94 protein-coding genes (1 of these 94 only partly in view) are annotated in these 105,000 nt (G+C 71.3%); 58 read left to right on the forward strand and 36 right to left on the reverse strand.

The window, feature by feature from the left end; all coding sequences use genetic code 11:
• The 4 genes from DAERI_RS22210 to DAERI_RS02860 all read left to right on the forward strand — a co-directional run.
• Positions 1 to 392 (forward strand): hypothetical protein (locus tag DAERI_RS22210; RefSeq protein ID WP_201262707.1); only part of this gene is annotated, 392 nt, incomplete at its 5' end.
• Between the two features lie 95 nt (positions 393 to 487).
• On the forward strand, positions 488 to 829 hold the full coding sequence (locus DAERI_RS02850; protein ID WP_235610220.1) for a Rieske (2Fe-2S) protein: 342 nt from the start codon (positions 488 to 490) through the stop codon (positions 827 to 829).
• Between the two features lie 83 nt (positions 830 to 912).
• Positions 913 to 1,686 carry a DUF4396 domain-containing protein gene (locus DAERI_RS02855; protein WP_235610222.1) on the forward strand — a complete coding sequence of 258 codons (774 nt, stop codon included), beginning with the start codon at positions 913 to 915 and terminating at the stop codon, positions 1,684 to 1,686.
• Positions 1,683 to 2,960 carry a multicopper oxidase family protein gene (locus DAERI_RS02860; protein ID WP_103127985.1) on the forward strand — a complete coding sequence of 426 codons (1,278 nt, stop codon included), beginning with the start codon at positions 1,683 to 1,685 and terminating at the stop codon, positions 2,958 to 2,960. The genes DAERI_RS02855 and DAERI_RS02860 overlap by 4 nt, the downstream gene beginning before the upstream one ends.
• Before the next feature lie 72 nt (positions 2,961 to 3,032).
• On the opposite strand, the gene DAERI_RS02865 is transcribed toward DAERI_RS02860, so the two are convergent.
• Positions 3,033 to 5,423, reverse strand: a complete 2,391-nt coding sequence (locus DAERI_RS02865; RefSeq protein WP_103127986.1) for a phosphoketolase family protein — start codon at positions 5,421 to 5,423, stop codon at positions 3,033 to 3,035.
• Positions 5,424 to 5,701: 278 nt separating this feature from the next.
• Between DAERI_RS02865 and DAERI_RS02870 the strand changes: the two genes are divergently transcribed.
• From DAERI_RS02870 to DAERI_RS02900, 7 genes are all read left to right on the forward strand, one after another.
• Positions 5,702 to 6,376 (forward strand): response regulator transcription factor, encoded by a 675-nt coding sequence (locus DAERI_RS02870; RefSeq protein WP_103127987.1) that lies wholly within the window; start codon positions 5,702 to 5,704, stop codon positions 6,374 to 6,376.
• Positions 6,377 to 6,426: 50 nt separating this feature from the next.
• Positions 6,427 to 7,869, forward strand: coding sequence for a sensor histidine kinase (locus tag DAERI_RS02875; protein WP_201262708.1), 1,443 nt, complete (start codon positions 6,427 to 6,429; stop codon positions 7,867 to 7,869).
• 158 nt (positions 7,870 to 8,027) lie between these two features.
• Positions 8,028 to 8,255: a cation transporter gene (locus tag DAERI_RS02880; protein WP_103127989.1), complete on the forward strand. Its 228-nt coding sequence runs from the start codon at positions 8,028 to 8,030 to the stop codon at positions 8,253 to 8,255.
• A gap of 88 nt (positions 8,256 to 8,343) precedes the next feature.
• A complete protein-coding gene (locus DAERI_RS02885) occupies positions 8,344 to 8,577 on the forward strand; it encodes a DUF2933 domain-containing protein (RefSeq protein WP_103127990.1) in 234 nt (77 codons plus the stop codon).
• On the forward strand, positions 8,574 to 9,239 hold the full coding sequence (locus DAERI_RS02890) for a methyltransferase family protein (RefSeq protein ID WP_103127991.1): 666 nt from the start codon (positions 8,574 to 8,576) through the stop codon (positions 9,237 to 9,239). Before DAERI_RS02885 ends, DAERI_RS02890 begins: the two co-directional genes overlap by 4 nt.
• A gap of 26 nt (positions 9,240 to 9,265) precedes the next feature.
• On the forward strand, positions 9,266 to 10,240 hold the full coding sequence (locus tag DAERI_RS02895; RefSeq protein WP_103127992.1) for a YncE family protein: 975 nt from the start codon (positions 9,266 to 9,268) through the stop codon (positions 10,238 to 10,240).
• 74 nt (positions 10,241 to 10,314) lie between these two features.
• Entirely contained in the window at positions 10,315 to 11,559 is a 1,245-nt protein-coding gene (locus tag DAERI_RS02900) for a glycoside hydrolase family 1 protein (RefSeq protein WP_103127993.1), read from the forward strand.
• Positions 11,560 to 11,681: 122 nt separating this feature from the next.
• Here the strand turns inward: DAERI_RS02900 and DAERI_RS02905 are convergent, their stop codons facing one another.
• The gene (locus tag DAERI_RS02905; RefSeq protein ID WP_103127994.1) at positions 11,682 to 14,264 is read right to left on the reverse strand and encodes a heavy metal translocating P-type ATPase; all 2,583 of its coding nucleotides are present in this window, start codon (positions 14,262 to 14,264) and stop codon (positions 11,682 to 11,684) included.
• Positions 14,265 to 14,805: 541 nt separating this feature from the next.
• On the opposite strand from DAERI_RS02905, the gene DAERI_RS02910 reads away from it, so the two are divergent.
• On the forward strand, positions 14,806 to 18,102 hold the full coding sequence (locus DAERI_RS02910) for a DEAD/DEAH box helicase (RefSeq protein WP_133161947.1): 3,297 nt from the start codon (positions 14,806 to 14,808) through the stop codon (positions 18,100 to 18,102).
• Positions 18,103 to 18,205: 103 nt separating this feature from the next.
• On the opposite strand, the gene DAERI_RS02915 is transcribed toward DAERI_RS02910, so the two are convergent.
• Positions 18,206 to 19,471, reverse strand: a complete 1,266-nt coding sequence (locus tag DAERI_RS02915; RefSeq protein ID WP_103128287.1) for a type II restriction enzyme NmeDI-related protein — start codon at positions 19,469 to 19,471, stop codon at positions 18,206 to 18,208.
• A 297-nt stretch (positions 19,472 to 19,768) separates the two neighbouring features.
• On the opposite strand from DAERI_RS02915, the gene DAERI_RS02920 reads away from it, so the two are divergent.
• The 4 genes from DAERI_RS02920 to DAERI_RS02935 all read left to right on the forward strand — a co-directional run bounded on the left by DAERI_RS02920 (position 19,769) and on the right by DAERI_RS02935 (position 23,066).
• A complete protein-coding gene (locus DAERI_RS02920) occupies positions 19,769 to 20,191 on the forward strand; it encodes a four-helix bundle copper-binding protein (RefSeq protein ID WP_103127996.1) in 423 nt (140 codons plus the stop codon).
• The gene (locus DAERI_RS02925; RefSeq protein ID WP_103127997.1) at positions 20,188 to 20,811 is read left to right on the forward strand and encodes a DUF305 domain-containing protein; all 624 of its coding nucleotides are present in this window, start codon (positions 20,188 to 20,190) and stop codon (positions 20,809 to 20,811) included. Before DAERI_RS02920 ends, DAERI_RS02925 begins: the two co-directional genes overlap by 4 nt.
• Before the next feature lie 255 nt (positions 20,812 to 21,066).
• Entirely contained in the window at positions 21,067 to 22,113 is a 1,047-nt protein-coding gene (locus DAERI_RS02930; RefSeq protein WP_103127998.1) for a C39 family peptidase, read from the forward strand.
• 83 nt (positions 22,114 to 22,196) lie between these two features.
• Positions 22,197 to 23,066 (forward strand): WD40/YVTN/BNR-like repeat-containing protein, encoded by an 870-nt coding sequence (locus tag DAERI_RS02935; protein ID WP_103127999.1) that lies wholly within the window; start codon positions 22,197 to 22,199, stop codon positions 23,064 to 23,066.
• Positions 23,067 to 23,156: 90 nt separating this feature from the next.
• Here the strand turns inward: DAERI_RS02935 and DAERI_RS02940 are convergent, their stop codons facing one another.
• Together DAERI_RS02940 and DAERI_RS02945 are read right to left on the reverse strand one after the other, a co-directional pair.
• Positions 23,157 to 23,420: a metal-sensitive transcriptional regulator gene (locus tag DAERI_RS02940; RefSeq protein WP_103128288.1), complete on the reverse strand. Its 264-nt coding sequence runs from the start codon at positions 23,418 to 23,420 to the stop codon at positions 23,157 to 23,159.
• Positions 23,421 to 23,487: 67 nt separating this feature from the next.
• Positions 23,488 to 23,691 (reverse strand): CopZ family metallochaperone, encoded by a 204-nt coding sequence (locus DAERI_RS02945; protein WP_102124940.1) that lies wholly within the window; start codon positions 23,689 to 23,691, stop codon positions 23,488 to 23,490.
• Positions 23,692 to 23,844: 153 nt separating this feature from the next.
• Between DAERI_RS02945 and DAERI_RS02950 the strand changes: the two genes are divergently transcribed.
• From DAERI_RS02950 to DAERI_RS02975, 6 genes are all read left to right on the forward strand, one after another.
• A complete protein-coding gene (locus DAERI_RS02950) occupies positions 23,845 to 26,361 on the forward strand; it encodes a heavy metal translocating P-type ATPase (protein ID WP_103128000.1) in 2,517 nt (838 codons plus the stop codon).
• 58 nt (positions 26,362 to 26,419) lie between these two features.
• Entirely contained in the window at positions 26,420 to 26,860 is a 441-nt protein-coding gene (locus DAERI_RS02955; RefSeq protein ID WP_103128001.1) for a hypothetical protein, read from the forward strand.
• The gene (locus DAERI_RS02960) at positions 26,857 to 27,279 is read left to right on the forward strand and encodes a hypothetical protein (RefSeq protein WP_103128002.1); all 423 of its coding nucleotides are present in this window, start codon (positions 26,857 to 26,859) and stop codon (positions 27,277 to 27,279) included. The genes DAERI_RS02955 and DAERI_RS02960 overlap by 4 nt, the downstream gene beginning before the upstream one ends.
• 579 nt (positions 27,280 to 27,858) lie before the next feature.
• Positions 27,859 to 28,146 carry a hypothetical protein gene (locus tag DAERI_RS02965; RefSeq protein WP_103128003.1) on the forward strand — a complete coding sequence of 96 codons (288 nt, stop codon included), beginning with the start codon at positions 27,859 to 27,861 and terminating at the stop codon, positions 28,144 to 28,146.
• Positions 28,147 to 28,882: 736 nt separating this feature from the next.
• Positions 28,883 to 30,694: an N-acetylmuramoyl-L-alanine amidase family protein gene (locus DAERI_RS02970; protein ID WP_103128004.1), complete on the forward strand. Its 1,812-nt coding sequence runs from the start codon at positions 28,883 to 28,885 to the stop codon at positions 30,692 to 30,694.
• A 450-nt stretch (positions 30,695 to 31,144) separates the two neighbouring features.
• Positions 31,145 to 34,810 carry an anti-phage protein Upx-like protein gene (locus DAERI_RS02975; RefSeq protein WP_103128005.1) on the forward strand — a complete coding sequence of 1,222 codons (3,666 nt, stop codon included), beginning with the start codon at positions 31,145 to 31,147 and terminating at the stop codon, positions 34,808 to 34,810.
• Positions 34,811 to 34,943: 133 nt separating this feature from the next.
• On the opposite strand, the gene DAERI_RS02980 is transcribed toward DAERI_RS02975, so the two are convergent.
• Both DAERI_RS02980 and DAERI_RS02985 read right to left on the reverse strand, forming a co-directional pair.
• On the reverse strand, positions 34,944 to 35,711 hold the full coding sequence (locus DAERI_RS02980) for a LysM peptidoglycan-binding domain-containing M23 family metallopeptidase (RefSeq protein ID WP_103128006.1): 768 nt from the start codon (positions 35,709 to 35,711) through the stop codon (positions 34,944 to 34,946).
• Positions 35,712 to 35,831: 120 nt separating this feature from the next.
• Positions 35,832 to 36,434 (reverse strand): DUF305 domain-containing protein, encoded by a 603-nt coding sequence (locus DAERI_RS02985; RefSeq protein ID WP_103128007.1) that lies wholly within the window; start codon positions 36,432 to 36,434, stop codon positions 35,832 to 35,834.
• Between the two features lie 232 nt (positions 36,435 to 36,666).
• Here DAERI_RS02985 and DAERI_RS02990 point away from each other — a divergent pair, with 232 nt between their 5' ends.
• From DAERI_RS02990 to DAERI_RS03005, 4 genes are read left to right on the forward strand one after another with little or no spacing between them, the layout of a single operon-like run.
• Entirely contained in the window at positions 36,667 to 37,623 is a 957-nt protein-coding gene (locus DAERI_RS02990; protein ID WP_164973353.1) for a prolipoprotein diacylglyceryl transferase, read from the forward strand.
• Complete coding sequence (locus DAERI_RS02995; protein ID WP_103128009.1) at positions 37,620 to 38,153, forward strand: thioredoxin-like domain-containing protein; 534 nt, start codon at positions 37,620 to 37,622, stop codon at positions 38,151 to 38,153. Before DAERI_RS02990 ends, DAERI_RS02995 begins: the two co-directional genes overlap by 4 nt.
• 25 nt (positions 38,154 to 38,178) lie before the next feature.
• Positions 38,179 to 38,844, forward strand: coding sequence for a response regulator transcription factor (locus DAERI_RS03000; RefSeq protein WP_103128010.1), 666 nt, complete (start codon positions 38,179 to 38,181; stop codon positions 38,842 to 38,844).
• A gap of 1 nt (position 38,845) precedes the next feature.
• The gene (locus DAERI_RS03005) at positions 38,846 to 39,928 is read left to right on the forward strand and encodes a sensor histidine kinase (RefSeq protein WP_103128011.1); all 1,083 of its coding nucleotides are present in this window, start codon (positions 38,846 to 38,848) and stop codon (positions 39,926 to 39,928) included.
• Between the two features lie 15 nt (positions 39,929 to 39,943).
• On the opposite strand, the gene DAERI_RS03010 is transcribed toward DAERI_RS03005, so the two are convergent.
• Genes DAERI_RS03010 through DAERI_RS03020 form a run of 3 tightly spaced genes read right to left on the reverse strand, consistent with a single transcriptional unit; the run spans position 39,944 to position 41,429 of the window.
• Positions 39,944 to 40,327 carry a hypothetical protein gene (locus DAERI_RS03010; RefSeq protein WP_103128012.1) on the reverse strand — a complete coding sequence of 128 codons (384 nt, stop codon included), beginning with the start codon at positions 40,325 to 40,327 and terminating at the stop codon, positions 39,944 to 39,946.
• The gene (locus tag DAERI_RS03015) at positions 40,324 to 40,956 is read right to left on the reverse strand and encodes a hypothetical protein (RefSeq protein ID WP_103128013.1); all 633 of its coding nucleotides are present in this window, start codon (positions 40,954 to 40,956) and stop codon (positions 40,324 to 40,326) included. The genes DAERI_RS03010 and DAERI_RS03015 overlap by 4 nt, the downstream gene beginning before the upstream one ends.
• Positions 40,953 to 41,429: a hypothetical protein gene (locus DAERI_RS03020; protein ID WP_103128014.1), complete on the reverse strand. Its 477-nt coding sequence runs from the start codon at positions 41,427 to 41,429 to the stop codon at positions 40,953 to 40,955. Before DAERI_RS03020 ends, DAERI_RS03015 begins: the two co-directional genes overlap by 4 nt.
• 621 nt (positions 41,430 to 42,050) lie before the next feature.
• Between DAERI_RS03020 and DAERI_RS03025 the strand changes: the two genes are divergently transcribed.
• Together DAERI_RS03025 and DAERI_RS03030 are read left to right on the forward strand one after the other, a co-directional pair.
• On the forward strand, positions 42,051 to 42,203 hold the full coding sequence (locus tag DAERI_RS03025; RefSeq protein ID WP_103128015.1) for a winged helix-turn-helix domain-containing protein: 153 nt from the start codon (positions 42,051 to 42,053) through the stop codon (positions 42,201 to 42,203).
• Positions 42,200 to 43,504 (forward strand): sensor histidine kinase, encoded by a 1,305-nt coding sequence (locus tag DAERI_RS03030; protein WP_103128016.1) that lies wholly within the window; start codon positions 42,200 to 42,202, stop codon positions 43,502 to 43,504. The genes DAERI_RS03025 and DAERI_RS03030 overlap by 4 nt, the downstream gene beginning before the upstream one ends.
• A 120-nt stretch (positions 43,505 to 43,624) precedes the next feature.
• Here DAERI_RS03030 and lnt read toward each other — a convergent pair whose 3' ends face one another.
• Positions 43,625 to 45,157: an apolipoprotein N-acyltransferase gene (gene lnt / locus DAERI_RS03035; RefSeq protein ID WP_103128017.1), complete on the reverse strand. Its 1,533-nt coding sequence runs from the start codon at positions 45,155 to 45,157 to the stop codon at positions 43,625 to 43,627.
• A 149-nt stretch (positions 45,158 to 45,306) separates the two neighbouring features.
• On the opposite strand from lnt, the gene DAERI_RS21890 reads away from it, so the two are divergent.
• The 3 genes from DAERI_RS21890 to DAERI_RS03045 all read left to right on the forward strand — a co-directional run bounded on the left by DAERI_RS21890 (position 45,307) and on the right by DAERI_RS03045 (position 48,012).
• A complete protein-coding gene (locus tag DAERI_RS21890) occupies positions 45,307 to 45,522 on the forward strand; it encodes a hypothetical protein (RefSeq protein ID WP_133161948.1) in 216 nt (71 codons plus the stop codon).
• Between the two features lie 58 nt (positions 45,523 to 45,580).
• Complete coding sequence (locus tag DAERI_RS03040; RefSeq protein WP_235610224.1) at positions 45,581 to 46,921, forward strand: peptidoglycan D,D-transpeptidase FtsI family protein; 1,341 nt, start codon at positions 45,581 to 45,583, stop codon at positions 46,919 to 46,921.
• 77 nt (positions 46,922 to 46,998) lie between these two features.
• Positions 46,999 to 48,012 carry a peptidoglycan DD-metalloendopeptidase family protein gene (locus DAERI_RS03045; RefSeq protein WP_103128018.1) on the forward strand — a complete coding sequence of 338 codons (1,014 nt, stop codon included), beginning with the start codon at positions 46,999 to 47,001 and terminating at the stop codon, positions 48,010 to 48,012.
• A gap of 172 nt (positions 48,013 to 48,184) precedes the next feature.
• Here the strand turns inward: DAERI_RS03045 and DAERI_RS03050 are convergent, their stop codons facing one another.
• Positions 48,185 to 53,047 (reverse strand): NACHT domain-containing protein, encoded by a 4,863-nt coding sequence (locus DAERI_RS03050; protein ID WP_133161949.1) that lies wholly within the window; start codon positions 53,045 to 53,047, stop codon positions 48,185 to 48,187.
• A 363-nt stretch (positions 53,048 to 53,410) separates the two neighbouring features.
• On the opposite strand from DAERI_RS03050, the gene DAERI_RS23025 reads away from it, so the two are divergent.
• The 5 genes from DAERI_RS23025 (at position 53,411) to DAERI_RS03075 (ending at position 58,233) form a co-directional block, all read left to right on the forward strand.
• Positions 53,411 to 54,298 (forward strand): C39 family peptidase, encoded by an 888-nt coding sequence (locus DAERI_RS23025; protein ID WP_103128290.1) that lies wholly within the window; start codon positions 53,411 to 53,413, stop codon positions 54,296 to 54,298.
• 205 nt (positions 54,299 to 54,503) lie between these two features.
• Positions 54,504 to 54,995 carry a TlpA family protein disulfide reductase gene (locus DAERI_RS03060; protein ID WP_164973355.1) on the forward strand — a complete coding sequence of 164 codons (492 nt, stop codon included), beginning with the start codon at positions 54,504 to 54,506 and terminating at the stop codon, positions 54,993 to 54,995.
• A 110-nt stretch (positions 54,996 to 55,105) separates the two neighbouring features.
• Entirely contained in the window at positions 55,106 to 56,263 is a 1,158-nt protein-coding gene (locus DAERI_RS03065; RefSeq protein ID WP_235610225.1) for an acyltransferase, read from the forward strand.
• A gap of 175 nt (positions 56,264 to 56,438) precedes the next feature.
• Entirely contained in the window at positions 56,439 to 57,404 is a 966-nt protein-coding gene (locus tag DAERI_RS03070) for an alpha/beta hydrolase family protein (RefSeq protein ID WP_103128021.1), read from the forward strand.
• Positions 57,405 to 57,570: 166 nt separating this feature from the next.
• A complete protein-coding gene (locus DAERI_RS03075) occupies positions 57,571 to 58,233 on the forward strand; it encodes a PIG-L deacetylase family protein (RefSeq protein WP_103128022.1) in 663 nt (220 codons plus the stop codon).
• On the opposite strand, the gene DAERI_RS03080 is transcribed toward DAERI_RS03075, so the two are convergent.
• The 8 genes from DAERI_RS03080 to DAERI_RS21895 all read right to left on the reverse strand — a co-directional run bounded on the left by DAERI_RS03080 (position 58,230) and on the right by DAERI_RS21895 (position 64,930).
• Complete coding sequence (locus tag DAERI_RS03080) at positions 58,230 to 58,889, reverse strand: MFS transporter (protein ID WP_103128023.1); 660 nt, start codon at positions 58,887 to 58,889, stop codon at positions 58,230 to 58,232. The genes DAERI_RS03075 and DAERI_RS03080 overlap by 4 nt on opposite strands.
• Before the next feature lie 209 nt (positions 58,890 to 59,098).
• Entirely contained in the window at positions 59,099 to 59,329 is a 231-nt protein-coding gene (locus DAERI_RS03085) for a hypothetical protein (protein WP_129117600.1), read from the reverse strand.
• Positions 59,330 to 59,341: 12 nt separating this feature from the next.
• Entirely contained in the window at positions 59,342 to 60,232 is an 891-nt protein-coding gene (locus tag DAERI_RS03090) for a diacylglycerol/lipid kinase family protein (RefSeq protein ID WP_103128025.1), read from the reverse strand.
• 34 nt (positions 60,233 to 60,266) lie between these two features.
• Entirely contained in the window at positions 60,267 to 60,881 is a 615-nt protein-coding gene (locus DAERI_RS03095) for a DedA family protein (protein WP_103128026.1), read from the reverse strand.
• On the reverse strand, positions 60,878 to 61,330 hold the full coding sequence (locus tag DAERI_RS03100) for a DUF421 domain-containing protein (protein WP_103128027.1): 453 nt from the start codon (positions 61,328 to 61,330) through the stop codon (positions 60,878 to 60,880). The genes DAERI_RS03095 and DAERI_RS03100 overlap by 4 nt, the downstream gene beginning before the upstream one ends.
• 8 nt (positions 61,331 to 61,338) lie before the next feature.
• A complete protein-coding gene (locus tag DAERI_RS03105; RefSeq protein ID WP_103128028.1) occupies positions 61,339 to 61,821 on the reverse strand; it encodes a hypothetical protein in 483 nt (160 codons plus the stop codon).
• Positions 61,818 to 64,376 carry a cation-translocating P-type ATPase gene (locus DAERI_RS03110; protein ID WP_129117601.1) on the reverse strand — a complete coding sequence of 853 codons (2,559 nt, stop codon included), beginning with the start codon at positions 64,374 to 64,376 and terminating at the stop codon, positions 61,818 to 61,820. Before DAERI_RS03110 ends, DAERI_RS03105 begins: the two co-directional genes overlap by 4 nt.
• Positions 64,373 to 64,930 (reverse strand): Chromate resistance protein ChrB, encoded by a 558-nt coding sequence (locus tag DAERI_RS21895; protein ID WP_129117602.1) that lies wholly within the window; start codon positions 64,928 to 64,930, stop codon positions 64,373 to 64,375. Before DAERI_RS21895 ends, DAERI_RS03110 begins: the two co-directional genes overlap by 4 nt.
• A 62-nt stretch (positions 64,931 to 64,992) precedes the next feature.
• On the opposite strand from DAERI_RS21895, the gene DAERI_RS03115 reads away from it, so the two are divergent.
• Positions 64,993 to 65,703 carry a phosphatase PAP2 family protein gene (locus tag DAERI_RS03115; protein ID WP_103128292.1) on the forward strand — a complete coding sequence of 237 codons (711 nt, stop codon included), beginning with the start codon at positions 64,993 to 64,995 and terminating at the stop codon, positions 65,701 to 65,703.
• A 349-nt stretch (positions 65,704 to 66,052) separates the two neighbouring features.
• Here the strand turns inward: DAERI_RS03115 and DAERI_RS23030 are convergent, their stop codons facing one another.
• From DAERI_RS23030 to DAERI_RS03130, 3 genes are read right to left on the reverse strand one after another with little or no spacing between them, the layout of a single operon-like run.
• The gene (locus DAERI_RS23030) at positions 66,053 to 66,343 is read right to left on the reverse strand and encodes an MFS transporter (RefSeq protein WP_201262710.1); all 291 of its coding nucleotides are present in this window, start codon (positions 66,341 to 66,343) and stop codon (positions 66,053 to 66,055) included.
• On the reverse strand, positions 66,310 to 66,600 hold the full coding sequence (locus tag DAERI_RS23035; RefSeq protein WP_201262711.1) for an MFS transporter: 291 nt from the start codon (positions 66,598 to 66,600) through the stop codon (positions 66,310 to 66,312). The genes DAERI_RS23030 and DAERI_RS23035 overlap by 34 nt, the downstream gene beginning before the upstream one ends.
• A complete protein-coding gene (locus DAERI_RS03130) occupies positions 66,597 to 66,962 on the reverse strand; it encodes an ArsR/SmtB family transcription factor (protein ID WP_103128030.1) in 366 nt (121 codons plus the stop codon). The genes DAERI_RS23035 and DAERI_RS03130 overlap by 4 nt, the downstream gene beginning before the upstream one ends.
• Positions 66,963 to 67,406: 444 nt before the next feature.
• Here DAERI_RS03130 and DAERI_RS03135 point away from each other — a divergent pair, with 444 nt between their 5' ends.
• The 3 genes from DAERI_RS03135 to DAERI_RS03145 all read left to right on the forward strand — a co-directional run bounded on the left by DAERI_RS03135 (position 67,407) and on the right by DAERI_RS03145 (position 72,637).
• Positions 67,407 to 68,189 (forward strand): TlpA family protein disulfide reductase, encoded by a 783-nt coding sequence (locus DAERI_RS03135; protein ID WP_103128031.1) that lies wholly within the window; start codon positions 67,407 to 67,409, stop codon positions 68,187 to 68,189.
• A gap of 212 nt (positions 68,190 to 68,401) precedes the next feature.
• Entirely contained in the window at positions 68,402 to 70,027 is a 1,626-nt protein-coding gene (locus tag DAERI_RS03140; protein WP_103128032.1) for a bifunctional metallophosphatase/5'-nucleotidase, read from the forward strand.
• 195 nt (positions 70,028 to 70,222) lie between these two features.
• Entirely contained in the window at positions 70,223 to 72,637 is a 2,415-nt protein-coding gene (locus tag DAERI_RS03145; protein WP_103128033.1) for a UvrD-helicase domain-containing protein, read from the forward strand.
• Between the two features lie 220 nt (positions 72,638 to 72,857).
• Here DAERI_RS03145 and DAERI_RS23040 read toward each other — a convergent pair whose 3' ends face one another.
• Positions 72,858 to 74,069 carry a toll/interleukin-1 receptor domain-containing protein gene (locus tag DAERI_RS23040; protein ID WP_103128034.1) on the reverse strand — a complete coding sequence of 404 codons (1,212 nt, stop codon included), beginning with the start codon at positions 74,067 to 74,069 and terminating at the stop codon, positions 72,858 to 72,860.
• Positions 74,070 to 74,379: 310 nt separating this feature from the next.
• On the opposite strand from DAERI_RS23040, the gene DAERI_RS23265 reads away from it, so the two are divergent.
• Positions 74,380 to 75,081 carry an FtsX-like permease family protein gene (locus tag DAERI_RS23265; RefSeq protein ID WP_306461352.1) on the forward strand — a complete coding sequence of 234 codons (702 nt, stop codon included), beginning with the start codon at positions 74,380 to 74,382 and terminating at the stop codon, positions 75,079 to 75,081.
• Positions 75,082 to 75,100: 19 nt separating this feature from the next.
• Positions 75,101 to 75,655, forward strand: coding sequence for a glycosyl-4,4'-diaponeurosporenoate acyltransferase CrtO family protein (locus tag DAERI_RS03165; RefSeq protein ID WP_103128036.1), 555 nt, complete (start codon positions 75,101 to 75,103; stop codon positions 75,653 to 75,655).
• Between the two features lie 4 nt (positions 75,656 to 75,659).
• Here the strand turns inward: DAERI_RS03165 and DAERI_RS03170 are convergent, their stop codons facing one another.
• The 4 genes from DAERI_RS03170 to DAERI_RS03190 form a co-directional block, all read right to left on the reverse strand.
• Positions 75,660 to 76,949 carry a glycosyltransferase gene (locus DAERI_RS03170; RefSeq protein WP_235610227.1) on the reverse strand — a complete coding sequence of 430 codons (1,290 nt, stop codon included), beginning with the start codon at positions 76,947 to 76,949 and terminating at the stop codon, positions 75,660 to 75,662.
• Between the two features lie 23 nt (positions 76,950 to 76,972).
• Positions 76,973 to 78,112: an FAD-dependent oxidoreductase gene (locus DAERI_RS03175; protein WP_103128037.1), complete on the reverse strand. Its 1,140-nt coding sequence runs from the start codon at positions 78,110 to 78,112 to the stop codon at positions 76,973 to 76,975.
• Positions 78,105 to 79,946 (reverse strand): methyltransferase domain-containing protein, encoded by a 1,842-nt coding sequence (locus DAERI_RS22710; protein WP_235610228.1) that lies wholly within the window; start codon positions 79,944 to 79,946, stop codon positions 78,105 to 78,107. Before DAERI_RS22710 ends, DAERI_RS03175 begins: the two co-directional genes overlap by 8 nt.
• Positions 79,947 to 80,130: 184 nt before the next feature.
• Positions 80,131 to 80,844 carry a Dps family protein gene (locus DAERI_RS03190; RefSeq protein WP_103128039.1) on the reverse strand — a complete coding sequence of 238 codons (714 nt, stop codon included), beginning with the start codon at positions 80,842 to 80,844 and terminating at the stop codon, positions 80,131 to 80,133.
• Between the two features lie 213 nt (positions 80,845 to 81,057).
• On the opposite strand from DAERI_RS03190, the gene DAERI_RS03195 reads away from it, so the two are divergent.
• The 7 genes from DAERI_RS03195 to DAERI_RS03225 all read left to right on the forward strand — a co-directional run bounded on the left by DAERI_RS03195 (position 81,058) and on the right by DAERI_RS03225 (position 87,979).
• Positions 81,058 to 81,717, forward strand: coding sequence for a response regulator transcription factor (locus DAERI_RS03195; RefSeq protein ID WP_103128295.1), 660 nt, complete (start codon positions 81,058 to 81,060; stop codon positions 81,715 to 81,717).
• Positions 81,714 to 83,081, forward strand: a complete 1,368-nt coding sequence (locus DAERI_RS03200; protein WP_103128040.1) for a sensor histidine kinase — start codon at positions 81,714 to 81,716, stop codon at positions 83,079 to 83,081. The genes DAERI_RS03195 and DAERI_RS03200 overlap by 4 nt, the downstream gene beginning before the upstream one ends.
• A gap of 5 nt (positions 83,082 to 83,086) precedes the next feature.
• Positions 83,087 to 83,584 carry a VIT1/CCC1 transporter family protein gene (locus DAERI_RS03205; RefSeq protein ID WP_102125984.1) on the forward strand — a complete coding sequence of 166 codons (498 nt, stop codon included), beginning with the start codon at positions 83,087 to 83,089 and terminating at the stop codon, positions 83,582 to 83,584.
• Between the two features lie 199 nt (positions 83,585 to 83,783).
• Entirely contained in the window at positions 83,784 to 84,287 is a 504-nt protein-coding gene (locus DAERI_RS03210) for a hypothetical protein (protein ID WP_103128041.1), read from the forward strand.
• A gap of 27 nt (positions 84,288 to 84,314) precedes the next feature.
• A complete protein-coding gene (locus DAERI_RS03215; RefSeq protein ID WP_103128042.1) occupies positions 84,315 to 84,734 on the forward strand; it encodes a hypothetical protein in 420 nt (139 codons plus the stop codon).
• A 98-nt stretch (positions 84,735 to 84,832) separates the two neighbouring features.
• On the forward strand, positions 84,833 to 87,142 hold the full coding sequence (locus DAERI_RS03220) for a catalase (RefSeq protein WP_103128043.1): 2,310 nt from the start codon (positions 84,833 to 84,835) through the stop codon (positions 87,140 to 87,142).
• A gap of 81 nt (positions 87,143 to 87,223) precedes the next feature.
• On the forward strand, positions 87,224 to 87,979 hold the full coding sequence (locus tag DAERI_RS03225; RefSeq protein ID WP_103128044.1) for a ferritin-like domain-containing protein: 756 nt from the start codon (positions 87,224 to 87,226) through the stop codon (positions 87,977 to 87,979).
• Between the two features lie 116 nt (positions 87,980 to 88,095).
• Here DAERI_RS03225 and arsB read toward each other — a convergent pair whose 3' ends face one another.
• Genes arsB through DAERI_RS03240 form a run of 3 tightly spaced genes read right to left on the reverse strand, consistent with a single transcriptional unit; the run spans position 88,096 to position 90,820 of the window.
• Entirely contained in the window at positions 88,096 to 89,373 is a 1,278-nt protein-coding gene (arsB, locus tag DAERI_RS03230; protein ID WP_103128045.1) for an arsenical efflux pump membrane protein ArsB, read from the reverse strand.
• Positions 89,370 to 90,167, reverse strand: a complete 798-nt coding sequence (locus DAERI_RS03235) for an ABC transporter permease (protein WP_103128046.1) — start codon at positions 90,165 to 90,167, stop codon at positions 89,370 to 89,372. The genes arsB and DAERI_RS03235 overlap by 4 nt, the downstream gene beginning before the upstream one ends.
• A complete protein-coding gene (locus tag DAERI_RS03240) occupies positions 90,164 to 90,820 on the reverse strand; it encodes an ABC transporter ATP-binding protein (protein WP_103128047.1) in 657 nt (218 codons plus the stop codon). The genes DAERI_RS03235 and DAERI_RS03240 overlap by 4 nt, the downstream gene beginning before the upstream one ends.
• Positions 90,821 to 91,017: 197 nt before the next feature.
• Here DAERI_RS03240 and DAERI_RS03245 point away from each other — a divergent pair, with 197 nt between their 5' ends.
• Positions 91,018 to 91,230 carry a hypothetical protein gene (locus DAERI_RS03245; protein WP_103128048.1) on the forward strand — a complete coding sequence of 71 codons (213 nt, stop codon included), beginning with the start codon at positions 91,018 to 91,020 and terminating at the stop codon, positions 91,228 to 91,230.
• A 58-nt stretch (positions 91,231 to 91,288) separates the two neighbouring features.
• On the opposite strand, the gene cydB is transcribed toward DAERI_RS03245, so the two are convergent.
• The 5 genes from cydB to DAERI_RS03270 form a co-directional block, all read right to left on the reverse strand.
• On the reverse strand, positions 91,289 to 92,332 hold the full coding sequence (cydB, locus tag DAERI_RS03250) for a cytochrome d ubiquinol oxidase subunit II (RefSeq protein WP_103128049.1): 1,044 nt from the start codon (positions 92,330 to 92,332) through the stop codon (positions 91,289 to 91,291).
• Positions 92,329 to 93,744 carry a cytochrome ubiquinol oxidase subunit I gene (locus tag DAERI_RS03255; RefSeq protein WP_102125975.1) on the reverse strand — a complete coding sequence of 472 codons (1,416 nt, stop codon included), beginning with the start codon at positions 93,742 to 93,744 and terminating at the stop codon, positions 92,329 to 92,331. The genes cydB and DAERI_RS03255 overlap by 4 nt, the downstream gene beginning before the upstream one ends.
• Entirely contained in the window at positions 93,741 to 95,339 is a 1,599-nt protein-coding gene (locus DAERI_RS03260; RefSeq protein WP_102125974.1) for an amino acid ABC transporter ATP-binding/permease protein, read from the reverse strand. The genes DAERI_RS03255 and DAERI_RS03260 overlap by 4 nt, the downstream gene beginning before the upstream one ends.
• Entirely contained in the window at positions 95,336 to 96,997 is a 1,662-nt protein-coding gene (cydD, locus tag DAERI_RS03265) for a thiol reductant ABC exporter subunit CydD (protein WP_235610230.1), read from the reverse strand. Before cydD ends, DAERI_RS03260 begins: the two co-directional genes overlap by 4 nt.
• A gap of 266 nt (positions 96,998 to 97,263) precedes the next feature.
• The gene (locus DAERI_RS03270; RefSeq protein WP_102125972.1) at positions 97,264 to 97,530 is read right to left on the reverse strand and encodes a metal-sensitive transcriptional regulator; all 267 of its coding nucleotides are present in this window, start codon (positions 97,528 to 97,530) and stop codon (positions 97,264 to 97,266) included.
• 61 nt (positions 97,531 to 97,591) lie between these two features.
• On the opposite strand from DAERI_RS03270, the gene DAERI_RS03275 reads away from it, so the two are divergent.
• The 8 genes from DAERI_RS03275 to DAERI_RS03310 all read left to right on the forward strand — a co-directional run.
• Complete coding sequence (locus DAERI_RS03275) at positions 97,592 to 98,986, forward strand: MBL fold metallo-hydrolase (protein ID WP_102125971.1); 1,395 nt, start codon at positions 97,592 to 97,594, stop codon at positions 98,984 to 98,986.
• Between the two features lie 58 nt (positions 98,987 to 99,044).
• Entirely contained in the window at positions 99,045 to 99,362 is a 318-nt protein-coding gene (locus DAERI_RS03280) for a rhodanese-like domain-containing protein (RefSeq protein WP_102125970.1), read from the forward strand.
• The gene (locus tag DAERI_RS03285) at positions 99,359 to 100,162 is read left to right on the forward strand and encodes a sulfite exporter TauE/SafE family protein (RefSeq protein ID WP_102125969.1); all 804 of its coding nucleotides are present in this window, start codon (positions 99,359 to 99,361) and stop codon (positions 100,160 to 100,162) included. The genes DAERI_RS03280 and DAERI_RS03285 overlap by 4 nt, the downstream gene beginning before the upstream one ends.
• 94 nt (positions 100,163 to 100,256) lie before the next feature.
• Positions 100,257 to 100,832 carry a YeeE/YedE family protein gene (locus DAERI_RS03290; RefSeq protein ID WP_102125968.1) on the forward strand — a complete coding sequence of 192 codons (576 nt, stop codon included), beginning with the start codon at positions 100,257 to 100,259 and terminating at the stop codon, positions 100,830 to 100,832.
• On the forward strand, positions 100,829 to 101,311 hold the full coding sequence (locus DAERI_RS03295) for a DUF6691 family protein (protein WP_164973356.1): 483 nt from the start codon (positions 100,829 to 100,831) through the stop codon (positions 101,309 to 101,311). Before DAERI_RS03290 ends, DAERI_RS03295 begins: the two co-directional genes overlap by 4 nt.
• Before the next feature lie 542 nt (positions 101,312 to 101,853).
• Positions 101,854 to 102,948 carry an AI-2E family transporter gene (locus tag DAERI_RS03300; RefSeq protein WP_235610232.1) on the forward strand — a complete coding sequence of 365 codons (1,095 nt, stop codon included), beginning with the start codon at positions 101,854 to 101,856 and terminating at the stop codon, positions 102,946 to 102,948.
• 263 nt (positions 102,949 to 103,211) lie between these two features.
• Entirely contained in the window at positions 103,212 to 104,357 is a 1,146-nt protein-coding gene (locus DAERI_RS03305) for a heparan-alpha-glucosaminide N-acetyltransferase domain-containing protein (protein ID WP_102125966.1), read from the forward strand.
• A gap of 28 nt (positions 104,358 to 104,385) precedes the next feature.
• Positions 104,386 to 105,000, forward strand: partial view of a hypothetical protein gene (locus DAERI_RS03310; protein ID WP_102125965.1) — the 5' portion only. Its footprint extends 411 nt past the window's final position; only the first 615 of its 1,026 coding nucleotides appear in the window; its start codon is at positions 104,386 to 104,388; the stop codon falls past the right edge of the window.

The following is a 105,000-nucleotide window of genomic DNA, read 5'->3' on the forward strand; positions in this document are numbered from 1 at the left end:
TTCTGCTGGAAACGCCGCGCGTGGCCCTGGTGCGCGCGGCGGATGGCCTGGAGGCGCTCAACAGCGTGATGGAGTTGATGCGCGACCTCCGGCGCCCCCGCGGCGACATGTGGGAAGTGGCGGTCTGGGAGGACGCCCTGGCCAGCGACGGGCGCGAAGTGTACCTCACTTTCCAGGTGCACAACGAGGCCATCGTGATTCCCGAGAACGTGGACTGCATCCGGGCGCTCAGCGGCACCGAGCCGGACGCGGCGCGGTCCATCGCGAAAACGGACGCCAGCCTGGGCATCACCCGCCACTTTCTGCCCTCCTCCCGGCCACCACGGGTGACGCCGGGTCAAGGAACGCCTGCCGGTTCCAAGGGGGCCGAAGAGCCGACGGCCCCCCGGTGACCCATGGACAGGTCATGGCAGAGGGAAAGCGTGCGGACTGCCAGCGAGCCCCTGACCACCGTGCTCCCCGGACGGGTGCGCTCGCCGGGGGCGGCGTGAACGCACCAGGTTCAGGGGCGAGCCGGACGGGGGAGCGTGTCCGGGTCGGTCGGGTCGCCGACCTGCCCGAGGGTAGCCAGACCAGCGTCCGGGTGGGGGACCAGAACGTCCTCGTCATCCGGGATCAGGGCAGGTTCTACGCACTGCGCAATCTCTGCACCCACCAGAACTTTCCGCTGGAGGGTGGCCCGGTGGAGGACGGCGCGATCACCTGCCCCAAGCACGGGGCAAGATTCGATCTCGAGACCGGCCGGGCCCTGCGGCTGCCCGCCGTGAAGCCCGTGCGGCTCTTTCGCGCTGAGGTCGAGGGGGAGGAAGTCTATGTCTCACCGCTGTAACGGCCAGGTGCCGGTCCGCTTGCGGGACGGCGGGAACGCTGTCAACGGGGGGCCGGGAGCCCTCCCGGGAAGGGGCATTCGCCGTGGTTGACCTCGACACCGTGTTGCGGGTCTGGTTCGTCCTGGCCGCCCTCACCACGCTGTACGTGGCCTGGGACGCCTTTGCCAACAATCCCGAGATGAAGGTCATGAAGTGGGGGTGGGTGTTTGTCACGGCGTACACCGGACCGGTCGGCGCGGCGCTGTACGTGCTGTCCTGTCAGGCCCCTGTCGCCGGGCAGCACCCGGAGTTCATCCGTCCCCTGTGGAAGCAGGGCCTGGGGTCCGCCATCCACTGCCTGGCGGGGGACGCCACCGGCATCATCCTGGCCGCCGCTGTCACCGGGCTGCTGGGGTGGCCGATGGGGTTCGACCTGCTGGCGGAGTACGTCTTCGGCTTTCTGTTCAGCCTGCTGATCTTCCAGGCGCTGTTCATGCGGAACATGCTGGGCGGCTCGTACCTGGCGGCGCTGCGCCGCAGCCTGCTGCCCGAGTTCCTGTCGATGAACGTGATGATGGCAGGCATGGCACCGGTGATGGTCCTGCTGATGAGCCGGGACATGGCCGCGATGGAACCTACCTCGCTGCGTTTCTGGGGCGTGATGTCGCTTGCGGCGGTCGTGGGGCTGGCCTTCGCCTATCCCATCAACGTCTGGCTGGTGAGCGTCCGTTCCAAGGAAGGGATGGGGACCGTCCTGGCCCTCGGGCGGGGCGGCCACAGCCTGACGGCCGAGCGTCACCTCGCTGCCGCCCGTGCGGAACGGCCCCTGGCCCCCGTGCCTCCCGCCAGCCCCAGCATGAAAGGAATGGAATCATGAACGACCGCAACGGCAGTGACCGCAGCGTGGGGCCATCCGGCCCGGTGGGCATGGAGGACATGGGGAGCCCGCCCCGGGTCGGCAGGCCGCAGATGACTGCCGTCACCGTCCTGACGCTGCTCGCCCTGGCGGGAGGCGTGCTGCTCTCGGCCCGGTATGGCGACCTCGGCATGAGGGCCAGCGCCATGCAGAATGGGACGATGCCCGGCATGACCGTGGGAGGAAGCGGCCAGGCCACGCCGGTGTCGCAGCTTCCCGACACGCCCGTCCAGACGCCGACCAAGATGGGCAGCCTGGTGATGCCGCCCGGCATGATCATGACCGCCAGCACGCCGATGGAGGCGATGGCCGACATGGCGGCCGTGGACCTGGGCAAGGTCAGCTCCACCGCCCCCCCGAACGCGCGTGGCGATCAGCCGCTCACGCCCCGGGTCGAGAACGGCGTGAAGGTGTTTCAGCTCGAAACCTCGCTGATCCGCTGGAACATCCTGCCCGGAACGCAGGTCGCGGCCTACGCCGTGAACCGGCAGGTCCCGGGGCCGCGCCTGCGCCTCACCGAGGGAGACCGTGTCCGCATCATCGTGAAGAACACCCTGCCCGAGCCCACCACCCTCCACTGGCACGGCCTGGTGGTGCCCAATGCGATGGACGGTGCGGCGGACGTCACCCAGCCGCCCATTCCCCCGGGCGGGAGCTTCACCTACGAGTTCACGGTGAGGCAGGTCGGGACCTACTTCTACCACTCACACACCGCGGTGGATCGCCAGGAGGGCCTGGGGCTCTACGGGGCGCTGATCGTTGATCCCAGGGACCGGGCGGGCGAGCCGCGGGCAGACGCCGAATACACCCTGCAGTTGCAGGAGTGGACCTTCAAGGACGGCTACACCTTTCCCGCCATGCTCATGGAGGGCCTGCTGCCGAACTTCTTCACCATCAACGGCAAGGCCTATCCCGCCACCGACACCATCCGGATGAAGATCGGCCAGACGGTGAGGCTGCGCTTTATTGGCAGCAACAACAACTTCATCCACCCCATGCATGTCCACGGCGGGCCATTCGAGGTCGTGGCCCGCGACGGCGAGACCCTGGCCCCCTCGGCCCGCTTCCGGGCCGACACCATCAACGTCGGGCCGGGGCAACGCTACGACGTGATCTGGACGGCGCGCGAGAAGGGCACCTGGCTGATTCACTGCCACATCCCCCACCACCTCACCAATGACAACGTGGAGGTCCAGGGGGGTGGCGGCCTCACGATGGCCATCGTCGTGAGCTGAACGGCCGGGAAGCCCGGGGAAAGTTCACCGGGACCGCGTCACCCCCCCGCGGTCCCGGCAGCCGGTGGTGCCTCAGCCGCGCCAGGTCCAGTTCTTTACCTCGGGCAGGTCATCGCCGTGTTCCCGGATGTACGCGTGGTGCTCGGCGAGGCGGTCGCGCATCCGCTGCCCGAAATGCGCCCCCACCTCTCGCAGGCGCGGCACCCGGTTCACCACGTCCAGGGCGAGGTGGAAGCGGTCGAGGTCGTTCAGCACCGTCATGTCGAAGGGCGTGGTCGTCGTCCCCTCCTCCTTGTAGCCGCGCACATGCAGGTTGGGGTGGTTCGTGCGGCGGTAGGTGAGGCGGTGGATCAACCAGGGGTAGCCGTGATACGCGAAGATGATGGGGCGGTCGGTGGTGAAGAGGCGGTCGAACTCCTGGTGGGTGAGGCCGTGGGGGTGCTCCTCGTGGGGTTGCAGCGTCATCAGGTCCACCACGTTCACCACCCGGATCTTCAGGTCCGGGAAGGCCTCCCGCAGCAGGTCCACCGCCGCGAGCGTCTCCAGGGTGGGCACGTCCCCCGCGCAGGCCATCACCACGTCGGGCTCCGCCCCCGCGTCGGTGCTCGCCCAGGACCAGATGCCCACGCCCGCCGCGCAGTGGCGCGCGGCCTCGTCCATGCCCAGCCACTGGGGAGCGGGCTGTTTCCCGGCCACGATCACGTTCACGTACTGGCGGCTGCGCAGGCAGTGGTCGGCCACCGAGAGCAGCGTGTTCGCGTCGGGCGGCAGGTACACCCGCACCACGTCCGCCTTCTTGTTCACCACGTGGTCGATGAAGCCGGGGTCCTGGTGCGAGAAGCCGTTGTGGTCCTGCCGCCACACGTGCGAGGTAAGCAGGTAGTTCAGGCTCGCGATCGGTCGACGCCAGGGGAGGTCGTTGGTGGTCTTCAGCCACTTGGCGTGCTGGTTGAACATCGAGTCCACGATGTGGATGAACGCCTCGTAGCACGAGAACAGCCCGTGCCGTCCGGTCAGCAGGTAGCCCTCCAGCCAGCCCTGGAGCACCTGCTCGCTCAGCAGTTCCATGACCCGCCCGTCCGGGGACAGGTGCTCGTCGGTCGGGAGGACTGGCCCCAGCCACGTCTTCGTGGTGGCCCCGTACACGGCGTCCAGACGGTTCGAGGCCGTCTCGTCCGGCCCGAACAGCCGGAAGTTCACCGGGTTCTTCGCCATCACGTCCCTCAGGAAGGTGCCGAGCACGCGGGTCGCCTCGGCGGTTACCCCGCCGGGCCGGGGCACGGGGACGGCGTACAGGCGGAAATCGGGCAGCTCCAGGGGCCGCAGCAGCAGTCCCCCGTTCGCCACCGGATTGGCCCCCATCCGCCGCGTTCCCCGTGGCGCGAGGGCCGTGAGTTCCGGCCGCAGCCGCCCGCTGTCGTCGAAGAGCTCCTCCGGACGGTAGCTGCGGAGCCACGCCTCCAGGGCGCGCAGGTGATCGGGAGACTCGAACAGCCCCGCGAGCGGCACCTGGTGGGAACGCCAGGTTCCCTCCACGGGGAGGCCGTCCACCTCCCGCGGCCCGGTCCAGCCCTTGGGACTCCGCAGCACGATCAGCGGCCAGTGGGGCCGCGAGGTCGCGCCCTCTTCCCGCGCCGCGCGCTGGATCGCCGTGATGTCGGCCCAGACCTGTTCCAGCGTGGCGGCCATCTTGCCGTGCATCTCGGCCGGATCGTCGCCCTCCACCAGGTAGGGCCGGTGCCCATACCCCGTGAGCAGCGCCTCCAGCTCCGCCCCGTCCAGGCGGCCCAGCACGGTGGGATTGGCGATCTTGTACCCGTTGAGGTGCAGGATGGGCAGCACCGCCCCGTCCCGCGCCGGGTTCAGGAACTTGTTGGCGTGCCAGCTCGCCGCCAGGGCGCCCGTCTCCGCCTCGCCGTCGCCGACCACGCAGGCGACGAGGAGCCCCGGGTGGTCGAAGGCGGCCCCATACGCGTGCGCGAGGCTGTAACCCAGTTCGCCCCCCTCGTGGATGGAGCCGGGCGTCTCGGGGGCCACGTGGCTGGGAATACCGCCGGGGAAGGAGAACTGCTTGAACAGCCGCCGCAGGCCCGCCTCGTTCTGCCCCACTTCCGGGTAGACCTCACTGTAGGTGCCTTCCAGGTAGGTGTTCGCCACCAGGCCGGGGCCGCCGTGCCCGGGACCGGCGACGTACAGCACGCTCAAGTCATGCGCCCGGATCAGCCGGTTGAGGTGGGCGTAGATGAAGTTCAGCCCGGGTGTGGTGCCCCAGTGGCCCAGGAGCCGGGGCTTGACGTGGTCCAGGCTGAGGGGTTCCCGCAGCAGCGGGTTGTCCAGCAGGTAGATCTGGCCCACCGACAGGTAGTTCGCGGCGCGCCAGTACGCGTCGAGCAGGCGCAGTTCCTCGGGGGACAGGGGCGACGGGCCAGGCGGGGTGGCGGAAAGGGCAGGTCGGGGAGTCATGGGGGCCTCCGGCGTGGGAAAGCGGGCAGGTGGGACCGGCAAGGCTGATCCCGGGGACAGCAGGACTGGCGCGACCAGGGTCAGCGGTGGGGGCGTCCGCACGGCGCCGGTCCTCCAAGCCTAGATGGCCTGCCTGAGCGGCACCCGCGTGGGACCTGAGCCGACGCTGAGGGCCTCACGCCGCCTGCACCGCGAACGCTGGGGTGGCCCCCTTGCCCTTTTCCAGCCGGGTGGGGGTCCCTCCTCTTCCAGCGGTGAGGCAGAATGAACGCTGGGGCATGGAACGCATCCTGGTGATTGATGACGACGGGGGGGTCACGGCGGCCCTCAAGCGGGGCCTCACCTTCGAGGGGTACGCCGTGGAGGTGGCCGCGTCGGGCGAGTCGGGCCTCCGCCTCCTGCGGGGCCAGACCCCTGACCTGGTGATCCTCGACGTGATGATGCCGGGGGTGGACGGGCTGGAGGTGCTGCGCCGGCTGCGCGCCGCCGGGGATGACACCCCCGTGCTGCTGCTGACTGCGCGCGACGAGGACCGGGACCAGATCGCGGGGCTGGAGGCGGGGGCCGACGACTACGTCGTGAAGCCCTTTACCTTCGACGTGCTGCTCGCGCGGGTGCGGACCCTCCTGCGCCGCCGCCGGACAGAGCGCCCCACGGTCCTGCGCTGTGCCGACCTGACGCTGGAGGTCGAGGGGCACGTGGTCCGCCGGGGGGGGCGGGTCGTGCCGCTCACCCACCTCGAGTTCAGGCTGTTGCGGGAGCTGCTGGAAGGCCAGGGCCGGGTGCTGTCCAAGCAGCGGCTGCTCGACCGGGTGTGGGACAAGTCGTATTTCGGAGACGTGAACGTCGTGGAGGTATGCGTGAAGCAGTTGCGCCACAAGCTGGAGGAACCCGGGGAAGAGCGCCTGATCCACACCGTGCGCGGCGCCGGGTACGTGCTGCGCCGGGAGTGAGCGCCGCCGGGGCCGGTGGGGGGCCCGGCCGGTCGCGCCTATCGTGGAGGTTGCCCCTGCGCTGGCGCCTGGCGCTGGTGTACGGCCTCGGCTGCGCCCTGGCCCTGTTCGCCTCGGGCCTCCTCAGCTACGCCTTTCACACCCGCAGCCATTACGATGAACTCGACCGCGTCCTGGTGGACCGCGCGCTGCACCTGGCGGCCGAGGTGCGGCAGGCAGGAACGCGGGTGAACACCGATCTTCAGGCTGGGGGCCTCCCGGTCCTGTCCGGCGTGTATGGCCCCGACGGGCGGGTGCGGCGCCGGAGCGCGGCGGCCCCGGCCTTGGTGCAGGCGTCCCCGCCCCAGGTGCTCGCCGCGCCCGCCGGACCCGCCTACGCCGGCGTGGTGGCGCTGTTTCCCCGGCTGACGCCGCCCCCGCCGCACCCGGCCGGGGGTGCGTTCGGGCTGCTGGTCGGGGAGCAGCGCTGGCGGGTCTTCGTGCTGCCCGTGCGCGCGGGGGGCACGGCGCTCGGCTATGTCGAGACCCTCACCCCGCTGGGACTGCTGGACCGTTCGGTCGCCCGGCTGAGAACGGTGCTGCTCGGGGTGGGCACGCTGTGCCTGCTCGGCGCGCTGGCCGCGACCTGGTTCACCGCGGGGCGGCTGCTGCGGCCCCTGGAGGCCATGACGGCGGCCGCCCGCGAGATCGCCCGCTCGCGGGAGCCGACGGCGCGGGTGGCACCGCCACCCCACGACGACGAGGTCGGCGAGCTGGCGCGGACCTTCAACACCATGCTGGAGAGCCTGGAGGAGTCGGCGCAGACCCAGCGCCGCTTTATCGCGGACGCCTCCCACGAGTTGCGGGCCCCCCTGACGGTCGTCCGGGCCAACCTGGACCTGTTGCGGCGCTACCCGGACATGCCGGAGGCGGAGCGTGCGGACGTCGTGCGGGAAGCCGAGCGGGAGAGCGAGCGCATGACCCGCCTCGTCGGCCAGTTGTTGACCCTGGCGCGCGGGGACGCGGGCCTGGGCATCCGGCGGGGACAGGTCGTGCTGGAGGCGCTGGTCCGCGAGACGGTCCAGGAGGCGCAACACCTGGCACGCGGGCAGCGGCTGGCGCTCGGGCCCGTCGACGCGGCGACCGTGGAGGGGGACGGGGACCGGCTCAAGCAACTCCTGCTCATCCTGCTGGACAACGCGGTGCACTACACCCCGCCGGGAGGGCAAGTCAACGTCACGCTACGGCGTGACGGCCCGGCGGCGAGGCTGACGGTAAGCGACACGGGCGTCGGCATCGCCGGGCCGGACCTGCCGCGGGTGTTCGAGCGCTTCTACCGGGGCGCCCCGGCCCGCACCCACCACCCGGGGGGCAGCGGCCTGGGCCTTCCGATCGCCCGCTGGATCGCCGAGCAGCACGGCGGCAGCCTGCGGCTGGCAAGCCGGCCGGGCGTGGGGACCCAGGTCACCTTCGAACTGCCCGTCGCGCCGGGGACCGGACCCGGCGGCCGTTAGTTCGGCGGGCCGTTGCCGGGGAGAGTGAACCCGTGCACCTCAGCCAACCCACAGGAACGGCGCAGCGGGCCCTCAAGGGTGGGCGGCAGACTGGGGGTGACGCCCGAATGTGCCCCGGCAGAGTGCAGGGGCCACCACGGGCGCGGCAAGGAGGAGCGATGCACACCACCCAGCGCCTGACCATTCCCATTGACGGGCTCGGGTGCGGTGGGGCCCTGCGGGCGGAGGGCGTTCTGTCCCGGCTGCCGGGTGTCATCCGGGCCTATGTCAACCCCGCCACCGAGATGGGGTATGTGGAGTATGACCCGGGCCAGTTCGACCTCTCGCACCTGCGTTCCGCACTGGCCCGGGCCGGCTTCGAGGCAGGCCCGCCCAGCATCCGGTGAGGGTCCTGCCCGGAGTTCACCGTCGGCCGTCGGCCCCGGTATGGGGCACGGCCGGGATCCGGCGACGTTGCCCGGGTCAGGGGGAAGAATGAGACACCTGCTGCGCACGGCCGGGGGCCTGGTCTTCCTGGCCTTTCTGGGAATCGCGGGCTTTTTCCTCGTCACGGAGCACACGGCCCATGTGTTCGGGGCGCTGCCCCTCGTGCTGGTCCTGCTGTGTCCGCTGATGCACCTCTGGATGCATGGGCATGGGGGACAGGGCCACGCGGGTCCGGGCGCGGACCTGCAAGACGGTTCCTCCCGGGGAGGGGATGCGCGGTGACGGACACGCCCGCCTACGGCCTGTGGGTCCTGGTTGCCTTCAACACCGTGGTGTTCGCGCTCTTCGCGCTGAGTTTCGCGCGGCCCAGAAGCCCGCGCGACTGGCGCGCGTTCTCCGCCTTCACGGCGTTCCTGGTTGCGCTGTTCACCGAGATGTACGGCTTCCCGCTGACCCTCTACCTGCTGTCCGGCTGGTTGCAGCGCCGGTATCCCGACCTGAACGTGTTCTCCCACGACGCGGGGCACCTGTGGTGGGCGATGCTGGGGCAGCGCGGCGATCCTCACCTCGGCCTGCCGCACCTGCTGAGCTACCTGCTGATCGGCGGCGGGTTCTGGCTGGTCGCGGCGGCCTGGGACGTGTTGTACCGCGCGCAGCGGGAGGGACGGGTGGCGACCTCCGGCCCGTACGCGCGGGTCCGTCACCCGCAGTACGCCAGCTTCATCCTGATCCTGCTGGGGTTTCTGGTGCAGTGGCCGACCCTCCTGACCCTGCTGATGTTTCCCGTGCTGGTGGTGATGTACCTGCGGCTCGCCCGGCGCGAGGAGGCCGAGGCCCGTCAGGTGTTCGGGGAAGCCTACGCCCGCTACGCGGCCACCACCCCGGCGTTCTTCCCGGCGCTCAGACGGCCCGGCCAGACGGGGCGCGCCGGTCGTCCCGGATGACGGGGCGTGAACCGAAAGGAGGATTCATGACCCGGCCACACCGCAGGCAGGCCTGGCTTCTCTGCGGCCTGCTCGGACTGTCCGGCGCCGCTGCCGCGCCCACCGTGTACGTCGAGAACGTGACGGATTCCGCCATCATCGCGCTGGACGGTGCGAGCGGACAGGTGATGGGACGGGTGCCCATTCCCGGCACCCCGCACGGCCTGATTTCCGACCCGCAGCGGCAACGGCTGTTCGTGGTGGGCGGGGAGACGGGCACGGTGAGCGTGATCGACGCGGCGCGGCTGCGCGTCCTGCGAACGCTGCGGGTGGGGGCGGGGGTGCGCGGCCTGGCCGTCTCCCCGGACGGACGGCGCCTCTACGTGACCCGCGCGGGGCCGCGCACCCTCACGGTGTTCCGCACCGACACCTGGCAGGTGGAGCGCACCGTCCGGCTCGCGCAGGTTCCTGAACACGTCCTGGTGGGTCCGGGGGCGGCCTGGCTGCTTGTCACCAGCACGAGCATGGCCGGGAGCCTCCCCGGCGCGCGCCTGTCCGGCAGCGTGACCCTGCTGGACGGTTCCACCCTGAAGGTCAGGAACACCTGGATGCTGGGGGGTCGGCCCTACCGTGCCGCCCTCTCGCCGGACGGGCGCCGCGCGGCCCTCACCGAGCTCGACGGGGAACGGATCGACCTGTTGAACACGGCGCCCTTCGCCGTGGCCGCCAGCTACCCGGTCGGCATGGTGCCCGAGCAACTCGCCTTCCGCACCGGGCAGGAGCTGTGGGTCAGCAACCTCAGCGGGACGGCCGTCACGGTGCTGGACGTGTCCAGCGGGAACTCGGTCAACGTGGGGACGGGTGACGGGCCATATGGCCTCGGGATCAGCGCGGACGGGCGCGACGTCTTCGTGAGCAACATGCGGGAGGGCACCGTCGTGAGAATCGACGCGCTGACCCGCCGCGTCACCGCGCGCTACCGGCTCGGCGGGGAACTGCATGCCCTGGTGGTGGGACGTTGAACGCCGGGCCCGGGGGCGTCGTGTGCCCCCTCCTCTGACCCTCGGCCCGGCGGTCGCCCGCACGGAAAGGAGCCATGACCCATTTCCTGTTCGCCACCGGCATCGAGAACAGCGCGCCCACCCTCCAGGGCGGGCGCGTGCGGGTGGACCAGATGCGCGACTGCGGGCACGACGAGCACTACGAGCTGGACTTCGACCTGGCCGTGGAGCTCGGGGTGAACGCCCTGCGGTACGGGCCGCCCCTGCACCGGTCCTTCGTCGGCCCCGGGCGGTACGACTGGTCCTTCGCGGACGCCACCTTCCGGGCGCTGCGGCGGCGGGGGCTCACGGTCATCGCGGACCTCTGCCACTTCGGGGTGCCGGACTGGATCGGGAGCTTCCAGAACCCGGACTTTCCGGAACTGTTTGCCGGGTACGCGGGGGCGTTCGCCCGGCGTTACCCCTGGGTGCAGCTCTACACCCCGGTCAACGAGATGTACATCTGCGCCCTGTTCAGCGGGAAGTACGGCTGGTGGAACGAGGGGCTCACGACAGATCGGGGGTTCGTCACGGCGCTCAAACACTTGGTGAGGGCGAACGTCCTCGCCATGCGGACGATCCTGGAGGTGCGCCCGGACGCGCTGTTCATGCAGAGCGAGTCGACGGAGCACTTCCATGCCCGCGTGCCGGAGGTGCTGGCGCAGGAGGCCTTTCTCAACGAGCTGCGGTTCCTGTCGCTGGACCTGAACTACGGGCGGGACGTGAGCGCCAGCATGCTGGAGTACCTGCTGGATCACGGCCTAACCCGGCAGGAGTACGCCTTTTTCCGGGCGCAGCGGCTCACGCCGCACTGCGTGATGGGCAACGACTACTACGTCACCAACGAACACTGCGTGTTCCCGGACGGCCGCCTGGAACCCTCCGGGGACATGTTCGGGTATGCCCTGATCACCCGTGAGTATCACCGGCGCTACCGGCTGCCGGTGATGCACACCGAGACCAACGCGCCCCAGGGCCGCCGCGGGACGGAAGCGGCGGACTGGCTCACCAAGCAGTGGGCCAACGTCCTCAAGATCCGCAACGACGGGGTCCCGGTGGTGGGCTTCACGTGGTACTCGCTGACGGATCAGGTGGACTGGGACACGGCGCTGCGGGAGCGGAACCTGCGCCCCTACCCGGTGGGCCTGTACGACCTGGACCGCCGTATCCGGCCGGTCGGCACCGCGTACCGCGAGCTGATAACGGCGTGGCGGGACGTGTTGCCAGCCCAGAGCGTCGCCCTCACCCTGCCGCTGACGCCCGCGCCTACGAATCCGTCCTGCTCCCCACCGCCCCGGTGAGGGGGGCTTTGCCTTCGCGCTCCTGGCTCCGTGCGGCGACTGCGGGAAGGAGCAGCGGGTGGTGGGGAAACCGCCCCAAGCGTGCTGCCGCCCACTGGGCGGCAGCCGTGCGGTCAGGAGACTCAGTGGGCCTGAGTGGCACTCGCCAGTGCGGTCTGGGGCCGGGCCGGGTGTCGGCCCAGGCGCACCCGGTTGAGCAGCAGCGCGTTCACCGTGACGATGACGGTGCTCGCACTCATTAGCAGCGCCGCCCACTCGGGGCGCAGCAGAATGCCGTACGCCGGATACAGCACGCCCGCCGCAAAGGGAATGGCAAGGACGTTGTAGATCGCGGCCCAGAAGAGGTTCTGCTTGATCTTGCCGCGCACCCGCCGGGCGAGCTCGATGGAACTTGCCACATCCGCCGGGCTGTTCCTGACCAGGACCACGTCCGCCGTTTCCACCGCGACGTCCGTGCCCGCGCCGATGGCGATGCCCACGTCGGCCTGCGCCAGGGCCGGCGCGTCGTTCACGCCGTCCCCCACCATCGCGACGTTGCGGCCCTGCCCCTGGAGTTCCTGCACCTTCGCGGCCTTGTCCCCCGGCAGCACCTCCGCGATCACGGTGTCCATTCCCAACTGCCGGGCCACCGCCTCCGCCGTCCGGCGGTTGTCCCCGGTGAGCATCACGGTCTGCACGCCCAGCCCGTGCAGGACCTGCACCGCCGTCCGGGCCGTCTCTCGGATGGTGTCGGCCACCGCCACCACGCCCAGCGCCCGTCCGTCCGCGGCCACGTACATCGCGGTTTTTCCGTCTGCCGCGAGCCGGTCCACCTCTCCGGGCAGGGCACCGACGTCCACCCCTTCCCGGTCCATCAGCTTGCGGTTCCCGATCAGCACCCGCTGGCCCTGCACCGTCGCCACCACGCCGTGCCCGGGCACCGAGTCGAACGCGTCCGGACGCTGGATGTCCACCCCCCGGGCCTGGGCACCCCGGACGATGGCCTCCGCCAGCGGGTGCTGCGAGGGCCGGTCCGCCGACGCGGCCAGGTGCAGCAGGTCCGCCTCACCCACTCCGGGGACCGGAATCACGTCCGTCAGGGCGGGTTTGCCCTCGGTGAGCGTGCCGGTCTTGTCAAAAATGACCGTATTCACCCCGGCGGTCGCTTCCAGCGCGGTGGCGTTCTTGAACAGCACGCCCTCCCGTGCCCCTTTCCCGACGCCGACCGTGATCGCGGTCGGCGTGGCCAGCGCCAGCGCGTCCGGGCAGGCGATCACGATGGCGGACACGGTCGCCGTCAACGCAAACACCACGCCCTCATTGCCCAGGAAATACCAGACCAGGAAGGCGATCAGGCCGCTGGTGAGCGCGACGTAGACCAGGTACTTCCCGGCCGTGTCCGCCAGACGCTGCGCGGGCGCCTTGCTCGCCTGCGCGTTCTGCACCATCTGCACGATGCGGGACAGGGCGGTGTCCGCCCCCACCGCCGTCGCGCGGAAGTGGAAGGCGCCGTTCTGATTCACGGTGCCGCCCGTGACCTTCGCCCCCGGGTTCTTCGCCACCGGAATCGGCTCCCCGGTGATCATCGACTCGTCCACGTAGCTGCTCCCGCTGACCACCTCGCCGTCCACCGGCACGCGGTCCCCGGGCCTCACCGCGAGCTCGTCGCCGACCACGACCTGTTCCAACGGCACCTCCACCTCCTGCCCCTGCCGGACCACCCGGGCGGTGGAGGGGGCCAGCTTCAGCAGGGCCTCGACCGCCCGCCCGGTGGCGAAACGGGCGCGCATCTCCAGCCAGTGGCCCAGCAGGGACAGGGTGGTCAGCATGGCCGCCGCCTCGAAGAACACCTCCCGGCCCCCCAGGAAGAGGGTGGCGTACACTGAGAACACCCAGCTCACCAGGATGCCGGTGGCGATCAGGGTCATCATGTTCGCCTCGCCGCGCCGCAGGGCCCGCCACGCCGCCGAGATGAAGGGCCAGCCGCCCCACCACACCACGGGGGTGGCGAGAATCAGCCCGAACCAGGCCATCGAGAGGCCGAGGGGCGGCATGGCGGTAAAGCCCAGCACCTCACCGATGGGGGAATACAGCACCACCGGCACGGTCAGCACCAGGCTGATCACGAAGCGGCGCAGCATGCCCTGCACCATCGCCTCCCCGTGGCCCGCGTGTTCGTCGTGGCCCATCTGCGCGTGCGCGCCCGCCCCGCTGGCCATCATCGCCGCGTGATCGTGGGCCGCGGGGTGCGAGGTGCTGGTGGTCATGGCCGGGTGGTCGTGCCCGGCGTGCCCCGTCTCGGCAGAGGTGTCCTGGCGGCCCTGGGACTGGGTGGGGGGGGCGTGGGGCGCGGACGTCGCGGCCCGGGCCAGCATCGCCGCGTGGTCGTGCCCGGTGTGCCTGCGGTCCGCGTGCCCGACGCGGGGATGCCCCGGCTGCACGGCGGACGGCGGGCAGTCCTCGCAGTCGCAGTCGTACCCGGCGGCGTGCAGGCGGCGGCGCAACTCGGGCTCGGTCACGTTGCCGGGGTCGTACCCGAGGTGGGCGACGGCGCGCGTGCGGTCGATATGCACGCTCTGCACGCCCGCGATGGCGGAGAGGCTGCGCTCAAGGTCGGCGAACTCCGAGCCGTCGTAGCAGTTGCGGAACGCCACTTCCAGAACGCTGGAGGTCTGCGTGCTGGCTTCAGTCTGGCCGTGGTGGTGCGTCTCGTGCTGTCGCGTCATTGTTCCCCCTGCTTTCCCGCTCATCTGCTCACGGCGTGATCGCCCCGTGCCGTGAGGGTAGGCGGCAAGTGTTCAATTCCTGTAAACCCTGCAGGCAGTGACCGCCGCGCTCGCCCACAGGGATGAACCGTCCGGCGAGTGTCCGCTGCGCCCGCGCACCGATGACGTTCTCAAGGGCTCCAGTGAGGCTGGCGCGGTCGTGACCTCGGCTTTTGGGGAACGCGCGGGTTGCTCTGCCGCCAGGATGCCTTCCCCGCCCTGACCCTATACCCTCCCCGGGGGGATGTCAAGGCTGAGCACGGCACTTGGATTCAGCCAAGCAGATTTAGAGCTTCATAGCAGGCCGTCGTCGACACATCCGTCAGGCTATCCCCTGGGGGTGGATTAGAATTCAGGCAGCTTGGGGCGGAACAGTCGGCCTGAGGGGCCAGGTGAGCAAAAATCGCTGCCGGGTGGGGTCCAGGCCCTGCACCAAGACGTGGGCAAAGTAGGACGGATCTTTGCGCCGGCACTGTTACCCTGCGGCCAGCGGGAGGAACCTTTGGCAGCCCTGGAGACCTTCGTCCTACCAAGACAGCACGCCGGTCGTGTCACCCTTCACAAGAACGTCCTTGAGCAGCTCGCCTCGCCGGAGATGGTCCTGCTCGACGGCACGTCCCGGCCGTACCGGCGCGGCCGAACGACGGGAACGCTCGTCGAGGCTCCCGGAGCGCCCTCCATCCTGGTCGTGCCCGGGCCCGTGAAGCCCCCGGACGACGTGGACGCCGTCCTCTGGACGGAGGGAGGTGCCCTTCCCACTTCTCGGGCGGACATCGAGCACCTCAGGGCGCGCTGGGTACAGCCGAAGTTCTCCCGCCACATGCCGCTTCCCGAGGACGCACGCGAACGTGCGCTGGCCTCCTGGCGTGACCGTTTCCGCTTCGCGGAGGAGACGGTCCTGGAGGACGGGCGCCTTCAGGAGGGGCTGCGCTCGCCACAGATCGGCGCACTCCACGCGGCGCTCGCGCACTGGAAGATGACGAACGAGCCGGCGACGGTCGTCATGCCGACAGGGACCGGCAAGACGGAGACGATGCTGGCCCTGCTGGTGCAGCAGCGCCTTGAGCGGCTGCTGGTCGTCGTTCCGAACGACGCGCTCCGAACACAGATCAGCGAGAAGTTCCTGACCCTCGGGCTGCTCAAGAAAGTCGGTGCGCTGGACCCCACATGCCAGCTTCCCGTCGTGTGCCGACTCGACCACGCCCTTCAAAACGCCCAGCAGGCCGACGATGTCTTCGGGCCCTGCAACGTCGTGGTGACCACGATGGACGTGCTGCGCCTGTGCGGTGATGACGCCAAGGCCCGCATCGTCGCCTTGTGCTCGCATCTGTTCATCGACGAGGCCCACCACATCGGGGCGAAAACCTGGAAGCAGACGCGGGAGCTGTTTCTGGACAGGAAGATCCTCCAGTTCACCGCCACGCCGTTCCGCAGCGGCCGTGAGCCCATTCCAGGCAGGGTGATCTTCAATTACCCGCTCCTCAAGGCGCACGAGGAGGAGTACTTCAAACCCATCCTCTTTCGGCCGGTCTCGGCTCTGGACCGGGATCAGGCGGACGGGCTGATCATCACGAGGGCGCTGGACACCCTCGACGCCGATCTGGCCCCCGGCGAGGATCGGCCCGCTGGTTTCGACCACCTGGTGATGGCCCGCGCCGACAACGTGCGGCGGGCCGAGGACCTCCATGCCCGGTATGCGGAGGCCTGCCGCGGGAAGCCGTACGGGGCGGTCCTCGTGTACCACGCCATGCCCGCGCCGGAAAAGCGCGCGGCCCTGGAGGCCCTCGCCCGGCGCGAGGCGCGGGTGGTCGTCTGCGTGAATATGTTCGGGGAGGGCTTCGACCTGCCGAACCTGAAGATCGCGGCGATGCACGACATCCACAAGAGCCTGACGATCACCCTGCAGTTCACCGGGCGGTTCACCCGCGCGAGCCGGACGCTGGGGAACGCGACGCTGATCGCCAACGTGAGTCTGGCCGAGGTGCAGGCGGAACTCCGTGACCTGTACGCCGAGGACCCCGACTGGAACGTCCTGTTGCGGGTCCTGAGTGCCGAGGCGTCCGGACGCCAGGAACAGTTGATGGACTTCCTGGACACGTTCCAGAAGACCGAACGGGCCCTTCCCATCCAGAACATCTCGCCCAAGATGAGTGCCGTGGTCTACCGGACCACCTGCCCGATGTGGGACCCCGACCACATCACGGACGTGGTCTCCGAGGACCTGCTCTACGCCCCGCCCACTGTCAGCCACCGGGAGCACGTCGCCGTGTTCGTCACCCGGGACCAGACTCCGGTGGGGTGGGGTGACTTTCATACCCTGCAGAACGTGACCTGGGACGTGTCCATCCTGCACTGGGACGCCGGGCGGCACCTGCTGTACGTCCACAGTTCGGACCTCGACGAGATGCCCGACAAGCTTGCCAGGGCGGTCACCGGCGGCACGGCGGAACGGGTAGAGGGTGAGACGACCTTCCGCTGCCTGCACGGCATCCAGCGCCTGACGCTCACGAACCTCGGCCTGAGCAGCACGATCCGCGGGGCGGTGCGCTTCACCATGTTCATGGGCTCGGACATCGTTTCCGGCCTCGCCGAGGCCTCCACCCAGGACCGCACGAAGTCCAACATCTTCGGGTTCGGGTATGAGCGGGCCGAACGGTCGAGCGCTGGCTGCTCTGCCAGGGGGCGGCTCTGGTCCTACCAGATTGCCCCGACCGTGTACGACTGGATGCGCTGGTGCCACTCGCTGGGCGCGAAGTTGATCGACGATTCCATCGACGTGAGCGGTCTCCTGGAGCGCGCCATCAAGTGGCGGACGGTCGAGGGGCGTCCCCGGGCGGTGCCGCTCGCGGTGGAGTGGTCCGAGGACATCCTGGCGAGGCCGGAGCAGGCGATCATGTTCGAGCTGGAAGGAACGGTTTCACACCTGTACGAGACGGGCCTGGCCGTGACGACCTTCCAGGAGGATGGGCCGCTCCGCTTCAGGGTCTTCACCGAGGAGCACTCCGTGGAGTACGAGGTCGTATTCGGCGACGACGTGGGCTACCGGCCGGTGAACGGCGTGGAGGTGCTGGTCACCACCGGCAAGGCGGAGAAGAACACCCGTGTTCCGCTGTCCGAGTGGCTCGTCCGGTATCCGCCGACCACGTACTTTCATGACCGGACCGTGATGTGGGGCCGCCTGATCGCCCACCCGGCCCCCGTGACGGCGCCCTTTTCGACGGAGCGGGTGGAGGCCTGGGACTGGACGGGCACGAACATCCGCGCGGAGTCGCAGGGCCCCCACCGCGACCCGGCGACCGTGCAGTACCGGGTCATCCAGTGGCTGCTCGGGCAGGACTTCGACATCGTGTTCGATGATGACGACACCTGGGAGGCGGCGGATATCGTGGCGATCAAGCTGTACGACGACCGGCTGGTCGTCCGGCTCTACCACTGCAAGTACTCGGGCGAGGACCAGCCCGGTGCCCGGGTCGGCGACCTGTATGAGGTGTGCGGCCAGGCACAGAAAAGCGTGCACTGGCGCGCGGACGTCGAGGGACTTTTCCAGCACCTGGTCAAGAGGGAGGGGGAACGGCAGGCGCGTCACGGCACGACGCGGTTCGATCTCGGGGATGCGGCGACCCTGCGTGCGCTGGGACGCAGGGCACGGTACCTCAGGCCCGAGTTCCACGTTTCGGTCGTGCAACCTGGTGTTTCCAAGCGCAGGATCTCCGATGCTCAGTTGAATCTGCTCGCTGTCACCGAGCTGTACTTGCAGGAAACCTACGGCATCACGTTCAGCGTGATCACGAGTGATTGAGCCTTCGGTGCGTGGGGCACCAGTGTGGGTTCTCGACGGTTTCGAAGCCCGCCCACCGCACCCTCAAGGGTGCCGACTGAACCCACGGGTTCTCGGTCTGTGCTTACAGCGCCCGGGCGATGGCCTCCACAGCACGCAACCCCTGTCCGAAGCGGGCCATCGCCTCGCGGTGCCGCTCCAGCTCGCTGTAGGGCAGGTAGCGCATGTTCAGGTGGGACACCGCTTGGAAGGCGGGGCGGCGCAACTGGTCGCGCACGTCCGCCTCCCGGCCGTCGGGGGCCACCAGGTAGAGGCCCTGGACCGCCCGCTCGGGGGCGCCCAGGGCCAGGTCGAGCATTCGCACGATCCCCGAGTAGATCGAGGTCGTGTGCTCCACCTCAAAGGCCGCCGCCGGGGCCAGCGTCCCCCGCTCGAACCACACCACGTCGATCAACCGCACCGCGTCCGCCCCGGGTGTGCCCGCGATCCCGGGCGGAAGGGTGTCGAGGCACCCGTCGCCCAGCTTGCCCCCCGCGTAAGGGCGGGAGCGGTCGTTCGCGGCGATCCACACGTCGAAGCCCAGCGCCCGGCCCAGGTCGCGCAGCCAGCCCTGCACCTCGGTGTGGGTCCGGTCCCCCTCCCGGGCCGCGGCCAGCGCCTTGCTGGCGCTCGCCGACTCTTCCCGCACCTTCGCCAGGTCCGCCTGCCAGGCACTCAGCGCCGCCCCGTCATCCTCACGGGGCGGGGGCGTGTATCGCCCGCTGCCCAGGTCGAAGAGCAGCCCCGCCACGGCGCCCAGGTCGTTGGACAGCAGGCCCCGGTGCGTCCCGTTCAGCCGCAGCATCCCCTCCCGCAGCGCCAGGTACTCCTCCCACTTTCCGAGCTTCACCTTCGCCCCGGTCAGGGCGTTGTAGCCGTTCACGATGGCGGTGTTGAAGGGCGGCATATAGGTGGGGTGCAGGAAGTACAGCAGATTGGCGGCCGCCGGGCCCAGGCCCTTGATGGCCCGGCGGTCGAGATCGCGGATGGCGCGGATCAGGTCGTCACTGCCGGTGCAGCAGGCGCAGGTGTCGAGGAAGCGCCCGAAGGCCTTCTGGTTGTCGGGGCTCTCGTAGATGTCGGGGATGCGCAGCTTGGGCTTCCACAGGAAGGCATGGTCGGCACCCTTGAAGATCTGGCGCTGCTCGGCGATGGAATGTACCACCGTCTCCAGCGAAGAGCCCCGGTACTGGGTGCCGAAGCTCCCCGCCTCGATCTCCTTCACCACCGTTTGTAGACCCCGGCGGATGGAGCGGAAGTTCTTGAGGCGTTCCTCCCACAGGAACCAGGTGCGGTAGGTGGCCCCGGGATCGTCGCGCCAATGCCGGATCAGCGTGTCGAGCGTCTGCATGGGGATGGTGTAGCACACGGGTTTCCGCTGGCCGGGCGGACATGAGAGAGAGGGTCTGGTTTGCGGGGAGATGGGCCGGTTCCCCGAACGGGGGGAGGTGTGAAGGCGTGCTCGGCCAGGACGGGGCGGCTGTCCGCTTCACCCTCGGCTGGCCCTTCTTTCACATGGTCTTGAGGCTTGCATGGCCTTTACACGATTTGAACACACCGCTGCTTAGGCTGACAGGGCGACGAGTTCTTCACAGCGCCGCGCCACCCATGTCGGTCCGCCCTCATGTTCAGGACAAGGAGAGTCCCCATGCCGCAGAACACTGCCCGGATGCTGCAAACGCACCCCAACCCCGCCAGCGTGTTCGACCAGGGAGCGCTGGCCGCGTGCATCGACGCCTGTTTCGAGTGCGAGAACATCTGTACCTCCTGTGCCGATGCCTGCCTGGGCGAGCAGGGCCACCTGATGCACCTCGTCCACTGCATCCGCCTGAACCTCGACTGCGCGGACGTGTGCGGCGCCACCGGGCGGGTGCTCTCGCGGCTCACCCAGCCCGACCAGAACGTCCTGCGGGCCCAACTTCAGGCCTGCCTCGCGGCCTGCCAGGCGTGCGGGCAGGAGTGCGAGATGCACGCCCGCGACATGAACATGCAGCACTGCGCGGTGTGTGCCGAGTCGTGCCGCCGCTGTGAGCAGGCCTGCCAGCAGCTCCTGGGGAGCATGAGCGCATGAAGGGGCTGATCCTGACCCTGGCCCTGATGGCCCTGCCCGTGAGCGCCGCCCAGGCGGGCGGCAGCCAGGGGGGTACGGCGGCCAGCATGTCCACCACCATGATCATCCAGATGCAGTCGGACATGCGCGCCCGGATGCAGCCCATGATGGACGACCTGCGCCGCTTATCCGGCACGGCCTTCGACCGGGCCTTTTTCTCCATGATGATTCCGCACCACCAGAGCGCCATCGAGATGAGCCGCGCCGCGCTGCCGAGGTTGCGTGATCCCCTGGTGCGCGCCTGGGCGCAGAGCATCATCGACGATCAGCAGAAGGAGATCGCCGAGATGCAGGCCGAGTTGCAGCGCCTGGGGGGCGTGGACACCGCCCGGCAGAACCGGATGCGTCAGGCCATGTCCGCCATGGGGCAGATGATGACCCAGATGATGTCCCGGTCGCAAAGCCCCGACCATGCGTTCCTGGAGATGATGACGCCCCACCACGGCTCAGCCAACGAGATGGCCAATATCGCCCTGCAAAACGGTCAGACCGACCACGTGCTGAGCATCGCCCAGCGCATCATGATGGCGCAGGCCGACGAGATGCACGACTTCAAGGACTGGCTGCGCACCCACCAGTAAGAAGAGGTCCCAGGGGGCACCGGCCGCTCGTGGGCCGGTGCCCCTTCGTGTGACGCGCTGCCGCGCTGCCGTCAGGAGGTCCGCCCGACGCTCCCCCTGGAGGACGCCCGGCCCCGGCGTGAGAAGGGGCCGGGCGTGCGGGAGGCCGAGTTCGCCGAAGCTGGGCGCCGCCCGGCCGTGGTGGAGGAGCGGCCCTTCCAGCAGCCCCGAATCCGCCTTAACACAAAGGCAACACAAGGTCCGTACCGTATCCGGGTGACCTTTGCACGCCTCCTCTGGCCCGCCCTGCTGCTCGCCCCGGTGGCGGGCGCCGCCCCCTACGCGCAGCAGACCAGCTTCGGCACCCCGTCCCCGCTGATCCAGGCCGCGCAGGCCCGGACCAGCGTGAAGGCCACCTGGGAGGCGCTGCCCCAGCCCCGCGGCGGCCAGCTCGAGGGCGGCGTGGTGGAGGTGGCGCCATTCAACGAACTCGTCCCCAGTTGGAACGTGACGGGGCCGGGAGAGAGTCCGCTGACGCTGGAGGTGCGCGTGCGGCGGCGCGACGGCCGCTGGACGCCGTACTTCGGGTTCGGGACCTGGCGCGCGGCGGGACCCCGGGCCAGCCTGCCCGTGACCCGCACGGCGGACGGCACGGTGAACACCGACACCCTGACCCTCCCCTACCGGGCCACGGCCTTTCAGTATCGCGTGACGCCAGGGGCGGGGCTTCAGGTGCGCCTGCTGTCGTTCAACACGTCCGACAACGCCCTGCGCCTGCGGGACCAGGGCCGGGGCGGGCAGGCGAACGCCTGGAACAGGGTTCTGGCGGTCCCCGGGCTCTCCCAGATGATCTACCCGGGCGGGGGGGAGGTCTGGTGCAGCCCCACCAGCGTCTCCATGATCCTGGGCTTCTGGAACCGCCCCGTGCGGGTGCCGGACGCCGCTAAGGCCACCTTCGACACCCGCTACGACGGCTTCGGGAACTGGCCCTTCAACACCGCGTATGCCGCAACCCAGGGCCTGCAGGCCTTTGTAACGCGCCTGGGCAGCCTGCGTGACGCCGAGGCGTACCTGGGGCAGGGGCTGCCGCTCGCGGTGAGTGTGCGCTTCAAATCGGGCGAGCTGCCGGGAGCGCCGCTGTCCTGGTCGAACGGGCACCTGATGGTGCTGACCGGCTTCGACGCGCGGGGCAACCCGGTGGTGAACGACCCGGCGGCGAGGAGCGACGCGGGGGTGAAGCGCACCTACCCGCGCGCCGTCTTCGAGCGGTTGTGGCTTAGCCACGCGGGCGGCATGGCGTACGTGATGGCTCCCCAGCCCTGAAGGGAACCCCGGTGACGGGCGGCGCGTCGTACAGTGGGAGTGACGTGCCGCCTGCGGTGGACGTCCACGGGAGAGAAGCGGGCATGACGACACAAAGGACACGACCGTCCCTGCGCCGCCTGCTGGCCGGTACCCTCCTGGGCGTGACCCTGGTGACGGGGGCCGTGGGCTGGCGGGCGTGGCGACAGGGAACGGACGAGGCAGGCCGCCTGGGCGGTGATTTTCACGCCCTGCAGGTCCTTCCGGGCGGACGGCTGCTGTACGGCCAGCACGCCGGGGTCTCGGTCAGCACCGACGGCGGCCGCACCTGGGGCCGTCCCGACGGTGCCGGGGACGCTCTGTCGCTCGCCTCCTCTCCCCGGTCCCCAGTCCTGATCCTGGCCGGGCATGGCGTGCTGAAGACCAGCCGGGACGGCGGGGCCACCTGGCAACCGGCGACCTTCGGGAACCTGGCGAGCCGGGACCTTCAGGGCTTCGCCGTCGCGCCCGACGCGCCCAACGTGTGGTACGCGAATATCGCCGGGCTCGGCCTGTACCGGACCCGCGAAGGCCGCAACTGGGAGGTGATGTCGCCGGACACCGCGTATGCCACGGCGCTGGCCGCGGGACCCGGCTCGCCGCCGCGGCTGTACGCCCTCGTCCCGGGCGAGGGCCTGATCGCCTCGGACGATGGGGCCACCTGGCAACGGATTGGGAACGCGCCCCCCGCCGCCCCATCCGGCCTGACTGTTCACCCGGTCAGCGGGCACGTGTACCTGGCGGGGACCGCTGGCCTCTGGCGCTCCGGGGACCAGGGGGCGACCTGGACACGCTTGGGCTTCCGGGAGGCGGCGCGGCTGGTGGCCGCCGACCCGCGGGACGAGGCGAGGCTGTACGCGGTCGGGGCGGGCGGCGCGGTGTACCGCTCGCTGGACGGGGGCCGGACATGGGCGCCGGCGGGGCGGGGAGCCTGAGCGCGCCTCTGCGGCGCAAGGGAAGCTCGCCCAGAACCCGGCACACGAGCGGCGGGCCACTTGGAGGTGGCCCGCCGCTTGGGTGAAGTCTCAGGTGTACTTGAGGGCTTCCATCAGTTCTTCGACGATTTCGACACTGTCACCCCGCGTGGAGGCGGTGGCGACGTGCGCTTCGAGGTGGCCGCGCAGCACGACCTCGCCCGCCCCGGACAGGGCGCCCTGCACGGCCTTGATCTGCCGCAGCACGTCCACGCAGTACGCATCCTCCTTTTCCAGCATGGCGACGATGCTGTCGAGGTGGCCCCGGGCAATCTTGAGCCGCCGGGCGGCGCGTTTGCGCGCGTCCTCAGGCATGCACAGGTGGCCCGGGGACGGACTGCCCGGGTGGCAGGTGGCGGGGTCGGTGCTCGCGGTGGTCACGTTAGCCGCGCACCTGGGCGCCGTAGCCCTCTTCGGCCACCGCCGCGATCAGGGCCTGGGGGTCGGCCTCGCCCTGCACGGTGGCCGTCCCGCCCTGGAGATCGACGCGGACGTCCTGCACGCCGGGGACGCCCTTAAGGGCGTTCGTCACGGCCTTCTCGCAGTGCCCGCAGCTCATACCGGTCACGGTCAGTTGGGTCGTCATGCCCGCATCCTATACCCTACCGGGGGGGGTGTCAAGGAGGAGCGCCGGACTGGGTGACGCAGGCGGCGGACTGTACCTCTCACAGCCCTTGTCGAATCCTCCCTGTCGTCGTATGCTCTTCGTGTACCCCCCTAGGGGGGATAGGAGGAAGGCATGAGCAAAACCATCGAGCTGGGTGTGCAGGGGATGACCTGCGCCAGTTGCGTGGGGCGGGTCGAGCGGGGGCTGGGCAAGGTCGAGGGGGTGCAGCGTGCCAGCGTGAACCTCGCCACCGAGCGGGCCACCGTCACCTACGACCCGGAGCAGACGGGGCCGCAGGCCTTGATCGCCCGGGTCAAGGACGTGGGCTACGAGCCGGTCGTGGGCGAAATCGAGCTGGGCGTGCAGGGGATGACCTGCGCGAGTTGCGTGAGCCGGGTGGAGCGGGCCCTGAAGAAGGTGGACGGGGTGCTGGACGCCAGCGTCAACCTCGCCACCGAGCGGGCCACCGTGCGGTATCTGCCGTCGAGCGTGAGCGCGGGGCAACTCAAGGCGGCGGTGAAGGGCGCCGGGTACGAGGTGCTGGAGGCTCAGGCCGGTCGGGACCGGACCGACCTTGAACGTGAAGCGCGCGAGCAAGAGATTCATGGGTTGCGCCGCGCGGTGACGTTCAGCGCCGTCTTCGCCCTTCCCCTCGCCCTCCTGGCGATGGTCCCGATGCTCGTGCCCGCCGTGAACGACTGGCTGATGAGCACCTTCGGGCACGGGGTCATGACCACCCTGAACTGGGTCATGCTGGCCCTCGCCGTGCCTGTGCAGTTCGGCCCCGGGATGCGCTTCTACCGCCTGGGCTGGAAAGCTCTGCGGAACAGGTCGCCGGACATGAATTCCCTGGTCATGATCGGCACCTCGGCCGCGTTCTTCTACTCGCTGGTCGTCACGCTCGCGCCGCAGGTCTTTCCCGAAGGCACCGCGCACGTGTACTACGAGGCCGCCGCCGTCGTGATCACCCTGATCCTGCTGGGCAAGTATTTCGAGGCCATCGCCAAGGGGAGAAGCAGTGAGGCGATGAAGAAGCTGCTGAGTCTTCAGGCGAAGACGGCGCGGGTGGTTCGGGGCGGCCAGGAACTCGAACTGCCCACGGACGAGGTGCTGATCGGCGACCTGATCTCCGTTCGCCCCGGCGAGAAGGTGCCGGTGGACGGTGAGGTCACCCTGGGCAACTCCTTCGTGGACGAGAGCATGATCACCGGCGAACCGATTCCCGTCGCCAAGCAGGCGGGCGCGGCGGTCGTCGGCGGCACCATCAACCAGAACGGCGCCTTTCAGTTCAGGGCGACCAAAATCGGGGCGGACACGGCGCTCGCGCAGATCATCAAGCTGGTGGAGAGCGCCCAGGGCAGCAAGCCCCCGATCCAGGGCCTCGCGGACCGGGTCGTCTCGGTGTTCGTCCCGATCGTCATCGGCATCGCCGCCCTGACCTTCCTGATCTGGATGGTGGTGGGCGGGAGCACCGCCCTCTCGTTCGCCCTGGTCACGACGGTCGCGGTGCTGATCATCGCCTGCCCCTGCGCGATGGGCCTGGCGACGCCGACGAGCATCATGGTCGGCACGGGCAAGGCGGCTGAGCTGGGCGTCCTCTTCCGCAACGGCGCGGCACTCGAAGGCTTGCAGGGCGCGAACGTGGTGGCGGTGGACAAGACCGGCACCCTGACCAAGGGCAAGCCGGACCTGACGGACCTGGTGACGGCCCCTGGATTCGACCGGACGGAAGTGCTGAAGCTGGTCGCGGCGGCCGAGGAGCAGAGCGAACACCCCATCGCCCGCGCCATCGTGGATGCGGCGAAAAGAGAGGGCATGGCCATCCTTCCCCTGGAGGGCTTCGAGGCGGTGCCCGGGTATGGGTTGGAAGCGCGCGTGGAAGGCCGCCTGGTGCAGGTGGGTGCCGACCGTTACATGCAGCGGCTGGGCCTGAGCGTGGACAACTTTGCAGCTCAGGCCGAGCGACTCGGGGACGAGGGTAAGAGCCCCTTGTACGCGGCCATCGATGGTCAGCTCGCGGCGGTCATCGCGGTGGCCGACCCCATCAAGGAGGGCAGCCCGGAGGCCGTGAAGGCCCTTCACCGCCAGGGCCTGAGGGTCGCCATGATTACCGGCGACAACGCCCGCACCGCGAACGCCATCGCCCGTCAGCTCGGCATCGACGAGGTCCTGGCCGAAGTGCTGCCGGGCGGGAAGAGCGACGCTGTGAAGGAACTGCAAGGGAAGGGCCAGAAGGTGGCCTTTGTCGGGGACGGCATCAATGACGCACCCGCGCTCGCCCAAGCGGACGTGGGGCTCGCCATCGGCACGGGCACCGACGTGGCCGTCGAGACCGCCGACGTGATCCTGATGAGTGGGGACCTGCGCGGGGTCCCGAACGCCTACGCCCTCAGCCGCGCCACCCTACGGAACATCAAGCTCAACCTGTTCTGGGCTTTCGCGTACAACATCGTGCTGATCCCGGTCGCGGCGGGCGTCCTGTACCCGGCCTTCGGCTGGCTCCTCAGCCCGGTGTTGGCGGCGGCGGCGATGGGCTTTTCCAGCGTCTTCGTGCTCAGCAACGCCCTGCGCCTGCGCAGCTTCCGGCCTCCCGTCCGTCCCGATCCCGTTCCCACCCGTGCAGGTACCGCCACCCCGGCGCGCGCCTGACCTCCCGGAGCCGCACCCGCGGGTGCGGCCCCCTCCGCCTTGAAAGGAGTGCCGTTCCATGGCGAAGCTGAACGTGGCTGACCTGATCCGCGACCTCCGGACGAACGCCGGACCGGACCTCTGCCGCGCGGGGTTCCTCGAACGCTCGCGGAGGCGCGCCGCCTACCCGGGCGAGCAGGGCCTCCCGCTCCTGGGCGTCGGCAGTTCCTGTGGCAAGCCCGCCTTCGCCCTGCCCTACCTGCTGACCTGGACGGACGAGAACACCCGGGCCCTCGAAGCCCTCGCCCGGCGCTACCGCAGCCACGTTACGTACGGCCACCTCGCCCACCTGCGGCACACCGCCACCGGGAAGGAACTCGCGGCCATCCAGGACTGGACCCCCTTCGGGGTGGTGTACCTGCGCGCCGAGTACGATCATGCCGCCGAGCTGCTGCGCGACCTCGTCGACACCCTCAACCCTCAAGACGCCCCCAGCGGGCAGGAAAGGACCACCCCATGACCAAACTCTCCATCGGCCCCTGGATCGCCGCCCAGAAACTTCCCAGCCCGGGGCTCGCCCGCGACCGCGCCGCCTTCCTTGAGCGCGTGAAGGTGCGCGCCGAGTCGCCGAGCGTCGCCGGGTTCCCCCTGCTGGGCACCGGCGGTTCCTGCGGCAAGCCCGCCTTCGCCCTGCCGTACCGGGTGACCTGGGACGAGGAGAACACCCTCGCGCTCGAGGAGGTGGCGCGCGAGTTCGGCTGCTTCGTGGAGTACGGCGTGTACCCGCACCTCAAGCTCGAAGACGGCGGGCAGGAGGTCGCGGCGGTGCAGGACTGGAGCACCTTCGGCACCGTGTACCTGCGGCCCGGCTACGAGCGGGCCGAGGAACTGCTCGTGCGCCTCGCCGAAGTGCTCGCGCCCCAAAGCGTGGTGGCCTGAGGCGCGGACTTCCACTTACGGGCGGCCCTTTCCCCCGAAGGGCCGCCTGTTTGGCCGTGGAGGTCGGGCTCGGTGCTCACCCCACGGACAGGTACGCGCGCAGCACCCGGCGCGCCTTGAACGTCACGTCGCCCGCGGTGGCCTCGCTCGTCGAGGCCAGGTGAAAGAGAGCGTGCGTGACCTCGACGCACACGGCGGCGACCTCAAGTTGCCGGCCGGCCGGTGTGGAGCACGGGCTGTCAGCAGCGCGAGCACGCGCCGCGCGAACTCGAGTGAAGGTGCGCGAGCACCCGAAACAACCCGCGGTGTTGGTGGTCCTCACCGCCAGCGCCTTGAAAAAGGCGTCACTTCATTCCTCGGTGGAGCGGCCCTCGCCCGCGGCGAGACGCGGGCCCCGTGGCCTGCCCCCGCGTCCCTGGGGCTGCGGCTGTCCCTCCTGACCCTGTTCACCACCTTCGCCAACCCGCTCACCGAGGCGGGGGAGCTGATGGGTGACCTCGGGACGGCCCTTGGTGTGGCGGGCGTGCTGGTGCAGGCCGCCCTGCTGGCCGGCGTGGTGCTGTTCGTCGCTCGGCGCTGATGCTGCTCGTCCACGCCAACTACACCCTGCTCCCCGCGCTGATCGTGACCGGCCTGCTCACGGACGGGGGGTACGCCTGGCTGCGCCCCTCGGCGGGGCGGGCGCACGCCGTTCAGGCCTTCGCCGCCCTGGTTCCGGCCACCCTGTTCGTGCTCGTGCTGACCACCCTCGCCCTTACCGGCGTCCTAGACTGGAGCGTGACGCTGGTGGCGGGTGCCGTCACGCTCGCGGCCCTCACCGGATGGCTGCTCGGCCTCGCCTTCCTTCCGTTCGCGCAGACCCCATGACCGAACTCACCGTCGGCCCTGGACTCGCCTCACGGAATCTCGTGACCGCCTCGCCTTCCTGGGCCGTTCCCTGGGGCTGCGGGACCCGCAGCCCGTCACCGGATTCCGGCAGGTCGGCCTAGGGGACCGTGGCGGGAAACCCTGCTTCGTCCCCTCCGTGCTGATCCGGACGGGTGACGCTGCCCGGCGCCTGGAGGACATCGCCGCCGAGCTCGGGTGCTCTCCCGAGGACGGCGTGTACCGGCCCTTGAAGCTCCGCGAGAACGACCAGGAGGTGGCGGCCGTGCGGGTCCCGGGCGGGCCATTCCCGTCGCGGAAACGGCCCGCTGGCTTTCCAACCGGACAGTTCCTCAGCGCCGTTGGGGCCGAGGGTCCGCCCGGTGCCCGCCGTTGGGCTAGCGGGCGGCAAGGTTTTTGTCAGCCCGCACCGGTATGCTGCTGCGAGTCCATGATGGCTGCTCCTGTTCCGCACCGGCCCGGGGAGGCCCGCGCCCTGTCTGGCGGCTGGGGGCACGGGCTGACCCCTGGAGGTCATCCTGGCCTGCCCGGGGGCGGAAACACCCGATCTTTCCCCCGGAGTCAGGGCGGCCGTCCCGCGGCCTCTGGCCGGGCTGGGTGCTGGAGCAGGGTCCCGGGACGGGGGCCCGCGCGCTGCCCGACCTGCTCCGCGCCCCGGCCCCGGTGCCCCGTCAGCCCGCCTGAATTCGCCGAACACCGAAGCTGCCAGAGGTGAACTGTGCGCCCCAAGGATGTCACGCCGAGACCTGCCGCCTGGACAACCCGGGCCGCCCTCTTCTCCCTGCTCTCCTGTGGGCTGCCCGGGGCCTGGGCAGCGCCGTCCAGTTCCTCGCCGCCCGTCCCTGTGGCCCGGGCGGCCCCCACCCCGCAGGACGTGACGCCCGGCACGGCCAGGGGCGCCGGCGTGACGTTCGGCCAGCCCCGCGCCAGCAGCGACAGCGGCAAGACCCGCGTGGTGTTCGACCTCGGCCGGGGCGTGACGTACGGCCTCACCCCCACCGCCGGGGGACTGCGCGTCGACGTGGTCGGGGCGCGGGTGCTGCCCCAGACACGCGTGGGTCTGGGCCCCGGCGTCACGGGGTACCGGGCGTCCGGGCAACAGGTGCTGCTGGTCACGCCGTTCCCGCTCTCGCTTTCCGACGGGTGGCGGGCCAGCGAGGCGACGCTGGCGGGTGGGGGGCGTGTCCTGCTCCTGGACTTCGGGCCGACCCTGGTGGGGGGCGCGGGGGCGGGGCTCCGGGCGCGGGTCCGCCCCGCCCCTCCATCTGGGGGTCTCCCGCCGGGCACTCCCCAGAACGACCGGGTCACGTTAGCCGCCTCCTCCCGTCCGTCCAGCCCGGCGACGGCCCCAATACCCCTTCCGGCGGGCCTGCCGCCCAGCGACGTGGTGTCCGCCACCTCGCAGGTCACTCCGCCCGCCCCGCCTCCCCCCCTGCCCGGGCAGGAGGGCGGCCAGCCGAGCGCCCTCACGGGTCAGGCCCGGGGAGCGCGCCGGGTGGGCGCCGCGCTCGCCCCGCCCCGGCTGGGCCAAAACCCCGGCCTCACCCGCGTGGTGCTGGACCTGCCGCCGGGCACCCGCTACCGCCTGGTGCCCGGCAGGGTGGGCCTGCGCGTGGAGTTGACCGGGGTGAGCGCGCCCGCCCTCTCCGCGCAGAACGTGACGCCCGAGGTGCGGGCCTGGCGCTACGAGCCGGCCGGGGAGGGCGTGAGCGTGACGCTGGCCACCGCCGCGCCCCTGACCGAGCGCGGCGGCTGGCGGGCCCAGCTCGTGCCGCCACTGGACGGCTCGGACCACTCCCGGCTCGCCATCGACCTCTCCCCGGCTCTGGCGGACCTCACGCCGCTGCCCGCCCGGGAGCGGGTGCTGGCCGCCGTCCCCGCCACGCCCGTGTCCCCGGGGACGGCGATCCTGGCCCTGAGCACGAGCCTGGCCAAGCCGCGCGTCGTGATCGATCCCGGGCACGGCGGCCGCGACCCCGGGGGCGTCGGCGCGGTCGTCGAGAAGGAGGTGGCCCTGGACGTGGCCCGGCGGGTGCGTGACCTGCTGCGCGCGGCCGGGGTGGAGGTGGTGCTGACCCGCGAGACGGACCGCGAACTCGCGCCCGACAAGGCCGCCGACCTGAACAGGCGCGCGGCGCTGGGCACGCCCGGCACCCAGCTCTTCCTAAGCATCCACGTGAACGCCCTGCCCACGGCGAGCGCGCTGCGGGGCTACGGGGTGGAGACCTGGTGGAACCGCAACCACCCGCTGTCGGGGCGCCTCGCGGCCCTGATCCAGCAGAACGTCACCGGGGTGACCGGCGCGTTCTCGCGGGGCCTGAAGAATGACCGTTCGCTGGCGGTGCTGCGGGGGAGCCGCATTCCTGCGGCGCTGATCGAGATCGGGTACACGAGTCACCCGGTCGACGGCCTGAACCTCCGGGACGGCCACTACCTCGACCGCATGGCGGTGGGCATCGCGCGGGGCATCCGGGAGGCCCTCGTGACCGGAATCACCGCGGGCGGAGCGGTGGGCGGCGCCGGGAAGTGAGGGGCGGGCACCCCCCGGGCTGGGCGCTGTGGCGTGACGAGGTGTTGGTGGGGCCCGGCACGTGCCCCGGGCGCCCGCTGCTCGTCATCCAGTCCCCCGGTTCCCGGCAGCCGTCCCCTCCGCGCCGTGTGGGACGCGAGGAGAGGCGCGGACGGTCGGAGGGGTGGCCGGGAGCCCGTGAGGCGGCCCTCCGCCGGGAGGCTGGCCTTCCGGCCCCCGCGTCGCCACTTCAGGGAGGGGCCGCATGTCTCAATTCCGGCAAATCTGTTGCGGCGCAACAGATTTGCCCGACCGAAGGGAGAAGGAAAGAAAGCGTTCCGGTGGTGGAGTGGACGAACCGGTGCTCTCCCGGTTCGGTAACGGATTAACCGGAACGCTTATCGGCGTCCGGCCCGGCACGCTCACCTTTCAGGGGGAGGCCTTCTGTTCTCCTCTGCTGAACCCAACACCATGACGAACTGGAACACCTACAAAACAGAGCTGGCGCGGTTCTCGCCGCTGGAGTTGTTGCGGGGAGGCGCCGCCGCGCAGCTCCACCCCCGGAACGCTGGCCGGCTCCTGCGCCTGAGCGCCTTCACGCAAGCCGCCCTGTCCTTGCCGTCATCGGAGGATGGGCGCGTCCCTTCCCGGGAGGAGTTCCTCGGGCTGATCCAGACGGCGGGCGCCGTTTCGGGGTTCTCCCTCATGGAAGACCCCTCCGATAACGCCCCCACCGAGCACCTCGTCGTGCCGGCCGGGGACTTCGTGGTGTTTCCCGGCATCGAGGAGGAGGCCGTGCACAGCCTGGAGTTGCTGCTCACGGGCGCCTTGGAACTGCTCCGGCGGGGAGGCGGAACGCCGGAACTTCACCGCGCGGTCCGTTCCTGCCTGGCCCTCCTCACCCTGAGTGACGAGGTGTACCGCCGCGGCGCCGAGCACCTGACGGCGGGCGCCCATGAACACGGGGTGTATCTGCCCGACGACGAGGGCTTTCAGCGCCTCAAGGACGCCGTGACCTATACGGAGCTCGACCTCACCGGGGTGCTCACCGACCGCGGCCTCGACGTGGGTGACCTCGCGCCGTTCATCGTGGCCCAGGGCAGCGGCCCGGTCGGGGAACCCGGGCTGGACGGGGGTCTCCTCGCCCACCAGCCCCTGGTCGCCAGTGGGGACGCGTACGTCTTCTTTCCGGTCGGGCAGGTGTTGCGCGCGGCGCGTCACCTCCTGCTGACCCCCAACACCTTCACGGCGGCCCTTGAGGCCGTGTATTACGACCTCGCCTGGCGGGGCGTGCAGGTCTCGTTGCGGCGCATGGGCATCGTTCAGCCGCTGGTGGCGTTCGCGGGCGTCCATACTCCGCTCGTCCGCACCCGGGCCTTCGAGATTGACGGCGACAAGGTGCTGCATCTCGCGCTCGTCGGTGATCCCTTCCGCAACTATCGCCCGCACGAGCTGTTCGAGCCCTCCGACCTGAGTGCGCTGCAACCGCAGCTCGACGGAAGTTACGCGGCGTTGCAGGCGTTGCTCAGCGCCTTCCCCGAAGGGTCGCGTTCACAGGTCTTCTCGCTGGTCGTCTTCGAGGGCATCGGGAACGTGGCGCTGCTGCCCGCGCTCGGCGCCGAGACCGCCTATGCCCTGAGCGTGGGAGCCTCGGACCTGGAGATGATGTCGTACGACTTCGAGCGTGACCCGCTCGGCCTGCTGTATTTCGCGCAGGCGGTGGGTGACCTGTATCGCCGCCACCGACTGGGCCTGGTCGGCACGCTCGACCTGTTCGACGCGTACCGGCGCCACGGGCACAGCTTCTACCTGTCCGATCACGCGCCGCCCACCGGGTTGTTCCTGATGCCGGGCGGCGCGGGCAACGTCCGCCGTGAGCGGCGCGCCGAGCTCGCCGCCCACGGCGTGCCGTACGGTCCGGTCTGGACCCGGGTCACGAACTACCACCGTGATCCGGGCGTCGCCCTCTTCCAGTCGCTGGAGATGTTGCGCGGCGGCCTGATCAACCTGCTGGCCGAGGGAGACGCGCTGCGGATCTGGGTGGTGGCCCAGCACGAGGAGGCCCTGGACGTGAACCTGCCGCTGATCGCCGAGACGCTCGCGTTCTGGCTGTGGCAGCTCGCCCCCCACCTCGAAGAGGATCTGGCGGAGGCTGGACCGCACCTGTTGCGGGTCGTGATCCTGCCGGTCTCCACACTCCCCCCCGACCCGGAGGCGCCGCTGGCTGGCCTGCGCGTCCTGCCCGACCCTCGTGGCCGCTCGGTGCTGTTGCAGGTGGACGAGACGTTCACGGCCAACTTCACCACACCGGACAACCTTCCAGAGCGCACCCTGATGCGCAGGGTGCTGGGCGCCCTCGGGGAGGTCATGGTGGCCCACGGGCTCCTCAGCGCCTCACCCGACCTGGAGGCCGCCATCGCCCGCGTGATGGGCGACCCGGCGAAGAAGAAGATCAGCGTGCTGCGCGACGTGCCGGTCCTGCTCGGGGGCGACGAGCTGCCGCGCGCGCGGGTCTTGCAGGAACACCAGGAGAGCCGCTCGCTCGACTTCCTTGCCAACGCCCTGGGGGCAGACTTTCCGGTGGGCACCCTCCGGGAGGGAGCCGATGCCCCCGCGCTCCTCAACGCCGCCGTGGGGAAGTTGTACGGGGAGTTCGTTCGCCTCGCGGGGACGCTCGACGCCGGCCGAGCCCTGCCGTACTTCGTGCGGCAGCACGAGGCGACGGTTCAGCAGACGGCCAGCCGCCAGTTCACGTTCGACTTCACCCGCCGCTGCTACGCTGGTCACCCCATCACGCAGCAACGCCTGCGTGAGGAGTACGGCCGCAACAACCGCACGGCCATCGCGTCGCGGTTCGTGATCGAGTACCTGGCGGCGCAGCCACCGCAGGGGGAAGACGCGCCGACCCTGGAACTGTATGACCGCCTGATCGCGCTCGCCGCCCTCATCCACGCCTTCGGCACGAACAGCGACCTCGCCTTCCACCGGCTGGCGCACGTCACCGCCGAGATCCTGCCGTCCGGTCGCCTCGCCTCCGACCGGGGCGCGTACGAACCTGCGAGGACGGCCTTCGAGGCCAACATGTTCGACGACGTCACGCGCGAGTCCCTGAGCCTGGCCCGCTCGTACCTCGGTGACCTCGCCCCAGGGGACGAGCTGCCGGACCGCGCTCTGTTGGACGCGGCTTTTGAGCGCGAGACCGGCTGGACGCTGGGGGACACGCTGGCATTCCTCGACACCGTCAGCGCTCTTCCCGGGAGCGGGGTGCTCCCGCGGCAGATGCCCCTCCCCGACTTTCTCCGCACCCTCGCCCGGGCCCTGGGCTGGGACGAGGGCAAGGTGCGCGCGTTGCTGGACACGCTGAGCCTGACGCCGCGCCCCCACTTCCTGCGTCCGCCCAGGCCCTGGCGTCCCGAGGACGTCCAGCCGTGGCGCTTCAACCGCCGGCTGTCCTCCCTGCGCCGCCCGGTCCTCCTGCTGGAGGGCGAGGCCACCCCCCAGGTGGTGTGGGGACCCCGGGCCGCCGCGTCCGCCTCACACTACCTGCTGGACCTGCTGCACAGCGGGCGCTTCAAAGCGGACAGTGTGGAGTTGCGGCAACTCCTCGGGGAGGTCAACCGCAGCCGGGGGCGGGCCTTCAACCAGCAGGTGGCCGCCTTCCTGAGGGCCCTGGGCTTCTGGCATGTCCAGGAGCAGGCGAAGGTGTTCGGAAGGGTGCGCCTGCGGGACGAGCACGGCCTCGACCTCGGCGACATCGACGTCTTCGTCGTGGACGACGTGCGGCGCAGGGTGTACTGCGTGGAGTGCAAGAACTTCGCGGTGGCGCGCACCGCCGCCGAGACCCACGCCCTCTTCGAGCGGCTGGAGCGCGGAACCGCGACGGAACGCTCCATCGTGGAGCGCCACGAGCGGCGCGTCCACCACGTGCGGCAGCATCTACCGGCCATCCTGGAACACTTCGGCCTCCCGCCGGGGGACTGGGAGGTCGAGGGCTTCATCGTCTTCAACCACGATTCCGTCGCCTACTCCCTTTCGAGCGCGGCTCTGCCCGTGCTGTCGTTCGAGCAGTTCGTCCGGCGAATGGAACATGGTGTGGTGAGGGGGGCAGCGTTGCCCGGAACCGGGGGCACGCCCTGATCCGGCCAAGCGGCCCAGGGAGAGGGAACTTGGAACGTCTGGCCCTTCCACCCTTCGCGCTGCTGGCCTGCACATTGGGCGGGCGGCTCGGTCGCCGGGCCGCTCCGGACGGCGGGGTCGAACTGGGCCCGGCTCAGTACAGACTCAGCGGATTCACCGGCGTTCCCTGAACCGTCACGCGGTAGTCCAGGTGCGGGCCGGTGCTGTTCCCGGTGCTCCCCACCCGCGCGATCACCTGACCGGCGTCCACCCGCGTCCCCACCCGGGCGAGGTTGGCGCTGTTGTGGCTGTAGCGGGTCGTCATGCCGTCCCCGTGGTCGACGAGCAGCGTCCAGCCCCAGCCGCTCTGGGCGTCGAAGCGCGACTCGGTCACCACGCCCGGCCGCGCGGCCCGGATGGGCGTGCCGGTCGGGGCCGCCAGGTCCACGCTGGGGTGACGCTCCAGAAAGGGGGTGGTCAGGCGGCCCTGCACGGGCATGACGGCCGTCACCCGGATGGACGCCGCGCGCACCGTGGGGGTGCCGGGCGCGCGCGTGACGGCCGGCTTGGCCGGCAGGAGGAGGCGCTGACCCACGCGCAGCGGCCGCTGGGGATCGAGGCCGGGGTTGGCCGCGAGCAGCGCCGCCAGGGTCGTGCCCTGGCGCTTCGCGATCAGGGAGAGCGTGTCCCCGCGCCGCACCGTCCACCCGCGGGCCGGGGAAACGGCGGGCAGGGTCAGGCGCGCCCCGGCCCGCAGGGTCCCCTGCCGCAGCCCGGGGTTGGCCTGGACCAGCGCCTGGACGGTGGTGCCGTGCCGCACCGCCAGCCGGGTGAGGGTGTCGCCGGGTTGCACGGTGACCGTGGCGGCCGCGGCGAGGCCGAGCCACGTCAGGGTGAGGGTCAGAAGAAACTTGGCAGTCATGAACGCCCGGCAGCTTGCCCCATAATTGTAAAGATGGCGTAAAGACGGGCCGGGGGCGCGCCGACCGGTTGGCGGAAAAGAACCTGGCCCCGCTCGGGGCCAGGTCTGGGGTGAGGGACGTTAAGCGCCGCGCTTGATCAGCCACTGGCGGAAGCTGTACATCTCCCCGGCCTGCGCGGTGACGATGTCGCGGGCCAGCTTGAGGACCCGGGCGTCGCTGCTCTTCTCCAGCGCCATCTGCGCCATGTCGATGGCCGAGGAGTGGTGGGGCAGCATGCCCTGCACGAACGCCACGTCGGGATTCCTGGCCTTTTTCACCGCGTCGGCCATGCCGCTCATGCTGCTCTTCATCATGTTGGCCATGCGGGCGTCGCTGCCCCCGTAAGTCTTGAGCCACGTGTTCATCTGGGCGATCTCACGGTTCTGGTCCTTGATGATGGTGTTCGCCCAGGTCTTCACCGTCGTGTCCTTGCTCAGCGGCAGCACCGCCCGCGACATGTCCACGGCCATCTGATGGTGCGGAATCATCATGCTGAGGAACGCGCGGTCAAACGCCTTGCCCTGGAGCTTCTCCAGGCCGCTCATGTCCATCTGCATGGTCATCCCGGACATGGTGTTGCCGGACATCTGGCTGTGGTCCATCCCGCCCATGCTGCCCTGGGCGAGGGCGAGTCCAGTGAGCAGGGCGGCCGTGCCGGCGATCAGAAGAGGGTTGCGCTTCATGGCCACAGGCTAGAGTGGGTGTGTAAAGTTCGTGTAAAACGCGTCCAGGTGAGTGAAACCTGAAGGTGGGGCTGAACCCCTGTTCGGGCGTGGCCGCCTCCCCGTTCAGGAGGGGTCCGGCCAGCACCCGGCGGCCAGGGTGCGCCTCCTGCCCCCAGCTTTACACGAGCTTTACAGGTTCTGCGTAGCTTCAGAACAGGCTGGGGTGGGTTGTCCCGGCCGTGGAGGTGGCGTGGACCCGGTATTCCTTCAAATCGGCAGTTTCAAGATTGCCTGGTACGGCGTGCTGATCACGCTCGGCATCGTGGCGGGCGTGTGGGTGGGCACCCGCATGGCCCGAGACCGTGGCCTGAACGTGAACCTCTTCAACGACATGATCCTGTGGATGATCATCTGGGGGCTGGTAGGCGCCCGGATCGTGTTCGTGGCAACCTCCTGGGACCAGTTCGCGGGCATCCCCTTCCCGCGCGTACTGCTGGACATCGTCAACCTGAGGGCCGGAGGCATCTCCATCCACGGCGGGCTGATCGGCGGGATTCTGGTGCTGATCTACTACACCCGGCGCTACAAGCTCAACTTCTACGAGTACGCGGACCTGTTCGTACCCGGTGTGGCCTTCGGCATCATCGGCGGGCGCATTGGCAACATCATGAACGGCACCGACACGGTGGGACGGGTCACGGGCTGGCCCATCGGCTACCGCTGGCCCAACGGGGCGCGCGCCTTTCACGACGGCATGTGCGTGCGCAACCCCAACCCCGACTTGGACCTCTCGCGCTACTGCCAGGAGATCGGCGGGCAACTGGTGATGACGGCCCCCGTCCACTTCACCCAGCTCTACGGGGTCTTCATCGGGATCATCCTCTCAGTCGCCGCCTACTTCTGGCTGCGCTCACGCAAGGCGGGGTGGGCCTTCTGGCAGTTCTGGCTGTGGTACTCGATCCTGCGCGCCGGGCTGGAGGAGACCTTCCGCCTCAATCCGCTGACCCTCAAGTCGTACCTCAACCAGGGGCCCAACGCACCCGGCATCGGCCTGTGGACCGACACCCACCTGATCAGCATTCCGCTCATCCTGGTCAGCATCGTGATGCTGCTGCGGCTTCGCAACCGACCGGACACGCGACCGGCTGGCCGCTTGGTCGGCCCCTCTTCCCCCGCAGCCGAGCCCACCCCAGTGGAGCGCCCATGAACCGGACCACCTCTTCCCCGCCCGCCCGTGATCGTTCGCGCCGGGTCCTGGGGCTGGTCCTGCCCGCCCTGCTCGCGGCCTGCTCCTCACGGGACCTCGCCGGGGTGCAGAAGTTCACCTTCCAGGCGGGGGATCACCGCGAGGGCCGGCTGGTGTACGCGCAGACGCCGCCCGCCGGGGGGCCCCACAACCCGTCCTGGCAGAACTGCGGCGTGTACACGTCGGCGCTGTACAACGAGTACGTCGTGCACAGCCTGGAACACGGCGCGGTGTGGATCACGTACGGGCCGACCCTTTCCCCGGAGGACGTCCGAACCCTGGCGGGTCTGGCCCAGGGCCGCACGCACGTCCTCGTCTCCCCGAACGGGCAGCAGACCGCGCCGGTGGTCTTGACCGCGTGGGGCGCGCAGCTCCCGGTGGACGGGGTCGGCGACGCCCGCATCCGGGCCTTCCTCGACCGCTACGAGCAGGGTCCGACCACACCCGAGCGCGGGGCCGCCTGCACCGGCGGCTACTCGGGCACCCGGTGAAGGCGCCCGGGAACCAGGGGAACCTATGGCCACGGTGCTGATCGTGGACGACGATCCGGCGATCCTGGAGGTGCTCACGGCCTACCTGGTGGCGGAGGGCCACAGCGTGGAGACCGAGGACGACGGGCTGGCGGCGCTGCCCCGGCTCGCCCGCGCCGACGTCGCCATCCTGGACTGGATGCTGCCCGGCATGACCGGCGTGGAACTCACCGCCCACGCCCGGCGGGAGCATCCCCAGTTGCCGGTCCTGCTCCTGACCGCCCGGGGCGAGGAGGAGGACCGCCTCAGGGGCCTGAACGCCGGGGCCGACGACTACGTCGTCAAGCCCTTCAGCCCCCGCGAGGTGGTGGCGCGCGTCCGCGCCCTGCTGCGCCGCGTCGGGGTGCAGGACCACATCCAGGCTGGTCCGCTGACGATGAACCTCAGGAGCCGCGCCGCCACGCTGCACGGCCAGCCGCTGGCCCTCTCGCGCACCGAGTTCGACCTGCTCGCCACCCTGGCGCAGCACCCCGGCCTGGTCTGGTCGCGCGAGCGGCTGATGGAGCGGGTGTGGGGTCCGGACTTCCCGGGCGTGACCCGGGTGGTGGACGTGCACATCACCGCCGTGCGCCGCAAGCTGGGGGACGACGCGGACGCGCCCACCTTCATCGAGACGGTGCGCGGGCTGGGCTACCGGTTCCGGGAGGACTGACATGCGCCTGTTTCCCCGCCTGCTGCTCAACCACCTGATGTGTGTCGCGGTGACGGCCGCCGTGCTGCTCCTGGCGGCCGAGGTGGCCGCCCAGCCCTTTATCGGGCACCACGTGGACGAGATGATCCGGCTGATCGGCCCGGAGGGGGGGCGGCTGCGCGGGGACCTCACCGGGGGGATGCGCGGCACCCTGACGCGCGCCCTGCTCGCGGCCCTGCCGCTGGCCCTGCTGGTCGCCACCGGGATCGCCTGGGCCTCCGCCCGGCGGGTCACCGCGTCGGTGCGCGCCCTGCAGTCGGGCAGCGGCGCCATCGCCAGCGGGGAGTACGCGCGGCGGCTGCCGGAGGCCGGGCAGGACGAACTCGCCGACCTCGCGCGCAGCTTCAACCGCATGGCGGGGACCCTGGAACGGGTCGAGCAGACGCGGGTCGAGCTGATCGGCAACGTCGCCCACGAGCTGCGCACCCCGGTCAGCGCCGTGCGCGGCTACGCCGAGGCGGCCCAGGACGGCGTCCTGCCCGCCGGACAGGCCCTGGAGGCCATCGCGCGGGAGGTGGCGGGCATGGAGCGGCTGGTGCAGGACCTCAGCCTCGTGAGCCGGGTGGAGGCCGGTCGGGTGGAGCTGAAGGTGGGGGACATCCCCCTGGCCGAACTCTTGTCACAGGCCCAGGACCGCTTCGCGCTGGCCTTCGAGGACCGCGGGATCGCGTTTCAGGTGGACCTGCCCCCGGGTCCCCTGACGATCCGGGCAGACCCCGAGCGGGCGCAGCAGATCCTCGCCAACCTGCTGCGCAACGCCCTGCGGCACACCCCGCCGGGCGGAACGGTCCGGGTGTCCGCCCAGACGGAGGGAGCCCACGTCTATGTCTCGGTCACGGACACGGGCAGCGGCATCGCGCCCGAGCACCTCGACCGGGTGTTCGAGCGCTTCTTCCGGGCGGACCCGGCCCGGACCCCGGGAGAGGGAAGCGGGGTAGGCCTGACCATCGCCCGTGGACTCGCCCGGGCGATGGGGGGGGACCTGAGCGTGCGCTCGGCGCCCGGACAGGGCAGCACCTTCACCTGGGCGGTGCGTCGGGCCTGACCGTGGCCCCCACCCTCAGCGGTCGAGGTACTTCTCGGCCGTCCTCAGCGCCGTCAGCGCCTCGTCCCGTGAGTATCCGCCCTCCATCAGGCGGCGCACGCTGGCCTCCCGCCGAACCGTGAGTGCCTGGGAGGGCACCGAGGACTCGCTGGCGCTCACGTCTCGGAAAGGCTGCCGTTCGGCGACCGCCTGGTGGCTTTCTAAGTCCTTCACGAGGACGACGTGGTCGCCCTGCCACCGCAGCTCACCGACGTCCGCGAAGCTCAGGGACCGCCCCGCCTGCAACTCCTCCACGAACTCCTGGGCGTACCGGCGGGCGGTGGTCTCCTGAACGCCGGAGGTCTCCAGCTTCTCCTCCAGCGTGTGGAAGGCCTGGTCAAGGGTCAAGGTCTCGGTCACGTCACACCTCCGTACGCCCGCAGCACCCTCTGGAGAGCGTGGTTCAGCATAGCAAAGTCGTCCTCAGGCCATTGCTGTGGGGGCCGCCGCCCGGCCAGCCGGGTGATGTCCATGTTCAGCGGGGACTCCGGCGCGCCGCTCACGGCGTACTGGGCGAAGGCGCGGGCGAAGATCTCCTTGGGTTTGAGCAGGTACGCCGCCAGGAGTTCGGTGTCGAGGTCCTCGCGACGTGCGGCCTGCAGGAGCTGCCACGTGGTGGACTGCTGGACGGCGGTGTCGAAGGCGGTCCACGCCCCGGCCTGGGCCGGGGTCCGGTTCGCGCCCTCGCTCGCCCAGCCCTGCTCGGCCCCGAGGACGCAGTAGTCGAGGGCGTGGCCCACCTCGTGCAGCAGGGTCAGCCCGGGAAAGAGTTTGGCGTCCGCCACCCGGGCGCCGAGGTGCGCGGCCCCGGCCTCGAACACGCCGTTCTCGTCGCTCAGCGGCTCGGTGCGCACCCCGATGGCGGGCACCGCGGGCACGGGGTCGGGCACGCGCGCGAGCACCCGGTGCGCCTCCCCCAGCGCCTCCAGACGCGGGTGCCGGGGAGGCACGAGCAGTGGGAAGAGGGTCACGATGGGTGCGGACGTCATGCCGTGGGCGTGACCTCCAGCGTCACGGTATGGGTGTCGACGCTCTTGGCCCCCACCTTGAGGATGAAGTTGAACTTGCCCTCGCTCGTCAGCTCGAACCTGAATTCGATCTTCGCGCTGGCCTCGAAGGACGCCTCCAGCCCGGCCAGGGCTTGCAGGCCCGTCCGGACGATGCGGGTGGCCTCTTTGAGATGGGCGGGCAGCGCGTCGAAGTGAGGCGCGGCCCCCCGGCGTTTGAGGACGAAGGTCAGGCGCTGCGTGTCGGCGCGGGTCATGTCCCCGGTGAGAAAGTCCTTGGGCACCAGTTTCGTGACCGGCTCCGGCACGCCCGCACCCCCGGAGCGTGACGTCACCGCCAACAGGTCCACCGTGACGCTGACCACCCGCAGCCCGGTGTCATTCTCCGCCAGCGCGACGATGGTCTGCAGGTCGGCCAGCACGGTCTGGGCCCGCAGCGAATCCGGGAGGGTCATGGGGCGCTCCATTCTGGACAAAGGGTCATCTTGCGTGACTGTAGCGGCCCCCGGGGGCCGCGTGGGAGGCATCACCGCCGGGGTGTCGAGGACGGCTGCTCCCCCGCGCTTTTGCCGTTTCCTTACACTCGCCCCCTACACTGCCGCCATGCGCCTGCTGCTCCCCGAAGACGACCAGCGGCTGCGGGCACCGGTGGCGGCGGGCTTGCAGGAACCCGGGCACGGCGTGCAGGAGGTCACGTCGGCGGGTGAGGGCCACACCTCGGCTGCCGCGGGCGAGTTCGACGCCCTCATCCTGAACGTGATGCCGGGGGGGAGAACAGGACGCGGGCTTCGGGGTCGTCCGGCCACTGCGGGAGGAGGGGGACGCCACCCCGATCCTCGTCCCGACCACACGGACCGATGTGAATTCCCGGCTGACGGCATCGGACATCGGCGGGGACGACCACCTGAGCCTGCCCTTCGATTTCCGCGAGTTGCGCGCGCGCCTCTCGGCCCTGGTCCTCTGCTCGGCGGGGCCGCCCGGCAACGCTGCCCCGCCGCCGGGCGGCTGCCAGGTGCATGTGCTGAGGCGCCGAGTGACAGGTCCGAACGGTCCCCCTCACGCCCAGAGGGTTCGAGCTGCTCGAAGGCTTCGCCCTCCACCCGGCCCAGCCGGAGGTGGAGAGCCGGGTGGTGGACGTGGATGTGGGGAACCTGCGCCGCAAGCTGGGGGAGGGCATGATCCTCACCGTGCGCGGGCACGGCGACCGCCTCGGCGAGGTGGGGCCTTGACCTTCCGCTGGCGGCTCACGCTGACCTACGCCGCCCTGCTGGGCCTCCTGCTCATGATCGCGGGCGCCCTGAGCTACGCCGCGTTCCGCCACACACTCTACGCCGGGCTGGACGACGCCCTGCGGGTGTACGCGCAGAAGCAGGCCGAGATGAGCCTGAGCGCCGACCGGAAGTCGCCGCATAAGGAAAATCCCGCCCTGGACGCCATTAATCGCCAGCAACCCGTCCGCATGACGGTGTATGGCGCCGGGGGCCAGGAAGTGGACTGGGGGCCGTCCCGGGTGGGCTTCATTCCCGGGGCGGGAACGTTTCAGGTCGGTGCGGAGCGCGTCTTCGTGTTGAAGACGGCCGGGGGCTGGATTCAGACCTCGCAGTCGGACGCGGGGGTGCGGGCGGCCCTGGGGCAGATTCTGCGCCTGGAGTTGCTGGGCGTGCCCCTGCTGCTGCTGCTGGCGCTCCTGGTCGGCTACCTCCTCGCTGACCGCGCGCTGCGGCCGGTCGATCAGGTCTCGGACCTCGCCGCCCGGATTGCCCGCAGCGGCCAGCCGGGCGAGCGGGTGCCCGTCGCCCCCGGCTCGGACGAACTGGCCCGGCTGACCCGCACCATCAACGACATGCTGGGCAAACTGGACGCGCTCCTGACCCGCGAGCGGCTCTTCGCGCATGCCAGCGCCCACGAGCTGCGCACCCCCATCAGCGTCATCCGCGCCACGGCCTCGCTGGCCCTGGAGCGGGAGCGCTCCCCCGAGGCGTACCGCGAGGCCCTCGCCCAGGTGCGGGACGTCAGCGAGGACATGAGCGCCCTCACCCACCGGCTGATGGAGCTGGCCCGGGCCACCCGACCTCCCGGGGGCCACGTGGTGAACCTGGCGGACGTCACGCTGATGGCGACCGAACTCCACGCCACGGACGCCCAGAAGAAACACATGTCCCTGGAGGTGACGCTGAACGACGCCTCCACCACGGGGGACCTGGGCGCGCTGGTGCTGGCGGCAGGGAACCTGATCCAGAACGCCATCCAGTACGGCCCGCCGGGTTCGGCGGTCCACGTCTCCTGCGGGGCCGACGACGAGGTCGCCCGCCTGACCGTGCAGGACGTGGGTCCAGGGATTCCGCAGGAAGAAATGCCGCGTCTGACGCAGCCCTTCCAGCGGGGGCAGGGGACGCAGAACCTCGGCGGCGCAGGGTTGGGGCTGGCCCTGGTCCAGGTCATTGTGGAGGCCCATGGAGGCGGCCTGGAGTTGGCGAACCGTGCTGAAGGCGGCCTGCGCGCGGAACTGGTGTTCCCCCGGCGCGCGTGAGTCCACCCGGCCTGGGGCAGGCTGATTCCGGGCGGGCCGGGATCCGCTGATGGCGGCGGGGGCCGGCGTGCCGGTCGGTGGGTTCCGGCTCTGGCGGCGGGCCTCCACCCCGTTGGCGCCTTAGGGTGCCCCTGCCTCCGGCCCGCCCGGACGCCCCCCACGTCTCCGGGTCGGTAGGGGGAGCAATGCCAGCAGCGCCACCCCGCTCCCCCAACTCACCCAGTCGCCGTACCGGACGGAGGGCGTGCGGACCGAAGAGACGCCGAAGGCGACCCGGTAGGCGCCCCGCTGTCCCCGGGGTGCGCGGAACGGGACCCGGCCCCAGGGGTCCACGACGGCGCTCACCCCGTCGTTTCCGGCCCGCAGCAGGAACCGCCGCGTCTCGATGGCGCGCAGGCGGCCCATCTGGAAGTGCTGCTCCGCCCCCGCTCCCCGGCCGAACCACGCGTCGTTGGAGAGCACGACGAGCAGGTTCGCCCCCGCCCGCACGGCCTGCCGGCTCAGCGGCCCGAACACCGACTCGTAACAGATGCTGACGCCCGCCCGCAGGTCCCGCAGGGGCAGCACGTTCAGCAGCCTCCCGGGCGTCAGGCTGGTCAACCCGGCCATTCCCAGACTCCGGAGCACCGGCGTGTAGAGGAAGCCCAGCACCCTTGAGAAGGGCAGGCTCTCCCCGAACGGCACCAGAACGCGTTTGTCCTGTCGGCCCGTGACCCCCCCGTCCACCCCGTAGGCGCTGTTGCGCGCCTGGCCCGGCACGTCGCCCGGAGCGCCCACCAGCAGGGGCACCCCCAGCCCCCGCAGGGCGGGCAGCACCCCCGGGTCGGAGGCGGGCAGCGGGCTGGCCGTCTCGGGCCACACCACCAGGTCCGCCGCTCCCGAGCGCAGGGCGCCCCGCGTCAGGTCGAGGTAGACCCCCAGCTCGTCCAGGGTACGCCCCCGGGCCTTGAGCCGCGGGTCGATGGCCCCCTGCACGAGCACGGCCGTGCGGGGGGTGGGCGCGGGAGCGGGCGTCACCCACCGCCCCCACAGCCACGCGGCGCTCCAGAGGGCGAACAGCGCCAGCAGCGCCGGACGCCGACTGCTCCCCAAGCCCGCGAGGACGCTCGCCGTGAGGGTGACGAGCAGCGTCAGCAGCGCCACGCCGCCCACGCTCGCGAGCTGGGCCAGGGGCGTGCCCGTCAGGGCGTACCCGGGGTTGCCCCAGGGAAACGCCAGCGGTCCCCGGGTCCGGAGCAGCTCGAGGAGCACCCACGCGAACGGCAGGGCGGCCAGGGTGCGGGCCCCGAACACGCCTCGGGTGAGCGCCAGGGGCACCGCCCAGGTCAGGGCCGCGGCGGGCAGGACCAGGACGGTGAGCAGTCCCCCCAGGGGACCCAGCACCTCCCCCAGGCTGGCGGGCAGCCAGGCGAGGTGCAGCGTGAAGAAGGCCAGGGCGAATACGAGGGCGGTCCGGAAGGCCGCCCGCCCGTCGGGGCTGCGGGCCAGCCGGCGGTGCAGGAAGGCCAGCGGCAGCGGCGCCAGCACGGCCAGGGGCGACGGCAACCCCAGCAGGCCCAGCACGGCCCCGGCGAGCGCGTCGCCCAGCCAGGCGGGCAGCGGCGGGGCATTCAGGCGGGCCCGCCAGGCGCGGAAGGCCAGGTGGTCGTTCACGCGCCGCAGGCTACGGGAGCCGTGTTCAGGTGCGGTAAAGGACCTTTACACGGACCTAACACACCCTGCCTAAGCTGCCGGCGGAGGCTTTCCCCCATGCCCACATCCACTGGCTCTCCCGCTCGCCCTTCTTCCCGCCGGGGGTCCCGGTGACGCCCCCGCCGCCCCGCCGCGGGAGGTCCAGCTTCTGGTTGGGCGCCCTCCTCGTGCTGGCCGCAGTTCTGGGGGCGGCCTGGCTGGCGGGCTCCATGTCGGACCGGGGCCTCACCGGCAATCCGGCCATGAACCCCGGGATGCCCTCCATGCCGGGGATGGATCAGCAGAGCATGCCCGGCATGGGGGGCGCGGCCCCCTCCGCCCCCTGACCCTGGCCGCGGGCCTCTCCTGGGGCCCCGTTCATCCCCGAAGAAAGACGTTCCTGCCGTGCCCCACTCCTTTTTTCGCGCGAGCGATTACCAGCTCTCCCGCCGGGCGAGCGTCATCGCGTTCCTCGCCCTGGTGTCCTTCATGATCCTGGCCGTCGCGCTCGCCAAACTGGCCGCACCGCCCAACGCTGCGCCAGCCCGTCCGGTGGTGACGGCCCGCGGGCCCCTCCTGAGCGCCGACGGCCGGATCCTGGCGGGCGGGCCCCTGCAAGCCCGCCGGTACCCCCACGGGTCCCTCGCCGCGCCCATCGTGGGCTTCGTGGGGGCGTCTGGCGGTCTGGAGGGCGCCGAGCGCGTCTATGATGGCCGGTTGGCGCGCGGTGAGGCGCTGACCCTCACGCTGGACACCCGCGTGCAGGCGGCGGTGGAACGGGTCCTGGAGGACGCCGTGAGGCGCACCGACGCCCAGTTCGCGTCGGCGGTCGTGATGGAGACCCGGACAGGGAACCTGACGGCGATGGCGTCCGTGCCCGGCTTCGACCTCAACCGGTGGCCGCAGGTTCCCCCCGACCGCTGGCGCAACCGCGCGGCGCTGGACGAGTACGAGCCGGGCAGCGTCGTCAAGGCCCTCACCGTCGCCGCGCTGCTGAACGAGGGCCGCACCACGCCCGACACGGTCTACGACACGCCGATGTGGCGCCGGTACGCGGGCGCGACCATCAACGACATCGTTCCCCACCCGGGTCAGCTCAGGACCCGGCAGATCCTGCGCTATTCCAGCAACGTCGGCATGACGCGTCTGGTGGAGGATGTCCCGCCCGAGGTGCTGCACCGCTACTTCAGCGCGTACGGCTTCGGGCGGCCGGTGCGGCTGGGGCTCCCCACCGGGGACGGCCTGCTGCGGGACCCGGAGGACTGGGGCGCGCTGTCGCAGGCCACCATGGCCTTTGGGCAGGGCCTGACGGTGACCACCCTGCAGCTCGCGGCGGCCTTCAACGTGCTGGCGAACGGCGGGCGGTACGTGGCGCCCCGCCTGGTCGTCGGCGCCCCCACCGGAAGCCGGGCCGTCCTGAGCCGGGCGACCGCCGCGAGCATGCGGGAGATGCTGCACGGGGTGATCGACGAGGGCATCAGGGCGAAGGCCGAGCTGCCCGGGTACCATGTCGGCGGGAAAACCGGGACGGCGCAGGTGGCCGTGGATGGGCGCTACAGCGGTGAGGTGTTCTCCAGCACCTTTGGCGGCTTTGTACCGGCTGGTCAGCCGCGCTTCACGGTCGCGGTGATGGTGCGCGGGGCGAAGCGCGAGTACCAGGGGTCGCAACTGGCGGCGCCGATCTTCCGGGACGTCACGTCGGCCCTGCTGTCCCTGCACGCCGTTCGGCCGGATCCCGGGCCCTGAGGACGGGGAGACGCGGGCCACCTCTGGGCCGGGCCGTGGACAGTCCGACACCCGGTCTGGCAAGCTGCGCCGTACCGATGCGCCGTCCCCTCCTAACCCTGCTGCTGGCCTGCGCCGTCTCCGCCGCCGCCGTGAACGTGACCGTCCTGCCGGGCGACACCCTGCCCGTCCTGGCCGCCCGTCACGGCGTCACGCCCCTGGACCTGCTGCTCGCCAACCCGGGCCTGGGGCCAGCGGACCTGCGCCCGGGCCTCACCGTGGCGCTTCCGCCCGGTGCCCCGGGGCCGCTCCCGGTGGTCCCCTCGCCCGCGCCAGCCCCTCCCAGCCCAGCCGTTCCCCCGGTGACCCCCTCATCGCCGGATGTCGCCACCAGCACCTGGACGGTGCGGCGCGGGGACACCCTCTCGGCCATCGCCCGCCGCCACGGGCTAAGCCTCTCGGGCCTGCTCGCCCTCAACCCGGGGGTGGAGCCGGAGCGTCCGCTGATGGTCGGGCGCGTCCTGGTGGTGCCGGTGGGCTCAACCCCGGCTGATGGGGCGTCGGTGGCCGCGTCCCGCCTGCCTTTGCCCCTGGCCGCCTCACCCGCGACTCCACCTACCAGCGGGGTGCTCAGGGTGACCTCGACTGACTCACCCGCGCAGGACGTCCCGGTGGTTTCCCCTTCTCCCGAGGAGCCAGTATGGCCGGCCCCCCCGCCCGCCTTCCCCGCACCTCCCCAGGGACTGCCGGTGAGCGGTGCCCGGCTGACGAGTTCCTTTTCCCCGGCGCACCCGGGGGTCGACCTGGCCGCGCCGCAGGGGACGGCGATCCACGCAGTCGCCGCGGGTGTGGTGGTGGAGTCGCGCTTCGACGCCCGCTCGGGGTGGGGCTGGACCGTGCTGCTCGAACACGAGGGAGGCTGGCGGACGCGCTACAGCCACAACAGCGCGAACGTGGCGCAGGTCGGGGAACAGGTCCGGGGCGGGCAACTCATCGCCAGGGTCGGCAGCACTGGCCGCAGTACCGGGCCGCACGTGGACTACCGGGTATACGTCGCGGGCGTGGCCGTCGACCCGCTGGCCCTGCCGCCGGGCCCCTCGGCCCTGCGCTGACCCCCGGTCACTTCGCGTCTGCCACCGCTGCGACCCTCCCGGAGTCCTGCGCGGCGGCCCTTCCCCTTTCGCTTCGGGCGTGGAGAAGCCAGCTTCACCATCTCCCCGGTGGGATCACCCCAAGTTCACGTCCGGCCGCTCGCGCGAACCTGTGCGAGCGTAGGTGAAGGTCTCAAGTCGCGTCCAGGAGGCTGTGCAGGACGGGTCGCACGCGCCCGGCAAGCAGGTCGATGCCCAACGGCGCGATGGTGTCCTCTCTGCAAAGACGTTCGATCTCTGCGGCGCACCACTCCCGCAGCTCCTCCGATAACCTGCCAGCACGGGCCAAGAGTCGCGGTACCGTGGCGACGGCCGACGGATCACGGTCCGTCGTCAACCAGGCGGCCAAAGCCACGGCGAACGCTGGGTCGTTTCGCAAGCGCCGGATCAGCGGCGGTGTCATACTTTCAGAGGCGATCGTGGGAACGGCCGTGCAGTGCTCGAACGTGCCTTTGAGCGCCTCGATCAAGTTCTCGGGTGTGGCGTGCAGGCCCATCAAACGGAAAGTGAGCCGGTAGGACGCTTCCGCCTTGCTGGACGCGTACCAGTCGTAGGCGCGGTGAACGACAGGGCTGTCCGGCCAACCCTCCGTCAGGGCCATCAGGACGCTTTCCCGAGGGGGGTCATCGCCGAACGCCGTGGTGAGCCGGTCCAACACAGAGGCGTTGCCTCTGAAGTGCTGGCCCAGCAGCTGGGCCGCGGCAAGCGTGGTGTCGCGGTGGGCATCTGCGTCCTCAAGAGCATCCAGACAGGCCTCCAAGAGGAGTCCGCTGCCCGGCACCACACGCCCGAGGAACCGCAATACTGCTGAGGAGTTTCCCACCGCACGGTGTTGTTCGACGACCTCCAGCACCTTCCGCCTGGCCACGGGAGACTCGTCCGCGTATGCCGCGAGCACTCGCAGGAGACGGCCGTCGTGTTTTTCCTGAACTCCAAGGAGGTCTTGTCCGGTTGCCCTTTCGACGTCCTCCCAATGCTGCACGACCACGGCCACGAAATTTCCGGAGACATCAAACGCCGCTTCTAACACCGGACGGATCCACTCCGAGAGTCTTCGCCCATGAACCTTGACGGTCACCGCGTCGAGTGCGCCAAGGGTAAGCAACCCGGCAATGCCCGCCTGCGCGTGAGTTCGAAACGAGATGCCCGGGGTGCTCGCATGCCTGGTGAGTTGCTCGATGACGGGCGCCAGGTCGCGCCCTTCCGCCCGGGCGCGAAGCGCCAGGCTGATGGCGCACTGCACGCGCGTTTCTGGATCGCCTTCTTCGTGGTGCGCCTCCAGCAGGTTCAGCACCTCTTGTGCGTCCCCCCAGCGTTGCTGGAGCTTGGAGGCGATCACCAGCCGTGAGGCGGGATCAAGTGGCATGGACCTGTCCCGCACGACCTGCCGAATGGAAGCGTCGTGCCGCAGGTGATAGGCGACGTCACCTGCCCCCTCCGCACCTCTGTCCAGAACTTGCCGGGCGTACTCCAGCATGCGCGGTTCTTGGGAGAAGAGCCGTAACGCGTGATGGAAACCGTTGTGGGCGAGGCTCTGCTGCTGATTCAAGTGCGTGAGGGCGGCATCCAGAATGGCCTGACCGTCTTCGCCCACGCCCACCTTGGCCAGTCCGTTCAACACGAAATCAGGTCGGGCGCACGCCGGGTCGCGCAGCAGGGCCAGGAGCCGCCGACGTGAGGCGCCGGCGTCGCGCAGGATGCCGGGAATGAGGAAGCCAATACTGGCCGCCACATCGTCAGGACCATGAACCAGCGGCAGGAGTCGGGAGGCCACCTCCGGGTCGTCCATGCCCCAACCCTCCAGCAAGGCCTGGGCCGACCAATGCGGGAACCCGCTGTCGAGACCGGCGAGCAACTTCGCCTGGGCAGGGGCGGTTCGGCCAATCAGGGACGCGAAAAACAAGTCGCGATCTTCCAGATCGCCGCTTTCCAGGCGAGCGTCGATGGCCTGCACAATCGCGGGGACATCGCGGAAGTGGTGGAGCAGCAGTGGCCACGCGTCGTGCGTGCCCAGGAACGGATGTTGCTCGCCGCGAATCTCCCCGGCGACGGCATCAACCACTTGAGGATCAGCAGAGAAGCCGCGCAGCAGCACCTTCCACGCCGAGTCGTTGTCCACCCCGGCCCGGGGCCTGGCGGGCATACAGACGTCACGGACCCGCGGGTGACCCGGCCACCCCTGCACCAGAACGTCAACCACCAGATCACGGAGTTCGTAGGGCACGCCGCTCGTGTGGTTCAAAAAGGACAACGCGTCGTCCAGGTACGGGTCGGTGAGTCGACCTTGTTTGGCCAGGCCGAGATAGGCGAGGAGACGGTGTTCGGGATGGGGCGAGGCGGCGTGGTGGTCAAGCAGTTCCGAAAGCTCCGAGTCCGCGGGCGACGCGAGCACGAGCGCGTGAAGGGCACCTCCTTGGGCTTCGACCGAGTGTGCCTGCTGCACGACCCGCTCGAGACGCTCGAAGAGTTCAGGCTGCTGACTGCCCAGGGCGGCCAGGGCCCTGGCGGCGGCGGCACGCTCCGGGGCCTCCTCTTCGTATAGGCCCCGGAAGAGCAGGGCAATGGTGTCCTCCTCCGGGGGCCAGGTCCCCATGACCTCGATGGCGCCCGAGCGGTACCGCAGGCGCTCCGGGAACCAACGGCGAAGCCGCTCGTGCACCAGCTCGCGCACCTTGGCGGAGTGCAGACCGTCGAGCGCGTGGCCCAGGAGCCGTTCACGCTGCGGTGCCCACGTCTCGCGCTCGATGGCCGCGAGCGTGTCGCGCGCGACCTCCTGCGCGAGCGCCGGTGGAACCGGGAATTCCCCGAATGCGGCCTCCGCCAGGAGCTGGGCCAGGTGCTGCCGCTGCGCGACGGCGCCGCCCGGGGCACGCAGCACGTCCATCAGTTGCCGCACCTGCTGCGGCGGTCGCGTGAAGTGCAGCGTGCCCAGCAAGACTTCACGCCACTGGGCTTCGAAGCGGCGCGCCCGGACGACCTCCAGCTGGTCGTCCAGCCGTGAGAGGTACCCGGCGGCCAGAAACTCCTGCAGCGAACGGTGGAAGAAGCCCGCCTCGTGCGGGGACCGCCCCACCAGCAGCCCCGAGTTGGTCTCACCGACGGCGACCAGGCGCGCGGCGGACGTGCTGGCCTCACGCCGCCCGAGGCCCAAGCCCACCTCATCGTCTTGCAGGTACGCGGCGACCACCTCGCTGGCGGCGTCGATGGGAATCACGCCCTCGGGGTAGGCACAGTGCATCTCATACGCGAGGCGCTCGAACGCCTGCCGCGTTTCCGCCGGGGAGAGGTGGCTGTCGTCGTCGCCCATCGCCGCGGCTCGCCGCCGCCGCCGGGGGTGCGCCTCCAGGAGGTGCTTGACGACTTCCTCGTACACCCGGAAGCGGCTGCGCGGCAAGGCGACCTCCGCGCGGCGCAGCGCGACCAGCAGGCACAGCAGGAGCGGCACGGCCGCCAGGTGCGCGAGGTCCGGCGAGTCGCGCAACTCCTCGAAAAAAGCCTCCACTTCCGCCACCGCGCGCCGCGCGACCACGTCATCGCCCGGGTCCTCGTCCGCGTTTCGCAGTTGGTGCGCGAACCAGGTCCCGGCCAGGCGGCGCTGCTGTGCCTCCGAGAGGTCGGCAATGTGACCGTCCGCCCAGCCACTCAGCTTGGCCTTGAACAGTTTGTACCCGTCCGGGCGGCTGGCGAGCAGCACCGGCACCCCGCGTTGCTGCACGAACACGCGCAGTCGGTCGAGCGCGAGCTCGCCGTAGTCCGAACGCACGTACTCGTCCAGGCCGTCGACGACGAGGAGCAGGCGCCCGTCGTCCAGGGCCCGGTCGATGAGTGGCGCGAGGTCCTGGGCATTGAAGGCGCGCAACCACTGCCGCATCACCTCGTGCAGGGACACGGTGTTCTCGCCTTCGAACGAGATCACGCGTGTCCAGAAGGCGAAAGGCACCCATACGGGGAGGTGCTGACCCCACTTGCTCGCCACCTGTGCCAATTCCGGCGCGTCATCGAGCAGATCGAGGGTCAAAAAACGCAGCAACGTGCTTTTCCCGGAGCCGGGACCGCCGAGGATCACCTGGGCGTCGTGCTCGGTCAGCCAGCCCTCCAGTCCCCGCCGTCGGGTGTCGGAAGAGGGACGAGCGGTGCGGACCTCCCGACGGCGTCGACGCCGCGTTTCGTGTTCGTGGTCGGCCTCGGGGTCTTCTTCAGGGCTGGTCGGCTGTCCGACCGGAAGACTTTCCGGCGGCGCGTCGAGAATGTCCGGCAGGATGAACCGTTCGCGGAGCGAGGGCGCGCGGACACGGGTAGCGTCGGTCAGGGCTACGCCGGAGTCATGTTGCTCGAACACGGACGCGTAGAACGACCGGAGCCCCTGGCGTAGCTGGAAGAAGTTGGGCGCGTCGAGACGATCCTCCAGGGCCCGCGCCGCGTCCGCGCCGCAAAAGGCTTCGACCCAGGGGCGACCGAAGAAGTCATCCACGACTTCGGGCATCTGCTTGAGCAGGCGGTTGAGTTCGTCCGCGTCCCAGCGGAGGAGCTGGATGTGGTGGGCCTCCAGCACCCCCTGCTGTTCGCGGAACATGTCGTCCCGCTGCTTCCCCCGCAGGCTTTCCATCGTGCACAGCACGAAGGCGGAGGTGCGGTCGCGCCCCACGAACCCGTCCTCCTCCAGGAACTTCTCGACGGCCGCCTTGATCCTTGCGGGGCCGAAGTCCTCGACGCGTTTGCACTGGTACACCACGTACGTTTCGCCGTCGAGCTCACGGGCGTACAGGTCAATGCCCGCCTGCGCGTCGCCCTGCTCGCCGTACAGGCGGCAGCCCTCCACCGAAGCGTCCCGCTGGGCGAGGCGTAGACAGAGCCGTTCAAAGTCCTGCCAACTCAACTCGCGGTACGGCAGCTCCTGCAGGCGCGTATGGACGGGGGGATTGGGGACCCGCCCGACCGGCTGAGAGAGCCGGGTGGGCAGGGGTGCGAGGGCTTGGGGCGCGGCGGGCAGGGTCACGTCCTCCACGATAGCTGTCGAATAACCCCCCGGTGGAGGATTCCGGCCGTCGCCAGCTCACCCGGAACGCCCCAGGTCACCGTCCCGCTGGGTGGTGTGGAGGGCCACTCCAGGCACCGCTTCCACAACGTTCGTCTTGAGGGATACCTATGAACAGGCTGAGGTCGGGTCCGCGACCTTGATCTCCGCCCTCCACCTCGCTCCGGAAAGAAAGCGGCGCAAGACGATGCTCACCTGTGGGAGCGGCGCGGGAAGCCCGGCCCGCAGTTGTCTCAACTCAGGCCAGGCTCAAGCGCGGGCCCTGCTCGCCCAACGCGTTCTTTACAGGTTTTTTACAGGCCCCCGGCAAGATAGGCCATGCCGATGCGACCGCTTCCTCTGTTTTCGCTGGCTCTGTGCGCGCTCGTCGGGTCGGCGTCCGCCCTGCCCGCGAGCGTCACCCTGAAGAACATCCGCCATGAGTACCAGGGCCCGGACAACTGTGCCCCGGTGACGGCGCTGACGGTCCTGGGGTACTACGGCACCCGGGTCAGCCAGGCGGGGGCCGCGAATGCCATGAAGGACTACCCCGGCGACCCGCAGGTCACCAGCCTGGAACTCGCCGCCTACCTGGGCCGCTCCGGGCTGCGCAGCGTGATCCGCTACGCGGGGGACGCCGAGGTGCTGCGCGAACTGGTCTCCCGCGGCTTTCCGGTGGTGGTGCAGCAGCGCCTGCGCACGGGCAGCAACGTGGCGCACTTCCGCACCGTGTACGGGTACAGCCGGGGACGCTTCCTGGTGAGCGACCCCATCCGGGGCCCCTCGCTGAGCCTCACCACGGCAGAGATGCAGGACCTGTGGCGGTACTACAACGGCGAGTACCTGGTCGCGTATCCGCCCGGAAAGGAGGCGCAGGTGCGGGCGGCCCTGGGCGAGGACTTCGGCGTGGCGGCCAACTGGCGGCACGCCAGACTCCACGGGGAGCAGGATGTCAGGGCGCGCCCGAACGATCCCTATGCCTGGTGGGGGCTGGCCAAGGCGAACCTCCGGCTGGGGAAGGTCGCGGCGGCCTCCGGGAACTTCGACCGGGCGGTGGCGCTCGGCGTGCCGACCCTGTACCTCCTGTACCGGCAGGAGGCCCTCGAGGCGTGGACCCGGGCGGGTGAGCACCGCAAGACGCTGAACCTGGCCCGGCGGGCCCTGAGGGCCTACCCGAGAAGCAAGGAACTGCTGCATTTCGAGCAACTCGCCAGCCGCGCGCTCGGGGCGTAGGAGCGCGTCACGGCGAGGTGGGCGAAGGTCCAGGGCAGGGGACGAGGACGGCCCCGGCGGGACGCCGCAACGGCCCCGGCTCGCTCCCGCCGCGTGCCCTCTCCGGTGGGACGCTGGCCGCTCCGGGGGAACGGGTGGCCGCCCCGCCCTCATGTCCGGGCGGTACAACCAGGCTGGACCGTTCACCTGCTGTTCCGGAGGAGACATGAGAAGCCGTACCGCCATCTGCCTCACCGTCCTGACCCTCCTCGGCGCCGCCCTCGCGGGTGGCGGCGGGCCGGTGGCCGGCATCGGCCAGCCAGCCCCCAACTTCGTCCTGCACACGGTGGACGGGGAGACCGTCCGCCTCTCCGACCTGCGGGGCAAGGTGGTCATCGTGCTGTTCGGGGACGTCCACTGCACGGTCTGCCGGGCAAACGACCGGTTGTTGCGCCTGTACCAGTACCAGTACGTGGACCGTGACCTGGCGGTGCTGAGCCTGCACGCCCACGTGACTCCCGACGAACTGGCCCGGTACGACGCGCAGTTCCTCTTCGGCGTGCTCACGGGGCGTGACCCCGGCGACGTCGCCACGCACGCGTACCGGGCCACGCTGCCCACCACGGTCTTCATCGACCGGCGCGGCCGCATCCGGCGGGTCGTGCACGGCCGCCTCGACGAGGGCGAGCTGGTGCGCGACCTCCAGGCCTTGCTGTAGTCCCCCACCCGGGGGACAGGAGGAGGAATGAACCCCCCGTTCCCTGGAACCCCGGCCCGGCCTCAGAACGCCGCGGAGCCAGCATCCGGCCGCGCGGCGAGTGAGGTGACGTGGACCCCTTGACCACCCCCGCGACCGGCGAGCCTGGCGATCCGCCGCAGGTGCCCGGGCAGGCAAGCCCGGGCGAGACGTCGACCGGGGCGACGACCGCGCCGGACACGCGCCCCGCCCGGATGGTCGAACTCGACGTGTACCGCGGCGTGACCATCCTCGCGGTGGTGCTGCACCACCTGACGGGTCTGGCGATCCGTCACGCGGCGGCGGGCTCGCTGCTCGGCGGGGGCCTGATGGTCCTCAACCGCGGCACGCACTTCGTGGTGCCGGCGTTCCTGTTCCTCACGGCCCTGGTCCTCACCCGGTCCGCCCTGCGCCGCTTCCACCTCGGCGCCTATGTCCGGTCGCGCGTCCAGAAGGTGCTGGTGCCGTACCTCTTCTGGACCGCTGCCTACGTCGGCTTCCGGGTGTTCACGGCCCAGGACCCGCCGGCGGTCCTCGGGGACCCGGACCGCTGGCGGGTCTGGCTCCAGTACGGGAAAGGGTACTTTCACCTGTACTTCCTCCTGATCGCCCTGCAGTTCTCCCTGATCCTGCCCCTCCTGCTGCCCCTCTTCCGCCGGAGGCCGCGCTTCCGGTGGGTGCTGGTCGGTGCCGTCGCGCTGCAACTGCTCGTGTACCTGCTCAACCGTTCGGGCGTGCTCCACTTCCGCTTCCCGGCCACGATGGTCCTGTGGTACCTGCCGGTGCTCGGGCTGGGCATGGCCTTCGGGTCGAGTGACGTCCCCTTCGGGCGCTTCTGGCACCGCTGGCGCCTCTGGATCGTCGCGGCCACGCTCCTCACCTTCGCCTGGTACGTGCCCCTGTCCGTGGCCCTGCTCCAGAGGGTCCCGGTGAGTTCCGCGGCGTACAGCCTCGCCAACTGGTCCTACACGACGGCCGCCTCGCTGGCCCTCCTGGGGCTCGCCCAGGTCCTCACCCGGGCCCCGGCCCGGCTGGTGAGGGTGCTCACCTCCCTGGGCACGGTGAGCCTGCAGGTGTACCTGCTGCACCCGGCCGTCCTGCTGTTCCTGGAACGCCGGGGGTTTCCGGGAGACCCGGCCCGGTTCGTGCTCGTGCTCGCGGCGTACGGGGCCGTGGCCCTGGCCGTGCCGCTCGCCGTGGCCCGCCTCCTGGCCGGGACGCGGGTGGCGCGGTGGGTCTTTGGCCGTTGACCCGCCGGGGCCGGGGCGAGCCCCAGGAGCGCCGCCCGGAAGGCCCGTGTCCAGGACTGGCTTTACACGACCTGAACAAGGGCCGGGTAGGGTACGGCGACCCGCCGCGCCACCGGGAGAGCCTGTCCGGCCCCTCCTCGCCGCCCCCCCTCGCCCCCGCGAAAGGTGACTGACCATGCCCCACCCCTTGCGCCTCGCCCTGCTGCTCGCCGGCCTGAGTGCGGCCCCGGCCGCCCAGGCCCGGCTCACCCAGACGGAGAACGCTCCCCTTTCCATCGAGCGGATGCGGGCGCGCGCCTACCCCGGCAGCGCCCTCACCACCCGCCAGACGCTCCGCCCGGGCGCGGGGTATGAACGGCGCGTGGTGTCCTACCTCTCGGACGGGCTGCGCTTGGGCGCCCTGCTCACTGTTCCGAACGGCACGCCGCCCAAGGGGGGGTGGCCCGCCATCGTGTTCAACCACGGGTACATCCCTCCCCGGCAGTACCGGACCACCGAGCGGTACGTCGCCTACGTCGACGCCTTTGCCCGCGCCGGGTTCGTCGTCCTGAAGCCCGACTACCGGGGCCACGGCAGCTCCCAGGGTGAGCCCGCGGCGGCGGCCTACTGGTCGCCGGAGTACACCGTCGACGTGCTCAACGCCTTTTCCTCCCTCCAGAAGTTGGAGGGCGTGAACCCAAAGCGGATCGGCATGTGGGGGCACTCGATGGGCGGGCACATCACCCTGCGCGCCATGACCATCAACCCCCAGATCAAGGCGGGCAACATCTGGGCGGGCGTCGTCGGGCCGTACGACGTGATCTTCCGGGACCTGCCCCGCTGGGGAAGCGGTTCGGGGGCCAATGATCCCCGGGCCCGCCTGCTCACGAGCTACGGGACACCCCAGCGCAACCCGGCCCTCTACCGGGCGATCTCCCCGAACGCCTTTCTCGCCGACCTCAAGGGCCGGCCCCTCCAGCTTCACCACGGCACCGGGGACACCCACGTCCCCCTCAGCCTCTCCCAGGCGCTGGCGGCGGGCCTGAAGGCCGCGGGGCAGCCGTACACGTTCTTCACCTATCCCGGGGACGATCACAACCTCAGCCGGAACTTGCAGGTGGCCCTCAGGCGGTCGGTGGAGTTCTTCAAGAAGAGCCTGTAGGGCCCGGCGGCACAGCGGCGCCGTGTGCGTCGTCAGACTGGTTTCGGTCCGCCTGAAGCCTTGATTGGACACGCTCATCGCGGTGAAAGCGCTATCGGTCGCAGGGCACCCCGCCGCTTAAGGGTGTTCGGGTCGCAGGCGGACCAGGGCAGCTATCCTTCCCCGCATGGCCCACCTGAAGTTGCTGGTGGTCGTGCCCCACCCGGACGACGAGACCTTCGGCTCCGGCGGCACCCTCCTGTCGTTCCTGGCCCGGGACGAAGCGTGCGGCGTGGTCACCCTTACGCTGGGCGAGGCGGGAAAAACCCTGGGCTTGTGCGGGACCCGGCAGGAACTCGCGGAACTCAGGCGCGCGGAGCTGGGGGCCTGTCTGCATGCCCTGGGACTGCTGACGCATCCGGGCAGCGTCCACGAGCAGCACCACTACCCGGATGGAGAGGTAACGGCCCACCTGCCTGAAGTGACGGACGTGGTGCGTGGCGCCCTCGGCCGACATCAGCCGGAGATCGTCCTGACCTTTCCACCCGATGGCCTCAACGGTCACGCGGACCATGTGGCGACGCATCAGGCGGTGAAGACCGTCTGGGACGAGCGGCCAGCCGGAACCCGGCCCACGCTCTGGTACTACGCCCTGAACCGGGAGTGGTTGGACCCCCCTTCTCCCCTGTACCTGCCGCCGAACCGCGTTCACGATGTGTCGGCGTTCCTCACCCAGAAACTGCGGGCCATGGGCTGCCACCGCTCGCAGGGGCTCACCCTGGCGAACACCCTGCGCCGCTTTCCCGAGCGGGTGACGCACGAGCCCTTCCATGAGGTCACCTCTCCCTAGACCTCGGCTTGGCCCAGCCGGGCTCCTCCCCGCTGTCCCCGGTGCAGGAGCCAGACGCTCACCAGCACCAGCAGCGCGAGCAGTCCGCCCAGCAGGAAGGCCCGGCCGGCCAAGTGGGTGCCCAGGAAGCCCGCCACCGGATAGGCGAAGGCCCACCACAGGTGGCTCCACGCGAAGTGCGCTCCGTACACCCGGCCCTGCGCCGCGGCCTCGGTCCGCTCGGCCAGCAGGGTCTCGGTGGGCAGGTTCACCCAGTTCTGCCCCACCCCCGCCAGCAGCCAGAAGAGCACCAGGCCGCCAAGGGGCAGCAAGTCGCCGGGCAGCATGGCGAGGGAGGTCACCAGGGCTCCCAGGGTGATGAAGCGGGGCAGGGGGACGCGTCGCCCCACCGCCCCTACTGCCAGGGAGGCGAGCGTCGCGCCCAGCCCGTAGGCCGCCATCACCCAGCCGTACTGCGCCTCGCCCAGGTTCAGGCCGCCTTCGACACGAGTGATGGTCACCGTCAGGATCAGGGCCCCGGCGATGGCGGCCACCAGTTCCATCAGCAGGGCGAAGCGCACGGGCGGGTCGCGCCAGAGACGTTGTGTGTCGTCTCGCATGTCCGCAAGCTTGCTGCGTTCCACCGTCCCCTGCTCCGCGCGCAGAGCGGGCAGCATCAGGATCAGCCCCCCGCCAGCAGAAGGGACGGGGCGTCCAGGGCAAAGAGGGGTGACGCCAGCAGTGGCGCGAAAATGAACGCTAAGCCCAGAGCCGTGCCTTCGCCCAGGCTGACCCCTTCCGAACCCAAGACCCCTGACCGGCACCGGGGCCCCCGCTCAAGCACACCCCAAATGCTCACCCGCGTCGAACCTGGGCATGGGGGCCGCTAGCGGGTGAAGTCCAGATGCACCTCCACCCGCTGCTCCCGGGGCACCACCCGCACGCTGTAGACGGTGGCCCGCCGCTCCACCGTCCCGTCCAGCAGCCGCACCACGTCGCCCATCGCGGGATACCAGTCGTCGAACACCAGGGAGACCACCGCCGTCCCGGGACCCGCCCGGCAGTACTCCCCCCGGAACTTTGTGCCGCCGCACTTCACCACAACCGGACCCTCCATGTTCGCCCCCGCTCAGACCCGGCGCGCGTCGAAGTCGCCCGGAACGAGCACGGTCAGGGCGCGTGGCCTGACCGCCAGGGTCAACTTGCCCGCCCGCCGCACCTCGCCGTCCACGCTGACCCAGGTGGGTCCCCCGCGACTCCTGACCGTCACCTGCCGCGCCGTGAACTGCTGCGCCCGTCCGCCCGCCGCCCAGCCCAGGCCCACCCGCAGCAGGCTCACGAGCCGCCCGTCCCCGAAGGCCAGCACGTCGAGCCGCCGGTCGGCCACCGACGCCCCCGGCGCGGCCCGCAGCGGCCCCGCGACGTACCGCCCGTTCGCCACCAGCAGTTGGTGGGTCCTCAGCCGCAGGTGCTCTGTCTCGCCCGTCACGTCGAGGAGGAGCGGCCGGTGACGCCACAACACCTTCGCGCCCACCACCGGCCAGGCGAGGAGCCCCAGGCGGCGCTTGAGGTCGGGCGTCAGGGTGCGGGCGATTCCCGCCGACAGGCCCAGGGCCACGCTGTTGAGAAAGACCCGACCGTTCACCAGGCCCACGTCCACCTCGGCGCGGTGCCCGGCGGCGATGACCTGCACCGCCCCCGCCAGGTCGAGCGGCACGCCGACGCTGCGCGCGAAGGTGTTGCCGCTCCCCAGCGGGAGGACGCCCAGGGCCGTCCCCGTCCGGGTCAGGATTCCGGCGGCGTGCGAGAGGGTGCCGTCGCCCCCGCCGACGATCACCAGCGGCGCCCCCCGGGCGACCTCGGCGCGCAGCACCGCCTCGGCCTCCTCCGGGCTCTCGACGGCCCAGGGGGTCACGGCCACTCCCGCGTCCCCCAGCCGCGCCACCACCCCCGTGAACGCCTCGCGTCCGCGCCGCGAGCGGACATTCACGATCAGCGTCACCCCGTCCCCCGCCGTCATGGCCGCCCCAGCCGGGTGGCTGGCCGCGCCCCGTTCACCGCGCCGCCCGCCGCTCGGCCCGCCAGCGCACGACGATGAACACCAGGACCGCCAGCACCAGCGTGCCCAGCACGACGGGTCCCAGCGGGCCGACGACCCGCTCCACCGCCGCGTAGTTCTCGCCCAGCAGGTATCCGGCCAGCGTCAGCAGCGCCGTCCAGACGGCCGTGCCCAGGGTGGTGAGCAGCAGGAAGAGCGGCAGCGGCATCCGGGCGAGGCCCGCCGGGATGGAGATCAGCGAGCGCACCCCCGGCACGAGGCGCAGCAGCAGCACCGTCAGGGGGCCGCGCCGCGCGAACCAGGTGTCCGCCCGCTCCACGTCCGCAGGGCGCACCATAAGCAGCCGTTCGTACCTCTGTGCAAGACGGACCAGCCGGGGTTTGCCCAGGGCGAACCCGATCCAGTACAGGGGCAGCGCGCCCAGCACCGAGCCCAGCGTCCCGGCGAGGATCACGCCGGGCAGGCGGAGCGTTCCCCGGGACGCGCTGAAGCCCGCGAGCGGCATGATCAGCTCGGAGGGCAGGGGGGGAAAGATGTTCTCCAGGAACATCACCAGGACGATGCCGGGATACCCCAGTGCGTCCACCAGGGCCGTGATCCACCCGGTCATGCGTTGCCTTTCGTGGGGATGATGGACAGCTCGCCGCTGCGCTCCAGCACCGCGAACTCGATCTGGTCCAGGCGGCTGAGGCCATGCAGCTTGCGTGCGGCGGCCAGCACGTCCTCCCGGTCCACCCGGGCGCGGCGCATCAGGTCGGTCAGGCACTCGCCCCGTTCCACGATGACGAGCGGCATCCCTTCCAGCACCCGGTCCGCGCTCTTGAAGCGGCGGGTAAACAGCGACAATCCGACGTCCAGCGTGACCAGGGTCAGGATGAGAACGAAGGCGTTGGTCAGCGAGTAGTCGTTGCGGACGAGGGCGTTTTGCACCGACTCGCTGATCACGAGGAGCAGCACCAGGTCGAAGGTGGTGATCTGTCCCAGGGTGCGCCTACCCGCGACGCGGAAGACGAGCAGCAGGAATCCGTAGATGGCGAGGGCATTCAGGGCAGGATTCATACCACTCCTTACGGCCAGATCCACTGGCGGAAGACGACCTGCGCCCCGTCCACGCTCAGCTTGCCGCGGCCCACGCCGGGCCGCTCGGGCTCCACGAACAGCGTGATCGGCAGCGGTCCCGGGCGCTCCGGTTGGAAGGTCAGGCTCAGCCCGTCCGGGCTGGAGGTCATCGCGTCGGGCTGCGGCGTCACGGTCTGCACCTGCACGTCGTCCGCGTAATCCCGTGAGAGGGTGATCTTCACCTCCCGGCCCGGCACCTGAACGACCAGGCGCAGGGGTGACTGGTTCTCCACCCGGGCAAACCGCTGGTAAGCCAGCGTCACCTCCCCACCGGCCGTACGCTGGCCTTCGCTCAGTGGCCCGTCCCCGAACAGCCCGAGGAACGCCGCCACGACCAGGAGCGCCATCACGACCCACCCCAGCCGTTGCCAGGTCCAGGAGCGGTACTGAAAGGCGAGGTCCTGCTCAAGCTGGAGGTCCGCGTGCTTCATGGGGTGCCCAGTGCCCGCGCGTGAGCGGTGCGTCCGGGCCGGATCAGGATGCCGAGCAGGGAGAAGGCCAGCGCGCCAAGCAGCGCCAGACCGATCACCCAGGCCCAGTCGGAAGAGGGAATGGGCACGGTCTTGAGCACCCGCTGTACCCCGGGCACGCTGACCGCGAGGGCACAGGTGACGACCACCGCCAGAGTCCAGAGCGTGATGACCCGGTTCGCAAAGAAGTTCTTCAGGGGAACCCGCCCCCGCTCACCCCGCATCACGAAGGCGAGGGTCGCGTGGCCGAGCAGCCAGGTCAGGAACGCCTCGGTCTGCGCGAGGGCGGCCGTCGCGCCCGGCACCAGGAACGTCACCCGCAGGTAGTTCGCCAGCACCACCGCGAACAGGCACAGCCCGCCCAGCAAGAGGCCCCGCACCAGGGGCGCGTCGAGGAAGGGCTCTTGCGGATCACGGGGCGGGCGCTTCATCACGTCCGGCTCGGCCTTTTCGGTGGCAAAGCCCAGGGCGGCGTTCACGTCCATGAACAGTTCCAGCACGATGATCTGGATGGGCGCGAAGATCACCGGCAGGCCCAGCAGCACCGTCACCAGCGCCGCGAGGATCAAGGCGACCTTGATGGCGAGGTAGTAGCGGGTCCCCTTGCGGAGGTTGTCGTACAGCCGCCGCCCTTCCCGCACCGCGGAGACCAGGGTGGCGAAGTTGTTGTCGGTCAGGACGACGGCCGCCGCCTCGCGGGCCACATCCGAGCCCCGCCCACCCATCGCCACGCCGACGTTGGCCTGCTTGAGGGCGGGGGCGTCGTTCACCCCGTCCCCGGTCATGGCGACGATCTCCCCCTGGCCTTGCAGCCGCTCGACCAGACGCAGCTTGTGTTCCGGCGTCACTCGGGCGAACACCGTGGCGATGCGGGCGGCGTCCTCCCAGCCCTGCGGGGTCAGCGTGTCGAGTTCCGCCCCCGTGACGACCCGCGACTCCGGCAGGCCCACCTCGCGGGCGATGGCCGCCGCCGTGACGGGGTGATCGCCGGTGATCATGATGACCCGGATTCCGGCCTCGCGCGCTTCCTGAACAGCGGTCCCCGCCTCCGGGCGAGGCGGATCACTCAGGCCGATCAGCCCGAGCAGGGTGAGGCCCCGCGTGGCGCCCGTGTGGTCGAGGGGCTGCGTGTCCACCGGCTTGCGGCCGACGGCGAGCACGCGCAGCCCCTGGGCGCCCATGTCCCCGGCGGTCTGTTGCCAGTGCGCCCGGTCGGTTCCCGGTGCCGCCCAATTCAGCAGGCTTTCCAGGGCACCCTTGGTGTAGGCCACCGCGACCTCGCCCTGCCGTTGCACGACCGTCACCGCCCGCGTCTCGGCGGTGAATGGAAAGGCCCGCAGGGGAGTCCAGGTGCCCGGCTGGGCCTCCACTTCCCGAAGCACCGCCTGATCCGTGGGATCGTCAGACCCTCGCTCGGTGGCGAGCCCGGCGGCCAGGCGCAGTTCCCACTCGCTGACCCTGGAGGCGGGCGCGAGCTGCCGGACAGTCATGACGTTCTGGGTGAGGGTGCCCGTCTTGTCGGTCGCCAGCACGGTGACGGCCCCCAGCGCCTCGGCGGCCTGAAGGCGTTTGACCAGGGCGCGCTGGCGGGCCAGGGTGAGCGCCCCGAAGCCCAGCACCAGGGTGATGATGATGGGCATCTCCTCGGGGATGGTGGCGAACGCCAGGGTCATCCCGGTCAGCAGCATGGGTTTGACCGGCTGCCCCAGCAGGACGCCCAGCAGGGGAATCCCGATGCTGAACGCGAGGGCCACCTTGACCAGGGTGCCGCTGAGGGCCTTCATCGCCTTCTGGAGGGGCGTCTTGGGCTCGCGGGCCGCGTCCACCAGCCCGGTGATGCGCCCGATTTCCGTCTGTGTGCCGGTGGCGACCACCACGGCCCGGCCACTTCCCCGGGTGATCACGGTCCCGGCGTAAAGCATGTTGGAACGCTCGGCGAGCGGGGCGTCCGCGGGCAGAACGGCGTGGGCGTCCTTTTCCACCGGAACGGACTCCCCGGTCAGGGCGGACTCGTCGAGGGCGAGCGAGGAGCCTTCCAGCAGCCGCAGGTCCGCCGGGACCCGTTCCCCGGAGCGCAGCAGCACCACGTCCCCCGGCACGAGGTCGGCGGTGTCGATGCTGGTCTCCTGCCCACCCCGCAGCACGGTCGTCCGGGTGGGCACCAGCGTTCCCAGGGCGGCAACGGCCTTTTTCGCGCGGAACTCGATGGTCAGCTCGATGGCGAGGATCGCCGCGATGATGCCCAGGATGGCGAGGGCGTCCCGGGGGTCGCCCCACAGGGCGTACACCATGCCGACGGCGAGCAGCAGCAGGATCATCGGCTCGGTGATCTCTTCCAGGGCGACCCTGAGGAAGGTGACCTGTCGGGGGCGCACACGGACGTTGGGGCCGAACTGAGCGAGGCGTTCCCGCGCGGCGGCCTCGCTCAGTCCGCGCTCGGGCGAGGCGGCCAGGTCCCGGAGGGTGAGCCCGGGGTCCTGGGCGTGGGGCAACGCCGCCTTGGGCTCGGCCGTCACGCCTCGTCCTCCCCGCCCTGCCCGCGCAGGGCGCCCGCCTCGCGCTGGTATACCTGCCCGGCGAACGCGCCGACCTCCTCGGTCACGCCCGCCAGGGCGCGGGCCGCGTCCCGGTAGCCCTCGCTGTTCTCCACGTCCCGGGCCTCCACCCGCCCCAGCCAGGCCCGCAGGCGTTCCAGGGCGCTCTCCATGTCCTCCAACTCGGCGAAGGTGAACTTCCCCGCCCGCGTTTCCTTGTCGAGTTCCGCGCGCAGCACCCCCACCTGCTCGTGGAACTCGGCGTACTCGGCGGCGCGTTCCTCCTGCACCCGGCGGGTGAGCCGCCGCGCCTCCTCCCCCTCGCTCACGACGTGCAGGACATGCGCCTCGCCGCCAAAGGAGCGGACTTCCCCCGCCACGGCGTCCAGGGCTTGCCGGTTCCCCTCCCGGTCGGGCAGGAAGCACACCGACTGCTGGAGGTACAGCGCCCCCAGTTGTTTGGTGCGCCGCCAGATCGTCACCCGCGCGGTCGAGGGCTCCTTGGGCACCCGGTAGATCAGCAACCAGCCTTCCATGCGGGGAAGTGTAACACCTGTTTCTTCTCCTATTGCAATTCTTGTTCTACCCTGACGCGACCATGACCCGCGGACACCACCACCGGCACCTGGACCGCCTGGATCACCTGCTCAGGACGCACTGGCGCACCCTGCTGCTGCTGTTCGCGCTGGTATTGCTGCCCTTGTGGGGCTTCGGGGAGATCGCCGAGCAGCTCCTCCAGAAAGAACCCATCCCCTTCGAGGTGCCGCTGATGCTGTGGATTCACGGGCACGCCAGCGCGTTTCAGAACGGGGTGGCCGTGACCTTCTCGCTGCTGGGCAGCGCGCGGGGGATGATTCCCATTGCCCTGGTGTTGTTCGTGGTGCTGTACCGGCTGCGGCACCGCCTGGCGTGGTTCGCGCTGCTCTCGCTGGGGGGCGTTGCCGGGCTGAACTTCGTGATGAAGCAGCTCTTCGAGCGGCCCCGCCCAAGCCTGTGGACACCCGCCCTGCCCGAGAACGACAGTTCCTTTCCCAGCGGGCACGCGATGTTTGCCGCCGCCCTGGCCGCCACGGTGGTGGTCGTCCTGTGGCGGACCCGCTGGCACTGGCTGGCCCTGGTGTTGGGGGTGCTGTACGTGCTGGGGATGATGTGGTCGCGGGTGTACATCGGCGTGCATTACCCCAGCGACGTGACGGCGGGGGCGCTGTTCTCGCTGGCCTGGGTGGTCGCCCTGACCCGGGTGCTGCATCCCCAGCGCGCCTTGGAAGCCGGGCGGAGCCAGGGTGAAGAGGTCCACGCCAGCCGGTAAGGGTGTCACCGGGCGGCACGGCTCATCTCGGAGGCGGCGCAGGGCTTCAACGTCGTCGGCGCCAAGCAGGCACCTCCGCGTCGGCGATCTGGTCACTGACCTCGGCGGAGCGCAGGGTCGTCTGGATGGGCCGGTGCCCCAGGCGCTTGCGACCTGAACCACCTGCGGGGCGTCAGGGGTGACGGTGTTCCCGGAGGATGTGGCGCGGCTGTCGCCACGGCTGTTTGAGCACGTCAATGTGTTGGGGCGCTTCCACTTCGGGCTGTCGCCCGCGCTCGCGCACGGCGCCCTGCGGCCCTTCACCGACCCCGGCCGGCCGGAGGAGGGGGAGTTGCTGGAGGCTGAGCGTTCATTTCCGCGCCACTGCTGGCGTCACCCCAAAGAGGGCGCGGGCGCCCAGCACGGCGGCAAGCACTCCGGCCAGCCCAGGACCCACGATGCCCAGCAACTCGGTGGTGGCACTGGACAGGGCAAAAGCGGGTCTGGCGTCGTCCCGGCCCATCACCAGCGGGACGGTGGCCGGGTTGGTCGGAGTAAAAAAGGCCGTTAGGGCGTTGAGCAGGAACATCAGGATGTACACCTGCCACACGGTGCCCACGAAGAACATCAAGCCGATGACGACCACCGCCCGAAGTGGCACATGGCAAGCAGGGTGCGGCGGTTCACCCGGTCCGCGATCACGCCCGCGAGAGGACTGAACAGCACGAAGGCCGTGACCCGCAGCGTCAGGGCGACCGCCAGCACGGCGGGGGCCTGGGCGGGACCCGCGAGCTGGGCGGCGAGGAGGGCCAGGCCCACCCAGGTCAGGGCGTCCCCGATCTGACTTACAGTCTGGGCGAAATACAAGCGGGCGAAGAGGGGATTTCTCAGGGCCGCGAAGGTGGCGAGGGCGTTCACCGGACATGCTCCTTCACCGTCTCGGCGGCGGGATGATCCGGGAGACCCAGGCGGTCGTGCTGGGCGTGGCTGAAGGCCTCCCGCACGAGCTGTGCGACGTGGGTGTCAGCCAGGCGGTGGTGCACGCTGGGACCCTCTCGGCGGGTCCTGACCAGGTCGGCCCCCCGGAGCAGGGCGAGGTGGCGACTGACCGTGCTCTGTGGCTGGCCCAATGCCTTGACCAGCCTCATGACGCTGCGCTGGCCGCCCGGGAGCAGCAACACGAGCTGAGCCCGGGTGGGTTCGGACAAGGCCTTGAAGACCTCGCTGACCCGCGCCAGGTCTTCGGGGTGGGGCGGAGACGGAACGGGATGCTGGTGCATGGGGTCATGCTGGCAGTAAATTCGTATATCCGAATGTAAGAAAGTAGGCTGGGCATCTTGAGGAGAAGAACCAGCAGACCCGCGCCGCCGTGGGCCCACGGCGGCGCCAGCACGGCGTGGCCGAACCGCGAGTTCACGCCCGAAGATGCGGCCATCAGGTGGCGTGCTGGAGTCGCTGCGGCACAAGGAGGGCACCAGCTCCGCGCCGCTCCCGGGGAGGATTACACGATCTTTACACGACGGCAGGACAATCGGCGGGCCGATGCCCTTCGCACATCCCAGGAGGAACACCTTGACGATCCGCGACGACCCGACGAGGCGCCGCCCGGTCCCCCTGATCACCTGGGTCCCCGGAGCCGCCGCCAGCCCGCCGGGGACACGCCATCACCGGCCACCCAGTCGGGTCGGCCCCGGCCGTCCACCCTTTCGCCTCCGGGAACGCCCGTGAACATCGGGCCCGATGCCCTGAAGATCGGTTCGCTGGTGCTGGGCTGGTCGCAGCTCACGCTGGTGCTCGGCCTGCTGGCGTGGTCCTCCCTGGCCCGCTTCCGGGGGGCGGGCCTGGCCGCGGCCGTGGCCCTGGTCACCGCCCGCCTCTGGGCGACCCTGCCCGGCCTCTTCGGGAACCTGGGCCAGCCCCTGGGCGCGGGGGTGCTCGAACTGCTGGACGTCCGGCGGGGCGGCTGGGCGTGGGGGCCGGGCCTCGCGGCGGGGCTGCTGGCCCTCTGGTGGCCCCGCCGGCGGCTGCCCGACCGGCTGGCCCTCCCGCTGCTCGTCACCGTTCTGGCGGGCGTGCTGCCCCTGCTGCTCCGACCCACCCCCGCCGTGCAGACGTTCCCGGAGGCGCGCTTCCCGCGCCTCGCGGGGGGCACGGTCTCCCGCCCGGCCCCGCTGCCCCGCCCGGGCGTGGTGAACCTGTGGGCCACCTGGTGCCCGCCCTGCCGGGCGGAGATGCCGCTCCTGATGCGGGCGGTCCGGGCGGGGGAACCCGTGGTGCTGCTGAACGTCGGTGAACCCGCGGGGCGGGTGGGGGCGTTCCTGGGCGCCTACGCACCCGCGGGCGCCACCTGGCTGGGTGGGGAGGCGGTCACCGGGACGCTGCGGGTCAGCGGTTTCCCCACCACCCTGGCCGTGAACGCGCGGGGCCGCATCGTCGCCCGGCACCTCGGCCCGCTCAGCAGCGCCCAGCTGCAAACCCTGATCCGGCAGGCGAAGGACACCCCCTGACTCGTCCGGAGCCCCCGCCGCCTCGCCGCGTGCGCGTGCGGCCCACCCCGGCCCAGGGACTCCTCCCGGCGGCCCCGCTTCACCATCCGCTGACCCCCGGTGCCTACACTCAAGGCACGCCCGGCGGCCCAGGTCCTCGTCCCGCCGCTACCAGGGGGTGAGGTCACGTTCACGACGGGTGCGGCCCCCTCACCCCGGGAGAAGGAGAACCGATGCTGATCAGGACCCTGCCGCTCGCCGCCCTGACCCTCGCGCTCGTGGCCTGCTCCCCCGACCCCGTGCCCCCGGGGCCGCCCGTCACCCTCCAGTTCCTCGACGTGTCGGACTGGCACGCGCAACTCGACCCCCTGAGCGTGGGCAGCGGCACAGGTGCCTACCAGGTGGGCGGCGCGGCCGTGCTCAGCGCGTACTTCAAGCAGGATCGCGCGAGCAACCCCAACACCCTCACCCTCACCGGCGGCGATGCCTACGGGGCGTCCCCGCCCCTGTCGGGCTTCTTCGGTGAGGTGCCCGCCGTGGAGGCCATGAACGCGATGGGCTTCGACGCGGACACCTTCGGCAACCACAACTTCGACCGGGGCACGGCCTTCCTCCAGGGGCTCATCGACCGGGCCAAGTTCTCGTACCTCTCCGCGAACCTGGAGAATCTGGACGCGAACCTAAGGAACGTGGCCCCGTACAAGATCTTCACCGTCGGCGGGGTAAAGGTCGCCGTGGTCGGGCTGACCAACCCGGAGGCGCCCACCCTGGTCGCGCCGGGTGCGCTGGGCACCCTGGTGGTCACGGACCCCGTGGCCGCGGCGACCCGGGCGCGGGCGGCCGCGCTCACCCAGGGCGCCCAGGTCTTCGTGGCGATCGCGCACCTGGGGGTAACTGGTCAGGACGCCTCGCGGGCGGCGACCGGGCCCCTGATCGATTTTGCCAAGAGCGTGCGCGGCTTCGACGTGATCTTCGGGGACCACACCAACGAGAAGTTCAGCGGCTTCGTGGGGGACGCCCTGGTCGTGGAGAACCTCAGCAAGGGCGCGAGCTACGCGAAGGTGAACCTCACCTACGACCTCGCGAGCCGCCGGGTGACGGACCGGGTGAACACCTTCGTCGAGCCGCGCGTGGACGCCGTCACGCCCGACCCCGCCGTCGAGCAGGTGCTCGTCCCCTACCGCGCCCAGCTCGCCCAGCAGCTCGACCGCCGAGTCGGGGTGGCCACCGACGTGTTCCCGCGTGGGGGCAACGTCGAGCGGTTGCAGGAGGTCGCGCTGGGCGACCTGATCGCGGACGCCTTCCGGGCCCGCTACGGCACCCAGCTCGCCATCCAGAACGGCGGCAGCATCCGCAGCCCGCTGCCCTCCAGCTACGCGCCGCAGGACAAGAGCCTGCGCCGCCCCGCGCCCGGGTACCAGCCGGGGCCGCCCTACGACCTGGTGGCGGGGGACGTGTACTCGGTGCTGCCCTTCGGGAACACCGTCGTGACCCGCACCGTCACGGGCACGCAGCTCTACGCCGCGCTGGAGAACAGCGTCTCGGCCCTCCCCGCCGCCAGCGGGCGCTTCCTGCAGGTGTCGGGCTTCTCGTTCACGTACGACGTGAGCCGGCCGGTGGGGTCGCGCGTCGTCCGCGTCACCCTGGACGGCGGCACGCCGATTCAAAAGGACGCCACGACCCACACCCTGGCCCTGAGCGACTTCACCAACAGCGGCGGGGACGAGTACACCATGTTCGCCGACGGGCAGGGCACCACCCGGGAGCCCGACGCGCAGGTCGTGCTCGAGTACATCCAGGGGCTCGGCACGGTGACGCCCACGGTCGGGCAGCGCATCCGGGCCGTCACCGGAAACTGAAGCGGGACAGGTTCGGCTTCAACCGTCTTCTGCTTTGCCGGAACCGTCTGACCGGGCGACTTTGCCTCCCGCCGTTTACGCCCCGGTCGTGGCGGCTCCATCCACGGGACATTCGGCGCAAGCCTCCTGAAAAGTGGTCCCGGTGGGGGGCCTTCACCGCAATACTGGGCGCATGTTCCAGCCCAGCGGTGTCCGGTGACTCCCCGCCCCACCTACCCCGTCGTCCTGCTTCCACCACGTCTCCAGCAGGCGCTCGCCTCCAGTCCGGACCTCCCCGCGTTCGATGTCCCCCCGCCGACCGAGGACGCCTTCCCCCCGGACCTCTCCCCCGGCAAGAGTCTCCTGTCCACCTTCTACGGCCTGCTCAGGCTCAGGGGGCAGGCGGACACCCTCACCGCCCCGGAACGTCAGGCCGCCAGGGCCCGGTACGAGGCCGCCGTGCGTCAGCACCGATCGGCCCGGGCCGAGTTCGAGGCGGCCGAGCGCGCCAAGCTCACCCCCGAAGTCCTGCACGCCCACCGGCGGCGGAAGGTGGCCGCCCTGCTGGAAAGCTCGGCCGTGGAGGGGGTCGGGGAGAGCTTCGCCCTGGCCGGTCTCGCGGAGATGCACCTGTTCGAGCACCTCCAGCGGCACTTCCAGGGCCGCATCCTGCGCCGCCGCCTGCTGGCGAGCGGTCAGAAGACCTACCACCCCGACTTCCTGTACTTCGATCCCGCCCACCGCCTGCGGCTCGACATCGAACTCGACGAGCCGTACGGCCTGGGGCACAAGCTGCCGATCCACTTCGTGGAGTTCGACGAGGGGGCGCAGACCTACCGCAGCGGGGACGAGGCCCGGGATGAGGCCTTTCTCGCGGCCGGCTGGCCGGTGATCCGCTTCTCCGAGCAGCAGGCGGTGGAGAACCCGGACGGCTGCGCCCGGGTCGTCGCGGAGGTGGTCGAGCGCCTGACCGGGCAGGGCACGCTCTCCCTGGCCGCCGTCCTGCCGGTCTCGTCACACCTCCTCTGGACGCGTGAGGAGGCCAACGTGCTGGCCGCCGAGGACACCCGGCTTCACCTCACCGCTCACGTCAAACGGGTGGACGAGAAGCCTGCCCCGAAACCGCGGCGGGTGTTCGTCCCTTCCGAGTATCAGCAGCGCATCTTCGACTTCCTGGAGTCCGGGGAGGGGCATGGTCTGGTCATCGCCGTCGCCGGAAGTGGCAAGAGCACCACCCTGCTGGAGAGTGTCAGGGTCATCAAGCGCGGTAGCCCCCGGGCGCGAATCGCGATGCTCGCCTTCAACCGCAGCATCCGGCACGAGCTGGAGGTAAAGCTCACCGGGGCGGGGATCGACGACGTGGAGACGGCGACCCTGAACGGGTTCGGGATGCGGGTGCTCAACCGGCGCAAACGCGGGATCAGGGTGGATCAGCACAAGGCGGCGGGCATGCTCAACCGGGCGGCCCAGGACGTGCTGGGGACCCGGCTGAGTCAGGACGACCTGAAACGCGCCCGCAACCTCTACGAGAAGTTCCAGAGCTATATCCACCTCGATCCTTCGGACCCCGAGCACTACGCGCAACTGGCCCGGCAGTACAACGTGACGGACGCCGAAGGGTTGCAGCCCATCGTCGCCCGTGCCCTGGACCTGACCGTGGCCGCCTACCAGGCCCAGAACCTGATCAGCCTCGACGAGCAGAACTACCTGCCGGTGCGGCTGAACCTGCCCCTGCAGCCGTACGACTTTGTGTTCGTGGACGAGTGCCAGGACCTGACCCAGACGCAACTGGAGCTGGTGCGGCGGGCCGCCGGGGAAACAGGACGGCTGCTCTTCGTGGGGGATCCCCGGCAGGCCATCATGGGCTTTCGAGGGGCGGACAACAACAGCGTCGAGAACATCAGGCGGCTGCCCCACCCGCCACGGGAACTGAAGCTGACCGTCAGCTACCGTTGCCCGAAGTCCCATGTCCGGCGAGCGCGGGCCCTGATGCCCGCCATCGAGGCGGCACCGGACGCCCGGGAGGGGGAGGTGTTCGAGGTGGGCTGGGCGCAGGCGTTCGGGTACGTCCGGGAACGGGATCTGCTGTTCGCCCGCAACAACGACCTGGTCGACCTGATCGTGCTGGAACTGCTGTGCCGGGGCCTGACCCTGGATTACGAGGGTCAGGCGGCGCTTCGACCCGACAAGTCGGACGAGGAGGAGGCCCTGGAGAGCGATTCGGGAAGGGTCCGGAAGGTGGTGACGGAGCTGCGGAACCTCACGGCGGGCTTCGTCCCAGCCAGCGCGCCCAGGGCCCGCCCTCCGCTCGGCCCCAGGGACAAACCGCTGAAGGTCCTGTTGCCGTGGGTGCTGGGCCGGTTGCACGAGCAGGCGCAGCGCTGGGATGGCGGTGAGTTCAGGACCTTCGTGGAGGCGGTGACGGCCCCGGACCCGCGGATGGGCGTGCGGGTGTCCAGTGCCCACCAGGCCAAGGGGCTGGAGGCGGACCGGGTGTTCGTGATGGGCTACCCCCTCTTCGCCAGGCCGCGGCAGGATCAGCAGGAGTGGGAGCGGCAGCAGGAGGAGAACCTGAAGTACGTGGCGCTCACCCGCGCCCGGGAGACGCTGTACCTGGTGGGGCTGCCCTGAGGGCACCCGGTTCCACCGGAGACAGGGGTGAGGTTCAGCCGCCGCGCTGGAGTCGCTGTCCCGACCAGCACAGGGCTTCCAATGACCTGCGGCCGGGTGGTCCCCAATGGTACGCGGGCGCCCAGCCAGGGTGGTCTCGGTCCCGTGCCCGCGGACAGTCAGAAGCACGCCCCCAGCGGCTTGGCCGCAGGTGGCCTGCGGGCACTACTTCGGGACGAGCCTAGTTCAGCGGGAGCCGGAGCCGGGCGCGCAGGTCCTCGACCAACTCGCCGAGCCGTTCGACCGCGGGTTGAACGGCGGTCATCTGCGCGAGGTCACTCCACATCTGCTCGCGCCCGGCGCTGCCGCCGATGGCCGCCGTGAACCCGGGACGGGCCTCCTCGGCGGCGTGCAGCCGTTCCCGCAGGGTCTGGCCCTGCCGCCGGAGCGGCGCCGTGTTGACCGGCGGGTCCGAGCGGTAGTGGCTGAGCGCTTCCCAGGCGTCCCGGACGGCCGCCTCCAGAAGCCGGAGTTCCTCGGGCTCGTCCGGGCGTTGGGCCGTTGCCGCAGGCGCGCCCGGTCGGACCCTCTCGAGGTGATGGTCTTCCCGCACCTGGCCGGCGTCGCCGGAGCTGACCTCGAGGAGCGTGGGGACCGGACGTCCCAGCGCCTGGCCGAGCAGGCTGGGAAACGCCGGATCAAGCCACAGCTCGCCATAGGCGGCCGTCCCCGACAGCTCGTACGTTTTCCCTGGCCCCGCCGGCCCCTGGCTCCGGTGTTGAAACCGCTGCTCGACCAGCCCGTGGTCCCTCAGCACGGCCAGGGCGGCGTGGGCACCCTGTTCATGGTCGCCCAGGGTGTACTGGTGCCCCCCTGCCCGCAACTGCTGCGGGAACTCCGGTTGACCGCAGGCCCGGGTGAGCGTGGCGACCGCGCCCGCGACCGTGTCCAGGTCCCGGTGCCTCGCGGCCTGCTCGGCGGCCTGGACCACGTCGAGGAAGGGCTGCCAGTCCACGGTCGGCGCCCGCATCTCCACCTCCTGGGCGAGGTTGGCCACCAGCTTGTTCAGGGCCCGGACGTCCGTCGCGCTCAGGCCGTTGTGGTTCACGTACGGTGGGGGAAGCTGGGCCGGACTCAGGCCGGAGTGGCAGATGGGGGTGACCGGCTTGTTCTGCACCCACAGCGCGCCGAACTCGATGTTCACCCAGGGCCGCCGCAGGGCGGCGGGGCTCAGGATCAGCAGGCCGTACCGGGTGGCCCTCAGGGCGTCCTGAATGGTGCCGTTGAAGTCTGCCCCCATCCGGATGCTGCGGTCGTCCGACGACACGAAGATGTTCACCTGGCCGAGAAAGGCCCGGTCGAGCAGCTCCTGGAGCTTGAGCGCGATCTCCTGTTCGGCGCTGAAATGCGAGATAAAAATCAGCGGGCGATCTGGGGGCGTCCGGCGGGCCATGCCTTCAGTATCCCGCCTCACCCCAGGCGGCGGGGCAGACCCCAGGCCGGAAGCGGCCGGGAGAAGCAGCGCGCCGAGGTGGAGAGGTGGTCGGGCGCGTTCTGGAAGGTCAAGGGGCCATTCCCTTCCTGGTACTGGCAAGGTGCAGGGAGCCCCGCCAGGGGGAGCTGGCCGGAGGGCACGGAGCGGGAGTCGACGGGGAGCGGCACAACCAGCAGGGCGGGGACCGGGGGCGCGAGCGGACCCGTCGTCCAGGCCTCGGTGGAGGCGCGCCCGGCGCGGAACATGAGCGCAACGTGGCAGCGCGGAGGTGTTCGCCCACCTCCCCGCGCCGGTGGACGAGGGGCTGACGGCGCAGGTCCTGGCCGCCCGGCGACCGGTGGGCCATCCCGCCCAGGTCGCCCGGATGGGCGTGCTGCGTCTCAAGCAGGAGGCGCACGCGGTGCGGCCCGGCTGGGCCCGGGATACCCGGCGCAGGGCCTGGCCCTGGCCGCCCCCATGGTCGAGCTGGTTTACGGCCTGCTGGACATGCGGGATGACGAGCCATGAACGCAGGCATGGGAGGAACACGGCACCCTGGAGCAGGGGAAAAGCGTCCATGCTGCTGGGGAGCAGTAACGCCGTGGGCCTGCGCCTCTCCCTCGTCTCGCTGCTGGTGGGCGGGCTGACGGCCCTCAATACCGTGACCATGGGGGTGATCGAGCGCACCCGGGAGTTCGGGACCCTGCGGGCCATCGGGGCGCGTCCCGCCTTCCTGCGGGCCCTGGTGCTGACCGAGAGCCTGCTGCTCGCGCTGCTGGGCGGCGCCGCCGGGATGCTGCTGGGCCTGGTCGGCGCCTGGGGCGTCAATCTCTACACGCAGAACCTGGCCGGGATCGACGCGGCCACCGTCACCCCGCGCCTGGCGGTCCTGAGCGCCGGGGTCTCGCTGCTGCTGGGGCTGCTGGCGGGGCTGCGGCCCGCCCGGGCCGAGGGCCGCCTGACCGTCTCGGGCGCGCTGCGCCGTCCCTGAACCCCGCTATGCTCGGGACGTGCGGCGGGAGAGCGGGACGGACGGCTGGGCGGGCGTGTTCCTGGGCCTGGCCGGGGTGGCCGGGGCGGCCTGGCTCACGGGGAGGGTGGTCGGCTTCCGGGGCCTGCCCTTCGCGCTGACCGCGCACGTGCTCCTGATGCGCTGGGCGCTGTACGTGCTGCGCGCGGTCTCCTGGCGCCCGCCGGAGCACTGGTACCGGGTGCGACCCTGGGAACCGGGCCTGTACCGCCGCCTGAGCGTGCTCGGCTACAGGCGGCTGCTGCGGCGGATGGGCTGGGAACGCTTCCGGCGCGAGGCCACGGGCTTCGACGGTCGCCGGGCTTCCCTGCCCGCCTACGAGCGGGCGACCCGGGAGGCGGAGTTCAGCCACCTGCTGGCGGGCCTCGGGACGGGGCTGGTCGCGGGCGCGGTGGCGCGGCGGGCCTGGAACGCGGCGGGCTGGCTGCTGGGGGCCAACCTCTTCTTCCAGGTCTACCCGGTGCTTCTCCAGCGGACGATGCGGGCCCGGCTGGAGCGGCTGCGCCCCACCCGGCGGGCCGCCGCGGGACACTGAACGCTCACTCCTGGGACCCCGGTGCGCGGACGGGCCGGCCGGTGCGCGCCAGGGTCTCGATCAGCGCGGCGGCCTCGCGCGGAGCGTCGTGGCGCCGCAGATCGGCGCCCAGTTCGCGGGCGCGCTGGCGAACCGCGTGCTCGCCCAGCAGCGCCAGCACGGCCCCGCGCACCCGCTCGGGGGTTGGCGCGCCCGTGCGCAGGTTGATGCCCACGCCGGCGTACTCCACCCGGCGGGCGACCTCGGCCTTGTCCTCGGTGGTGCCCGCCACGACGACGGGAATGCCGTGCGTCAGGGCCTGCTGGACGCCGCCGTACCCCCCGTTGGTGACGTAGACGGCGACGTGGGGGAGCAGCGGCGCGAACGGCAGGAAGGCCGCCACCCGGGCGTTGCGGGGCACCTCACCCAGCGCGCCCGGGTCGCGGGCGCCAGTGGCGACGACCAGCACCTTCTCCCCGTCCAGCGCCTGGAGGGTGGGCAGAATCAGGTCGCGCGCCCGGGTGGCGAGGGTGCCCTGGGTGACCAGCACCACCGGGCGCGGGCCGAGCACCTCGCGCCACCAGCCGGGCAGACGCGAGTTCTCGGGCGCGGGCGGCAGGATCGCCCCGATGAAATGCAGGTGCGGGGGCAGGTCGCTGCGGGGGTACTCGAAACCCGGCACGGTGGGTTGCAGCATCAGCCGGGGAGCCACCGGGGGGGAAACGGGGCGGGGGGGCACGCCGACCCTGCGGCAGAGGGCCTCCAGCTCCCGCGACGCCCTGCCCAGGATGACCCGTTCCGCCCACCAGCCCAGGACCCGGTTGCGCCAGCGCCCCAGGGGCGAGGGGTCGGGTCCCAGCCCCAGACCGAAGGGGGCCGTGTCGCGGCTGGCGATCCCCAGCGGCAGGATGCCCAGCAGGGCGACGGGCGGTCCGGCCAGTTCCTCCAGCAGCAGGGCGGCGCCCAGGGTCTGCTCGGCGAGGATTACGTCGGCGGGCCAGGCCCCCTGCACCGCCTGGAGATCTTGCAGTTGACCCCCGACCTGGCCGACGAACACGTGCTCGATGTCAAACCGGATCTGCCGCAGGCCCGTCCGCTCGCCCCGTCCCGGGAAGGTCGCCCCGAAGTCGTCGTCGTAGTCGCGGGCGTGGACGAAGGGCTCGAACCCGGCACCGACCGCCCGCACCCGCGCCGCGTACTTGCGCCCGGTGTACCAGCGGACCTCGTGCCCGCGCCGCACGAGTTCGTCCGCGATGGGCAGGAGCGGCAGCACGTGGCCGTGGATGGGCTGCGAGGCGATCAGGATTCTGGACAAGGGCGGTCCTCCCGGAGCGGGTCTCACAGCCAGCGCATGGTGAAGGCGCGGGCCAGCAGGGGTTGAACGGGGGGCGAGAGGAGGCCGCGCAGCACCGCGTCCCGCACCCGCCGTGCCGGGCCCCGGGCCGGGCGGCCGAAGGCCATGTTGAACTCGGCCTGCCGGGTGGCGAGCCGGGCCGAGCGCAGGCGGGCCCGCTCGTAGCGCAGGAGGGCGGCGCGGGCTCCGGGAGCGCCCCCCACGGCCCTCCCCAGCAGCGGCGCGAGCGCGGCGGCGTCCAGCCAGCCCAGGTTCATCCCCTGCCCGCCGATGGGGCTGATCTCGTGCGCCGCGTCGCCGATCAGATGCACCCGGCCCAACACCATCCGGTCGGCCAGGTGGTGGCGCACCCCGAAGGCGCTGAGCATGGTGCAGTCCCCGGCGGGCAGGTGCAGCCCCGTCCGCCCCCGCACCAGGGCGGCGAGGTCCTGCGCCCGCACGTCGTCCCGCAGCGTCTCCGTGTGGACGACCCAGCGCCGCTGTTCCCCGGGCAGGGGAAAGGACTCCACCACGCCGTCCTCCATCAGAGAGATCGCCGCCCGCGGCCCGAAGGCGGTCGTGTCCGGGAAGTCCCCCATCAGGTAGCTGTCCGGGTAGGGGGCGCCCGGGAAGCCGATGCCGGCAAGGCCCCGGACCGTGCTGCGGGTGCCGTCCGCCCCCACGACGAGGCGGGCCCGCAGGAGTTCCTCGCGCTCCCCCTCCCGGCAGGCGACCGAGACGTGCCCGCCCTCGTCCCGCAGCCCCACGACCACGACTCCCCGCCGCAGCGCACCCGGGGCGAGGTGGGCCAGCCGCTCCTCCAGCACCTGCTCGGTGTCCCGCTGGGGCAGCGAGAGGATAAAGGGGTAACGCGGCGAGGCGGCGCGGAAGCTCAGCTCGCCGATCACCCCGCCCCGTCCGAGCACGACCCCGCCCGTGATGGGCACCCCGGCGGCGAGCAGGGGGGTGGTCAGGCCCACCTCCTCGAAGGCCGCCAGGGCAGGCGGGTGGATGCCGACGGCACGCGAGTGGCCGCTCCTCGCCGGGCGACGCTCCAGCACCGCGACGCTCAGTTCCCGCCGGGCGAGCAGGCACCCCAGGAACAGGCCGACCGGTCCACCCCCCACGACCAGCACGTCAAGCATGCGGTCCCGCCCGGGTCAGCAGGAGGCGGAAGGGAACGAGGGGCTGGACCTGCCAGCCCGGTGGCGCCAGCGCCGCGAGTTCCCGCGCCGTGTGGCTGCGCCGGATCGAGAGCAGCCCGTCCTCCCGGATGAACGAACCCCGAAAGAGCCGCGCCCCCGCGCTGAAGGCCCGGTACGCGAGGGCGTGGCGGGCGAGGTCGCTGTGGACCACCCGCACCCGGCCCAGTGCCTCGCTGTCTCGCAGCAGGGCCCCGAGCTCCGCGTCCGTCAGGTGGTGCAGCAGGTGGTTGGAGATCACGAAGTCGAAGCCCTGCCCCTCGCGCACGAGGTCGCTGCTCAGCGCCCGCCGGAAGGTCACGTCCGGGTCGGCGGCGAGCCCCGTGGCGTAGGCGACGGCGCGTTCGTCGGCGTCGATGGCGGTCACCCGGAGCCGCCGACCGTCGCGCCGCGCCCAACGGGCCAGCCCCCGCGCCACGTCCCCGCCGCCACAGCCGATATCGAGCAGGGTCAGCGTCCGGCCCGGGGGCAGATGAGGCCGCAGCTCGCGCCGGTATACCCGCCGCCAGCCCGCCACGAGGACATTCACCGTGCCGAACTGGGCATAGGTACGCTCCAGACTGGGCAAGTCGCAGTTCGGGTCGTCCATCCGCTCGCGCAAGTGTGCGGCGCGCCGGGAGAGGTCAGGGTGCATCAGTCGAGCCCGCACAGCCGCGTCATCAGGGCCGACTCCACGGTCAGGCCGGGGCCGAAGGCCATCGCGCACACCCGCTCCCCGTCCCCCGCCTCCCGCCTCCCGCAGCAGGTCCTCCAGGATGAACAGCACCGTCGCGCTGCTCATGTTGCCGTAGCGGCGCAATACCTCGCGCGAGGGGCGCATCTGCTCGTCGCTCAGGGCGAGGGCGCCCTGCACCCGGTCGAGGATGCTTCTCCCGCCGGGGTGCACGGCCCAGCGCTCGACCCCCCGGTGCGCGGCGTCGCCCGGCCCCCGGGGCCCGCCCAGCAGCGGCGCGAGGGCCCCCCCGATGTGCGACTCGATGATGTCGGGGACATAGGTGCTGAGCACCATGTCGTAGCCCTGGTCGCCCACCGTCCAGGCCATGTCGGCCTCGCCCACGCCGGGGGGCGTCAGGGTGGTCTCGAAGCGGTCGAGGCGCAGGGCGGGCGTGCCCGCGGCGGGCGGCCGGGCGGCGACCAGGGCGGCGGCAGCCCCGTCCGCGAAGACCGAGTTGGCGATCAATGTGTCGGGGTCGTTCGCCGAGTGCATGTGGATGGTGCACAGCTCCGCGCAGACCACCAGGACCACCGCCCTCGGGTCGGCCTCGCAAAAGGCCCTCGCCATCTTCAGGGCGGGAAAGGCGGCGTAGCAGCCCATGAAGCCCACGTGGAAGCGGTGCGCGCCCGCGGGCAGCCCCAGCGCCCGCACGAGGGCGTAGTCGGGTCCCGGGGCGAAAAAGCCCGTGCACGACACCGTGACGACGTGAGTGACGTCGGTCGCGCCCAGGTGGGGGGCTGCCTCCAGCGCCGTTCGGGCCGCCCGCACGAACAGCTCGGTGGCGTGAGGCACGTAGAAGTCGTTGCGCGCGCCCGTGCCCGGCGTGAGCATCCGGCCCGTCCCGGGGTCGTAGAAGAGGCCCGGGGGGTCACCCGCCGGGCCCAGGAAGTCCCGCACGACGCTGTGCCTCCGGTCGATGCCCGAGGCGTTGAAGATGGAGGTCGTGAGCCGCCGCCCCAGGCGGCCCAGTTCGGGCTGCGCCCGGATCACGTCCCGGATGACCGACTGGGGGTAGGCGGTCTCCGGGACGGCGGACGCGATGGCGTGTAGATAGACAGGCATAGGTCAGGGGAGGGGGACAGGCGGACGCGGTTCCTTCCGCCGGCTTCAGGGGATGCGGGGGAAAAGGGGGGCCGCCGGGTGAAGGAGCGGGGGCGCGCCAGGGGGAACTTTCCCAGTCCGCTGGCCTCCTGCTCCGCGCGAAGGAAGGAGGGCCGGGCGGGCCCCCCCGGGTCTGCCCGTCCCCCTATTTCCCACGCAGGGGCACGGGCTTGCCGTTGTTGAGGTCGAAGCCCGAGTTGGGGTCACGCGGCGTGTTCTGGAGGAAGGCCCGCATCTGCCACTGGTATTTCTCGATCCCGTGCTCCACCTCTTGCAACAGGTTCGCCGTCGTCGGGTCCACCTTCTCCACATCATTGATGCGCTGGTGAATCCGCTGCCCCACCGTCTCGTACTGGTAGGTGAAGAACTGGATGACCTGGGCGTCGTCGAGGAAGCCACCCGGAATCTCGGGCAGGCGCGAGGCCGCGACGATGGTGATCGCCCGCCCGTCGCTGGACGCCCCCACCGAGAGCTGGCGCTCGGCCACGTCGTCGGCGTACTTGCTCAGCCCCTCGTAGTGCTCCTGAAGCAGCTCGTGCAGGGTGTACCAGAGGGTGCCCGAGACGTTCCAGTGCGCCTGTTTGGTCTGGAGTTGCAGCGCCTGGAGCTCGGTCAGAGTGTTTTGCAGGGCCTGCACGCTCTTTTTCAGGTCCTCGGTGCCGGCGGCGGGCAGGGTCGTGGCGCGGTTGTAGGGCAGGGGCGAGGCCGTGCCGGTGTTCTGGGCGGTGGGCTGGCCGGTGGTGGGGGCGGGCTCGTTCACGTTGGTGGAGGGCACGCCCGCGCCCGCGCTCTGGGCGCCCGCCCCGCCCGCGAGGGCCGAGGGAAGGAGGAGGGCGGCAAGGAGGATCAGGTGTTTCATGAGGGCTCCTGGGTGGGGTTGGGGCGACACAACCGCCGTGAAGGTAGGCAGGCGCCGTTAGACGGGTGCAAGAAAGGGCAGGTCCTCAACGCTTTCTTAAGCTCCCCTCACGTGTCGTTCTTACGCCCCTTTGATCTGGAACGCCTACCGTGGCGGCATGACCATGCCCGGCGGCCCCTGGATGTCCTGTGCTCCCCTCCGGGGGTGCTGAGCGTGCGGCTCCTGCTGGTGGAGGACGACCCGCGCATCGCGCTCCCGACCGCGCGGGCGCTGGCGGACGCGGGCCATGAGGTCAAGGTGGAGCCGGACGGCGTGCGCGGGCTGACCCAGGCGCGCTCGGGGGGCTACGACGCCCTGCTGCTCGACGTGATGCTCCCGGGCCTCGACGGATTCGAGCTGGCCCGCACCCTGCGCGCGGAGGGTGCCGAGGTGCCCATCGTGTTCCTCACCGCCCGGGGGGCCCTGCACGACCGGGTGGATGGCCTGGACCTCGGGGGGGACGCCTACCTCGTCAAGCCCTTCGAGCTGCCCGAACTGCTCGCCACCCTGCGCGCGGTCGTGCGGCGCGGCGAGGGGGTCCGCAGCGCGCGGGTGGCCTTTGGCGGCGGGACCGGGCTGCTGGACGCCCGACACCGCCAGGTGTGGTGGCAGGGGCAGGTCGTGGGGTTCACGGCGCGCGAGTACGCTCTGCTGGAGGTGCTGGTGCTGTCACAGGGGCGCTGGTTCACCCGCGAGGAGCTGGTCACGCGGGTCTGGGGTCCGGACTTCGGGGGCGAGGCGCGGGTGGTGGACGTGTACGTGAGCTACCTGCGGCGCAAGCTGGCGGCCGACGTGCTCGTGAGTTCGCGCGGGCTGGGGTACCGAGTGCCATGAGCATCCGCATCCGGATCGCCCTGGGCGTCGCCCTCCAGACCGCCGTGGTGGTCTTGGTGGTCGCGGCGGTGCAGTTCCTCGCCCTGCGCTCCTTTCTCGCCGTGGCGGAGTACGAGCGCCTGGAAATGCTGATCCCGCGCCTGGAGCAGGAGCTGGCGGCGCGGCCCCAGTCCGGGGCGGCCCCGCCGCTCGAGATCACGACGCTCCCGCGCAACGTGGACGTGCGGGTCCTGCAGGGCGGGCAGGTGGTGGCGGTCACGGAAAACTTCCCGCCCATTCCGGCCGACCTGCCGCCCGGCTACGCGCCCCGCGCGGGGCACGACGTGCTCATCGCCACGGTGACCCTGCGCGGAGGGGCGGCCACGGCCCAACTGGCCAGCGACGTACTGGGGGTCGTCAACCCGCTGCGCGCCTACCTGCGGGCGCTGGCGGTCACCGTGCCGACCGCGGCGGCGCTGGTGGCCCTGCTGAGCTTCCTCCTGGCGGGACGGCTGCTGCGCCCGGTGGCCCGCTTGCAGGAGGCGGCCGCGCGGCTGGGGCAGCAGGGGGACCTGCGCTCTCCCCTGCCCGGGGCGGGGCGCAACGACGAACTCGGGCGGCTGGCCGGGACCCTGCAAACGTCCTTCGCGCAACTCGCGGACGTGCGCGAGCGGGAGGAGGAGTTCACCCGGGCCGCCGCCCACGACCTGCGCTCCCCGCTCGCGGCGCTCAAGATGCGGCTGCAAGGCTCGCTCGCCGGGCCGCGCAGCGAGGCGGAGCTGCGCGAGGACATGGCCGAGGCGCTCGCCGACGTGGAGCGGATGCGCCGGCTCACCGAACACCTGTTGCTGCTCGCCCGGGGCGTGCAGGCGGTGCAACTCCTGCCGGTGGACCTCGCCCGGGTGGCCGGCGAGGCGGTGGACCGGGCGCGCGAGGCGGCGCCCGACGTGCGGCTGGACTTCGAGACCCGGGGCGACGCCACGGTGATCGGCGATGAGGCGCTGCTCACCCACCTCGTCGAGAACCTGATCGGGAACGGCCTGCGGTACGGGCAGGGCGCCGACATGCGGGTGAGCGTGGGCGGTGAGGCGGACCACGTGCGCCTGACGGTGCAGGACGCGGGCCCGGGCGTGCCCGCGGCGGCCCTCCCGCACCTGGCCGAGCCCTTCTATCAGGTGAACACGGCCCGCGGTGGGGAGGGCAACGGGCTCGGGCTCGCCATCGTGCAGCGCGTGGCGCAGACGCACGGGGCCACCCTGCGCTTCGAGAACGGCGAGCCCGGGGGCCTGCGCGTCGCGGTGGACTTTCCCCGGACCGGGACCGACCAACCGGAGTGGCCTGCTCGGGATTTCTTACTTCCGCATAACAGGAATCATTCTCAATAAGGAGCATGTCACAGGCTTCTCCCCACGACCAGACGTTCGTTCTCCAAAAAATTCAACCTGCCCTGCTCGGCCTGATGGACGGTTCGGTCAGCACCCTGGCTCCGATCTTCGCCGCCGCTGGCCTGACGGGGCGACCCATCGACGCCTTCTTCGTGGGCCTGGCCGCCTCGGTGGGGGCGGGCATCAGCATGGGGCTGGCCGAGGCGCTCAGCGATGACGGCGTCGTCTCGGGGCGCGGCACCCCCCTCGCGCGCGGCGCGATCACCGGGGTCGCCACCATCCTCGGCGGGATGCTGCACACCCTGCCCTTCCTGCTGCCCGACCTGCGCGTCGCCCTCAGCCTCGCCTACGCCGTCGTGCTGGTCGAACTGCTGGTCATCGCCTATATCCGCTGGCACTACATGCGCTCGCCGCTCGCCCAGACCGTCGTGCAGGTGATCGTGGGCGGTGGGGTCGTGTTCGGCGTCGGGGTGTGGCTGGGCACCCTCGGCGCCCGCCCCTGAGGGACAGGCATGCCGTGCCCCTCCCCCCGAACCGCGCTCCCGTCTCCTGTTCTGCGGGAGCCGTCCCACCCGGAAGCATGCCCCCGGGCTGGCCTTGGTCCCGGTTTCATGAAGCCCGCGTCCTTACCCCCGCCCAACATTCCCGGCGCCCACTGAACCGGGGCCGAACGCGCCTCACCGTCTCGGCAGGAGACCTCCCATGACCCACGTGCTCACCCTGCGCAAAGCCCTCGTCGTCCTCGGCCTCCTCGGGCTGCTCGGTCTCGCGGCGGAACTCGCGGCCGTCGGCCACTGGTACGGCCCCTCGCAGCTCATCCCGTTCGCGGCCATCGCCGCTGGCGTGGTGGCAGCGGCGCTCTTCCTGGGGACCGACCGGGTCTGGTCGCGCCTGCTGCTGCGCGCCGCCGCCGCGCTGCTCGTCGTCACTGGGGTCTACGGCGCAGTCGAGCACACCGGCAAGAACCCCGAGCTGCTGCGCGAGGGACGCGCCGGGGCGCTCGGAACCTCCCCCGAGGCGCGCCCGGGCGAACCCGGGGTGCTGGGGCTGCCCGCCCCGCGCGCCAACTGGCTCAACGGCCCGGCCCCCATGAGCGCGCCCCTGGCGATGAGCGGGCTCGGCCTGCTGCTGCTGCTCGCGCTGTACCGCCGCGAGGCCGACCCGTCCGCCCCCGCCCCCGCCCTCTCCCAGCCGCAGGCCCGCTGACCCGGCTGACCCCCCAGGAGGAACACCATGTCGCACGCCGCCCGTCACTGGCTCGGTCTGATGCTGCTCGCCGCCGTCGCCTGGATTCACTACCGGGACATCCCCGGCAAGCTCGGCGAGACGCCGTACCTGGGCTGGCTGTACATCCTGCTCGTCGCCGGGTGCGCGGCGTCGGGGGCGTGGCTGTTCACCGAGCGGGCCCGGGCCGGGTACGCCCTGGGCGCGCTGATCTCGCTGGGCGCCATCGTGGGGTACGTCCTCACGCGCAGCACCGGCCTGCCCGGGGCCACCAGCGACATCGGCAACTGGGCCGAGCCCAGCGGCGTCTTCGCGCTGATCGTGGAGGCCGCGTTCGTGGGGCTCGCCCTCTCCCGGCTGCGCCGACCGGACCCCCTGGCCGCCGTCACCGCTGCGGGCCGTGCGCGCGGCGTTGACCCCCGCCCCTGACGCCGGCACACCTCCCCGGAAAAACCCGGCGCGGGAACACACGATCAGGCCCCATTCCTTCGCCCTTTCGCCGTCCTCCAGGAAAGGCAGGTCCTCTCATGGCCCAGAATCGCAAGCTCTCCACCCCGCTCTCCCTCGACGACACCGCCAGCAAGCTCGATGAGCAGACCAAGGCCCAGGACCTCAGCGCGAACACGGCCAGCCCCGGTGCCCGCCTCACCGACAACATGGGGCACGCCGTCAGCGACGACCAGAACTCGCTGCGAGCCGGGGTGCGCGGCCCCACCCTGATGGAGGACTTCCTCTTCCGCGAGAAGCTCCACCACTTCGACCACGAGCGCATCCCCGAGCGGGTGGTCCACGCGCGCGGCGCCGGGGCCCACGGCTACTTCCAGCTCGACAAGTCCCTCTCGGCCTACACCACCGCGAAGGTCCTCACCGAGGTCGGGGTGCAGACCCCGGTGTTCGCGCGCTTCTCGACGGTGGCGGGTTCGCGTGGCTCGGCGGACACGGCGCGCGACGTGCGCGGCTTCGCAGTCAGGTTCTACACGCAGGAGGGCAACTGGGACCTCGTCGGTAACAACATCCCCGTGTTCTTCATCCAGGACGCGATCAAGTTTCCCGACCTGATCCACTCGGTCAAGCCCGAGCCGCACAACGAGATTCCGCAGGCGGCCAGCGCGCACGACACCTTTTACGACTTCATCTCGCTGACGCCCGAGTCGATGCACATGCTGATGTGGGTCCACAGCGACCGCGCCATCCCGCGCTCCTTTGCCATGATGGAGGGCTTCGGCGTCCACACCTTCCGCCTGGTGAACGCGCAGGGGCACGCGCACCTCGTCAAGTTCCACTGGAAGCCCCTGCTCGGCGTGCATTCGCTGGTGTGGGACGAGGCGCAGAAGATCGCGGGCAAGGACCCCGACTTCCACCGCCGCACGATGTGGGAGTCCATCGAGGCCGGGCAACCCTTCGAGTGGGAGCTGGGCGTGCAGGTCTTCACCGAGGCGCAGGCCGAGGGGTGGGACTTCGACGTGCTCGACGCCACCAAGATCGTGCCCGAGGACCTCGTGCCGGTGCAGCGGGTGGGGCGGATGGTGTTGAACCGCAACCCCGACAATTACTTCGCGGAGACCGAGCAGGTCGCCTTCATGACGACCAACATCGTGCCGGGCATCGACTTCAGCGACGACCCGCTGCTCCAGGGCCGCAACTTCAGTTACCTCGACACCCAGCTCTCCCGCCTGGGTTCGCCCAACTGGCCCGAGCTGCCTATCAACCGCCCGGTGAACCGCGTGGCGAACAACCAGCGCGACGGCCACATGCGCCAGACCGTCAACCGGGGGAGGGTGTCGTACGAGCCCAATACCCTGGGGGGCAACAAGCCCGCCGAGGTCCCGCAGGCGCGCGGCGGGTACGTGAGCTACCCCGAGCGGGTGTCCGGCCCCAAGGTGCGGGCCCGCGCCGAGAGCTTCGGGGACCACTACGGGCAGGCGCGGCTCTTCTGGAACTCGATGACGCCGGTTGAAAAGGAGCACATCACGCGCTCGCTCCAGTTCGAGCTGAGCAAGGTGGAGACGCGCGACATCCGCCTGCGGATGCTCGGCCACCTGGAGAGAATCAACGAGGTGCTCGCCGCGCAGGTGGCCCGGGCGCTGGGCGAGAGGCCCCGTGTGGGCGGCACGGCCAGGCCCGGCGGCACCGCCGACTCCGCCGCCGAGACGGCCGTCCTGGCGGCGGCGACCACGCCGACGAGCGCCTCCGGCCGCCTTCACCGAGCGAAGGGGTTGAGCCAGGAGGAGGGCCAGCCCCGCCTGGCCAGGGGGCGCAAGGTGGCGATCCTGGCCGCCGAGGGCGTGAACGCCGCGCAGGTGGCGGCGGTGAGCAAGGCCCTGACGGACGCGGGCGCGATGGCCGACATCGTCGGGCCGCACCTGGGGGCGCTCGCGGAGGGCGTGGTGGCGAACAAGACCCTCGCCAACACCGACCCGGTGCTGTACGACGCCGTGCTGGTGCCGGGCGGAGCGGCCAGCATTCAAACCTTGATCGGCCTGGGAGACGCCCACAATTTCGTGGCGCAGGCGTACAAGCACGCCAAGCCCATCGGGGCGCTAGGCGAGGGGACCGAGCTGCTCACGGCGTCCGAGATCGGGCGGCTGCTTCGCGCCATCGCGGGTCCGGCGGCGGGGGCGGTCCAGGCCCCAGCGGGCCGACCGGACGCTGTGCAGAACCTGTCCGAGGTGGGCGGGATGCGCCTCGCCAGCGGGGCGGGCGCGCAGAAGCTCGCCGAGTACGGCATCGTCGTCGGCCAGAACGGCGGCACCCCGGCGGCCCTGACGGCCTTCGTCACCGCGCTGGGACACCACCGCTACTGGGGCCGCCCGAACGTCGGGCAGGTTCCGGCATAAGTCCGGGGGGCCGCGCGGGAAAGCTTTCCTGCGTGCGGCCCGCGTCATTCCTCCCCCTGCGCCCTCCCCGGAGTTCTCCCCATGAACGAGCAGACCGGCACCACCGAACCCACCACCAGCAATGAGCGCACCAGGCGCGGCTTTCTGCGCGGCCTGGCGGGCACCCTCGCCCTCACCGGGTTCGGCCAGGCGTTCGGCCAGGACCGGGCCAGCACCGGAACCCTCGACCACGCCGCCGTCCTCGACCTCGCGGCGACCGCCGAGGCGCTGGCCGTCACCCTCTACCACCAGGCCCTGACCACGGCCACCTTCCGCATGGACGGGGACACCGCCGAACATCTGCGGGCCGTGCTGGACGCCGAGGCGCACCACCTGGAGGTGCTGCGGTCCCTGGGCGCCGCGCCGCTCGCGTCCCGCTTCTACCTGCCCCGGGAGCTGCTGCCGGATGCTGGCGCCTTCGCGGACACCGCCCTGCACCTGGAGGCGGTCTTCATCGGCGCGTACCTGGCGGCCACCCACCAGTTCGCGCAGCAGGGCCAGCCCGAACTGGCGGCGACAGCCGCGCAACTCGGGGCGAGCGAGGCCCAGCACCTCACGCTGCTGTCACAGCTCGCGGGCCTGGGACCGGGCGACCTCACCCTGCCCGCCGCGAGCTTTCGCCGGGTCGCGGACGCGGGTCCCGCCCTGGCCCCCTTCCTGCGGGGTGGACCGGGGGCCCTCGGGCCGGTCGCGCTGCCGCAGGCCGAGCAACTGCGCCTGGTCCTGGGGCAGCGCGCCGCCACACCCGGGCGGCCATTCGCGCGGACGTACACCCCCTCCCCACGCGGGCGGGGATGACGGGGCCGCCAACCCTCGCCGCCCCTTGTCCACACGGCGAACACCCCCGGGGAGGGTTCAGGGGGTCGAATGCGGGTGGCCCACCCCACAGGGCCCGGAGGTCCCGTTGAGCCTGTTCAGCGCAGGAAGGCCGCGAGCGCCAGCAGCGCCGCGAGCAGGACGGGTGGGGTCAGCACGATCCCGGCCCTGAAATACTCCCCCCAACTCACCCTCACCCCGCGCCGCCCCAGCAGGAACAGCCACAGCAACGTGGCGAGGCTCCCGGTGGGCGTGAGCTTGGGCCCGATGTCCGCGCCCACGATCAGCGCGTAGGCGAGGCCCTCCCGCACCTGCGGCGTCAGGGCGGCCCCCTGCACCCCGAGCAGCGCGAACAGCACCGCCGGGAGGTTGTTCATCAGGGCGCTCAGCGCCGCCACGCTACTCCCCGCAGCCAGCACGCCCGCCAGGGTGCCGTGCCCCGCCGCGCCCGCCACCAGCTCCCCGTACCCGGCGGTGAACCCGGCGCCGCGCAGCCCGTACACCACCAGATACATCCCCAGCGCGAACACCACCACGTCCCAGGGAGCGTGCCCCAGCACCGCGCGGCTCGACAGCTGCCGCGAGCGCGCCGCGACGAGCCACAGTGCGGCGGCCCCCAGGGTGGTCACCACGCCGAGCGGCACCCCCAGCGGGTCCGCCAGGAAGTACCCGGCGAGCAGGAGGGGCAGCACGGTCCACCCGGCGAGGAACAGACCGCGCGACCGCACCACGCTTCCTGGCGGGGGCAGGGTCGCCGGGTCGTAGCTCGTGGGCAGAGCGCGGCGGTACACCGCGAGCAGGACGGCGAGGCAGGCGAGCAGCGCCGCCGCGTCCACCGGGACCATCACCCGCGCGTACTGCGCGAAGTCCAGGTGGAAGGCGTCAGCCACGACGATGTTCACCAGGTTCGAGACCGGCAGGGGCAGGCTGGTGGCGTCCACCACGAACCCCACGGCGAAGGCGAAGGCCAGCGTGGCCGCGCGGGACAGCGCGAGGACCCCGGCGAGTTCGAGGGCGACGGGAGTGAGGATCAGGACGGCGCCGTCGTTGGCGAACAGGGCCGCGACCAGGGCGGTGAACACGATCAGCAGCACGAAGAGGACCACGCCGCGCCCGCGTCCCCAGCGCGCGAGGTGCAGCGCCGCCCAGCGGAAGAAGCCCGCCTCGTCGAGCAGCAGGCTCATCACGATCAACCCGACCAGGGTGAGCGTCGCGTTCCAGGTCGCGTGCCAGACCGCCGGGATGTCGGCGGGCCGGACCGCGCCCAGCAGCAGGCCGAGGGCGGCCCCGCCCAGCGCGGTCCAGGCGGGTTTCAGGCCGCGGGGCTGCCACACCACCAGGGCGACCGTCACGAGGAACACCAGCAGGGCGCTCACCGCCGCCCCCGGGCGTGCAGCCGCTCGACCCTCAACCGGTCCCGCGCGTCGAAGAGCGAGCGGTACGCGAGCAGCACCACGGCCAGGCTCCCCAGTGCCGAACTCGCCGCGAGGATGAACATGATCACGATCTGGTACCGCACGGCCGTGCCCGGCGGGGCGCCCGCCAGGATCTGCCCGGTCATCATGCCGGGCAGGCTCACGATGCCCATGACGGCCATGCTGCTGAGCACCGGGATCATGCCGGTCCGCACGGCGGCGGCGACCTCCGCGTGGGCGGCCTCCCAGCGGGTCGCGCCCAGCGCCAGCAGCTCCTCGATCTGCGGGCGGCGGGCGCGCAGGTCCCCGGTGAAGCGGTCCAGCGACAGGGCCACCCCGGTCAGGGTGTTGCCCAGCACCATCCCCAGGATGGGGATCGCGTACTGCGGCTCGAACCACGGGTGGACCCGCAGGAGGCCGGAAAGGGCCAGCCCCGTGAGCAGGAACGAGCTGCCGAACACTGCGAGGAAGGCGTCCAGGTACACCCGGGCGTACCGCTCGCGGCTGCGGGCCACCGCCGCCTGCCCGGCCAGGACGGTCATCACCAGCCCGATCCCCACGACGGGCAGCGGGGAGCGCAGGGCGAAGACCCACCCCAGGATCAGCCCCACCGCGAGGAGCTGCGCGACCATCCGCGCGCCCGCCACCAGGATGTCCCGCTCCAGCCCCAGGCGCAGCCGCACCGACAGCACGACGTTCACCAGCAGCAGCGCGGCCGCCAGGGCGAGTTGCCCGGCGCTGATCGGCACGCTCATGCCGTCACCGGCTGGGGCTGGAGGGGAACTTCGCGCGAGGCGACCCGGGCCCGTTGCGCGGGGTCGTGGCTGACCCAGACCAGCGCGCGCCGCGCGGCCCCGCGCAGCCAGCCCAGCAGCACGCGCTCCGCGCGGCGCGTGGTGTCCGGGTCGAGGGACGCGGTCGCCTCGTCGAGCAGCAGCACGGTGGGGCTGAGCAGCAGCGCGCGGGTGAGGGCCACGAGCTGCCCCTCGCCCCCCGAGAGGGTGGCCGCGTCCAGCCGCAGGAAGGCCCCGTCCCGCCCGAAGGCCCCGAGCAGCGCCTCCGCCTCACCGGGATGGAACATGCGGTGGCGGTGTGCCGCCAGGGTGAAGGGCCGCCGCAGGTGGTCGAGGACGGTGCCGCCGTCCAGGGCGGGCCGCTGGGGCAGGTAGGTGACGTGTGAGCGGTACCGGGGCATCGGCCACCCGGCCTGCGCCCGGCCCTCCAGCGTGATCTCGCCGCCCTCCAACGCGTCCAGCCCGGCGAGGGCGCGCAGCAGCAGGCTCTTTCCCGAGCCCGACGGCCCGACGACGGCCACGCTCTCCCCGGCGTCCACGTCCAGGCTCAGGTCCTGCCAGAGCGCGCGGCCATCCACGCTGCGCCGCAGGCCCGACGCCGACAGCAGGGCCATCAGCCGTCCCACGCCGACCGGAACGCCGGGCCGGGGGAGCGACCGGCCCGGGGACAGCCCGGGACGCCTCCAGTCACAGGCCAGCCGCGATGATCAACCGCCGCACCCCGCCCCGGGCTCTGTTCACCTTCACATCGGTACGCCTCCACTCTCCCACAGCTCACCTCGACCTCTGCCAGGATGGGGGCCGGAACCTCATGGTCAAGCCCTCGCCCCGCATTCCCCGGTACGTCAACACGTTCCCCGCAGGCCTGGCGACCGCCGCCCAGCTTCAGGCCGAGGGCCTCAAGCCCGGCACCACCGCCCCCGTCGCCCTCCTGGAATACCACGAGGGGGACCGCAGCGGGGTGTGCGGCCTCTTCGAGCGCTCGGCCGCCGTGCCCAGGATGGACTCGCCTCAACCCTTGTGAGTGGATGGGACCCCCGGGTTCGCGCCCCGACTCCTTGATGGCCGCGGGCTCCTCCGAGTCAGTCCCCCGAACCGCCGCCGGGAATGGCCTGATCGCGCTCCTGCACGCGCTGCCGGAACACGTAGTAGTTCCAGGCCTGGTAGCCGATGATCAGGGGGAGAAAGATCAGGCTCACCCAGGAGAGCAGGCGCAGGGTGTAGGGCTCACTCGCGCTGTTCCGCACGGTCAGGGTGTACGTCTCGCCCAGGGTGCTCGGCAGCACGTTCGGGTACAGGCTCAGGAAGATGGTCGCCGTCGAGAACACGACCGTCAGCCCGGTGGCCGCGAAGGCGAGCCCGTCGCGCCTGAGGGTCAGGGCCAGCCACACCAGGCCGAGGTTGAGGGCGGCCGCCGCCGGGAAGAGCCACTGGGACAACCCCAGCGAATTGAACACCCCGGAGCGCACGAAGCCCACGTACACGAAAGCGAGGACCAGCACGGTCGCGGCCGCCCCCCACAGCAGGGCCGCGCGCCGGGCCCGCAGGTACAGCGTGCTGCCCCGGTGCAGCCGCAGCAGCAGGTACGTCGCGCCGTGCAGCACGAACAGGCTCAGGGTGGCCAGCCCGCCCAGAACCGTGAAGAGGTCGAAGGCGCCCAGCACGTGGCCCTCGAAGCGGCCGCCGACCCCCAGCGGCAGCCCGCGCACCATGTTGGACATGATCACGCCCCATAAGAAGGCGGGCAGCAGGTTGGTGACAAAGGACGTGGCGTCCCAGAAGAGTCGCCAGCGGACGTGATCGACCTCCGAGCGGTACTCGAAGGCCACACCCCGCCCGATCAGGGCCAGCAGGATCAGGGCGAACAGCGGGTACAGGGCCGTCAGCAGCGCCCCGTACCACAGCGGGAACGCCGCGAAGATCACGCTGGCGGCCAGGATCACCCACACCTCGTTCGCCGCCCAGAAGGGGCCGACCGTGCCGATCAATGCGCGGCGTTGCACCTCGCTCCGCGCGAGGAAGGGTTGCAGGATGCCGACCCCGAAGTCGAAGCCGTCCAGGAAGAAATAGATCGTGAAGGTCAGGGCGGTCAGGGCGAACCAGACGGTGGGCAGGTCGACGGTCACGGCGCGGCTCCTTCGGGCAGGTAGTGCGGGGCGGGCACCGAGGGCGTCTCCACCTCGGGCCCGTGCATGCCGGCGCGGGCCGTCCGGGTGAGCAGGAAGACGTCCAGGCCGATCAGGGTCAGGTACACGACCCAGAAGGCCGCGAGCGAGACGAGCACCGTCTGCGGGGTGAGCCCGCTCACCGCGTCCGCCGTCCGCAGCAGGCCCTGCACGATCCAGGGCTGGCGGCCCATCTCGGTGGCGACCCAGCCGCTGAAGTTCGCCAGGTGCGGCGCGAGCGGCATCACCAGCAGCAGCGGGTAGAGTCGGCCCGGGTCGTCGAGCCTACCCCGCCGCCAGCGCCAGGTGTAGTAGGCGCTGACGAGCAGCATCAGGCCGCCCAGCCCCACCATCACGCGGAAGGCCCAGTACACCGGCCACACCCAGGGGAGGTAGTTGCCCGGACCGTACCTCGCCGCGTACTCCCGTTGCAGGTCGTTGAGCCCCTTCGCCTTGCCGGAGAAATTGTTGAAGGCCAGGAACGAGCCCACGTACGGGACCGTGACCTCGAAGCGGTTGGCGCGCGCGCCGTTGCTGGGGAGCGCCACGAGGCTCTCGGGCATCTGGGAGCCGGTCGGCGTGTCCCACAGGGCGCTGAAGGCCGCGTACTTCATGGGCTGGTCGCGCACCGCGCTCTGGCCCTGGACGTGCCCGGCGGCGACCACGCCCAGCGAGCCGATCAGCGCCGTGAGCAGCGCGACTTTGAAACTCACCCGGAAGGCGGGCACGTTGTGCTTCCGGCGCAGGTGGTAGGCGCTGACGGCCAGCACGAAGAACGCGGCGACGGTGAGGCCGCCCGACCAGAGGTGGGCGAACCACTCCAGCGCCTTGGGGTTGGTCACGATGGCCCAGGCGTCGGTCATGACCGCCCGGCCGTTCCTCAGGGCGTACCCGACCGGGTGCTGCATCCAGGCGTTGGCGAGGATGATCCAGAAGGCGCTGACGGTGGTGCCCAGCGCGACGATCCAGATGCTGGCGAGGGACGCCCAGGCGGGCAGCCGGTCCTTGCCGAACCACCACAGGCCCAGGAAGGTGCTCTCCAGGAAAAAGGCCATCAGCACCTCCAGCGCGAGCGGCACGCCGAAGATGTTGCCCACGAAGTTGGAAAAGCCCTGCCAGTTCATTCCGAACTGGAACTCCTGCACGATGCCCGTCACCACGCCCACCGCGAAGTTGATGAAGAACAGGTGTCCGAAAAAGCGGGTGAGGTTTTCCAGTTTGGGGTCGTGGCTGCGGTAGGCCAGCGTCTGGAGGACGGCGATGATTAGCGCGAAGCCCACCGTGAAGGGCACGAAGAAGTAGTGGAAGATGCTGGTCGTCGCGAACTGAAAGCGCGAGAGGTCCAGCGTGGAAAAGCCGAAAAGCTCGTTCATACGGCGGTCCTTTCGGGAACGGACGCCGCGCCGTGCAGGTGTCCGCCGCGTAGCGTGAGGTGACGCCCGGTCAGGGCGAGGGGCGCGGCCCGGTGGGTGACGATCAACAGGGCCCGTCCGGCGCGCTCGCGCCCGATGACCCGCAGCACGCGCGCCTCGGTGGCGGCGTCGAGGTGGGCGGTGGGCTCATCGAGCAGCAGCAGGTCGCCCGGCCCCAGCAGCGCGCGGGCGAGGCTCACCCGGGCCCGCTCGCCGCCCGAGAGCCGGGTGCCCCCCTCGCCCACCCAGGTGTCCAAATCCAGGTGAGTGAGCCCGAGGTCGTCCAGCAGGCCGCGCAGCCGGTGGTCCGTGGCGTGGTGGTCGCCCAGCCGCAGGTTCTCGCGCAGGGTGCCGTCGAGCAGCGGCGCGTCCTGCTCGTGCAGGCTGATCCGGGCGCGCAACGCGGCGAGGTCGAGGTCGCGCAGGTCCGCCCCGTTCAGGGTGACCCGCCCCGCGTCCGGGTCGAGGTCCCGGGTCAGGAGCCGGATCAGGGTGGTCTTGCCGCCGCCGCTGGGCCCCGAGACGCCCAGGCTTTCCCCGGCACGCAGGCGCAGCAACACGTCATCCAGCACGGTCCGCCCGTGGCGCCGGACGGTGACGCCCCGGACCTCGAACGAGAGCGGTCCGGGCGGGACGGCCCTCGGCATGGGCGGACCGACTACGCCCGGCGTGAGCGCCTCCAGCGCGGCCGTGCGCTCCCTGGCGGCCACGTCGGCGGCGTGGGCCAGCGGCACGGCGGCCAGGGGGCCCGCGGCGTCGAAGGCGGCGGCGACCCCCAGCACCACCGCCGCCAGCAGCGCGCCGTTCAGGTAGCCCGCCTGCACGAGCGCCGCGCCCCGCCACAGGACGCCGCTCACCGCGACCGCGAAGCCCATCTCGCGGGCCAGGGTGACCCGCCACGCCAGGCGCCCGGCGTCCAGCGCGACGCGTTCGAGCCGGGCCGTGAGGCGCGCGAGTTCGGGGCCGTGGTGGCTCCCGCCGCCATCCCCGCTGGCCGAGAGGGCGTCGAGCAGCCGGGCCGCGTGCTCGCGCGTCAGGCAGGCGTCCTCCCGGGTAAGCAGCGCGGCGCGGTCCCGCCCATGCAGCACCACCAGGGCCGCCCCCAGCAGGGGGAGCAGCGCGAGCAGCGCCAGACCCAGGTCCAGCCACGCAAGCCAGCCGCCCAGGGCGACCAGCACGCCCAGAAAGGCCCCCAGCGGCAGGCTGACCCGCAGGGTGAAGAACTGCCGGGCGTCGACATCGGCACCCGAGCGGGCGAGCAGGTCGCCGCCGCGCTCGTAGGCCAGCAGATCACGCCCGAAGCGGGCCAGCGTGTCGAACAGCCGCAGCCGCACCCGCTCCCCGCCCGCCAGGGCCGCCGCGTGCCCGGCGAGGCGCTCGGCGTAGCGCAGGGCGGCGCGGCCCAGCCCCAGGGCGCGCACGGTGGTCACGAGCAGGAGCAGGCTCAGGAACACCTCGGGGCGCAGGGCGGCCCGGGAGATCAGCAGGCCCGAACTGGCCGCCAGCCCGACCCCGGCCAGGGCGGTCAGGACCCCGAGCGCCAGCGCGCCCCTCACGCGGCCACCGCCGGGGACGCGGGCGCGCCCAGGGAAATCTCCCGCCAGCCGGGCGGGACTGCGCGGTGGGTGGCGAGCAGCACCGTCCGCCCGGCAAAGGCGCGTTCGATCACCGCGTGCAGTTCCGCCTCGCTCTCCGGATCGAGGTGCGCGCTCACCTCGTCGAGCAGGATCACGTCGGCGCCGGAGAGCAGGGCGCGGGCCAGGGCGAGGCGCGCGGTCTCGCCGCCCGAGAGCAGCGCGCCGCCCTCGCCGAGCGGCGTGTCGAACCCGGAGGGCAGCGCGCGCAGCACGTCGCCCAGGCCCACCGCCTCGCAGGCGCGCTCCAGGTCGGCGTCACCGGCGTCGGGGGCGGCGAGGCGCAGGTTGTCCCGCGCGCTGCCCGCGATCAGGCGCGGGTGCTGGGGAACGAACGCCACCCGGGCCTGCCAGGTGGCGCCGAGGTCGTCGAGCGGCGTGCCGTCCACCCGGATGCTCCCCAGGTGCGGGACGTGCTTGCGCAGGGCGTGCAGCAGCGTGGTCTTGCCGCTGCCGCTGGGACCGCGCAGCGCGGCGAGGGTGCCCGGCGGGAGTTCCACGCTCACCGGCGCGGTCGGCGTGGGCAGGTCCGCCCGCGCGAGGCTCAGGCTCAGGTGGGGGACGCCAGCCGGGACCGTCCCTTCCCCGGAGGGCGCCACCGGCCGGGTGAGCAGGTCCTGCAACCGGGCGGCGACGGGCTCGGCATCCAGCGCCGCGTGCCGGTCCGTGCCGAGTTGCCGCAGCGGGCCGAAGAACTCCGGGACGAGCATCAGGGCCGTGAGGGTGGGGGCGAGCTCGGCACTTCCGCCGAACAGCCGCACGCCGATCCACACGGCCACCAGGGCGGTGGCGAGGGTCGCGGCGAAGTCCATCACGAAACCGCTCAGGAACGCGACTCGCAGCACGCCCAGGGTGGCCTCACGGTGCTGGCGGGCCGAGCGGGCCAGGACGTCGCGGTAGGGCGCGACCGCGCCGAAGGCGTGCAGGGTGGGCAGGTGACGGACCAGGGTCAGCAGCCGCGCGGAGAGGCGGGTGTGAGCGAGCCACTGCCGCTCGGTGGCAGCGCCCGTGGCGAGCCCCACCAGCGCCAGGAACACCACCGTAAGCGGCCCGGTGACGAGCAGCACGCCCGCCGTGGCGGGATCGAGCCACACGGTGACGCCCAGGACCACCGCGAAGGCGAGGGCCGCGTGCACGGCGCCCGGCAGGTACCGCGCGTAGTAGGGCGTCAACCGCGCGACGAGGTCCAGGTCGAGCGTGGCGAGGTCCGCGCCCCGCGTGTCCGCGAGCGCGACCGGGCCGAGCCTCAGGGCGGCCTCGCTCAGCCGCGTGCGCCAGGTCCCGACCAGGCGGGCCGCGAGCCGGGTCCCCAGGTGTTCTCGGACCGCGCCTGCCCCGGCGCGCGCCAGCAGCAGCGCCGCGACGGTCAGGAGGGTGCCCACCCCGGGCGAGTGCCCCTGCAACAGCCCGGCGGCGATCACGCGGGCCGTCAGCACGAACGCGGCGGCGGTGGCGAGCAGGCCCAGGACGCTCAGCACCCCGGACACGGCCAGCGCGCCGTGCAGATCGGCGGGTTCAAGCAGGAGGTTCGGGAGGCGGCGCCGCCTCGCGGCCAGCCAGGCCCCGGCCCTGCGCCGCACCTGTGAGCCGGGCCGGGGCCCGGGCCCCCCGGCGGCGAGGGGCCCAGGAGGGTGAGCGGAGCAGGTCGAAGAACGCGGGGGGAGCGGGACGGCCATGAACCGAGCATGAGTCCCGATGGTAAAGGCGCCGTATAGCACCCGGACATGACGGCGGCGCCTGTCCAACACGGCGACCGGCCTGAGCCCCCCAACCTCGCCGTTGGGGGAACGCCGGAGGGCGACCACGCGGTCGAGCCCGGTCCCCAGGGTTCCCGTGGCCGCGATCTTCAGCGGGCCAGCCGGAGGAGCCTCACCAGTTCGGCGGGCTCGACCCCGCGCGCGCGGCACACCTCGACGTAGGTTTCCAGAATCACGTCCCCGGTGGACTCGAACGCGCTCTTGGCGCTGGCATAGAGGGTCATGACCTCCACGCAGTTCTTCTCCTCCTCGACCATCCGCTGAAGGCCCCGGATCTGGCCCTCCAGGCGGCGCAGGCGGTTGAGGATCTTCGTCTTCTCGGCTTCACGGTCGCTGACGGGCACGGGTGCGGTCATGGCCCCATTATACCCCCGGGGGTATTTGACAGAATAGGGGGAGGGGGTATACGCTCCGGGCATGTACCTCCAACGCTTCTACGACACGGATCTCGCCCAGGCCTCCTACCTGATCGGCTGCCAGCAGACCGGCGAATGCCTGGTGGTCGACCCCGTCCGGGACATCACGCCGTACCTGGAAGAGGCGCAGAGCCAGAAACTGCGGGTCACCCACGTCACCGAAACGCACATCCACGCCGACTATCTCTCCGGCAGCCGAGAACTGGCGAAGGCCACGGGCGCCCGGCTCCTGCTTTCCGACGAGGGCGGCGAGGGCTGGCGGTACACCTACGACGACGGCCACCAGACGAAACTGCGTGACGGCGACACCTTCACGGTCGGCAACATTCGCATCCAGGCCCTGCATACCCCCGGGCATACTCCCGAGCACCTGAGCTTCCTGGTGACCGACATGCCACGGGGTGATACCCCCAGCATGATCCTGACCGGTGACTTCGTGTTCGTCGGGGACCTGGGCCGCCCCGACCTGCTGGACGAGGCGGCGGGCGGTCAGGACACCCGTTTCGTCGGCGCGAGGCAACTGTTTGCCAGCCTGCGCGACAAGTTCCTGACCCTGCCCGACTTCGTGCAGGTGTGGCCTGGTCACGGTTCGGGCAGCGCGTGCGGCAAGGCGCTGGGGGCTGTGCCCACCACCACCGTCGGCTACGAGCGAGCCCTGAGCTGGTGGGGCAAGCTGGTCGAACGGGGTGACGAGGAAGCCTTCACACGGGAACTGCTCTCCGGGCAGCCCGACGCGCCCCTGTACTACGGGCGCATGAAGACCGAGAACCGTGACGGCCCCGCCCTGCTGGGCGAGGTGAAGCCCCTGGCAGAACTGAAGGTGGACGAGGTGCGCCGCCGTCTGGCCGCCGGTGCCCGCCTGATCGACACCCGCAAGAAGGAGGAGCACCAGGCCGCCGCGCCCGCGCACAGCGTGAACCTCCCTGACGGGAACACCTTTGAGACCTGGGCGGGCTGGCTGCTGAGGCCGGAACGCGAGTTCATCCTGCTGGCCCCCGCCGGGCGAGCCGAGACGCTGCGCCGCAGGCTGTGGATGGTGGGGATCGACCACGTGGTCGGGTACGTCATCGCCGCCGAGGGCCTGGACACGGCGCCTGCCCGGCCCATCCCCGTTGCGGAACTGCCGCAGCACGCAGACGCGCTGATTCTGGATGTGCGGCAGAAGACCGAGCACGAGGAAGGAGCCATCCCCGGCAGCCTGCAACTGCACGCCGGTCGCCTGCCCTGGCGCCTGGACGACCTGCCACATGACCGCGAGATCGTCGTGCATTGCCAGGGTGGCGCCCGCAGCGCCGCCGCCGCCAGCCTGCTGCGAACCGAAGGCTTCGACGTGGCCGAGCTTGCCGGGGGCTACGACGCCTGGGCAAAGGCGCAGCAGGAAACCCGACCCGCGTAACCCCTGCCCAGCGGAGGCGGCATTCCACCGCCTCCGCTCCTGCTGAAAGGACCCACCCATGACCTACCAGGACATCTTCACCAGCGAGCTGGAAGCCAAGAAGCGTGAGGGCGCGCGGCTCATCGACGTGCGGGAACGCGAGGAGTACCTCGCCGGGCACATTCCCGGCGCCGTGAACCTGCCCCTCAGCGAACTCGACGGCCGTGAGGACGAGATCGGGCCGCACACGGTCCTGATCTGCGCCAGCGGCAACCGCTCCTCGCAGGCGGCGGCCCACCTCGCCTCCCAGGGCAGGACCGGCCTGATGAACCTCTCCGGCGGCACGGCCGCGTGGATGCGCGGGGGCCATGACCTGAACCGGGGCGAGCAGCCATGATCCTCGCCTGGATCGGCGCCGCGCTGATCGGGCTTTCGCTCGGCCTGCTGGGCTCCGGTGGCTCCATCCTCACGGTCCCCGTGCTGGTCTACCTGGTGAACGAACCGGAGAAGCTGGCGATCGCGGAGAGCCTCGCCATCGTGGGCGCGATCAGCCTGTTCGGCGCGATTCCCTACGCCCTGAAACGGCAGATCGACTGGCGGTCGGTCCTGTGGTTCGGGATCCCCGGCGTGGCGGGCACGTACCTGGGCGCGGCCCTGAGCGTCTACCTCTCGGGCGTGGCGCAACTGATGCTCTTCGCCGTCGTGATGCTGCTCGCGGCGATCATGATGTTCCGCCCCGGCGGAGCGCAGCCGGAGGCGGCCACGAACCACAAGCGTTCCCCGCTGAAGATCGGCGCGGAAGGCCTGGTGGTCGGTGTCCTGACCGGCCTGGTGGGGGTGGGGGGCGGATTCCTGATCATTCCCGCCCTGGTGCTGCTGGGTGGCCTGCCCATGAGCCTCGCCGTGGGGACCAGTCTGCTGATCATCGCCGCCAAGAGCTTTGTGGGCTTTTACAAGTACGTGCACGTCCTGGGGGAACAGAACCTGTCCATGAACTGGTCCCTGATCCTGATCTTCGCGGTGATCGGCATTCTCGGCAGCTTCCTGGGCGCCCGGGTGGGTCGGAAGGTGTCCAACGAGGGCCTGCGGAGGGGTTTCGCCGCCTTCCTGGTCGTGATGGGCGTGTACGTCCTCGCCACCAACGTGCCCAAAGTCCTCCATCCGTCTCCCACAGCCGAGGCGCAACTGCGGCACTGAAGCTTTCCCTGACCTGGCCGCGAACGTGCCCCACCTGTTCGCGGCTTGACCTTCCGCCGCTCCTGTTCCATTCCTCCCCGAGGTGCTTGTTCCCATGACTGAACTGCTCGACTTCCTGCGCTCGCCCTGGCCCTGGTACGTGGGTGGCCCCCTGATCGGCCTGACCGTGCCGCTGCTGCTGTGGCTGGGCAACAAACCTTTTGGCATCTCCTCCAACCTGCGCCACGCCTGCGCGATCCTGCTGCCTGACCGCGCCAAACCCGGCTTCTTCAAATACAACTGGCGGGCCGAGAAGTGGAACCTGATGTTCGCCGCCGGCCTGGTGCTGGGCGGCTTCGTGGCCGGTGTGCTGCTCGCCAATCCTGAGCCTGCCCGGCTGAGTGCCGCCGGGGTGCGGTCCATCCAGGAGCTGGGCGTGCAGGTCCGTCCCGGCCTCGTTCCCGCCGAACTGGCCGACCCGGGCAACCCGGGCGTGTGGCTGCTGCTGGCCGTCTCTGGCCTGCTGGTGGGCTTCGGCACCCGCTACGGGGGCGGTTGCACCTCCGGGCACGCCATCACCGGTCTCGCCACCCTGCAAGGCCCCTCGCTCATCGCCACCGTGTCCTTCTTCGCGGGCGGCATCCTCAGCGCGAACCTCCTCCTGCCCCTCTTCCTGACGGTGATCCGGTGACCAGCAACCCCAGCCCCCACATTCCCGGCGTGCACGCCGAGCCCTCTTCCTCCGCCCGCACGGCCACCGGCCTGCTGGCCTACCTGCTCGTGGGCCTGTCCTTCGGCATCGTCCTCGTCAAGTCCGAGGCGGCGAGCTGGTACCGCATCCAGGAGATGTTTCGCTTCGAGTCGTTCCACATGTTCGGCCTGATCGGCTCGGCGGTCCTCACCGGACTGGTGACGACCGCCATGCTGCGGCGCAGCGGTGTGAAAAGCCGGGACGGGCAGACCATCCGCGTCACGGACAAGGAAAAGGGCTGGCGCCGCTACGTGTTCGGCGGCCTGACCTTCGGGGTGGGGTGGGGACTGGCGGGCGTGTGCCCGGGTCCGATCTTCACGCTGCTGGGCGCCGGAGTCTGGCCTATGCTGGTCGTGCTCCTGTTCGCCCTGCTGGGCACCTGGGCGTACGGCGCCCTGCAGACCAGGCTGCCCCACTGAGGGGAGAACCGAGACCCCAAGAGGAGGCGGTCGCCTCACGACGGCGTGGCCGGGCAACGTCTCGCATGGGAGCTCCCGGGGCCCGGCGCCTCGTCCCGGGCAGGGACGACCCGGCCTCCCCCGCTCTCGCGCACCACACGTCCGCCGGGAGCCTCACACCGACGAACAGGCTTCAACCCCGGGCCTGGGGCGGGCGCGCAGGACCTCGCTCTACCCTCCCTTTACCTTCCGGGCGTAGAGAGGACGCGTCTTCCGTGACGGGGGAGCGGCCCCGGGACACCGAAGACCCGTCTGACCCCAGGGCATGGCCGCCGCAGGGTCGGTTCGGCTCGCGTCCGGATCATCCGGGGACATCCCCGTTCCCCTGCGCTCCGGCCCGCTGAACAGGCCGTCTGCCGGATGGCGCGGGACCGCTGGCTGGCAGGGCAGGAGGGGGCCGCCGACGCGGTGTTGAGTCTTCGTGGCTCCTGCGCTCCTCCGCACGGCTCGACCCGATGATCGGCGGCCCAGGCCAACGCACTGCCCCTGAAGGAGGCTCACCCTTGTCCGGCAACGCTTTCGCGCTCGTGTGGCGCAATCCCTACGTGCGCGCGCCCGTGTTTTTCGGCCTGATCGCCCTGGCGCTCTGGCTGGCCCGCGACCTGGCGCCCGTGCTCACGGTGGGCCTGACCGCCTACCTGATCGCCTATCTCTCCCACCCGCTGCTGACCTGGCTGGAGCGCCGGCGCCTGCGGCGTGGCGTGGGCATCGGCGTGGTGCTCCTGATCGCGCTCGCGCTCGCGGCGCTGGCCTCCTCGCTCCTGGTGGCCGTCGGGACGCAGCTCATCGACCTTGCGGGGCGCCTGCCGGCGGTCGCCCAGGATGTCAGCCGCTTCGTGGACGGCTGGCTGGCCGCACGCCCGAACCTGCCCTGGACCGCCGGGCTGCGCGCCCAGCTCACCACCCTGATCAACAGCAGCACGGCCATGCTGTCGCGGGACGCGCTGCCGTTCCTGCAAGGCCTGCTCGCCCCGGGCGGCCCGCTGCTGGGAAGGCTCTTCGGGGTGGCGAACACCCTGGCGCAGAGCGTGGCCGTCCTGATCCTGAGCGTGTACATGATGCAGGACTACGAGAAGATCGGCCACACCCTGCTGGGCCTGCTGCCGCGCCCGTGGCAGCCGCTGGCGCTCGACCTGTCGCGCGGGGTGGAGCAATCGGTGGGCGGGTACGTGCGCGGGCAGGTGGTGATCGCCCTCGCCATCGGGACCCTGGTCGCCCTGGGCCTCGCGTTGATCGGCGTGCCGTCCGCGCTCGCGCTGGGCTTCCTGGCGGGGGTCTTCAACCTGGTGCCGTACCTGGGGGTGGTGATCGCGCTCGTCCCCGCGCTGCTGCTCGCCGCGCCGCTGGGGTGGCTCAAGCTCGCGCTGGTCGTGGGGCTCTTCCTGCTCGGCAACCAGCTCGAAGGGCACCTGCTCTCGCCCCTGATCCTCGGCCGGTCCACCAACCTCCACCCCGTCACCGTCGCCCTGAGCATCCTAGTGGGGCTGCATCTGCTGGGCCTGGTGGGGGCGCTGGTGGCCGTCCCCCTGGCCGCCCTCGGGAAGCTGCTGCTGGCGAGGTACTACTACCCCAGCCGCCTGTACCAGGGAGGGCCCTGAGGGCGGCGCCCGGAGGGTCCGTGGGTTGCGGGCACGCCGCGGGCGGGGAACACCGCCGTCCAGGGGGAGCAGGCGACGTCAGCCGGGACGCGTTCCCCGCCCCGGCACCGGGGCAGGACGACCGGAAGGACCTGTCCCACAGACCGCCTGTCGTCTCTCCCCAGGCGGGCGTCCCCTCCTGCGTCCCCGGAGGGTCAGGGTCCGTTCCACCCCTTGCCCCGCGGCTATACCCCGATGTAACGGTCAGGGTGAACACTGGACCCATGCGACCGATGTCCTGGGCCACCCGGACGGCCTGTCCAGCGCCGTCCCCGGACCTCCCGGCCACGGCGCGCTCCTCCCGGCTGCTGGCCCTCGACGCCTGGCGAGGTCTCACCGTCCTCCTGATGCTGCTCGCCAACAACGTCGCCCTGGGGGGCCAGACGCCCGCGCAACTCCAGCACGCGCCGTTCGGCGGGGTGACCCTCACCGACCTGGTGTTTCCCTGGTTCCTCTTCTGCGCCGGTGCCGCCCTGCCGTTCGCCGGCGCGGCCATGCGCCGGGTGAATCTGACCGGGTTCGCGCGCGTCCGGCGGCTGGCGGGCCGCGCGGCCCTGCTCTCCCTCGTGGGGGCGTTCCTGACCAGCGTGACCACGGGGCGCTTCATGCTGGGCCTGGGCGTGTTGCAACTGATCGCCCTGTCCACCCTCCTGGCGGCGCTGCTGGAGGGCTGGCGGGTCCGCTGGCAGGCCCTGGCCGCCGCCGTCCTGCTGGGCGCGTACGCCGCCTTCCTGCTCTGGGTGCCCCACGCGGCCGGGCGGGGCGTCCTGGGAGAGACCGCCCACCCCGTGCAGGCCGTGAATGCCTGGCTCACGCCGCTGGGGCTGCGGGGGCTGCCGTCCGTCGTGCCGACGACCGCCCTGGTGCTGCTGGGCAGCCTCGCCGCGCGGCCCCTGCAAGCGAGGCGGGCGAGTGCCCCCGCCACGCTCCTGGGGCTGGGCCTGGCCTGGAGCGCCGCCGGGTACGCCTGGGCCGCCAGCGGTGCGTTGCCCCTGAGCAAGGCGCTGTGGACGCCGCCCTACCTGCTGTACGCCGCGGGGCTCGGGACCCTCGGGCTGCTGGCGATGTTCCTGATCGGCGACGCCGGTCGCCTGCCGGGGGGCGCGCGGCTGCTCGCGCCCCTCACCGTTCCCGGGCGCAATGCCCTCGCGGCCTATGTGCTGCCCATCCTCGTCAAGGTCTGGGTCTTGCAGGGCCTCACGGTCCCCTGGGCGGGGACCCCCCAGCCCATGCAGGGCGCCCTGCTGACCCTCGCCCGCGGGCAGTTCGGCGGATTCTGGGGAGGCTGGACCTACACCCTGGGTTACGTCCTCGCCGTGTGGCTGGGCCTCGCCTGGCTGGCCCGGCGCGGGCTGATCAGGAAACTCTGAGCCACCCGCCCCTGTCCTGGAGGTCGACATGTCCCGTCTCCGTTCCCTCGCCCTGTTGCTCGCCCTGGCCCCCGCCGCGCTGGCCGCCCCTGCCAGCCTCCCGCTGACCTCCGGGGCCTTCCAGACGCTCGGCGCGGAGTCCTACCGCCGGGCCGGGCTCTCCGGCTCGTTCACGACCTGGCTCGCCGACGCCTACCGGCGCCAGGGCGTGCTGCTTCTGGGTGAACCCTCCCTGGGCCGGGCCCTGAAGCGTCGGCGCGCCCAACTCCTCCTGGCGACGGGTGCGGAGCGCGACCGGCTGGCCCGGGACACCGCCGCCTGGGCGCACCGCTTCGTGAAGGCCGCCCTGCCGCGCTTCAGCCTGGAACGCGGCTTCGAGTTCGCGGGCGCGGCGCGGTCCGGCGAGCGGCAGTGCCTGCTCCAGAGCGTCTTGATCACCGGGCTGTTGCAGGAGGCGGGGCTCCAGGCCGGCGCGGTCATGGTCTGGCGCAACCTCAGCGGTCAGGAGACGAACCTCGGGCACGTCACGGCCACGCTGCGCCTGCCGTCCGGCCACGGGGACCTCCTGATCGACGCGAGCGACCCGACGCCCTTCGTGGAGCACCAGGGGCTGCTGACCTGGGCGGACGGGGGGTACCGCTTC

This window comes from Deinococcus aerius (genome assembly GCF_002897375.1).
Taxonomy (GTDB): domain Bacteria; phylum Deinococcota; class Deinococci; order Deinococcales; family Deinococcaceae; genus Deinococcus; species Deinococcus aerius.

Coding starts and splice junctions, on each gene's coding strand:
- DAERI_RS02860 (WP_103127985.1), top strand. CDS start 1,683: ATGAACGACCGCAACGGCAGTGACCGCAGCGTGGGGCCATCCGGCCCG.
- DAERI_RS02865 (WP_103127986.1), bottom strand. CDS start 5,423: ATGACTCCCCGACCTGCCCTTTCCGCCACCCCGCCTGGCCCGTCGCCC.
- DAERI_RS02870 (WP_103127987.1), top strand. CDS start 5,702: ATGGAACGCATCCTGGTGATTGATGACGACGGGGGGGTCACGGCGGCC.
- DAERI_RS02880 (WP_103127989.1), top strand. CDS start 8,028: ATGCACACCACCCAGCGCCTGACCATTCCCATTGACGGGCTCGGGTGC.
- DAERI_RS02885 (WP_103127990.1), top strand. CDS start 8,344: ATGAGACACCTGCTGCGCACGGCCGGGGGCCTGGTCTTCCTGGCCTTT.
- DAERI_RS02895 (WP_103127992.1), top strand. CDS start 9,266: ATGACCCGGCCACACCGCAGGCAGGCCTGGCTTCTCTGCGGCCTGCTC.
- DAERI_RS02900 (WP_103127993.1), top strand. CDS start 10,315: ATGACCCATTTCCTGTTCGCCACCGGCATCGAGAACAGCGCGCCCACC.
- DAERI_RS02905 (WP_103127994.1), bottom strand. CDS start 14,264: ATGACGCGACAGCACGAGACGCACCACCACGGCCAGACTGAAGCCAGC.
- DAERI_RS02915 (WP_103128287.1), bottom strand. CDS start 19,471: ATGCAGACGCTCGACACGCTGATCCGGCATTGGCGCGACGATCCCGGG.
- DAERI_RS02920 (WP_103127996.1), top strand. CDS start 19,769: ATGCCGCAGAACACTGCCCGGATGCTGCAAACGCACCCCAACCCCGCC.
- DAERI_RS02925 (WP_103127997.1), top strand. CDS start 20,188: ATGAAGGGGCTGATCCTGACCCTGGCCCTGATGGCCCTGCCCGTGAGC.
- DAERI_RS02935 (WP_103127999.1), top strand. CDS start 22,197: ATGACGACACAAAGGACACGACCGTCCCTGCGCCGCCTGCTGGCCGGT.
- DAERI_RS02940 (WP_103128288.1), bottom strand. CDS start 23,420: ATGCCTGAGGACGCGCGCAAACGCGCCGCCCGGCGGCTCAAGATTGCC.
- DAERI_RS02945 (WP_102124940.1), bottom strand. CDS start 23,691: ATGACGACCCAACTGACCGTGACCGGTATGAGCTGCGGGCACTGCGAG.
- DAERI_RS02950 (WP_103128000.1), top strand. CDS start 23,845: ATGAGCAAAACCATCGAGCTGGGTGTGCAGGGGATGACCTGCGCCAGT.
- DAERI_RS02955 (WP_103128001.1), top strand. CDS start 26,420: ATGGCGAAGCTGAACGTGGCTGACCTGATCCGCGACCTCCGGACGAAC.
- DAERI_RS02960 (WP_103128002.1), top strand. CDS start 26,857: ATGACCAAACTCTCCATCGGCCCCTGGATCGCCGCCCAGAAACTTCCC.
- DAERI_RS02965 (WP_103128003.1), top strand. CDS start 27,859: ATGCTGCTCGTCCACGCCAACTACACCCTGCTCCCCGCGCTGATCGTG.
- DAERI_RS02975 (WP_103128005.1), top strand. CDS start 31,145: ATGACGAACTGGAACACCTACAAAACAGAGCTGGCGCGGTTCTCGCCG.
- DAERI_RS02980 (WP_103128006.1), bottom strand. CDS start 35,711: ATGACTGCCAAGTTTCTTCTGACCCTCACCCTGACGTGGCTCGGCCTC.
- DAERI_RS02985 (WP_103128007.1), bottom strand. CDS start 36,434: ATGAAGCGCAACCCTCTTCTGATCGCCGGCACGGCCGCCCTGCTCACT.
- DAERI_RS02995 (WP_103128009.1), top strand. CDS start 37,620: ATGAACCGGACCACCTCTTCCCCGCCCGCCCGTGATCGTTCGCGCCGG.
- DAERI_RS03000 (WP_103128010.1), top strand. CDS start 38,179: ATGGCCACGGTGCTGATCGTGGACGACGATCCGGCGATCCTGGAGGTG.
- DAERI_RS03005 (WP_103128011.1), top strand. CDS start 38,846: ATGCGCCTGTTTCCCCGCCTGCTGCTCAACCACCTGATGTGTGTCGCG.
- DAERI_RS03015 (WP_103128013.1), bottom strand. CDS start 40,956: ATGACGTCCGCACCCATCGTGACCCTCTTCCCACTGCTCGTGCCTCCC.
- DAERI_RS03020 (WP_103128014.1), bottom strand. CDS start 41,429: ATGACCCTCCCGGATTCGCTGCGGGCCCAGACCGTGCTGGCCGACCTG.
- DAERI_RS03045 (WP_103128018.1), top strand. CDS start 46,999: ATGCGCCGTCCCCTCCTAACCCTGCTGCTGGCCTGCGCCGTCTCCGCC.
- DAERI_RS23025 (WP_103128290.1), top strand. CDS start 53,411: ATGCGACCGCTTCCTCTGTTTTCGCTGGCTCTGTGCGCGCTCGTCGGG.
- DAERI_RS03060 (WP_164973355.1), top strand. CDS start 54,504: ATGAGAAGCCGTACCGCCATCTGCCTCACCGTCCTGACCCTCCTCGGC.
- DAERI_RS03070 (WP_103128021.1), top strand. CDS start 56,439: ATGCCCCACCCCTTGCGCCTCGCCCTGCTGCTCGCCGGCCTGAGTGCG.
- DAERI_RS03075 (WP_103128022.1), top strand. CDS start 57,571: ATGGCCCACCTGAAGTTGCTGGTGGTCGTGCCCCACCCGGACGACGAG.
- DAERI_RS03080 (WP_103128023.1), bottom strand. CDS start 58,889: ATGCTGCCCGCTCTGCGCGCGGAGCAGGGGACGGTGGAACGCAGCAAG.
- DAERI_RS03085 (WP_129117600.1), bottom strand. CDS start 59,329: ATGGAGGGTCCGGTTGTGGTGAAGTGCGGCGGCACAAAGTTCCGGGGG.
- DAERI_RS03090 (WP_103128025.1), bottom strand. CDS start 60,232: ATGACGGCGGGGGACGGGGTGACGCTGATCGTGAATGTCCGCTCGCGG.
- DAERI_RS03095 (WP_103128026.1), bottom strand. CDS start 60,881: ATGACCGGGTGGATCACGGCCCTGGTGGACGCACTGGGGTATCCCGGC.
- DAERI_RS03100 (WP_103128027.1), bottom strand. CDS start 61,330: ATGAATCCTGCCCTGAATGCCCTCGCCATCTACGGATTCCTGCTGCTC.
- DAERI_RS03105 (WP_103128028.1), bottom strand. CDS start 61,821: ATGAAGCACGCGGACCTCCAGCTTGAGCAGGACCTCGCCTTTCAGTAC.
- DAERI_RS21895 (WP_129117602.1), bottom strand. CDS start 64,930: ATGGAAGGCTGGTTGCTGATCTACCGGGTGCCCAAGGAGCCCTCGACC.
- DAERI_RS03115 (WP_103128292.1), top strand. CDS start 64,993: ATGACCCGCGGACACCACCACCGGCACCTGGACCGCCTGGATCACCTG.
- DAERI_RS03130 (WP_103128030.1), bottom strand. CDS start 66,962: ATGCACCAGCATCCCGTTCCGTCTCCGCCCCACCCCGAAGACCTGGCG.
- DAERI_RS03140 (WP_103128032.1), top strand. CDS start 68,402: ATGCTGATCAGGACCCTGCCGCTCGCCGCCCTGACCCTCGCGCTCGTG.
- DAERI_RS23040 (WP_103128034.1), bottom strand. CDS start 74,069: ATGGCCCGCCGGACGCCCCCAGATCGCCCGCTGATTTTTATCTCGCAT.
- DAERI_RS03175 (WP_103128037.1), bottom strand. CDS start 78,112: ATGCTTGACGTGCTGGTCGTGGGGGGTGGACCGGTCGGCCTGTTCCTG.
- DAERI_RS22710 (WP_235610228.1), bottom strand. CDS start 79,946: ATGCCTGTCTATCTACACGCCATCGCGTCCGCCGTCCCGGAGACCGCC.
- DAERI_RS03190 (WP_103128039.1), bottom strand. CDS start 80,844: ATGAAACACCTGATCCTCCTTGCCGCCCTCCTCCTTCCCTCGGCCCTC.
- DAERI_RS03200 (WP_103128040.1), top strand. CDS start 81,714: ATGAGCATCCGCATCCGGATCGCCCTGGGCGTCGCCCTCCAGACCGCC.
- DAERI_RS03205 (WP_102125984.1), top strand. CDS start 83,087: ATGTCACAGGCTTCTCCCCACGACCAGACGTTCGTTCTCCAAAAAATT.
- DAERI_RS03210 (WP_103128041.1), top strand. CDS start 83,784: ATGACCCACGTGCTCACCCTGCGCAAAGCCCTCGTCGTCCTCGGCCTC.
- DAERI_RS03215 (WP_103128042.1), top strand. CDS start 84,315: ATGTCGCACGCCGCCCGTCACTGGCTCGGTCTGATGCTGCTCGCCGCC.
- DAERI_RS03220 (WP_103128043.1), top strand. CDS start 84,833: ATGGCCCAGAATCGCAAGCTCTCCACCCCGCTCTCCCTCGACGACACC.
- DAERI_RS03225 (WP_103128044.1), top strand. CDS start 87,224: ATGAACGAGCAGACCGGCACCACCGAACCCACCACCAGCAATGAGCGC.
- DAERI_RS03235 (WP_103128046.1), bottom strand. CDS start 90,167: ATGAGCGTGCCGATCAGCGCCGGGCAACTCGCCCTGGCGGCCGCGCTG.
- DAERI_RS03240 (WP_103128047.1), bottom strand. CDS start 90,820: ATGGCCCTGCTGTCGGCGTCGGGCCTGCGGCGCAGCGTGGATGGCCGC.
- DAERI_RS03245 (WP_103128048.1), top strand. CDS start 91,018: ATGGTCAAGCCCTCGCCCCGCATTCCCCGGTACGTCAACACGTTCCCC.
- DAERI_RS03255 (WP_102125975.1), bottom strand. CDS start 93,744: ATGAACGAGCTTTTCGGCTTTTCCACGCTGGACCTCTCGCGCTTTCAG.
- DAERI_RS03270 (WP_102125972.1), bottom strand. CDS start 97,530: ATGACCGCACCCGTGCCCGTCAGCGACCGTGAAGCCGAGAAGACGAAG.
- DAERI_RS03275 (WP_102125971.1), top strand. CDS start 97,592: ATGTACCTCCAACGCTTCTACGACACGGATCTCGCCCAGGCCTCCTAC.
- DAERI_RS03280 (WP_102125970.1), top strand. CDS start 99,045: ATGACCTACCAGGACATCTTCACCAGCGAGCTGGAAGCCAAGAAGCGT.
- DAERI_RS03285 (WP_102125969.1), top strand. CDS start 99,359: ATGATCCTCGCCTGGATCGGCGCCGCGCTGATCGGGCTTTCGCTCGGC.
- DAERI_RS03290 (WP_102125968.1), top strand. CDS start 100,257: ATGACTGAACTGCTCGACTTCCTGCGCTCGCCCTGGCCCTGGTACGTG.
- DAERI_RS03305 (WP_102125966.1), top strand. CDS start 103,212: ATGCGACCGATGTCCTGGGCCACCCGGACGGCCTGTCCAGCGCCGTCC.